Source organism: Hallerella porci, assembly GCF_003148885.1.
Lineage (GTDB): Bacteria > Fibrobacterota > Fibrobacteria > Fibrobacterales > Fibrobacteraceae > Hallerella > Hallerella porci.
Map to the genome: position 1 here is coordinate 57,672 of NZ_QGHD01000003.1, position 90,788 is coordinate 148,459.

The window sequence follows — 90,788 nt, forward strand, 5'->3', positions numbered from 1 at the left end:
GCTGATTATGATACCTTTGGCACATCGGATTATCGTGTGCTGAACGATTTGAGTTTTCGAGAACAAGTGAGCGCTCCTGCAGTTTATTCGAGCGAACATCGCTTGGAATTTGATTTGCAAGAAATTCCCGATTCCTTGGAAACGTGGGATTCGCTTACGATTGATGATATCGATGTCAGCCATTTTGCGACGATGCATTTAGTTGAAAGTCGCTTTTCCGAATTTCCGCAAGATTCTCTTGAACTCGATTCATTAGCCGATAGCGTCGCTTATGCAGAAAAGCCTTTGCGCGAAGGCGAAAAAATTCGCTTGCCCGCGGGTCATGTGATTTATATGCTCGTCGTTTCGGAAAGCAAAAAGAAATCCATTTGGAAATTGGAATTTCGCGTTCCCGAAAAAGTGAGCAGTTCTTCGGACGAAGAAAGTTCAAGTTCCGAAAGCGTTTCAAGTAGCTCCGAAAAAAATAGCGGAGAAATTTCTTCGAGCTCTTTCGTGGGAAAAAGTTCTGCTTCCGAAAAAAGTTCTTCGTCAAAAATTTCTGAAAATTCATCTTCGTCCGAGGCGACGCCAAATTCTTCGAGCGCAGAAGTTCTTTCGAGTTCTTCGGCGGAACCGTTAGACGAAAGCGCTCCGCAAATTCTTTCTCTTTCGATTGCGGGGAAAAAAGCGGAAATCGATTTGGAGCGCTTCGCTATTCATGTAGACTCTTTAGAATTTCGCACGGATCTTTCGAAATTAAAACTTTCGGAGCTCACGCTTTCGGAAGGCGCAATGGCAAATGTGAAAGTGGGCGAGTCTTACGATTTTGGTTACGGTGTCGCAGTCACTGTAACGGGGAAAAATGGCAAGACGACAACTTATCAAGTGAAAGCGGGCTATCAAATTCCGGGAAGCAATTTTAACATTTGGAAAAATAGCGATGTCGTTCCCGATACGCTTTGGAATAATGCGAATACGATTTTAACGACGACAGAAAAATACACATCGGGTTCGATGATCGGCGCAAAAATTACAACGGGAAAAGTCGTCGGCAAAGTCGCGAGTGGAAGCTTATATACCGCGGACTTTAATCCGAAAGAGGTTGCCACCTTAGCGATGGCGGATGCTTCGAAATGGCCCGATGGCAATGAACTTCTCGATTTTGGAAAGCCATTTGGCGCGCGTCCCGAAATGATGGAAGTGAAATTTTCGTATACGGGAAAAGGCGATAGCTGCGAAATGTATATCCTTCTAGAAAATCGCACGGGAAATAAAAACATTAACCGCAAAGCGAGCGATGTGAATAAATTGATTGCTTCGGCGTGGTATCGTTCGACGACGGCAGATAATTCGGGTCGCGTCAATCCCGATGTCGTAAGCATTTCTCCCGCTGACAAAAATGGAATGCGGACTCTTCTTTTAAAACTGCATTACGGCGTTCCGCTTTCTGGCTCTGCGATAGAAAAGACCGCAATTTTCCGCACGACTCTGCAATCCAAAGAAAGTGTTGCGATAAACAACAGTCTCGTTCAAGGGACTGGCGAAGAGCCGGTGACGCATGTGCGTATCGTCTTTGCTTCGAGCGCAGACGGCAATCATTACAAAGGCGTGAAAGATGCAACTCTTATCATCGACTCGGTGCGTTTAATTTACTAAGGACAAAGATGTTACTCAACTGGGAAACTCTTCTTTCGGCGACGCGGTATGGTCATCCCGCTAGTTTAGATCCGAACCGTTCCAATTTTCATCGCGATTATGACCGCATCGTTTTTTCTACCGCTTTCCGCAGACTCGGTCGCAAAACACAAGTGCATCCGTTCTCGGTAAACGATCATGTGCACAGTCGTTTAACGCATTCGATTGAAGTTTCGAGTGTCGCGCGGAGTTTAGCGATTACCGTATTCAACGAAATCAAATCAGAATTTCCGCGGACATTTAACGCTTATCATTTGGGGACAATTGCCCAGTCGGCGGCGCTTGCGCACGATATTGGGAACCCGCCTTTTGGACACGCCGGCGAAGCCGCTATCCGCGATTGGTTTAAGAAAAACCGAGACTCGGCACCGCTCCGCGGATTTAGTGACCGCGAAATGAAAGACTTTGAAAATTTCGATGGCAACGCTCAAGGTGTCCGCATCCTTTCAAAATTGGAATATCATTTTTTAGACGGCGGCATGCGCCTTACTTATCCGACCGTTTCGTCGATGATGAAATATCCGCGTCTCGCTTATTACGGAACGCCGACGAGTTTATTCCAAACCGAAGCCGAAGATTACCGCGAAATGGCAACTATTCTCGGCATTCCCGAAATCGCCAACGGCAAATGGATGCGTCATCCGTTAAGCTATTTGGTTGAAGCCGCTGACGATATTTGCTATTCGATTTTAGATGTGGAAGATGCGATTGAACTCGGCATTTTACAATTTGCCGATGTGCGGAATATGTTCGAATATCTCTGCGGCCCCGATGTTGACATTGACCGCGAATACAATGAAAACGGACAAAATTTCCGCGACTTTCTTTCGAGCGTCCGCGGCGTCGCCGTGCAAAATTTAATCGATTCCGTCGCCCAAGTTTTTGTGGAACATTACACCGAAATTATGAACGGCGAATTGCAAGGATCGCTTTTGGATTTGGCGGATTCCGATGCGGTGAACGGCATTCGCATTGCGAAGCGTCTCGGTCGTGAACGCATTTATCCCGATCGTCGCAAAACCGAACTCGAAGTGGGAAGTTATACAACCCTCAGCACCGTTCTCGATGCCTTTGTGAGCGGCGTTTACGAATTCCGCAAATTCGGCGAATCTTCTTATCGCGCATCGCGAATTGTGCGACTCATCGGGCAAGCAAAAATCGGACAATCGGTAACGCAACTCGAAGCGTATCATCAAGTGCTCGATTTCGTGAGCGGCATGACCGATAATTATGCCTCGTATTTGGCGCATCAAATCAGCGGGCTTGTGCAATGATTCTAAACGATGCGTCGACCATTTGGCTTTTCGATTACGATTTGACCCTTTACTTTGAATCGGAACGCGCCGTTTTAAATTCCTTAGACCGTCGCATCTCTTTGTACGTGCAAAAAATTCTCGGTTGCGATTTTGAAAAGGCGCAGGAAATCCGTAAAGAATATCTCCGCGATTACGGGACGACATTAGCGGGATTACGCGCAAAATTCGGCGTTTCTCCTGATGATTTTTTTGACTTCATTCACGAACCGGAATTTTTGATTTATCCAGAGCCCGCGCCACAAAAGCGCGAATTTTTAATGCGGTTAAAAGGTCCGCGCTACATTTTCACCAACGGGCGCTCGGATTGGAGCCGTACCGGCTGCAAGCGCATGGGAATTTACGATTGTTTTCGTCGCATCGTCGGGCTCGAAGATTTAAATTGGGAAGGGAAACCGCAAATTTCTGCATACGAAAAAATGGAATCGGTTTTAATCGAAGATGGCGTTACAGAAAAAATTTTTCCCGAAAAAATTATCCTCTTAGACGATTCATTAAAAAATTTAAAACCCGCCGCTGAACGCGGTTGGCGAACAATTTGGGTAAATTCAAGCCTCGAACCCAAACCAAATTTTGTCCACGAAAAAGTGGAAAATTTGATTAAGTTAGGAATTAGGAATGAGGAATGTTAAGGCGGCTTCGCCGCAAGGTAAAACGCGAGTTCTAAAACGGTAAATTTTGGTGGTTTTCGCGCGAAGCGCCGCTATTTTCATTTCTCATTAAACTGAGTAGACTAATCACAATCCATCCGTCTTCATCGAAGTCGAAGAGGAATCCGGGTTGGACGAGAATTTTCTTTTCTTCTAATAAACGGAGAGTGAGTGCCTCGTCTTCTTCGCCGTCGAAATGAAGGGCTGCGTACCAGCCGCCTTGAACTTGCGGAAAAATCTCAGTGGACGGAAATTTCTTGCGGAGAATTTGCAAATTTTCTTGAACTCGTTCGGAAATTTTTTCTTCGTATTCTTTTGATGCGCGGAGCATTGGCTCAGCTAACGCAAAAGCGGGCGAGGCAACGCTTAAATAAGCGTCGGCGACAAATTCAATCGCCGCTTTTAATTTTTCGCCAAGTCGTCCCGGGCGGTAGGCAATCCAACCGAGTTTTAATTGCGGCGAACCGACGGATTTGGAAAATCCGCCGAGAAAGAAAACGGGAACATCTTTAGAATCCCAATTCCACGGGCGTTCTGTTCCATCGTAAATAAAATCGCCAAAAACTTCATCGACGATAATCGCCAAATTTTCGAGACTTGCAAAATCGATGACCGCATCCCATTCGGCGTGAGAAAGAACATGTCCAGTCGGATTATTGGGAGAAACTAAAAGCAGAATTTTCGTGTGCGCAGGAAACGTGCAAAGTGAATCCAAATCGAGCGCCCATTTCTCCTTTTCGCGTTTCAAAAAATACGGCGCCGTTTTTAAATATTCGAGTGCGGCGAGGGAATCCAAAAGCGGATAACCTGGAAGCGGTGTTAAAATGACATCGCCCGGATCGCAGAGAGTTTTGAATAAAATGGAATACGCTTCGCTTGTGCTCGAGGTGAGTTGAATCCATTCGGGATGAAAATAGCCACCGCGTTCTTGAAAGTAAGCGGCGACGGCTTTCCGCGATTCTTCCCAGCCGCTCGAATCCGGATTCCAAATGGAAAATTTTTGGGAAGCTTCGTCCAGCGCAGGTTTTAAATCAAAGGCTAAACCAACTTTTAACGGGCTCGAAAGAGTTAAGTCGGTAAACGTGCCAACTTTTTTCTTGAGCGCTGAAAGTTGCATAAAAAAAGGAGAATCGGAAAGATCCTCCGGAAGTCTTTGGGATAGACCGTTCAATGTCTTTGCCTCTTCCAAAGAAAAAGTAAAATCGTAGCGAGGAAAACACCCGCAGGAACTGCGACAATCAAAGCGATAATCAGCAGTTTTTGAAAGCGGGAAAGACCTTGCATTTTCTCACGAAAATTTTGCAGTCTTTCTTTTGCTTGGGCGAGTGTTTCCATCATCAAACGATTACTTCAAATGAGCGTGAATCCAATTCGAAAGATCTTCGATTTTCACGTGTTCTTGCTTCATCGAATCGCGTTCGCGGACGGTGACCATTCCCTTGAGTTCAGGATTGACATCGTCGCCTTCGCCGATGGTATCAAAGTCCACGGTAATGCAATACGGTGTGCCGAGTTCATCTTGACGGCGATAACGCTTTCCGATGGATTGCGTTTCATCGTATTCGACGTTGAAGTCTTGAATCAAATTCTTGTAGATTTTTTCGGCGACTTCTTTGACTTTGCCTTTCTTCACGAGCGGAAGAATTGCAGCCTTGACCGGAGCGACCTTCGGGCTAAAGTGCATCACCACGCGTTCTTCGCCGTTTTCGAGTTTTTCGACATCATAAGCGTCGCAGAGAAGAACGAGGAGAAGACGGTCTACGCCCAAAGACGGTTCAACGACATACGGAATGTATCGTTTATTTTTCACCGCATCAAAGTATTCCATTTTGACTTTGGATTCTTTTTGATGTTGCGTTAAATCGTAATCGGTGCGGCTTGCGATTCCCCAAAGTTCGCCCCAACCAAACGGGAAGTTGTATTCGATATCCGATGTTCCGTTCGAATAGTGCGAAAGTTCTTCTTTAGCGTGTTCGCGGAGGCGGAGCTTTTCTTTGTTCACGCCGAGGCTTTCGACGAATTCTACGCAAGTCTTTTTCCAATAATTGTACCAATCTACTTCGGTTCCCGGTTCGCAGAAGAATTCGAGTTCCATCTGTTCAAATTCGCGGGTGCGGAAAATGAAGTTACCCGGTGTAATTTCGTTGCGGAAAGATTTACCGATTTGTCCGACGCCAAACGGAATTTTTGGGCGGACATTGTCCATAATATTTTTGAAGTTGATGAAGATACCTTGAGCGGTTTCCGGACGGAGATAAACTTTGTTGCCGGTGCCTTCGAGAACGCCGAGCTGCGTTTGGAACATCAAGTTAAAGGCGCGCGGTTCGGTGAAATCTTTCTTGCCGCATTTCGGGCATTCGATTTCGTTATCGATCATCATCTGATGAATTTCGGGGAAGGTTTTTCCGGCGCAGCAGCTTTCACCGAGCTTTTCTTCCAAGAGTTGGTCTGCGCGGAAACGTTCGTGGCAAGCTTTGCAATCGACGAGAGGATCCGAAAAGTTCGAAACGTGACCCGAAGCCTGCCAAACGCGAGGATTCAAAAGGATAGAAGAATCGAGGCCGACGACATCCGGACGCGATGCGACGAAATTTTTCCACCAGAGATTTTTGATATTGCGCTTGAGTTCAACGCCATAAGGACCGTAGTCCCAAGTGTTCGCGAGACCGTCATAAATTTCGGAACCCGGGAAAATAAAACCACGTCTTTTGCAGAGAGAAATGACATCTTTGAGAGCATTCTGAACTGTTTTTGCCATAAAAAGTCCTTTTTTGAATTCTTTGACGGAAAATATAGCAAAACGTAAATTTTGAGGCGAGGAGATTTTCGTTTCAAGCGAAGAAAAGAGTCGGTAAATTCATTTCTGTAAAATCAATAAATTATGAAAAAAGGCTCGTTTAGAGCCTTTTGCAATTTCTTCACAATTTCAATTCTATGGATTTTTTAATTCCTCAATTGCTTTTCTTTTGCCATTCGCTGCACGCCTAGCGGACACAGGGATGCCGGTAAACAGGCTAAATTTTTTATCCCTAATGAGGGAATGGATTCGTCAAAAAGTTCCTCTTGAATATCAACTTGAAACAGTTGTTTTACAACCGATTTTGAAAGTTGAATAAAATAAGGAATGCGCACTACTTTATATCCATTGGTTTCATAAATTTTAGTATTCTCTTCATCCTTAATGATGGATAAAACTTGATTGTAATGCGGAAGGCCATCAAATTCAACAATCATTTTTAGCGCTTCACTTCGATAATCTGGTCTAATTCTGCGAGCTTTGTTGTTTAAATCTTTTAAATTGGGAATCGCTTTATCATGAATCCAATCATGTATATTCGGGAATATTTTAGCTAAGTAAATTTCTAATCCGGTTCTGCAAAGATTAAATTCCTTGTCAAAGCCATCTTTTTCAGCATCCGCAGTCGTTTCTCTTAAAAATCCGTATGGAATCATTTTTTGCTCCTTTTACTTATATTTTTTTGTTTAGAATATACATTTTTTATTGTTAATGACATAAACTTTTCCCTTTTTTACCAAGTGAGAATTTATTCCACATTCCTAATTCCTCGTTTTCGCCGTGCACACTCATTCCTAATTTCTATACTTGTTTTATGAACGCATTGCAATTTCCTGAATTTCTACCGACTCAAAACTTTGGAAAACTTTCTGCTTTTTCAAATTGGAATGCGGGAACATTGCATGTAGAAGGGCTTTCGCCTGCGGCGGCTGCGCTTGTCGTGGCGGATCGCTTTGCGAAGTTTCCCGAAAGCATTTTGGTCATCGTGGACGATTATCGTTCGGGCGAAATTTGGATGCAAAATTTGCAAGCTTTCGTCGGCGAAAAAAATGTGCATTTTTTCCCATCGCTCGGCGTTAAAGCGTATGAAGCGAAGCTTCCTTTTGACGGAATTCTCGAAGAACGGTTGCGATTTTTCAAAGCAGCGACGAGCAAAGTGCCGTTTATCGCCGTTTGTCCGGTGGATTCTCTTTTGCAGCGGCTTCCGCCCCAAGAAAATTTGCAAAAGCAAAAACTCGTTTTTCACGTGGGCGATGTCGTCGATCCGCTTTCGTTGCGACAAAAATTGAATGACCGCGGATTTACCGAGCAACCGGTCGTCGGCGCGGTCGGCGAATTTTCTATCCGCGGATGCATTGTCGATATCAATTTATTTATGGCGAAGCATCCGGTGCGCTTGGAATTTTTCGGCGACGAAATTGAAAGCATTCGTTCCTTTGATATTTTTTCGCAGCGCTCGATCGAAGAATTGAAATCGGTGGAAATTTATCCGCATGGGGAATTTACCCTTTCGATGGAAGCCAAAGCGAAAATTCCTCTCGAAGATTCGGATTTAATTTGGTGGCGGCGTTCGGAATACGAAACTTTATCGGCGAATATTTTTGATTATATGCCAAAGGCTGCGATTGCCTTTGATAAACAATCGACGATTGAAGAATCCGCAGCAAAACTCGGCGCTTTACATCTCAAAGCTTACGAAAAAGCGGTCTCGCTTGGACAAAAAGTGATGCCTCCTTTGGAACTTTGGTTCCGCTTTGACGCTTTCCGCGAAATTCTTGCGAAGCGCATTTGCGTCAATTTTACGCGGGCACAAATGGAATCGAAAGATTGGATTTCGATTTCGTCTCGGTTGCAGACGAAAGGGGTCGAAGGCACAAGCGGACTTGTCAAAGAAATGGAGGAATTTGCTGCATCGGGCGGGCTCATTTATTTGGTTGCCCATTCCGAAGGCAGCGCGCAGCGTTTGGAACATCTTTTTGAAGAAGCGCCTCTTGCGGGAATTCTTCTCGGCGATCTTTCGAACGGATTTTGGGCGGATTCCGAAGGAGTCGCTTTCTTAACCGAATCTGAGATTTTCAATCGCACCGGAAAAGTGCGGAGAAAGCATGCGGTTTCGGGTTCCATTTCGGATGCGCTTTTGATTGAATCGCTTTCTCGCGGCGATTATGTGGTGCACGAAGATCACGGCGTTGGGCGTTACCGCGGGCTTGTTCGCGAAAAAATCGGCGGTGGACTTGTCGATTGCATTCTTCTCGAATACGCGGGCAATGACCGTTTGAAATTTCCCGTTTCCGATTTGCGAAAAATTGAAAAGATGCCGAATACCGATGAAGCGATTCCGGAACTTGCGCATCTCGGGACGAAGACTTGGGAAAAACTCAAAGAGCGCGTCAAAAAGCGAGTCATCAAAATTGCGAAAGAACTCGTGCAACTTTATGCGCGTCGCGAACTCATCGAAGGCTTTGCGTTTCCGCCCGATTCGCGAATGCAAAAAGAATTCGAAGATGCCTTTGAATATGAGCCGACTCCGGATCAGGTGCGGGCAACTGCCGAAATTAAAGCGGATATGGAAAATACGCGGCCGATGGATCGCTTGGTCTGCGGCGATGTCGGATTTGGAAAAACCGAAGTGGCGATGCGTGCTGCGTTTAAATGCATTTATTCGAAAAAGCAAGTGGCGGTTTTAGTGCCGACGACGATTTTAGCGGCGCAGCATTACGAAACTTTCCGCGAACGTTTTGCAGCATTTCCGGTGAATATTGCACTTGTCAACCGTTACAAAACCGCAGCCGAAAAGAAGAAAATTTTCCAAGAAGTTTCCGAAGGAAAATACGACATCGTCATCGGAACACATGCGCTTTTATCCAATCAAAGCGCCTTCAAAGATTTGGGACTTTTAATTATCGATGAAGAGCAAAAATTCGGAGTGAAGCAAAAAGAACATTTGCGCGAATTGCGTTTAACGGTGGATACTCTCAGCATGAGTGCGACACCGATTCCGCGGTCGCTCCATCTTTCGCTCACCGGAGTCCGCGACATTTCTCTTATCAATACGCCGCCGATGAATCGCCTTCCGGTGGAAACGAAAATTTTAGCCCGCGATGATTCTGTTCTCGCCGAAGCAATTCACGATGAACTCGCCCGCGGTGGGCAAGTGTTCGTGGTAAATGATCGGGTGCAAAGCATTGAAAATTTAGCGGCGGATATCGAAGCAATGGCGCCGGGCGCGCGCGTCGCCGTCGCGCATGGTCAAATGGAAGATCACGATTTGGAACGCGTGATGGATGCGTTTATCAAAGGCGACTTTGACATTCTCGTGAGCACGAGCATTATCGAAAGCGGGCTCGATGTGCCGAATGCGAATACGATTCTCATTATGAATGCGCATCATTTTGGCATTAGCCAGTTGTATCAGATGCGCGGACGCGTCGGGCGTTCGGATGTTCTCGCTTATGCCTATTTGGTTGTCCCAAAAAGCGAAGCGATTTCGACAGAATCGATGAAACGATTGCAGGCGCTTGAACAATTTACGGATTTGGGAAGCGGTTACCAACTCGCAATGCGGGATTTGGAAATCCGCGGGGCGGGAAATTTACTCGGGTCGGAACAGCACGGTTTCATCGCCGAAGTCGGTTACGAAACATATGTGCGTTTAGTCCGCGAAGCGGTCGAAGAACTTCGCGGCGGTGGGGAAGGCTCGCCCAAAGTTCAGCCCCGCGTGGAACTTTCTGTCGATGCATTCCTGCCGGAAACTTACATTACCGATGGACTTTCTCGCATTTCGATTTATCAGCGCTTGGCGCGTTCGACGAAGAGCGAAGAACTTTCGCAGCTACAATCGGAATTAGAAGATCGCTTTGGGCCTTTGCCCGCTCCCGTGGAAAAGCTTTTCCTCGTGACGAAAATCGCTTTAATCGCAAGTAAACTTCGCATTCAAGGAGTGGAAGCGCGTCGCGGAATGCTCGTCTTTACCTTTGTCGAATTTCCTCCGCCCGATCCGAAACTCCTCGCCGAAATGGTTGCAAATTCACCGTATCCGATGCGATTCGTCGGCAGTTCACCGCTGCAAGGTGCTGTGGAACTCGGAAACGGAACCGATGACGAAGTCGCGGAACGAGCCTGCAAATTTTTCTGCGCGGTGGCGCAGAAATAAAAAATGGACGCACGGCTTTGCCGTGCGTCGGAGAAAAACAAATGCGCCCGCTTCGCGGGCGCATTGCAATTTTCAAAGGCTTAGTTTTCTTTCACCGCTTCTTGCATCTTCTTGAGAGCAGCCTTCGGATCGAGTTCAATTTCATCCGAAGCTTCGTCGACAAGACCTGCGAAATCATCATACCAATCGGTGAAAATTTCTACTTGGAGATGATCGGCGCCAGGAATTGTCAAGCGGACGCCGCATTCGTCGCCGACGCGTTCGTCATACTTTTCTAATTCTGGCTTGAGAAGAGTCAAATCCATACCGTCTAAGTCTTCGGGGTCGAGCCAAATCGGAGCTTCTTTGCCTTCTTCGGATTTATCTTCGACAACTTCGCCGTTATCTTTGCAACAGCAGCAACCGTTATCGTCATCTTCGACGCCGGATTCGTAGTAGAATTCATCGTCTTCTAAATAAAGGGTTTCGACGAAAATCGCTTTGGCGTTTAACGCTTTCGCCGCTTCGATAAATTCAGCAAAGTCCCCGCCAAAATAGCGGACAGTTTCTGCATCCGAATTGATTTCTTGCACAGGAATCGGCAAAAAACCGTTCTTCTTCAAGCTATCAAAAATTTCGTCGGTTACATTTTTGGTTTCAGCCATGATTGCTCCTTATGGATGATACTTGAGAAGGCTCGGCGCCTTTTCGCGGATGAGTTTCAAAATGCGCGCTTCGGCTTCGTCGCCGCGGGCAGTTTCGCGAACGCTAACGAGCGGGAGGAAAAGCGGACTATTGAAAAGAGTTCCCAGAGGAATCGGATTCTTGCGGCAGAATGTCGTTTCGATGTAATCGCGTGCGGCATCTTGCAAGTCATCGCACTTCGTAAAGTCGCCCTTTTGGAACGCGTTGTAAAGATCCACAAAAATTTTGCAGGCTTCAGGAATATTTCCCGATGCGCTCACGAGTCCGGTTCCACCCATTTCGAGAATGTCGATGAAAGAACCGTCTTCGCCGCTCATGACTGCGAAATCTTTGCCCTTGGTTTCGTTAATCACGCGGAGAGTATCTTCGTGATATTTTTCACCGATTTTAAAATCCACGGCTTGCTTGAGACCGATGATGTTTTTATCGTCGGCGAGGCGGATAAGGGTATCGGGATGCACGTAGCTCGAAGTTCTTCCGGGCACATTGTAAATGACGATTTTTGCGCCGGTTTCTTGGCTAATTGTGCGGTAATGCTTTTCTAAGCCTTCTTGCGGAGGATTGTTGTAATATCCGGTGACGCAGAGAACGGCGACGGGAGCAATTTTCAAAACATTTTCGATGATTTCAATGGATTCGCGCGTGCAATTTGATCCTGCGCCCGCGATGACAGGAACGCGTCCATCCACATAATCCAAAGTAAACTTGATAATATCTAAATGTTGTTGCGGCGAAACGGTCGCACTTTGACCGGTTGTAACCGCGGGGAGAACACCAGCAGCTCCTGCAGCGATCACATCATCGATCATCTGTCCCATCTTTTTGTAATCGATGGAATTCTTGAGGTGCTTGGGATCATCGTCCTTGAGGGGCGTAAAGAGAGCGGGAAAAACTCCGCGAAGTTGAGAAGCGTTTGTAATTTGCATACTGTAAAAATACACAAAAATCGGGAATTTTTCCCCGAATATTCCAAGAAAGCTGTATTTTTTTGCACACTTTTTTCTTATAAAAGCGCCCAAAGTGAAGAATTTCGCCATTTTTTGTATAAATTGGAAAAAAACTTAAACGGGTGAAGTGTTATGGTCAAAATTTTTCGCATTTCGTTAACTTGCGCAGCGGTCGCAAGTGTCGCTTTTGCAGCAAAATCTTCGGATTTTAAATGGAGCAATGTTTATATGGGAGGCGGCGGCTTTGTGTCGTCGGTGATTGCTTCACCCATCGATGAAAATTTATTTTACGCCCGCACCGATGTCGGCGGCGCTTATCGTTGGAATAATGCATCGGCTCATTGGGAATCGATGATGGACTGGGTCGATGTCTCGGAGCGCGGTCTTTTGGGAATCGAAGCGTTAGCTGTTGACCCGCAAGAATCGAATACGGTTTATATGATGGCGGGCACGAGTTACTTTAACAATGCGCGCAGCGCCTTTTTAAAGTCGACCGATAAAGGCTCTTCTTGGGAAATTTCGTATGTGTGGGATTCGACGGGCGCAAAAGGCGGCGTGGTTCAAGATTTTGGCGTTCACGGCAACGGCATGGGACGCGGAAACGGCGAAGCTTTAGCGATTGACCCGAATAATTCGGACAATATGTTTTACGGCTCGAGACGTTCGGGATTGTGGAAATCAACCGATAACGGTAAAACTTGGTCGCACGTCGATGCTTGGAAAAAAGCCGCCGGTTCAGATACCACGTGGAACGGCTCGGGATTTAGTTTTGTGCAATATGCACCGGGCTCGTCAAAGGTTTTATACGCGGGATTTTTACGCGAAGGTTCAACCAAAAACAGCACCTTTGAAAATGTGTTCACGTCAACCGATGGCGGAAAATCTTGGGCAGCGTTACCGATTCCCGATAAGCTTCGCGCAACGGCGGGCGGATCTTTGGTGCGTTTAATGCCACAGCGCGCTGTCGTTTCAAAAGATGGCTCGGTTTTGATTATCACCTTTGCCGATGGCGCGGGCCCGCATACGATGGCGTGGGACGAAGGCTGGGGCATGATTTATGATGGCTTTGGCAGAGGCGCCGTTTTAAAATATGATGTTTCGAAAAAAGAATGGAGCAATATTTCACCGGAAAATGTTTTGTATTACAATGGCGCAAAATATGATGTTGTCGATGTGAAAGATTCCGCGTATCAATATTGCGCTCCTTACGGAGGCATTGCGATTGACCCGAATGATTCGAAGAAAATTGTGATTACTGCTGCGGGCTATAATGGTGCTCAGTATTGGTATAATGCAACGAGCGATTCCACGGGCTCTTACAGCGATCAATGGGGAACGCAAATTTATTATTCCGAAGATGGCGGCGAACATTTTGTCCAAAGTTTTGCATATCGCAATCTGTCCGATCAAGTGTCTCCGAAAATGGATGAAAATGGCATCGGCTGGATGAAGAATAGTTCGATTCACTGGTCGGGAAGTGTCGCAATAGATCCGTTTAATCCGAAACGTGTTTTTATCGCTTCGGGAAACGGCGTCTTTAGAACCGACGACATTACCGCTTATACATTATCTAAAGATCCATACGTTTCCAATAACACGCGCATTTATGATGCGTGGGGAGTTGTTACAAATAATCAAGTGTGGAAAGTTTCGAGTCATGGCATTGAAGAAACGGTGCCTTACGAAGTCGTGAGCATTCCTGGAGGACCTTTAGTTTCTGTTATTGCAGACTACGATGGATTTAGACACAATAAAGTTTATGAATATCCGACGACGCGTCATATTTCGGGAGTTGACGGTGGAAAATCTTTGGGTTCGACTTGGAGTTTAGCGTATGCGCCGAAGTCGGGAAAACTTGTAAAAGTAACCGATTCCAGAAAATACTCGGGCAAGTATAATGATATTCCGATTGCTCCGCTTCAATATTCGACGGACTCGGCAAAAACTTGGAGCGTAGAAACTTACACAGGACCAAACTCTTCGTATTCGGGCGGAACCGCTGCGATTTCTGCCGATGGCTCGATGGCGATTTGGGTTCCCGAAAAAGGCACGACGAAAGTTTTAAGAAATTACAATACGACAACTTGGGACGAAGTTTCTGGAATTACAAATTCTTCTTATGTCGTCGGCGACCCTGAAGATGCGAATGTCTTTTACGCATACGATAAAACCGCGGGCATTTTCTACAAGAGCACTGACCAAGGAAAAACATTTGCAAAAATTTCGGAACCGGGCAAAAGTGGATTTAAAAAGTTCCGTGCGATTCCGGGGAAAGTCGGCGATTTATGGCTCCCGATTGGAATTCAAGATGAACAAGGAAATCCAAAAAGCGGAAACCTTTTGCATTCGACCGACGGCGGAAAAACTTGGAATAAAATTTCGGGCGTAGGCTACACCGAAGCAGTCGGCTACGGAATCGGCGCAGGCGGCAAAGGTATTTCCATTTACGCCTTTACGATTGTCGATAAAGTAACCGGCGTTTTCGGCTCCGACGACGAAGGCAAAACGTGGACTCGCGTCAACGACGATGCTCACGAATACGGTGGACTTGCAAATGGCGAATTTGTGATGGGCGATATGAATACCTACGGCGTCGTTTACATGAGCACAGCAGGTCGCGGCATTGCAGCGCGCGTTCCGAGCTCTTGGAAAATGGATGGTTCAAATACATCTGCTGCGATTCCCAAGCAAGTGAAAGAATCAACGCTGAATTTCAATCGTTACGCTTCGATTGAAAGCGGCAATTTGAATTTAATCGTGAACAATTCTTCGCTGCAAGTAGCACTTTACGATTTGAATGGAAATTGCGTTTACCAAAAACGCTTCACCCAGTCGGCTTCGCTTCCGCTGGGTGAAATGGCAAAAGCTCGCGGCACTTATATCGTCCGCGTGACAAGTGGAAAAACGCTTCTCCTTTCTTCGCAAGTGGGAATTCTCCGCTAATGTTTAAAACGGCGTGCTCAATTTTTTCGATTGCGATTTTTCTCTTGGCAGATTCGCTTTGGGCTGCAGGGAAAATTGCGTGCGTCGGAAATAGTATTACTTATGGCTACGGCTTTGAATCGTGGCCCGATACGACTTCGTATCCGCATCATTTGCAAAATTTATTGCGAAGTGAAAGCGGTAACGCAGCGAAGGATACCGTCGGCAATTTTGGCGTCAGCGGTTTAACGATTCGAAAAGATGATGCGTCATCATATTGGAAAGGTTATCAATTTACGCCGGCGCGGAATTTTGCCGCCGATACCGTTATCATCGGGCTCGGCACAAACGATGCAAAAGTTTACACCGAATGGTTGAACGATGCGGAGCGTGCTGCTTACGATTCGGCAATTACAGCGGACTTTGAAAGCTTCATCGATACATTCCAAGTGCAATCGAAACCGCGGATTTTTCTAGTTACTCCGCCTTATGTCAATAACAGCGCATGGGGAATGTTTGATACCGCAATTGTAAAACACGTCATTCCTGCGATTTTCCGTGCGGGCTTAACGAAAGGCGTAAGCATCATCGATTTGCATTCAAAATTCAGCTATTTAGAAAATCCTTCTTGGTATCTTTCGACAGATACAGTGCACCCGAGTATCGAAGGCGCAAAACATTTAGCCGAAATTATTTACAGCTATTTGCAAAAAAGCGAACTCAAAATTTCGCAGAATCAAACGACGCTTTCGGCGCCTGCGGGCTTTGGATTTAAGTGGTATCAAGACGGCGTTTTACTACCGCAAGAAACGCAGAAAACTCTCACCATTTCGGAACTTGGAACGTATGCGGTTTCGGTAAAAATCGAAGAAAATACGCAGACGCAAATCATGAGCGCACCGTATACGGTCACGGATCTTTCGGCAAAAAATGAAGCGGAAGAGTCAATTCATCCAACAAAAAAAGCGGAAAATTTCCGCTATGAAAAAGGAAATATTTATTTCACTCTTTCGCAAAATCAAACGCTTTCCGTAAAAATTTTTGATTTACACGGACGCCTTTTAGTCGCAAAAAAGGTGAACGGAAAAGCGGGAGAAAATGCGCTCTCGTTACCGAAACTTCCTGCGGGGCGTTACGTTGCCAATATCGGCAATTTGCCGCTGCATATTTTTCGTTTTTAATTTTTAAAATGAAAAACGCACCTTGCGGTGCGTCTTTACCCATTAAAGAATTTTCGGCGGGAATTTTGCTTCGAATTCTTTGAGCAAACTTTTTAAGCGTTTATCCAAAAACGAGATGCCTTCGGTGCGAAGATTTTTTGGAATACCGTAAAATGCTTCGGCAACGCCGCCGCAAATCGCAGCCATCGTATCGGAATCTCCGCCGATAGAAATCGCATTGCGAATTGCATCTTCGTAACTCGTCGATTCAAAGAAAGCTTGCAAAGCGACAGGAACCGTTTCTTGACAAGTTTCGTTGAAATAATAAATGTCGCGGATAGAGTCAATTGTATAATCGATTTTGTAATAATTATCGCGAATGTATTGAGAAATTTCTTTTTTCGTTTTTCCGATTTTCGCCAAATAAATCGCCACCGCAGTCGCTTCGGCGCCTTTGATTCCTTCGGGATGATTGTGAGTCACTTCGGTCACTTTCTTCGAAAGTTGAATTGCATCGTTCAAAGAATCTGCCGCATTTCCCGCAGCGCTTACGCGCATCGCAGCGCCATTTCCGTAACTATTATACGGCTTTGGATCATTTGAAAACATCCAATGAAAAAATCCACCGCCATAACCGCAGGTTGGATAATTTCGCCCGATTTCGTGCATATACTTGATCGCATTTTGATTCAAATCGGAACCATTTTTTTTCGTTTCTAAAATCGCTTTTCCGACGGCGAATGTCATAATACTATCATCGGTTGGACAACAATTTGGACTAAAAAAATCAAAGTCTTTTGCTTTGTAATTATCAAATTCAAAGCGAGATCCGACGATATCGCCAATAATTGCTCCTAACATAATTTACCTCATTTTTGAATGAGACAAATATAGTAAATATCTCAAAATTTGTCAAGGGTAAAATTCAGCGCTTGACTTTTTTTGTCAAAGAAAATTTGTGAAAAAATCAAATTTTTTCGTTTTTCTTTTTCACGAATTGACTGCGCAATTTTCCTTTCCAAAAGAAACTGGGAAATTTTTTCGTCGGATCAAATTCTTCGGGCGCAGCATAAAAAGCGTGCTTGGCATGAAAAATCAAATTCAAATCGTCTTCGGTAATCGCTTGTTTCTTCTTGATATTTTTATAAAATTCAGAATCCATAAGCGGATGCGGTTCCACTTTTCCTTGAATTCCCGAACCGAAAAAGTGTAAAATTTTCACGCGGCATAAAAGCGGATAAATCCGCGGCACGCGATAAAGATGATTATACGCTTCACGGACTTGGCAATTCCATTCGCCGGGGATTTCGAAAATGGGGAAGTGGAAAAGGTGATTGGTTTCGTTAAACGAAAATTGATCCGTGAAAATTTCGTGCTGGTTGCAGTATTGATAAAGTTCGTGCCACTTGTCAAAAAAGGCTTTTGCCTTCGGAGAATCTTTGGCAAAAATCACGCCGCTATTAAAATACAAATCGTCGAGAGACATCGTAAATTTTAATTTGGCGAGGCTGTTGATGAATCGCTTATTGCGTGTGCGGTAGCAGTCTTTTTCGCGGGCGTGCAAATCGCAAACCGCTGCGACATCGCCCCAATTTTCATTTGGAATTTTGAGAGCTTCTGCGACGACGGTATCGCCATCTAAATACAGAAAATCGCCGTCGATTAAATTCCGCATATTTGTCTTCAAAAGGCGAGAGCGTCGCATCGGCGAAATTTCTTTTTCAAAAGGAACGACTTTGTATTCGTTTGCGAGATTTTTTACTTCGCCGCGGAAACCGATTAAATTTTTATCGGTTTCGTCATCAACTAAAAGGGAAATTTCGGCGTCGGGATTGTAATATTAAAAAAGTATTCGAAATTTTTTGTGCATTTTATCATTAAAAATTCCCCTTTATCTTTGACGAAAAGAAAATTTTTTTGCGGTGAAAGATTAAAAATTTTCTAAATTGTGGGCGTCATTTTGACAAGTCATACCACTGAAGGTGTTCTATGGGCAAAAATTTATATCAGAAAGTATTCGAAAGCCATATTGTGGCAAAACTTCCGAGCGGTCAGTATCAGCTGTTCATCGGAACTCATCTCTGCCACGAAGTGACTAGTCCGCAGGCCTTTGCGATGCTCCGCGAAGAAGGTCTTAAGGTCAAATATCCGGAACGCACATTTGCGACGGTTGACCATATTATTCCGACGACGACTGCTGCGCGTAAACGTCCTCTCGCCGATCCGATTTCGGAAGAAATGCTTTCGCATATTGAAAAGAACACAAAAGATTTCGGCGTTCGCTTCTTCGGACCTGAAACCGGTGAACAAGGCGTGATTCACATCGTGGGACCGGAAGAAGGCGTGACGCAGCCGGGCATGACAATCGCTTGCGGTGACTCGCATACGGCAACTCACGGCGCATTTGGCGCAGTGGCTTTTGGTATCGGCACAAGCCAAGTGGCCGATGTTTTGGCAACGCAAACTCTCGCGATGAGCCCGTTAAAAACTCGCCGCATTAACTTTACCGGAAAACTCAAACCGGGCGTAACGGCAAAGGATGCCGCTCTCGCTTACATTGCAAAGCTTGGAGTCAACGGCGGCGTGGGCTACGCTTATGAATTTGCAGGTCCCGTCATCGATGCGATGGATATGGAAGGTCGCATGACCGTTTGCAATATGGCAATTGAAGGCGGTGCACGTGTCGGTTATTGCAATCCGGACGAAAAAACTTTTGCATTCCTCCGCGGTAAACCGTATGCGCCGAAGGCCGATAAGTGGGACGAAGCTGTCGCTTATTGGAAGTCTGTCGCCTCGGATGCGGACGCTACATTCGACGATGAAGTCGAAATCAACTGCGATGAACTGGAACCGATGGTCACGTGGGGAATTACGCCGGCACAGGCAATTCCTTTGAACGGCAACATGCCGAAGATCAGCGAATTCCAAGGCTCGGAACAGAAAGTCATCCGCGAAGCCTATGAATATATGGGCTGGGAAGAAGGCGGAAAAATGCTTGGCACTCCGATTGATATCGCTTTCGTCGGAAGTTGCACAAACGGTCGTCTCCCCGATTTGATCGCAGCTGCCGAAGTGTTGAAAGGTCACAAGGTCGCTTCGACCGTGAAAATGTGGGTCGTCCCGGGCTCGATGAAGATTAAGAAAGAAGCGGAAGCTCTCGGACTGGATAAAATTTTCACCGAAGCCGGTGCCGAATGGCGTGAAGCGGGCTGCTCTCTTTGCCTCGCGATGAATCCGGATAAATTGAAGGGTCGTCAAGTGAGTGCCAGTTCGAGCAACCGCAACTTCAAAGGTCGTCAAGGAAGTCCTTCGGGTCGTACCATTTTGATGAGCCCGGTCATGGTTGCCGCTGCAGCCATCGAAGGAAAAGTCACCGACGTTCGCAAGTACATCAAGTAAGGAGCAAAATTATGTTAACTGTAATCGATACTGTAAAAGGCTCCGGCATTCCTCTGCGCGGAAATGACATCGACACGGACCGCATTATTCCTGCGCGTTTCCTCAAATGCGTCACTTTCGACGGTCTCGGCGATAATGCTTTTGCCGATGACATTGCAGGTCTTGCAGCACAAGGCAAAGTGCATCCGTTCCGCGATCCCGCTTACAAGAACGGCTCTATTCTCGTTTCGAATCGCAACTTTGGCTGTGGCTCGAGTCGTGAACACGCGCCGCAGGCTTTGAAGCGTTGGGGCGTCCGCGCGATTATCGCAGAAAGTTACTCCGAAATTTTCTTCGGAAACTGCGTTGCAATCGGCGTTCCTTGCTACAAAGTTTCGCACGAAGTCGCAGACAAAATTCTCTCTTGGATCGAAGCGCATCCGAGTGAAGAATTGGTAACGAGCACAAATGAACGCACCCTGAAAATGGGTAGTGAAGTCATTCCTCTCGAACTCGCAGACGGTCCTCGCGGACAATTCCTCGACGGTTCGTGGCACGCTCGCGGCGTTCTTCTCGCAAACGCAGACAAAGTCGATGCTCTTGCGAAGAAATTGCCGTATCTGGGATTCTAACTGCTACCGCAAAAAGTATCAGCACAAGCCCGCCTTCGGCGGGCTTTATTTTTTGCAAAAAAATCTCTTGCCAAACGCCAAAAGTTTTTCTATCATTGGGAGCGCTTGGATGATTAGCTCAGTCGGTAGAGCAGCTGACTCTTAATCAGCGGGTCGTAGGTTCGATCCCTACATCATCCACGAAAGACCGCTTTTCAAAAGCGGTCTTTTTTTTATGCAACGTTTATTTTTCTCGGGAATGAATTTCGCGCGGATGAAAAATTTGATGTTCCCCACGAATCATTTGAATATTCACATGCGTATAAATCTGCGTCGTGGTCACATTCGCATGCCCTAAAAGTTCTTGCAAAACGCGCAGATCCATTCCCGCTTCTAAGCAGTGCGTCGCAAAAGAATGCCGAAAAGTATGCGGTGTCACGTGTTTTTCTAAATGCGCAGTAAATTTTTGAATCAACTGCCACGCTCCCATGCGGCTCATCTTTTTTCCGCGGGCGTTGACGATGACGGTATTTGACTTCGGTGCAAGTTCTAAGCGCGGACCTTGCATCCAAATTTTCAAATTTTCTTTTGCTTTCGAACCGAGCGGAACCAAACGCTGCTTGTTGCCTTTCCCAATCGGCGTAATCCATTCATTTTCAAAATCGATGTCTTGCGGACGGAGCGAAAGCGCTTCGGCAATGCGCAATCCTTCGGAATAAAGAAGTTCGATGAGCGCTGTATCGCGTTCAGGATTTTTTGAAATTTCTTGAATTTTATCAAAGACGCTGTCAATTTCTTCGATGGTCAGGCATTCGGGAAGATAATGGCCGAGACGCGGCGTCGCAAGCAGAGAATCGATGGAATACGCAAAAATTTTTTCGCGCTGTAAAAATTTGAGAAATCCGCGAAGGCTTGAAAAATGGCGGGCGACAGAAGTCGGGCTATAATTTTCTGCGCTCGCCACTTCCGTTAAAAAAGCATCTAAATCTTCGGGAGTTAACGCCGAAAGCGGCGATTCACGCTTATCCGCCCAATCGATAAAATGCCGCAAATCTTCGCCGTAACTTTGCAAAGTTGCGGGGGAGAGATTCCGCTCCACGCCTAAAAAAGACAAGTAAGAGTCTAAGCATTCTGCGTTCGACATTTTCTTCAGCCAAAAAATTTCATGTAATTCTCAGAACGAAAGGTAGAAATTTCTAAAAAATCCCTTGCCAGCGCAAAAAATTTTTTCTATCATTGTCTGCGCTTGGATGATTAGCTCAGTCGGTAGAGCAGCTGACTCTTAATCAGCGGGTCGTAGGTTCGATCCCTACATCATCCACGAAAGACCACTTTTTCAAAAGCGGTCTTTTTTTATGCTTGAGTTTAACGATTTTTGTTGAACTTTTGAAAAAGAAGCACGAATAAAAGGAAAGTTTTTGATTAAAAAATTTGATTTTTAAATTCAAGACGAAAAAATATTTTGAAATGGAATAAAATTTATCGAAAAATGGAATTTTTTAGAATTGAAAACTAAAAAATGCGGCATTTTGCAGGAATAATCAAGAAAAATCGCTGCAGAAAAATAAAATTTGGAAAAATGAGATTCATAAATCGTCAATTTTGTAGACGAAAACGGCAAATTTTGAAAAAATCATTCGGAAAAGCAGCAAAATACCGTTAAAATTCATCAAAATTTCGAAAATTTTCTGCGCAAAATAAAAAAATCGTGCTAATCGATGAATTTTCTCATTGGAAAATCAAAAATGTGCAGAAATAAAATGAATTGAAAAAAGCGATTTTTTGTTTCAAAAATTGAAACTCGGATTGTTTTTTTATTTGTTTAGTTTACATAATGTATATTATCGGATAATGTAAAATTATAAAAAGAACCTCGCCATGCGCGCCTGTGGCGCGCATTTTCAGTTTAGTTTCGAAGCTCACAAATTCTCTTTATTCCGCATTTTTCCCTTTTCATTCCTCGTTTTTGTCGCATTACATTTTTGTCGCATCAAAATTTGCGGTTTTTCGGCTTTTTTGTCGCATTTTTGGTAAATTTTAATGTAAAATAGAACTATGGCAACGGAACTTTTACAACCGACTCAAGAACACATCATCCACGTGCTGATGAAGAAAAATCCTGCTCTGGACGAACAGAAACTTCGGAGTGCTGTAGCTTTTATTTCGGAAGCGCATAAAGGACAATTCCGCAAGAGCGGAATGCCTTATACGGAACATCCGTATGAAGTGGCGAAGATAATCGCCGAGATGAAACTCGATACATCTTCGGTGCTTGCGGGGCTTTTGCACGATGTCGTCGAAGACACTCAGCATTCTTTGGATGTAATTAAAACGCGATTTGGCGAAGATACCGCATTTATGGTCGATGCGGTGACGAAAATTTCTGCGGCGCAGAAACAGGGCAATAAAATTGAGCAAAAAGCGGAAACTTATCGCAAATTCATCAGTGCGATGGCGAAAGATCCGCGCGTCATTATGATTAAAATTGCAGACCGTTTGCACAATATGCGGACTTTGCAATATATGAAGCCCGAAAAGCGAAAAATCATTGCGCAAGAAACTCTTGATATTTATACCCCACTCACCCACCGTTTTGGACTTTACCAATTCAAATCCGAGCTCGAAGATTTAGCGTTTAAATATTTGAATCCGGTGGAATATAAGCGCATCGTCGATCATCTTCTTTCGACAAAAGAAGAACGCGAACGCTACATTAAATCGGTCGTGGGTCCGTTACAAATTAAAATGGCGCTTGAAGATTTCGATTGCACGATTCAAGGGCGCACGAAAAATATTTACAGCATTTACGGAAAGACTTTAAGCCGCGGCTGTTCTCTTGACGAAATTTTTGATATTTTCGCCATTCGCATTGTGGTTGAATCCATTTCGGAATGTTACCTTGCTCTCGGTTACGTGCACAATTTGTGGACGCCGCTCCAGGGACTTTTCAAAGATTACATTGCGACGCCGAAGCCGAATCTTTATCAAAGTATTCATACGACGGTGATAGGCCCCGAAAATAAAATGGTTGAAGTGCAAATCCGTACCAAAGATATGGATTTGACAGCGGAAAAAGGTTTTGCGGCGCATTGGGCGTATAAACTGGAAACGCAGCGCAGCGGCGAAGAGCTCGAATGGTTGGATCGTTTGGCAAAACTTCAAGCGGAAATTCCAGATTCGACGGAATACTTAAACTTCCTTCGCGTGGACTTAAAAAACGAAGGCATTACCGTCTTCACGCCGAAGGGCGATTCGATTGAACTTCCCGAAGGCAGTACGGTTTTGGATTTTGCCTTTGCCGTTCACACGAAACTCGGCCTTCACTGCGTCGGCGCACGCATTAACAACGACGTAATCAGCGCAACGAAAACGGTGCCGAGCGGAGCGACGATTCAAGTGCTTTCGAGTCACAATCAGAATCCGCTTCCCGAATGGTTGGAAATCGTCAAAACGGAAAAGGCGAAACAAGAATTGCGCCGTTGGATGCGCACGAGCATTGCGACCGAAGCGCAGACTTTGGGAAAAGAATTGTGGCAGCGCGAACTCCGTGTTTTCAAAATTCAAAAGCCCGAAGAACAACCGAAGCCCGAAGAAATTTGCGAATTTTTTAAAGTCAAATCGGTGGAAGAATTTTATGACCGTTTAGGTCTTGGCAACATGGAACTTTCGGAACTCGCGAAATTTATCCAGAAAATGCATCCGGAAAAATTCAGCGAAGCCGACCCCGAATCCCCTGTTAAAATTTTCGTCACCGACCAAGCTGACGAATCGCAGCTCCCCGTTGAAGTCGGAAATGAATCGAGTTTGCTCATTCATTTTGCCAGTTGCTGCTCCCCGATTCCGGGCGAACCGATTATGGGCGCGTTAATGCCGAAGCAAGGAATTGAAGTGCATCGCAAAGATTGCGAACATCTTTTGCAAATTCCAGAAAGCCGCCGCATTTCGATGGAATGGAATCGCGATTCGAAAAAAGAATTCTCGGTACATTTGAAAGTCGAAACCGATGACCGCAAAGGCATTACCGCAGAAATTCTCGATGAAATGAATAAAGCAAAAGTTTTCATTGAACGGATGAGCGTTGTCTCGGCGAAAAAATCTGGACGCATTCGTTTGGTTTTCCGCATTGCCCGCCGCGATTTGCTAGAACGTTTAATGGAATCTATCCGTTCTGTTTCCGGAGTTCGTGAGGTTACCCGCTTATGATGACCCTTTCCCACCCCGTTGAAGATCAAACTGTTCGGAATCGCGCATTTAATTGTCGGATGCGCAATCGCCGTTATGAAGAAGTCTTTTACGCTTTTTCTGCGCTTTCGCCGATTATGACTCAAACCAATGTGACAAATCGTCGTGAATGGTTTGCTGCCATCGGTGAAAAAACTGCAGTTTGTGAAACTTCTCTCGAAGCCTGCCTCGAATATGCGCAGGCTTCTGTCTTTTTTGGAAAAATTGAAAAAATCGGGCGCTATTCTTCGGAAAATCCCCGCGGCATTTTACAAGAAGAATTGCTTCTCGTTTACTTTTTGAGCGAATTGCAATCGACGACGCGGTATCTGCTTTCGCGCATTGAAACCGACAAAGAATTGCAAAATATGGATTCGGAAATGGAAACGAAAAAAAGTGGCGCATACGTTTCTGGATTCATTTCGAATATGCACAAAAATTTGAATGCGTTAAATCTCGCGACCGAAAAAGAATTCCGCGATTTGCACACGCATATCAAAGAACGTTTTGAAATTGGTAATGAACTTTTTGGGACACTGCAAGAGGTGCAGCATTTCTACTAATCAAAGGTGACTATGCAACTTTCCGAATATTTTATACTCATTTTCTTTCTCGTTTTAGGCGCAGGCGTCGCCGGCGGAGCAATTCTCGTCGGCTGGCTTTTAGGCCCAAAATCCAAGGTGACGAAAAATAAACTCGCACCTTATGAATGCGGCATGCAATCCGTTGGCAATGCGCGGATTCAATTCAAAGTAGGCTATTACCTCTTTGCGCTTTTGTTCCTCATTTTTGATATCGAAGCGTTATTTCTCTTCCCCGTTCTCGTCAGTTTCAAATCGATTGTCGGCGGTGAAACCGTTCTTTCACCGGCAATTGTGGCGGTGGATTTAATTGTCTTTTTAGCAATTCTTGTATGCGGGCTCGCCTATGCGTGGAAAAAAGGAGTTCTCAAATGGGAATAATGAATTATGTGCCGAAGGTTCTCGATCCGATTCCCGGCGGCAAAACCGTTGTCAATGCGATCGATTATATCGTGAACTGGGCGCATGCGAATTCACTTTGGCCTTTGACTTATGGCACGAGTTGTTGTGCGATTGAAATGATGTCGGCGTCGATGGCGCGTTATGATATTGCGCGTTTTGGTTCTGAAGTTTTCCGTGCATCGCCGCGTCAAGCTGACCTCTTTATTTTGGCGGGAACGATTACCGAAAAAATGGCGCCAGCAATTCAGATGCTTTGGGAACAGATTCCGGGTCCGAAGTATGTGATTGGAATGGGCGCTTGCACAATTTCGGGCGGACCATTTTACTACAACAATTATTCGGTTGTCCGCGGGGCAGCAAATATTATTCCGGTGGATGTTTACATTCCGGGATGTCCGCCGAGACCCGAAGCACTTTTCCACGGGCTTTTAAAACTCCGCGAAAAAATTCGAGAAGAAACGCTGCGGAATCCGTGGCACGAAGGCGAATTGGATACGCGAGAATTCGGCAATCGTTACGCCGAAGCGAAGAAAGCGTGGGAAGCTCTTGAAAAAATTAAAGACGAAGAGATGAAGGAAGCCCGCGAAAAATTCAAAGCGGAAAATCCCGATTACAAATCGACTTATCGTCCTGTTCGCGTGCAAAAAGAAGCCTTCCCCGAAGTGCCGTATGCACCGCGGAAATTGCAAGGACTTTCGCAGACAGAACTTTTCCACATTGCGCAAGAAAAATGCGCAGACATTTCGGTTTACGATCAAAAAGATTCGTCTGATGAGGCATTAAATGCTCTCGAAGCGGACACTCCTTTGGACATTCAAGTTTCCAAGGAAAATTATTTGTCGCTCGCGGAATTTTTGAAGAATGATCCGCGGACAAAATTGGATTACTTAATCGATGTGACCGCAGTCGATTGGAAAGAGCATTTCGATGTGATTGCGCAGTTGATGAGCATGGAACTCGGACACAAAGTGTTTTTACGAGTTTCTCTTCCGAAAGATGAAACTGTGCCCGAAGATAAACGGGCGACGAGCATCCTCGCGACAGTGCCTTCGATTACAGGACTTTATCCGGGCGCAAATTGGAAAGAACGCGAAGTTTATGATCTCTTCGGCATCGCTTTCGAAGGGCATCCGGATATGCGCCGCATCTTCCTTACCGAAGACTTCCCCGGCTATCCGCTCCGCAAAGATTTTACGCACCCGCACATGATTTTGAGGGAGGTTTAAGATGAACGAATTTTTGAACCTGCCAGGTTTTCACGAAAAATATAACGACCCGAATGCGGAAGAATTTTTCGTCAACATGGGTCCGCAGCATCCGAGTACTCACGGTGCGCTTCGTCTGCAGCTTCATTTGGACGGTGAAACGATTGTCGAAGTCGTCCCCCACTTTGGCTACATTCATCGCGGCATCGAAAAGCAAGCGGAAAGTCAAAATTATTTGCAATACATTCACTTGTCGGATAGACAAGATTATTTGACTGCAATTCAAAATAATTTGGGCGTTTGTCTTGCCCTTGAAAAAGGCATGCACATCGGCGTGCCAGAACGCGGCGAATACATCCGCGTGATGATGGCAGAACTTGGGCGCATCGCTTCGCACTTGGTTTTTTACGGTTGCTTTGGCGGTGACTTGGGCGGTCAAACTCCGCTTATTTACGGATTCAAAGAACGCGAAATGATTCACGATATCTTTGATCAAGAAACCGGTTCGCGCTTGACGACGAATTTCTTCCGTCCGGGTGGATCGCGTTACGATGTGACGGAAAATTTCATTCCCCGTGTGAAGAAATTTTTGGAAGTTTTAAAGCCCGCGATGGAAGATTACGAAAATCTCCTTTCGACGAATTTAATCGTTTTGGAACGCACAAAAGGCGTCGGTTATCTTTCGAAAGAAGATGCGATTGCTCTCGGTTGTTCGGGTCCTGTGGCTCGCGCTTCGGGAGTCAATTACGATGTCCGCAAAAATGATCCGTATAGCATTTATGATTCGTTCGATTTCAAGGTGCCTACGGCGACGGAAGGCGATTGCTACGCCCGCTATCAAGTGCGCATCGCTGAAATTCATGAATCGATGAAAATTTTGGAACAGTGCATTGCGCGCTTCCCCGAAGGGCCTTACCGCAGTAAAGAAAAACCGGTGCGGCTTCCGGCGGGCAGTTATTACGCAGCAAGCGAAACGGCGAAAGGATTGTATGCGACATACGTCGTGGCGACGACGGGCGATAAACCGTATCGCATTCACACGCGTGGACCGAGCTTTGCAAATCTCGCCGCATTAAATACGATGGTCAAAGGACTGAAAGTCGCTGACCTGGTCGCTGTGATGGCGACTCTTGACCCCGTCATTCCTGAAATTGATAGGTAAACGATGACTCCATCTATTCCAAATCCGATTGGCGACTTTATTCGGGCAAATGTTCCCATTCCCGAACTCGCTTATTTAATCAATGTCATTCTCTGTATCTGCGCCATTTGCGCGGTTGCATTCGGGAGTGCGATGGTTCTTGTGTATATGGAACGCAAAGTCTGCGCGCATGTGCAATGTCGTTTAGGACCGATGCGTCTCGGTTTCCACGGAACAATTCAAATCGTCGCCGATACGATTAAGCTGATGCTTAAAGAAGTCTATGCGACGAAAGGCGTCGATAAACTTCTCTTCTTTATGGCGCCGATGGTGCTTTTAACGGCTCCGTTTATGAGCCTTACGATGATTCCTTTCGGACCGAATTTACAAGTTGCCGAAGTCCCTGTCGCAGTGCCGCTCATTATCGCAGTAAACGGTTTTGGAATTCTCGGCATTCTTCTCGGCGGTTGGGCTTCGAACAATAAGTATTCGCTTCTCGGGTCTTTGCGTTCGGGCGCACAAATGATTAGCTACGAAATTTCGTATTGTCTTATTCTTCTCTTTATTGTGATGCTCGCAGGCTCTGCAAGTTTCCGCGATATTACGATGAGTCAGCAAGGAACGATCATCGATTGGTGGATTTTTAAAGCGCCCGTGATCGGTGTTATCGCATTCATTATGTTCCTCATCAGTTCGACAGCTGAATTAAATCGTGCGCCGTTTGACATCGCCGAAGCAGAACAGGAATTAACCGGCGGTTATCATACCGAATATAACGGCATGGGATTTGCCATGTTCTATCTCGCGGAATACATTAACTTGGTCACGACTTCTTCGCTTGCGACGGTCTTCTTCTTTGGCGGATTTTTGCCGCCTTGCATCGGAATTGCCGCTGTCGATCACATTTTGAATTTTGTGCCCGGAGTCATTTGGTTCTTCGTCAAAGTCTTTGTGATGATTTGGGTTTATATGATGATTCGTTGGACGTTAGTGCGCCCGCGCGTGGATCAGTTGATGAGTTTGGAATGGAAATTTCTCTTGCCGATGAATTTGATTCTTCTCGTTCTCGGTGCTGTGTTTATTTCTTTCGGATGGATCATTCAATGAAGCAGTATTTTAAACGCATCATTCAATCGTTCAGCTTTTTGAAAGGCTTCTCGGTCACGGTGAAGTATTTCTTTCAGCCGAAACGAATTGTGACGGAACAATATCCGGAAAACAAAGCGACCTTGAAAATGTATCCGCGTTTCCGCGGGCGTTTGGAAATGGTCGAAGATGAAAATGGCGAAAATCGCTGCACCGCTTGCGGTATGTGCGAAAAGAGCTGCCCGAACGGAAGCATTAACGTGCTCCCGACGAAAAATATCGCAGGCAAAAAAGTGCTCGGCAAATACATTTACCGTTTGGACACTTGTACGCAATGCGGCTTCTGCGTAGAAACTTGTCCGTTTGGCGCAATCCGCATGAATCAAGATTTTGAACTGGCGGATTTTGACCGCAGCCATTTTGAATTGAAATTGAACCAAAAGGAGGGCCGCGCATGATGAGTCTCATTTCGGACGCGCTCTTTTCGGATTTGATGTTTTATGTCATCGCTCTTTTGATGATCGTCGCAGCGATTATCACGATTACCGCAAAGAATCTTTTGCAGAGCGCAGTATTTCTCATTATTTCATTTATTGGCACCGCGATGCTTTACCTGATGCTTCACGCCGAATTTATTGCGATGGCGCAGATAATGGTTTATGCGGGCGGCGTTGTTATCTTTGTCATCTTTACTGTGCTTTTAACGAGTCACTTGGGCGAATCCGCTTTCCGCATTAAACTTCCGCGGAATTTTATCGCGATTGCGCTTGCGGGCGGTCTTCTCTTTACTCTCGTCCGCTTCCTTTTGAAAGCGCAGGATATTCAAACGGCTGTGCCCGCATCGGCTTCGGATTATGCGACTCTCCCGCAGCTTGCGCTTCGGCTTTTGTCTGCAGATCCCGCGGGATTTTTAATTCCATTTGAACTCGTCAGCTTTATTTTGTTAGTGACTCTCATCTGCGCTATTACCGTAGCGCGTAAAATCAAGGGGGAAGAATGACCCTCGAACATTGCTTAATTCTTTCGTTTATTCTTTTCGCCATCGGAACTTGCGGCGTTTTACGTCAGCGTCACATGGTCGGGATGCTCATTTCCATTGAAATTATGCTGAACGCGGCGAATATGAATTTCATTTCGTTTGCGTATTTCAAAGCGCTCGATGCGACGGCGGGAGCCATTTTCAGCATTTTCGTCATCGCGATTACCGCTTGCGAAATGGCGATTGCCTTAGCGATTGTGGTCAGTATGTACCGCAGACATCACAGTTTGGACGTTAACCAGTTGAGGGATATCCATGAGTGAGTTTCTGATTTCCCATAGCTATTGGATTCTTCTCTTACCGTTTTTGAGTTTCCTCATCAACGGACTCTTCCTTGCGAAGAATCACCGCAAAGCCGCAGGCGCACTTTCCGTGACTCTTGCTGGGCTTTCCATGCTTTATGCGATTGCAGTCGTGAGCATTTACTTTGCAAATTTTGCGCCGCAGACTCTTATCGCGTGGAAATTCCCTTTCCTTTCTTTTTCAAAAACTCTCTTCGCCGAAGCTGCGTTCTTACTCGATCCGCTTTCTGCGATGATGGTCTTTGTCGTCTCGGTTATCGCATTCTTCGTGAACATTTACAGCTTAGGCTACATGCGCGAAGACCGCGCCGAAGGTCGCTTCTTCTCGCTGCTTTCATTTTTCACCTTTTCGATGCTCGGGCTCGTCATTGCGACAGGCGTTTTCCAGATGTACTTCTTCTGGGAACTCGTCGGCATCGCGAGTTATTTGCTCATCGGATTTTGGTATGAACGTCCGCAGGCGATTGCCGCTTCGAAGCAAGCGTTTATCGTCACCCGTTTCGCAGACAGTTTCTTCCTCTTAGGAATTGTCCTCGTCAGTTATGTAGTTGGCTCATTCCAATTTGGATTCTTAAATGTCGTGCGCCCCGAAGTGATGACGGGAACGGTTTCCATCGGACTTTGGGATGTAAGCGCTCACGATGCGCTCGTTCTCGGATCGGTTTTGATTTTCATCGGCGGTTGGGGAAAAAGTGCGATGTTCCCGCTCCATATTTGGCTTCCGAATGCGATGGAAGGTCCAACGCCGGTTTCGTCGATTATTCACTCGGCGACGATGGTCGTTGCAGGCGTTTACTTGGTCGCAAGACTTTTCCCATTCTTCTCGGCTTGCGAAGGCACTTTGGAAATCGTCGGAACAGTCGGCGCATTTACCGCGATTTTTGCAGCGGTTATCGCTTGCACACAACGCGACATTAAACGCATTCTCGCCTACTCCACTCTTTCGCAGCTCGGTTATATGATGTTCGGGCTCGGCGTTTCGGCAACGGCCGCAGCGAGCTTCCACGTTTTCAACCACGCCTTTTTCAAATGTATGCTCTTCCTTGTCGCAGGTTCCCTCATTCATCAAGTGGAAACGAATGACCTCGATAAAATGGGCGGACTGCGGAAAAAGATGCCGTTTACTTATGTGGCCGCTTTGATCGCTTGCCTTTCGATTTCAGGAATTCCTCCGTTCTCCGGATTTTTCTCGAAAGATGAAATTCTCTCGGGCGCATTAAATTCGGGGCATCCGGTCATTTTTGCCGTCGGATTTATCACGAGTGCGCTCACCGCATTCTACATGTTCCGCTTATTCTTCCTCGCCTTCCACGGAAAACCGCGGAGCGAAGATATCGCGCATGCTCACGAAGATTTCGCGATGACTCTTCCGATTGTTTGCTTAGCAGTTCCTTCTCTTGCAAGCGGATTTCTTTGCAAAGGTCTTTTTGAAAAATTCTTTGAATCGTCTGCAGAACCGATTGCTTCGGGCGCATTAACGCCTCTCGCCGCTTATGTTCCGTACTTGGCAACGGGCGCAGGAGTTCTCGGCATTTTAGTCGCGTGGATTTTATATGCAAGTCCCAAAGCGAATATTTCTCGCGCACTCGATTCGACGAATCGTTCTCTTCTTTATCGGACGATTTATCATAAATTTTACTTTGACGAAGGCTATTATGCGTTCACGCGGCAGTTTATTTTCCGCGGGGTGGCGGCAACCGCCAAAGCATTCGAAGATTATGTCATCGGCGGCCTCGTGAAAGCGGTGACGGCTCTTCTCCGTTTTGCAGGAGTTCTCGTCCGCGAAATGCAATCCGGTTACCTTTCTTTTTACATCGGCACTTTAATCGTCGGCGTCATTTTGTGGCGCTATCTCGGCGGACTTCCCATCTAAAGGTTTCGTATGATAAGCACAATCCTCTTTAATTCTATTTGGATTCTTCCGCTGATTGCGGTTCTTGTCTGCGCTCCCATTTCCCGCTCGCAAACAAAGACCATCAAACGGATTCATTTGACATTTGCGGGAATTGTTTTAGCGATTGCCGCTGGGCTCGTCTATTACACTTACACGCTGACGATGCCGCTCGGAATTCCTTCGGGCAATAAACCGTTTGTTCAATATCTGACGGATTTTGAATGGCTTCCGGCGATTCACGCCCATTATACGATGGCGACGGATGCTCTCGGCATTTTACTCGTCTTCTTAACCGCGGTAATTGTCTTCACCGGAATGCTCGCTAGCTGGAAAGTGGATCATCAACAAAAAGAATTCTTCGCGTTGATGCAACTTCTCGGCACCGCCGTTTACGGCGTCTTCATGAGCTTTGATTTGGTTCTCTTCTTCATCTTTTACGAGATGGAAGCGCTCTGCATGTATTTAATGATTGCGGGCTGGGGAACGGGCAACAAAGATTACGGCGGTAAGAAATTAACGCTCACTTTGGCGCTCGGCAGTGCGATGGTACTTTCGACTCTCTTCGGAATTTTCATCGAAAGCGGAGCGACGACGTGGAATATTCTTTCTCTCGCAGACGTTAAACTCCCGATGAGTTTCCAAATGTGGGCTTTCCCGATGCTCTTTATGGGATTCGCCGTTTCGGGTTCACTTTTCCCGTTCCATTTTTGGTCGCCCGATGGTCACGCTTCGGCGCCGACGGCAGTTTCGATGCTTGCCGCAGGTGTGATGATGAAAATGGGACCGTTTGCCTGCTTACGAGTCGCTATTTACTTAATGCCCGAAGCTGCAAAAATTTATTTGCCCTATATCGCTTTCCTCGTCATCTTTAATGTCGCCGTGGCGTGCTTTATCGCCATTCGGCACCGCGATCTCAAATACATTACCGCTTACAGTTCTATTTCACACTTAGGACTCATCTTCCTCGGACTTGCTGCGGCAACTCCGCTCGCCTTCCGCGGTGCTGCGCTTCAAATGCTTTCGCACGGATTTCTCACCGGACTTTTCTTTGCAAGCATCGGGATGATTTACGGCAGAACGCATACGCGGAATATTGACGAAATGGGCGGCTTAATGCGGATTATGCCATTCCTCGGCGTTGCCTTTACCATCGCCGGTTTTGCAGGCCTCGGGCTCCCAGGACTTTCGGGATTTGTTGCAGAAACTTCAATTTTCATCGGCAGCTTCCAAAGTCCTATTCCGCATGTGAAAATTGTAACGATTCTCGGAATCCTTTCGATTACTGCGACTGCGGTTTATATTTTGCAAACTGCAAACCGAATGCTTTCGGGCCCGGTGAAAGTGGAAAAATTCAAAACTCTCACCGACGCCGACTTTATCGAAAAGACGACTCTCGTCATCATTATGGCTTGCCTTTTCGGTATCGGTCTTTTCCCCGGTTGGATTTCGGAATTTCTCGATACAGCAATCGCTCCTATTTACGCCAATTTAATGAGGTAAAATCATGACGAATTTTATTTTACCCGATATTTTGCTTTTGATTTTTCCGTTTGCGGTAATCATTTTGCATTTTCTTTTCCCGAAAAAACACGAACTTCCCTTCCGTTTTTCGGCGGTCTTTTTCATCGGCATTTTTGTGCTTCTCAACTGCCTTTTGGTCGGTGGCGCGCAGACATTCCTCTCGAATTGGACGATTGATAGCTTTGGCATTTTAATGCGCGAAGTTTTGGTCTTGGGAACTCTTCTCGCAATTCTCTTTGCGAAAGATTACTTTGACCATCCCGCAGACGGAAAACCGCGTTTGCATCAATTCGCAGAATTTTCGGCGGCGATTGCTGCGGCAACTTTCGGCGGATTTATCGTCGTCTCGGCAAATGAACTCTTGACTCTTTTCCTCGGGCTTGAACTGGCAACTCTTCCGATGTATGCGCTCAGCGCTTGGAATAAAGCGGATCCGCAAGGCTCGGAAGCGGGAACGAAATACATTCTCATGGGAAGTGTTGCGACTGCATTCGAACTTTTCGGAATGAGTTATCTCTACGGTTTTTCGGGAAGTATGCATTTTAATGCCATCGCGGAAGCGGTTTCTGCAAGCCCGATGAATCCACTTCTTTGGATTTCGGCGCTTTTCCTCTTCTGCGGAATCGGATTTAAGTTGACGCTTTTCCCATTCCACACTTGGGCTCCCGATGTTTACGAAGGCGCTCCGACGCCGGTGACCGCAGCACTTGCTGTGACGAGTAAAACGGTCGCTATCGCATTTGTCGCCGTTCTCGTTTACGGTCCGCTTCAAGCCATTCACGCCGAATTGATTCCGTTCATTTCCATTCTCGCGGGCGTAACCATTTTCGCGGGTAACTTGGGCGCAATGAAGCAATCTAGACTGCGCCGCTTTATGGCTTACAGTTCTATTTCGCAAGCGGGTTACATCTTGGTCGCGCTCAATGGTCCCGAAGTCACCGCAAAAACCGCAGTCGTCTTCTACCTTTTCCTTTATGCGCTTTCGAATTATCTCGCATTCTTCGTCTTCGGAATCATCGGACAAAAACGCCCCGAATCTTTTCATTCTCTTTCGGGACTTGCAAAAGAATGTCCGAGTTTAGCGGTTGCGATTGCAGTTGCCGCATTCAGTTTAGCGGGAATTCCCCCACTCGCAGGATTCGTTGGAAAATTCTTCCTCTTTGAAAGTGCTGCTAGCGCGGGCACTTATTTCCTCGTCGCCTTTGCGTGCTTAAACAATGTCATCGCTCTCTACTACTACTTGCAACTGGTGAAGAGCGCGTGGGTCGATCCTGCCGACACGGCTTTAGCCCCGATTGAAATCAATCGTCGCCAAAAAGTCTGCATTATTCTTCTCACGGCGGGCGTTATTTTAGCGGGCGTTCTCCCCTTCCTCAGCAGCAACATTGCGATGGTAATGCGGAGTTAACCCTTCCGAGTCAATTCAAAAAGGCACCCGATTGGGCGCCTTTTTTATTGGGACTTTTCAAAAATTTAAGTGTTAATCGGCGGAAAAGGAAGTTCCAAATCAACGCTAATAGGACAATGATCCGAGCCTTGAACTTGGGGATAAATTTGCGCATCGGTAACGTTTTGCGCTAACGCCGAATCGACGAAAGCATAATCAATTCGCCAACCGATATTGCGTTCACGGGAATTTGCCCGATTAGACCACCACGAATACGCATCGGAAACATTCGGATGCAAAGTGCGGAAAGTATCTTCAAAACCGGCGGCGATATATTTATCAATCCAAGCGCGTTCAATCGGCAAAAAGCCGCTCACGTTTTCGTTTTCTTTCGGACGAGTGATGTCGAGTTCGGTATGGCAAGTATTGTAATCGCCGAGAGTTACCACATGACGTCCGCGCTTAAGCCATTCCAAGCTGTTGTCCAAAAAGGCATCGTAAAAGCGCAATTTATAATCGACGCGGTCTTCGCCTTGTCCACCGTTCGGAAAATAAATGGAATTTAAAACCCAATCGGGAAAGACGAGCTGCACAACGCGACCTTCTTCGTCAAATTCTTCGATGCCAAAACCGTATTCGACGGAGTCGGGTTCAATTTGACTTAAAATCGCAGTGCCGCTGTAGCCCTTTTTCTTTTGACAAGGATTCCAATAGCAGAAATATCCTTCGGGCGAGGCAATCGTCTCGGGAATTTGATCTTCTTCCGCACGAATTTCTTGTAAACAAAGAAGTTCAGGCTGCGTCGTCTTAAACCAATCGGCAAATCCTTTCTTTTCGGCAGAACGGATGCCGTTCACATTCCAACTATAAATGCGCATGCGCCAAAGATAGTTTTATTTGTTCGCTAAAAAGCTAAAATCTTCGCAAGAAAGGACTTCTAAGCGGTTTCCCATCGCTTGGTTGCGAGTCCGATCGCTGCCGTATTTTTCGGGAATGCGGAAGCAATATTCGTATTCGGTTCCGGCATCGGTCGGAATCGTGAGTTTGAACGCGCGGATGCGGTCTTCGCGCTTGTGACTTGTACCTTTATAGCCTTCGTGATATTCGTAACGGTTCTGAATTTTCTTTAAGCGAGCGTCTTGGTCAAAGCGCAAATCTTGAATGATTTGGCCGGAAAGTTCCACCGGGAAACTGCCTGGAATACGCAGTTCGGTTTTGCCGTTCGCTTGGACGATTTTCGCGTCTTTGGGATTGACTAAATAACGTTCTTTTGCAATGTTGCGGTAAGACTTAAAATGCACTGTGCGCACGCCGCAAAGTTCCCGCATATCCGGTTGTTCCACAAAGTCAATTTCACGGCAAGCGGGCGGCATATTTTCGGGCACTTCTAAGTTGCTGCCGTCAGAAGTTCCACCGCAAGCGGTAAAAAATGTCAAAAACGAGAAGGTAATTCCCAACGCAAATTTGAATCTCATAATGCTAATATAAATTTTACTTGTATAAAGCGCTTGCAAAAAAGAAAAGTTTTGCGTTTTTTGGCGATTATGTCATTGAAATCAGCGTTCCTACGACGACGAGAGAAAGCATTAAATTCAAAAAAAGCATTGTTCGGCGAAGAATTTTGGTGAACGATTCTTGCCAAGCGGGATCTTTGACTTCTTTGATTTCTTTAATCCCGAGAAGAACGCTTAAAAATCCGGTAATGACGAGCATCAACGCTCCCGGAAAATAGCCATCGTTCCACACTAAAATCGAGATGAATGCCCCGAGAATCATCGCGATTCCGCCGACGCAAACTTCAAAGCGAGCGAGTTTTTTTTGCATGAAAACCTCTTAAAGCGAGAATAAAGCGATGAGACTAATCCGCGGTTTCGATGATTTTAAGGGTCCATTTAATGGCCAACTAAAATTCAAATGATTCACCAATTTCGTGACGGATTTTGTCATCGCAAAGCGGACGCCGACGCCTGCGATATAAGTCAAATCGTCGGGCTCAAATTCGTGAACGGCAGAAGAAGTTTCGCCAGCTTTAAAGAATGCGGCAAAGACGGGCGCAACGGTTCCGATTTCAAAATGCGGAAAGAATCGTTCTTCAATTTGCCCGTAGAATCGCGCTTGTCCGGTGTAAAGATACGTCGGAAATCCGTAAAATTCTTGATTCGAAAGTCCGCCGAGAGAAAGTTGTTTTCCGAATGCGGCGCGTTTATAAGTATCCATGTAGCCGAGAAGTTGCGTTGAGAACCATTCATTGGAACGCCAAATATATTCTGCAGAAATGCGTTCGTAAATATCGCGGCGAGAATCGTCGGTGACATAAAAATAGGACCACGCCGAAAGCATTAAATGATGCATCCGCGAACCGAGTGCGAGATAAATTTTATAGTCAAATCGCCAATCGTTATCGGTGGCGCCGAGCGCTGTGAAATTCTTGGATGCGCCGATTTTTACGCTGTAACCTTTATCGACGTCTTCCGTCCATTTGGCGTGGCGGAAATTCGTCAAACGATCGTAGCGAATCCGCGAAAAGGTGAAGCTTAATCCAAAACGCGAATCGACCATATCGGGAATCCAATGTTTTACGTCGCTAGAATCGAGTGCGTAAGCGCGATTATCTTCTAAGAAAAGATAACGCGAAGTGTTTTTATACGAGCGTCCGAGACGATGATAGTCATAGCTTAAATTCAGATAAATTTTGAATTCTTCGCTTCCGAAAGAATGCCCGATGCGAAAACTTGTCGAATCTTCTTCGAGTCCGTTGACGCGGATGACGCGATTTCCATGTTTGCGATTGTAATTGGGCAATTCTTCTTTGACGGTATCGGCAACAGCAACGGAAACTTTTTTCGTCGGGAGCTTCCCCGTCCAATAATATTTCACATCTTGCTTGTCCATATATTCGGCAAATGTGTAAGCCCATTCATTTTTACTGCGAGAAAGGTATGGCTTATACATGGTGAAATAATTCGTGTAGCCATCAGTATTGTCCGAAACCGAAACTTCTAAGCGATTATTTCGGAAAAGGAAATTGCTGTTGTTATACAGAGCCATAAAGCGGTCGCGGAATTCATCGTGCGAATAATAAACGCCGATGGTTTGTCCAAATCCGAGGAAATTATTTTCCCAAATTCCGACGCCGTAATAAACAGGACCATCGCTCGGACGTTCTAAGGAAAGCGGCACCGTAAGCGTCCACGTATCGCTTGTCTTCACCCGCAAAATATTTTTTCCATCGGCAGAAATTTCACGGGTAATGTGTGCGTCAGCAATATACGCTTGGCTGCGCAAATTTTTTTCGCTTTCAATGAGTTCGTACAAATTCACTGTATCGCCGACATCGAACAGCACGAGCTTTCGCACGACCGATTCGCGGGTTTCGATGTGAATTGTATTTCCGATGTGATAAACTAAACTATCTGCCCACGTGTAAGCTTTTGAATCGTCAAATGCATCGCCCGGATAAACAGCGATAGAATCGACGCGGAAATATTCGAGCGAATCCGCAGTCGGCTGCACAAACATCGGCTCGGGCGTAACGGCTGCGGCATAGATTGCCAACGAAAGAATTGCAATTAAAATTTTCACGGAAGTTCAACCGCCATTCGGAAGACGGATTTCTTTCCCGTGTTGCTTCGTTCCGCGGCCGTTGCGCTGCGGACTTGAAGATTCTTTGCGGTGACGCCTGTTTGCGCTTGCAACGCTTTTAAAAGTTTTGCGTTGCGCTCTTCGGCGAGAGCGTTAATTTGGGCGATTAACGCTTCGTCTGACGGACGTTGCCACGAAGCTACAAACTGTTTGAACGCATCATCTTCTTCGGCTTCTAAAGCAGCTTTGCGTTCTACCGGCGTCAAATTTTCTTTGCCATTTGTCGCTTTGTAAAATGCAAGTTTTTCCATTTTAAGAGCGAAAGATTCCAACTGTTTTTTCGGATCAAAATTTTGCAAAATCGTCATCGAAGCGCCCGGTTTTTGCGCTAAAATTTCGGTCCATTTTTTCGCGATGCCATATTGTTCGCTCGTAAAATCGTTTGCGGCAACATCGATTTCAAATTCGCTTGGCGTCGATGAACCGAAGAGGAATTTCGCCGGAGAAAGTGCGACTTTAACAAGCAAATTTCTCACCGTTTGCCAAATGATTTTTCCGTATGAAAATTCCGGATCATTCAAATTTCCTTTGATCGGAATATCGAATTCAATTTTTCCATCTTTGTCTTTCAAAATGTAAAGCGCGACTTTCATCGGAACGCTGTATTCGGGTTTTGCGTTATCCGGTTTATCGCCGACGGTTAAATTGTAAATGTCGATATTGTGACGGCTATCGATTTCATTATTTTGAATGACATTGTCCGAAGCGAGACCTAACGAGCCCGCGACAAGCGGATAGCCTGTATAATGTTCCGAATATTTGGAGAAATCTTTCATGCTCACATTTTTCACATCGATGTTCGCTTGCAAAGAATTTAAATCCGACGGTTTAATTTTTGCAGAAACTTTGACCGAACCGCCGTGTGGCAGTGTGGCGCGGACGCGGACCGTTGTTTGCTTTTCAAAGGCGACGTTTGCAGCGTCGACAGAAATTCCCGAAACCGTATAAGAAAATCCGCCGGGAATTGTGTTGTCGTTGAGTGTAAACTTGGTATCCGAAAAGGAAAGTTGTTTGAGAAGCGCATCGAGAGGCTTTGCCGCTTCCGTTTTTTTCGGCTCCGCAGCCGGTGTCGCTTTTTCTGTTTTTGTCGAATCATCTTTCGCTTTGACTTGGAAATCTTGCGCGGCGTTCGAATCAGCGGGGGCCGCTTTTTTCGGCGTTAATAAGACTTGCAAATTGTTGGAATTTTTATTCATATCAAAGTGTGCGAACGCTCCGCGCACCAAGACAGAATCGATGACGAAACGATTTTCATTTAAATTGGCTTCGGCAATTCCTACGCCGATGTGATCCACACCGAGAGTTTTTCCCGAAGATTCTGTTAAGACGACATCATCGACGGAAACCGTTCCATTCACCGCCGAAGCGAGAACGTCATCCACATTTCCTGAAACCGAAATATCGACGCTCACTTTTCCCGAAAGATCTTGGAAATTCAGCGCGCTTTCTAAGTAAGGTTTGACGGCGCCGATTGCAAAATCCGAGAGTTTTACATTCAATGCAAAATTGCCTTTTTGCATATTGTAATCGGCAGAAACGCCTAACGAACCGCCGCTTGCAAATTCCAATTTGACGCCGGCAGAAGTATTCTTATTCGAGAAATAAACTTCGGGTACTTTTACTGAGAAATCTTTGATTTCAATATCGGAATTGACTGTCTGATCGACGTAAATGACGTTGCCCGAAAGAATGGCGATTTTTTTAATGGAAATGCCGAAAGGAAGCGCGTTCACTTGACTTGCGCCCGGAGCGGTCGCAGAATCCTGCGCAATTTTTGTCGAATCCATTTGTGAATTTGCTAACGAATCTACCGCCGAAGAATCCATCGCTGCGGCTTCTAAAGAATCCGTTTGCGATGAATCGCGCGCTGCTAAAAATTCTAGCATATCCGTGAAATTAAAAACTTCCCCATTTTGAATGACGCGGGCGTATGGCGAATCGATTTTAAGTTCCGAAAGGCAAATGTCGCCGACGAAAAGGCAGCTCGGATCGGCGTTTACGAAGAATTGATGAAAGGCGGCAAATCGGGTGACGTCGTCATTTTCGTAAAGCACAAAATCATCGATTGTCACCGTAAAGCGGAACGGATTAAAGGAAATATTTCCAATTTCCATTTTTCGCCCGATCAATTCTTTCGAATGCTCTTCGATATAACCGCGCGCAATTTTCGGTGCAAAAAAACATGCGGCGATAACGAGGAGAATTAAAACAGCGAGAATGATTCCGAGAATACGAAATGCTTTTTTCATATTGGAAACGATAGAAAATTATGCTACATTTGTTTTGGGACGACGGATGACCGCTCTTGCGAAAGCATGGGAGGAAAGTCCGGGCACCACAAGGCAGGATGCTGGATAACGTCCAGGCGCAGAAATGCGACGGATAGCGCAGCAGAAAATAAACCGCCTCTTCGGAGGTAAGGGTGAAATGGCGAGGTAAGAGCTCACCGCGGACCTGGCGACAGGGACGGCATGGCAAGCCCCATCCGGTGCAAGACCAAGCAGAATTCCGCTTTCTTCGGAAAGCCTGGGTAGCCTTTCCAGTTGGAGTTCGGGTAGGTTGCTTGAGGCCGCCAGTAATGGCGGATCCAGATAGATGGTCATCGCCGACTTCGGCCGGCACAAAACCCGGCTTATAGTCGTCCCAATTTTTTTACTTCAAAGCGTGAAACCGCAGAATTTTTATGAAACGTTTATTTGTCATCGCTACTGGAAACGCGGGAAAAATCCGCGACTTCGCTTTTATTTTGGGAACAGAACGCAACGAATTTAAAACTCTCAAAGACATCGGCTTTGATGGCGAAATTATCGAAAACGGCAATTCGTTTGAAGAAAATGCGAAAATCAAATCGCGAACAACGGCGGAATGGTTAGCGAAAAAAGGCATTGAAGCAACGGTTCTCGCAGACGATTCCGGCTTAGAAGTTTTTGCGCTTCACGGTGAACCGGGAATTTACAGCGCCCGCTACGCGGGCGTTCACGGCGACGATCAAGCTAACAATCAAAAATTACTTGCGAAGTTAAAAGACGTTTCCGATCGGAGCGCGCGGTATTTTTGTGCGCTCTCGTATCAAATCGTTTCGAAAAATGCTGAGGGAAAATTCGTCATCAGCGAGCCGCAAATTTTTGAAGGCGAATGCCGCGGACAAATTAACTTTGCTCCCGTCGGCGATAAAGGTTTTGGCTACGATCCGCTTTTTATTCCGAACGGAGAAACGCGGACATTTGCCGAAATGGAACTTGCCGAAAAGAAACCGATTAGTCATCGCGGCAATGCAATTCGCGCATTACATGCGCATCTGCGTGCTTAAACCGCCCCACTCTTTGGAATGTTCTTTTTCGTGCGCAATCGTCGCTTCAAAGTCGGCGAGAGGCGCACAATTTTTTTCCACATTGAGTTGCGTTTGATGTAAACGATTTAAGCATTCCATTTTATCGCGGTCACCGATTTTTGCCCGCTGAATGGAATCGTCTAAAACGCGAATGGATTCATCGTAAATTTTTGTAGGAACAGGAAACGGATGCCCATCTTTTCCGCCGTGGGCAAAGGAAAATCGAGCGGGATCCCGAAAACGCGAAGGCGTTCCGTGAATGACTTCGCTGACGAGTGTGAGCGATTGCAAAGTCCGCGGGCCAAGTCCAGGTGTGAGAAGTAAATTTTCAAAATTTTCGGGCGCAGATTCGTAAGCGGTTGCAAGCACAGCACCGAGACGTTTTAAATCAACATCGGCTTCGCGGACATCGTGATGCGATGGCATTGAACAATTTCGACTAGAATTGACCAAAATCGGTTCGGGAGTCGGGAGAAATAAATCGGTTTGCGCGGGCACAAGAATCGAAGAATTCGGCTTCACAATTTGTGCGATTTCGCGCATCATCCTACTCGGATTTTCTTTGGAAATTTCCAAAATAGAATGACGAGTTTTATCTGCATCTGTTGCGGTTAAATTCAAAATTTCGCCGCGGTTTTCGCCGATGACAGCCGTGTGCGGCTCTTCGACAAAGGAACGCAAATGCGACGAACACCAATGATAACGTCTCGCTGCCCGCGCGGACGCATTCATTCCCTGCTGCACTACCGCCCAATCGCCTTCATCCGTTACAATAAAATTGTGCTGATAAAGTTGAAAGCCGTCTTGAACTGCGGTATTATCGACTTTTGCGCAGAGACGACTCGCCCGCTCTAAATAATTGCCGTCAAGTCCAGTCGCATCGGCAACGCGTAAAAGTTCTGCGGGAGTTTCGCGAGAATATTTTCCGCGGCCACCGCAAACGCAAATGCCGAGTTCTTTTGCAATCGGATTGAGCCCGCGCTTGAGCGCATACATGACGCTTGTCGTAATGCCCGAAGAATGCCAATCCATTCCGAGAACCGCGCCAAAAGATTGAAACCAAAGCGGATCGCTTAAGCGGACGAGAAATTCTTTTTTTCCGTAATTTTCGACGATGCTTTCGGCGATGAGTTTTCCGAGATCGCGCATGCGATCAGCGAGCCACCGCGGAACCGTTCCCGTGTGCAAAGGCAAATCGGCAACGCCCGTACGCTTAGGCATTTTACCGCCGAATAATCATGAGAAAAGAACCGTGCGAATTGCTTTGCATTTCGACTGAGCCACCGCTCGCTAATTTTTGGAAAAAGATTCGCACAAATTTTCCCTGATCGGGAGATTCCAAAATGGCTTCAATTTCTTTTGAAGAAATTTTTGCAGAATTAGTCCACGTATCATTTAACCAATGCCAAATTTGCCAATTAAAAAGTCCGCGCGTGCTCGCGACAAATGCTTGCACCATCAAAGAATATTCGTATGCGTAAAAATCTTTGCGCCCTTGAATTTCGGCTTGTTTTTGGAGTTCCGGTAAATTTTTAAAATCGAAAATCGGCAAAAGCGCTTCGGCATCGGGCTTTAAATACGAAAATTGAATTTCATTTTCGCGGACGATGACTTGCAAATTCGAATCGTCAAAATGCACAAATTGTCCCGGAATTTTTTCTTGATAATCGCGGAAAACTTCTTTCGGATTTAATGGTTCTTGAATGTCCAAGGGAATTTTTTTCGTTGAAAGTTTTGCAATTTCAAAAACGGAAATTTTTTCGCCGTTTCCATTTTTTTCTAAAACGGCAAATAAAGATTTTCTTCCCTTGCCTTCGACAAACCAACCGTGTTCGATTGCAGAACGAATTTTTCCATTTTTATCGCAGACAATTTTTGCGATTTCTGGATCGAGAAGCGCATCGGCGTCCCATTCCATCCAAGAAGCGCCTCCGCTTATCGAATCGAGTTTTGCAAAGAGTTCCGCCGCTTGAAAACGCGTTGCTGATTCCAAGGACATCGGTTTTGCCGCAAACGAAAGAGTTGCCCAAAAAAGAATTAAAACAAATTTTTTCATCGAAATAAAAATAGAATTTCGCACTGCAAAAAAAATTCTGCGAGAGTTTTAAATTTGTTAATTTTTTGATGAAGTAGGAGTTTTTCATGAGCACAAATTCTGATTTTTCGCGATATCAAGAACTGCAAAAACAGTTAAAAGCAGCAAGCGATTCTTATTATAAAGACGGCGTTTCGCCGATGAGCGACCAAGATTTTGATTTTGGAATTAAAGAATTGGAAGCCTTGGAAACAGCGCATCCCGAATGGAAAAATTCCGATTCGTTGACCGCAATCGTCGGAAGCGATCTCACGAATGATTTTAAAAAAGTCGAACATCGCATTCCGATGCTTTCGATTTCGAATGCGTATAGTCAAGAAGAAGTGGCTGATTTTATTCGCCAAGCGCAGTCGATTGTGCCCGCTGCCAAAGAATGGATTTGCGAAAGAAAAATTGACGGCATCAGCATGTCGCTCACTTATCATCACGGCATTCTCGTTCGCGCAGCGACTCGCGGAAACGGCACTGTCGGCGATGACGTCACTGCAAACGTTAAAACGATTGCCGATATTCCGCACAAATTGCGCGGAGCACCCGAAGGCGATTTAGAAGTTCGCGGCGAAGTTTACATGGAATTTAAAACCTTCGAATTTTTGAATGATGAACTCGAAGCCCGCGGATTAAAAGGTTTTCAAAATCCGCGGAATACTGCAGCGGGAACACTCAAACTCAAAGATCCGAAAGAATGTGCGAAACGAAAATTGCGATTTTTAGCGTATCATATTCCCGAAGACATCGGCAACAAAAAACATTCCGATAATTTGAAATCGTTGGAATATTTTGGCTTTCAAACGAACGATCATTGGCTCGCTTATAGCGTCGAAGATATTATGCGAATTGCATCTCAAATTCTCGCTGGCCGCGATTCTCTCGCGTATCCAATCGACGGCATGGTCATCAAGCAAAATGATTTAACGTTACAACAAGAATTAGGAACGACTGCGAAAAGTCCGCGTTGGGCGCTTGCGTATAAATTCAAAGCGGAACGCGCTTACACGCCTGTGCGTTCAGTCGATTTTCAAGTCGGGCGCACGGGGCGCATTACACCGGTAGCCAATTTTGATCCGATTCGTTTAGCGGGCACAACGGTAAAGCGTGCGACTTTGCATAATTTCGATGAAATTGAACGGTTGGATTTGCGCGTCGGCGATACCGTCGGCGTAGAAAAAGGCGGCGACATTATTCCGAAAATTATCGAAGTCGATTTGACGAAACGCCCCGAAGGAACGCATCCGATTACTCCTCCCGAATGCTGTCCGGTCTGCGGAATGCCGTTAACGAAAAAAGAAGGCGAAGTCGATTTGCGCTGCGAAAATTTGCACTGCCCCGCGATGACGCAATGTCTTTTTGAACATTTCGTTTCCCGCGAAGCGATGAACATCGAAAATTTAGGACCTGCGTTAATCGCCGATTTATTAGAAACGAAAAAAATTTCTCGCCTTTCTGATTTGTATAAATTAACTCAAGACGATTTAATTTCTCTCGATCGCATAGCAGAAAAGAGCGCAAAAAATGTCATCGATGCAATTGAAAAAAGCAAAAACTTAAGTCTGGAAAATTTCTTATTTGCCATCGGAATCCGATTCGTCGGACGCACAAAAGCCCGCATTTTTGCAAAGCATTTCCGCACTCTTGAAGCGTTAGAAAATGCAACTCTCGAAGAACTCATCGAAATCCCCGATATCGGTGAACGCATCGCACAAAGCGTCTATGACTTTTTCCGCAGTCCCGATTACAAAGCCGAAGTCGACGCCCTTGTCGCCGCAGGAATTGCAACCGAATTCAAAGGCGAAATTAAAGATCACTTCGCCGGTGTCACTGCTGTTCTCACCGGAACTCTTCCGACTCTTGATCGGAATACCGCGCGAAAACTCATCGAAGATAACGGCGGAAAAGTTTCCGGCTCCGTGAGTAAAAAAACGACTTGGGTTTTAGCGGGCGAAGAAGCGGGCAGTAAACTTACCAAAGCAGAAGAATTAGGAATTCCTGTTCACGATGAAGATTGGCTTTTGAATGAATTGGGAATGAAAAATGGCGAAGAAAAAAACTAAATTTTCACTATGATTAGAAATTTTATTCCCGCAGATTTTAAATCGGATGACCCGAAACAGGTTACCGAATATTATGAAAAATTAGTTCGCGAAATCATTCCCGAAAATGCAAAAGCGCTTCGCGATTGGATTCTCAAATGGAATGAATTGACGACAGTTCTTTCCGAAGAAAGCGCGCATCGTTATGTGGCGATGACTTCGCATACTCAAGATGAATCGATTGCAAAAGCTTACATGGATTTTGTTGAAAATATCGATCCGATTTGCGAAGATTACAACAATAAACTCGAACGCAAAATGATTGCGCATCCGAATGTCACCGATTTAGAAAGTGAATTCGGCGTTTACTTCCGCGATGTCCGCACAAGCCTTGAACTTTTTAACAAAGAAAATATTCCGCTCTTTACGCAAGAATCGACAGAGATTCAAAGCTATCAGAAAATCACGAGCACGATGAGCGTCGAATATCACGGCGAAACGAAAACGCTGCAACAAATGGCGAAACTTCTCTCCGAGCCCGATCGGAACGTCCGCGAAGACGCTTGGCGAAAAATCGCTTCTCGCCGTTTGCAAGACAAAGAACGTTTGGACGAAGCATTTGATAAACTCTTCAAATTGCGTATTCAGATTTCGAAAAATTCTGGATTCTATAATTATCTCGATTACATTTTCAAAGCAAAATCTCGCTTTGATTATTCGCCAGAAAATTGCCAAACATTCCACGAAAGCATTGAAAAAATCGTCCTTCCCTACTTAGCGGATTTATACCGCGAAAAAGCAAAAACGATGAAGCTCGAACGCTTGCGTCCGTGGGATACCAATGTTGATGCGCTTTCGCGTCCGCCATTAAAACCTTTCCAAAATGGCGAAGAACTCATCGAAAAAGTCGGCACGATTTTTGATAAACTTTCGCCGCAAACGGGAGCGTGGTTCCGGACGATGCAAAAAGAACATCTCATCGATCCCGATAGCCGCATGGGCAAAGCTCCCGGAGGTTATCAAATCGGATTTGAAGAAAGCGGACGTCCGTTTATCTTCATGAATGCCGCCGGAACCGATGGCGATATTTACACTCTTCTCCACGAAAGTGGACATTCTTTCCAACAATTTAGCGTTGCCGATATTCCGCTTACCGCTTACCACGACATTCCCTCGGAATTCGCCGAAGTTTCGAGCATGAGCATGGAACTTATCGGCTCTACAGATCTTTCGCCGTTCTACCCGAACGAAGAAGATGCAAAGCGCAGCCGCGCAAGCGAACTCGAAGAAATTATTTGGCTTTTCCCGTGGGTCGCCTCCGTCGATTCCTTCCAACATTTGCTTTACACGCATCCGAATCATACCGCAGCCGACCGCAAAGAAATGTGGCTTTCGGTGATGGATCGTTATGATGCGGGAATTGATTACAGCGGATTCGAAGACGAACGCGCTTATCTATGGCAAAAGCAACTGCACATTTTTGAAGTGCCATTCTACTACATCGAATATGGCATCGCTCAATTAGGCGCCCTCCAAGTGTGGGAAAATTTCAAAAAGAATCCTGCGAAAGGTTTAAGCGATCTCTTTGCCGCCGAAGCTCTCGGTTCTAGCCGTCCTTTGCCAGAACTTTTTGCGCGCGCAGGCATCCGTTTTGACTTTTCTCCTGCGACGATTGAACCGCTTATGCGGGATTTAAGCGATGAACTCACCCGCTTGAAACGCTAAAATCGCGATTTTAAGCAAAAAAATTCAGAAAAATTTATTTTTTAAGGTGTTTTGTCTTGACGAAACGCCTTTTTTTTGTTAATTTTGGCGCACATCCTTGGAGGGATGGCCGAGTGGTTGAAGGCGCACGCTTGGAAAGCGTGTTTACTTAACTGTAACGAGGGTTCGAATCCCTCTCCCTCTTCTAAAACTTTACAAGGTGGCTTATGTCTAATCATCGCGTTTACCTTGACGATATCTACGCAAGCGAAGCCTGCAAAGGTTCTACATTCCGCGCAGTTGTCATGATGGCTCAAGAAGCTCGTTTCATCAATGAACAAGCTCGTCTCGGTTATATCAATCTGACGATGAAGCCGACGACCATTGCGATGGACAAGTTCAAAGATAACAAGCTCACGATTCTTTCGAAAGCCGAAGCGGAAAGCCGTCAAGCAGCGAAAAATGAATCGGCTAAAAATCATGAACATGCATCGAATAACGCGAGCAGCGTCGATTCTGCAAACGATGCATTCGGTGTCTAAGCCAAACGTTTAGCGTATTTGAAAAGGCGGCTCTACGGGGTCGCCTTTCTTTTTAAGAGGATTTTATGAGCCGCGATATTCTTGCAGAAATCATTGAAAAGCGAAGAGTGGACCTTGCTCGCCTTGGAACTTGCTTTGGATTTGAACGTCCAGAGCGCACTCGCCCGCTGCATCCTTTTATCGCAGCTCCCGGAACAATTCTCGAAGTGAAGCGTTCTTCGCCGTCAAAAGGAAATATCGCGATGGGATTAGACCCGAGCGAAACGGCGCGCACCTACGCAGAAGCCGGAACCTCTGCAATTTCCGTTTTAACCGAAAGCAATTATTTTCACGGTTCTCTCGCCGATTTGGTGAAAGTTGCCAACGCAGCTCCGAATTGTGCCATTTTGCGCAAAGATTTTTTGCTTATTCCCGAAGAAATTGATGTAGCGTATGATTTTGGCGCAGACGCCGTTCTGCTCATCGCCCGCATTCTTTCGGACGAAACCCTTTTGCAAATGGCAAAGCGCACTTGCAAACTGGGAATGACGCCGTTTGTCGAAGTTCGGACGGATGATGATTTGCGGAAACTCGCCCTCGTTCAGAAAAATGTGGAATGTGTCGCCGGGGTAAATGCTCGCGATCTTCGGAATTTTCATATCGATCCGCTGATTCCGGCTGCGTTCCGCGAAAAACTCGGTCCGCGCGCCGTCTTTGAAAGTGGCGTTCAAGTGCCCGCAGACGCTGCATTCGCCCGCAGACTCGGATTTACAGGCGTTTTAATCGGCGAAGCCGCTGCAAAAAATCAAAAATGCGCCAAGGATTTAGTGCACGCTTTTGTAAGCGCATCCCCCGATGGCTACGGTAAATTTTGGAAACGCATCGCCGAAAAGCGAGAACAAGTCTGCGAAAAATTCCCCGGAAAACCTCTTGTTAAAATTTGTGGCATTACCAATTCGGAAGACGCCATTCTCGCTGCAGAATCGGGCGCCGATCTTTTGGGTTTTGTTTTCTTTAGCAAAAGTCCGCGCAAAACAACTGCCGAAGAAGCGAAAAAAATCATCGCCGAAGTCAAAGCAAAATTTGCAGAAAATGCCCCGCTGTGCGTCGGCGTTCTCGCTGACCGCGGAAGCGAAGAAGAGTCCGCTGCGCTGAAACTTGCCCGCGAAGGCATTCTCGATGCGATCCAATTTCACGGCTGCGGAATCCCCGAGAATTTGCGCAATGCAAATTCTCTCGACTTTGGTTATTATGAAGCGCTTCGCGTCAAATCGAACGAAGATGTTTCGGCGCTCACCCAAAATTCTTGCCACAGTTTACCGCGAACTCTCATCGACGCCTATGTTCCGAATGAAATCGGCGGCACAGGAAAACGGATTGCGAGCGAACTCGTCGACTACGTCCGCAAAAATAATGCGCTTTGGATGGCGGGAGGCATTTCTCCGGAAAATGTTTCCGAAATCGTCACCCGTTTTTCACCCGAACTCATCGACCTTTCTAGCGCACTCGAAGAAGCTCCCGGGAAAAAGAGCGCCGAGAAAATGCGAAAATTCTTCGCCCAAGTCCGCGGATAAATGAAAAAAGCAACTCAACTGAGTTGCTTTTTAAGTGGAGGTGAGGAGAGTCGAACTCCTGTCCAAAACCACGTCCCCGTTCATTCCTACGTGCGTTCCCTTCGTATTTAAGATCTCGCCAGTTTTCACGCCCAAGAAGGTCGGCGCAAATTCCAGCCAGTTCTGTAAATTTCGGACCGCGCCCCAGAACATGACGCTTTCCTATCCCACATTGCGACTGGAGATCTCAAGCCCGTGGGAGGGGATCAAGTTCCAGCGTTGCTAAAAATTAAGCAGCGAGTGCGTATTCTTCGTTAGCACTTATTTTTTTCCGGCTTTTTTACGAGGCCAGCCAGACCCTCGGCACGCAACTCACGCTTCAGCGATCCTGTCGAAACCAGAGCACCCCCGAAACAGAGAAGACAGGTTAAATATAGTAAAAGTCAATCAAAGAATAAAGGGAAATTTTTATGTGCAACGCCCCGAAGGGGTGAGACGCAGCGAATAGCTGCGGCGAAGCAAACCAGAGCACCCCCGAAACAGCGCGGGCAATGAGGAATTTTATCTCCTGAGTTCCGGAGGGCAATCTTGCGTGCAAAATGTTATCTCCGGAGTCCCGATGGACAAATTTTGCAGAAATTAGAGATCTTCGTGCGAGAACGTCCCAAATTTACCGTTTTTAAAATTCACATTTTAACCGCGCCGAAGGCGCGATTATCTCAATTTCTCATTCGGGCCTGCTGCGGTTGCTGTGCAATTATTATTCGGGTTTGTATGGTGTGCTTTCTTCATAAACATACTCGGGTGCAATATCAATTTCTCCGTGATCCCAAGTTAGTACTCCGTGTTGAACTTCAAAAGCTTGAAAAACTTCTTGATTTTTTAATGGATTGAAAGCGTTGCCGGTGAGTTTTGCAGCATCAAAAAGTCGCATTTCACCTGTCGAGAATTTAACCAATAAAATTTTATCAGCAATAAATTTTGCTGCAACAACTTTTATCGAATCATTTTTTTCTCCGGCGAAGCAAATTCCGTTTACTTCATACATACTCACCTCATGGGTTTAATTTTTTCAAAATGATTTCCTTGAATCGCTTTATTCCAAGCAACATTCGTTTTTTCTTTATTCAAAAAAGCCAACTAGACAGAACTTTAAATTGTTTCGCAGGAATTGAGCCAGAAAGTAATTCACCATCTAAAGAAACTTCTGCCTCATGCTCTCCATAAAAAAACATGAACATGTGGTTGATTGTGCTGTTTATTATCGTGAAAATACATATAGATAATCATTCCTGCGAATCGACTTAGCTCAGGCATTTTTCCTCCATTCCTAATTTAAATATTTTAAAACAATCTATAAATTTTAGGCTTCAAAAAAATAGGAATAATTTCTCATAAAAAAAGCGGCTTTCGCCGCTCTTTCTTTTAGCCGAGTTTGTTTACAATCAAAGTCTTTGCTTCGAAGGTTTCGCGGTTGATCCATTTGACGAGAAGCGAAACTTTGTTGTCTTTATCGAGAGCGTTCCAGTAGGCGTCGCGGGTCTTTTCGGCGGTTTCGAAAATCGGCATCCACTGCGGAACGCCGGCGAAAGACGGAATCGGTGTGCCGTTGGTAACGTAAGTCGAAACAAAATGGCCGAGACCCGGAAGCGCTTTTTCGTAGCCGAAAGTTTCGCGGATGCAGCCCGCTTCTTCGGAATTTTCATCGGATTTTAAAATCGAAAGTTGATAGACATACGGCGCTGCGTTCTTGTAGGTAATTCCCGAAATGCGCGGCGTGAAATTCGGCGCGTCGTCTTCGTATTCGCGGGTAGCGAGAGCGCTTTCAAAAGTGCCGCCTAAACGAATGCCATCAAAAATGGTGTCGGTCTGATCGCCGTTCGTGATAATGTGCGCGTTATCGAGATGACGAGCGGGATAATAAATGATGAGATGCGGATCCGTGAGTTTGCTTTCGTCAAACGCTTTCGTTTTCACAAAGCCCGATTCTTCGGCAACGAAAATGCGATTGCGACTGTTTACGCTTCTGCCCATAATCCAGTAAACTTGTACGAAAGCTTTGCCATCGGGAGAGGTGCCGAGCACAATTCCGCGACCAGGATACGGATTCTTGGAAAGAGTTTGAAAGTTTTCTTCTGCCTTAGCTGAATAGCTCATCGGGAACCTCATAATGAAAAAATTTTCTTTGAATTTAGAAAAATTTTTGCGTTCGTTTTTACTTTGCGCCGGTGCTTTGCTTTAATGCTTTTTGAATCGCCGCTTCTAACGAAGATTCATACGGAACACCCGGCCAAATTTTTTGAATGTAATCGTTTTCGTCGAGTAAGATGAGAGTGGGAATCGACGAAATGCGATAGGTGCGATACAATTCTTGTGCCGCATCGCGGTAAAGCGGATAGGGCGATGGATGTTCGCGGTAAAAATTTTCGAGGACGCTTAAATCTTCGTTGGCGACGCCGATAATTTCAAGACCTTGACTTTGATATTTTTGATATAAACGGTCGAGAATCGGAAGTGTTTGACGACATGGTCCGCACCAAGTTGCCCAAAAATCGAGCAGTCTCGCTTTGGGTTTTGCTTGACTTTTTTCAGCGTTCTTGTAATAATTTTTGGGGAAGGCTTTGAATTTGCTTCCGATGGCCGAGCCTGTCATTTGCGAAACATCATCGGGGCGCTCCGAAAGTTTCACTTGAATATTTTTCGCTTTGCCGTTGCGGAAAACTTTTAAACGAACTTTGGTTCCCGTTTTCTTCCCCGCGACCTCTTGTTTTAAAACAGCGAGTTCCGTAATTTTTTTGCCGTTAATTTCGACGATAAAGTCGCCGGGCAAAACTTCTTTTGCATCCGCTTCGGGGAGAACGCTTTCCACTTTGATCGCATACTGATTTTGATACGTATCTTCGCGAAATCCAATGCCGAGCCACGGGACAGCGAAAGCCGAAATGTGGAGCGCAAACAGGACGAATGTAAAAAAGAAAAATCGCATGAAAACCTTCTTAGAAAAAGATTAGCGAAAGCGTTCCCGAAATCACCGTGCTTGCAGTCTTTGTCACATATTCTTCTTCGCGGCCAAGACTTTCTCCGATGAGATACGAGAGGCGAATTTTTCCTTGGAGCGCAAAATGCGCGTGCGGCCAAGGTTTCATATTGCGTCCGTAATCTACAAAAATTCGCGGAGCGGTAAACCAATCGCCTTCTTTCTTAAAATAGACGGCGGTTGCGCCGACATCTACAAAATCTTCTTCGCTAAAAAAATAACGGATGGCGCTCCCCGCTTCATAAACTTTTTCATTTAATCCGATGGAAATTTCGGGCGCAATGCCGAAGTCGTTTTGAAAACGATAAGCGGCAAGTCCCGAAAGAGAAAGGTCAAATTCGCTGAGATAGTATGCGATGGAAATTCCCCCGCCGAATGAAAATCCGCGGTCAATTTCTCGGGCGAGAGCTTCTTCTTCGGCAGCGTCATTTTCTAGAAAGAATCCGGCGTGCGCACAAACCGCAAAGAAGAGAATGAAGAAGAGTTTCCGCATTTTTTATTCGCGCTTTGCATTCGCTCTGCGAAGGGCTTTGAACAATTCTTTTCGCATTGCGTGAGCGGGCATCCAACGGAAAGCGCAAACGCTATAACATTCCACGGCATCGGCTCCGGCTTGCATTAAATCGAAAACTTTTTCACCGTGATCAATGCCACCGCAAGCGATAACGCTCAACTGCGGGAATCGCGATTTGACAAATTGCGTCATGCTGTAAGTGTTCAAATAAAGCGGACGTCCACTCAAGCCGCCTTTATCGCCATCAGCACGGAGAACTTTCAATTCATCGTATTTGGCAAACATCGGCAGTTCTCCCATTTTTTTTGTGGGGAATGTATTGCCGACGATGACGCCGTTTACGCCAGAGCGCACGAGAACTTCGACGGTAGCAAGCAATTGATTTTCCGAAAAGTCTGGGCTGAGTTTTGCGTAAACCGCTTTCCGAATCGATTGCGAATCACGATACTTCATGATTTCCGAAAAGAGATGTTCGATAAATTGCGTGTCCAAATCCAAACGGTTTTCGCCGGTGTTGGGACAGCTCGCATTGATTTCGATGTAATCGCCGACGGGATAAGCAATCGCAAAACTTTCGAGGACATCGGTGATTTTTTCTTTTTCAGAAGAAAGCCCCGGCGTTTCGGCGACCGAGATGCCGACGCTCATTCCGCTTTTATGAATGCTTGCGATTTGTGCGCTCACCCGTTTTGCGATGACTTCGACGCCATCGTTATTGAGTCCCATGCTGTTGTAAATCGCACGGTCTTCTTCTAAGAATCCAACGCGCGGACGATGCGTGTTTCCTTTGCGAAAATGTCTTGTCGCAGTTCCCACCGAAACACCGCCGAATCCGAGATTCGCGTAATCCGAGACGCGAAGCGCCGTTTTATTTGCTCCCGCCGCAAGAATAATGGGAGCGCTGAGAACGATTGGATTACTCTTATCGGGGAAAGTAATCGTCGTCTTGAGTTCGGGCGTAAAATCGGGCTTTCCGCTTAAAAAAGGAAGATACGGCGCAAAGCGCGCCACATGTTTCAAGGAATCGTGGCGAAATTCCGGCCATTTTTTGAAGACGCGGCGAATGAACGCCAAAAGTTTATCGCCTTTCAGTAAATTATAATCGTGGTTTTCACATTCGACTGTCATATTTGATTAAATTAACAAAAAAAACATCAAGGAAAAAATTGGTATCTGTATGAACGAAACTTTACCCGCCCGCATTCATGAAATGTTTCCGCGTTACGTTGCGGCTCTTGAAAATCTCATCCGCATTCCGTCGATCAGTTTCGACAACTTTGACCAAAATGAAGTGCACCGTTCTGCGCAAGCGGTGAAAAATCTTTTTGAAGAACACGGCTTTCAAAATGCGCAGCTTTTGCTTCCGCCGAGTGGACGTCCTTCGGTCTTTGCAGAAATTAAAACGAATCCGCACAAGCCGACGATTCTTTTGTATGCGCATCACGATGTGCAACCGACGATGCGCGAAGAATTGTGGCAGAGCGCTCCGTTTGCGCCCGAAGTCCGCGATGGCAGACTTTACGGCCGCGGCGCTGCCGACGATAAATCCGGAATTATTTTGCATTTGGCTGCGGTGACGCAAGCGCTTTCGATCGCGGGCAATCAAATGCCGAATATTAAAGTTTTAATCGAAGGCGAAGAAGAATGCGGCAGTTCTGGTTTTGGAGAACTTTTGAATAAGAACCGCGAACTTTTAAAATGCGATGCGGTGATTATCGCAGACCTTTCGAATTTCGCTGAAGGAACGCCGTCGATTACGACAACTCTCCGCGGAATGTCTGCGGTTTCTGTCATCGTGAAAGCGATGAAAACGCCTTTGCATTCGGGCTCTTGGTCGGGGCCGATTCCCGATCCGGTGCAAGCGCTTTGCAAAATGATTGCCTCTCTCACCGATGAAAAAGGAAACATTCTCATCGAGCATTTTTCCGATGGCATTATTCCGCCGACCGAAGAAGAATTGAAAAGTTACGAAGCGCTCGGTTATACCGAAGAAACTTTCCGCAAAGAAGCTGCCCTTTTGAATAAAACTGAAATTCTCGGTGGCAAGAAAGAAATTTTGACGACTCTTTGGCGGAAGCCTTCAATTGTTGTCACCGCCTTTGAAGCGGGCTCGCGGACACAAGCAGGAAATGTTTTGCAGAACGCTGCCTATGCCCGCATCGGCATTCGCCTTGCCCCTGGAATGGCCGCAGTTCCTTGCACCGAACTTTTGTGCAATCATTTAAAAAAGGAATGCCCCGCAGGTCTTGAAATTTCGCTTTTCCCCGAAGACGGCGCAAATCCATTTACCACCGATATTTCGCATCCGTATTTTGCCAAGATGAAAGAAGCGATGACGCGAGCCTACGGAAACGAAGCAAAATTTATCGGCTGCGGCGCATCGATTCCGGGCGCACAACTTTTCCGCGATAACTTTGGAGAAATTCCCATTCTCATGACGGGGCTCGAAGATCCGAAATGCAACGCGCACAGCGAAAATGAAAGTCTCGGACTCGCGGATTTTGAACGCGGCATTATCGCCGAAGCGCTCTTCTTGGAGGAACTTTCGAAATGAAACTCGTCGTTTTAACCGGAGCTGGAATCAGCGCCGAATCGGGACTCCGGACTTTCCGCGGGAACGATGGCCTTTGGGAAAATGAACCGATCGAAGCGGTGGCAACTCCCGAAGGTTACTTTCGCGATAAAAAACGGGTGAAGGATTTTTACAATAAATTGCGCGTTTCGTTGCCCAAGTTTCAGCCGAATGCGGCTCACATTGCGCTTGCAAAACTCGAAGAACGTTTAGGCGATGACTTTCTTCTCATCACGCAAAATGTCGACGATTTGCACGAACGCGCGGGCAGTAAACGCGTCCTTCACATGCACGGATATTTGAACGAACTTCGCTGCGAAAAAAATGAAGAGCACATTTTTCCGTTTACCGGCGAAGAAACGATGCAAACGAAATGTCCCATCTGCGGAGCGATGAGTCGCCCGCATATTGTTTGGTTCGGCGAAATTCCTCTGTTTATGGATACGATTGAACACGCACTTCAAACGACTGCAGAATTTGTTTACATTGGAACGAGCAGCGTCGTTTATCCCGCAGCAGGCTTTAAGCAAATCGCAAAACATTTCGGCGCTCACGTGACTTGCCTCAATTTAGAAGTGAATCCAAACGATCCGAATACCGACGAAAATATCCAAGGAAAAGCGACAGAAATTGTCCCGCGTTGGTGCGAAAATTTTGGAAAATAATCGAGGCAAACGATGGAAAAAATTAAAAAGACAAACGCCGCAAGACTTTTAGATCAAAAACACATCGCATACGAACTCATCCCGTATAAAGTTGATGAAAATGACCTCGGTGCAGAACATGTCGCAGCGACTCTCGGCGAACCGATTGAACGCGTTTTTAAAACGATTCTCGTTCACGGCGATAAAACGGGACATCTCATCGGCGTCGTCCCCGGCAATTTGGAAGTTTGCTTAAAAGGTCTCGCCAAGGCGAGCCGCAATAAAAGCGTTGAAACGGTTCCGCTCAAAGAACTTCTCCCGCTGACCGGTTACATCCGCGGCGGTTGCTCTCCCATCGGACTCAAAAAGCCGTTTCCGGTATTTCTCCACGAAACGGCAATGCAGTTTGATTTTATTTATGTGAGCGCAGGACAACGCGGTCTGCAAATAAAAATTTCACCGCAGGATTTAGTCGCTGCGGTGAATGCAACGGTTGCCGCCATCGCGGAACCGAAACCGACGATTTAGCAATTACCGCAACTTCCGCAGTTTTCGCCAGCGGCATTATTTAATCCAAGACGATTCAAAATTTCAAAATCGCCGCGGATTGTAGTGCCGCTTGTCGTTAACATATCGCCCGTAATTGTAGCGCTTGCGCCCGACACAAGAGCTTTTTCACCAAAGTCTTTCATGATTTTACGGCCAGCGGCCAAACGGATATTGGCTTCGGGGTTAATGTAACGGAAGAATGCAATCGTCCGCATTAAATCTTCGGCGGGGATTTGCTTTAAATGCGCCAAAGGGGAACCCGGAATTGGCATTAACGCATTGATGGGAATCGAGTGAATATTCAATTCGGCAAGGCTAATCGCCATATCCAAACGATCTTCCCAAGTTTCGCCCATTCCGATAATTCCGCCGGAGCAAACGCACAAACCTTCGGCTTGCGCCATTTTAATTTCGCGGATTTTATCCTCGTAAGTATGCGTCGTGCAAATATTCGGAAAATTCCGCTTACTCGTTTCGATGTTGTGATGATAACTCGTCACGCCCGCTTCATGTAAACGGTGCAACTGTTCTTTCGAAAGGAATCCCATACTTGCGCAAAGTCCGAGCTTCAGCGTTTTGTGCATTTCTTCGTAAGCTTCAATCGCTTTGTCAAATTCTTCGCCGGTGAGCGCTCGGCCCGCCGTGACGATAGCAAAACGGTTGACGCCCGCAGCCGCATTCTGTTTCGCTTCGGCGATAATGCGTTCTTTCGGCAAAAACGGATATTCTTCGCAGCCGGTTTTATTGTGAACAGACTGCGCACAATATTTGCAATTTTCGGGACAGCGTCCGCTGCGGCCGTTGATAATGGTACAAAGGTCGATGTGATTTTTACAGAAATGTTTTTGAATCCAGCCTGCGCCGGTTTCTAACTTTTCTAAATCACAAGTGAGAAAAAACGACAAGTCGTCGCCGCGTTGAATGCGATGACCATCGATAATTTTCTGAGCGAGTTCCAAAACATCTACATTCGCCATAGACTGTTTACCTCACGATTTTTTTCCTGGTAAGTCTTCTTTTTCAAAGGTCAATTTTTTCCCGTCGGCGTCGGCATCAATTTTAATCGTCGAGAAATCGGTGAATGTTCCGAGGAGAAGTCCTTCGGAAAGTTCATCTTCAACGAGAGTTTGAATGCTTCTGCGAAGCGGTCTTGCGCCGAGTGCGGGATCGTAACCGTGTTCGGCGATGACTTTTTTCGCGGCTTCGGTAAATTCGAGAAGAATGCCGCGTTCCGACAAATTCTTTTGCAAATAGCCCAAAAGAATATCCACAATGCGGATTAAATCTTCTTTGTTCAAACTGCGGAATACGATTTGATCATCGATGCGGTTCAAGAATTCGGGCGAGAACACTTTTTTCGCTTCTTCGTGAATCGTCGCTTCCATCCGTTCAAAATCATCGGATTCCGAAAGTTTCGTAAAGCCCATGCCTGCGCTATGCTTGACTTCGCGCGCGCCGACATTTGACGTCATAATGATAATCGTATTTTTGAAATTGATTTTGCGGCCAAAGCTATCGGTCAACTGCCCGTCATCTAAAATTTGGAGCAGAAGATTATACACATCGGGATGCGCTTTTTCAATTTCGTCGAGCAAGACAACCGAATACGGATGCTTGCGCACTTTTTCGGTCAGCTGTCCGCCGCCTTCTTCGTAGCCCACATATCCCGGAGGCGCTCCGATCAAACGGCTGATGCTATGCTTTTCCATGTATTCGCTCATGTCGATGCGAATCATCGAATCTTCAGCACCGAAAAGGCTGAGCGAAAGCACTTTTGCAAGTTCCGTTTTTCCAACGCCTGTCGGCCCGAGGAATAGGAAGCTTCCCATCGGGCGACGTGTATCGCGGATACCAGCCCGCGAACGCCGAATTGAACGCACTACCGCAGAAACGGCGCGGTCTTGTCCGATAATGCGTTCTTTAATTTCTTTATCCAAATTGATGAGCTTTTTCGTTTCTTCGCCCGCTAACCGCGAAATCGGAATGCCCGTCATTTTGCTTATCACATCGCGAATCACATCTTCATCGACGACTAAGCATTCGGTTTTCCGCTTTTCGAGCCAAGCATTTTTGAGATCTGTAATTTTCTTTTGTAAAGCATCCGCTTCGTCGCGGGCTTTTGCTGCATCTTCAAACTTTTCCGTCCGCAATGCGTCTTCTTTTTTCTGCACAGCTTCGGCAAGTTTCGTTTCCATATCGCGAAGTTCTGGTGGCACAGCCATACTCGCAAGGCGCGTGCGTGCGCCCGCTTCATCGATGACGTCTATAGCTTTATCCGGCAAGAATCTTTCGGAAAGATAACGATCGCCGAGGACAACGGCTGCGCGAATTGCTTCCGGCGTATATTTCACTTTGTGATGTTTTTCATAGCGATCCATCAAACCATTCAAGATGATAATCGAATCTTCAATTGTCGGCGGATTGATGAGAATCTTTTGGAAACGACGTTCTAGCGCTGCATCTTTTTCAATGTATTTGCGGAATTCGTCCACCGTCGTTGCGCCAATGCATTGCAATTCTCCGCGGGCAAGTGCCGGCTTAAAAATATTCGAAGCGTCCAAGCTTCCTTCCGAACCGCCTGCGCCGACAATCGTGTGCAATTCATCGATGAATAAAATCACCGCATTTTCGTTGCGCTGCAATTCCATGATGAGCGCTTTCAAGCGTTCTTCAAATTGGCCGCGGTATTTTGTGCCGGCGACCATCGCGGCGACATCCAATGTGATGACGCGTTTATTTTCCAAAATTTCAGGAATTTTCTTTTCGACGATTTTTTGCGCAAGCCCTTCAACGATGGCAGTTTTTCCGACGCCAGGTTCGCCGATTAAAACCGGATTATTTTTTTTGCGGCGGCAAAGCACTTGAATTAAACGTTCAATTTCTTCGCTGCGCCCGATAATCGGGTCGAGTTTTCCTTGCATCGCAAGCGCTGTCAAATCCCGTCCAAAATGATCGAGAATCGGCGTCTTCGATTTCGGTTCCATCCGACGATTTGCATTTCCCGAAGAATTGACATCCAATTTCTGCGGACGCGAATCATCTTTTACCGATTCAATAGCTTGGCGTAATGCATTATATTCGACGCCTGCTGCGGTAAGCGCTGCCGCGGCCTGCGATTCTGCGACTTTCAAAAGCGAAAGCAAAACGTGTTCTGTGCCGATGTAATTATCGTCTAATAATTGCGCTTCGACTGCGGCGGCTTGCAGCACACTTTTCGCATGATCCGAAAATGTCACTTGCGAACCGATTGTCATCATTCCGCCCGAAGACGAAATGGAGCGTTCCACATCTTGCGCAAGCGTATTCAAATCCACGCCCAATGTTTTGAGCGCAGCCGCTGCGACGCCCGCTCCTTCGCTTACAATGCCGAGCAAAAGATGTTCCGTTCCCACATGTTCTGAATTGAGCCGTTTTGCTTCATCGCGAGCAAATTGCAAAACTTTCTTCACACGATCTGTAAAACGTCCAGCCATTTATTCCCTCTCCTTTTCAAAAGGCACCACCACTCCGCCGTGCATGTGAACGCGACTCGTTGCAAATTCCGCCATGCGTTCATCGTGAGTCACCACGAGCAAAGTTTGCTTATAATCTTCGTGAATTTGTTGAAAAAGTTCATTCAGCATCCGCGCATTTTTTTCGTCCAAGCTTCCGCTCGGTTCATCGGCGAGGATGACATCGGGACGATTCATAAGCGCCCGCGCCACAGCAACTCGCTGCCGTTCGCCGCCCGAAAGTTCCTGCGGTAAATGTTTTAATCTTCCGGCAAGTCCCACTTTTTCGAGAAGACTTTCGGCGTATTCTCTTTGCTCCGAAAAATTGCCGAGCGGATTTAAAATGCGAGCGGGAATGCACACATTTTCGAGTGCGGTAAATTCCGAAAGCAAGTGATGAAATTGAAAAACAAATCCCACTTTCTTTGCGTGATATTCATCTTTTTCTTTCGCAGACATTTTGCTCAAATTCTTTCCTTCAAAAAGAATTTCGCCCGATGTCGGCGTATCGAGTGCGCCCACTAAATTTAAAAACGTGGACTTGCCCGATCCCGATGCTCCTGTGAGCACGCAGAATTCATTTTTCAAAAGCGAAAAATCAACGCCTTTTAAAATTTCCAAACGTTCACCGGTTTCGCTAAAAACGCGAGTCAGCGCTTTCGTCTCTAAAATTTTTTCTGCATTATTCATGACGAATCGCCCCCACCGGATCTAAAGTCGAAGCTTTCCACGCCGGAAGCAAAGTCGAAAGAGTGCAAAGCAAAATGCCGAGCACAAAGACGATAATCACATCGAGCGGATCGATGAGCACCGGAAAATACGGCAACACATACACATCGCCCGGAAGCTTGATAAAGTGATACGTCTGCTGCAAAGCGCAAAGAATCAGCCCTACAGTTCCGCCGAGAATTGTTCCGCCGACGCCGATGAAAGAACCCATCAGCATAAAGACTCGCATCACACCGCGGCGCGAAAGTCCCATGCTGCGGAGAATGCCGATTTCTTTTGTCTTGTCGGTGACGACCATAATGAGCGAACTGATAATATTAAATGCAGCGACTAAAATGATTAAGCAGATAATGGCTGCGACGATGAATTTTTCGTAATTCATCCATTTGAGCAATGTAATATTTTTCGTTTTCCAATCGATAAAATAATACGGATAACCGATGACGTCGCCAGCGCGCTCTGCGCTTTCATTCGCTTTCCATTGATCTTTCACGCGAAATTGAATTCCCGAAACTTCGTTTATGCGTAATCCTAAAAGTTTCTGCGCTTCGGGAATTCCAATGTATGCGATATTGCCATCGTATTCATACATTCCCGTTTCAAAAATTCCTGCGACAACGCAAGCCAAAATTTTCGGTCCACCCGAAGAAACGGCATCTGTACTTTGAAAAGTTTGAATGATGATTTTATCGCCTACGAGCACGCGCAAACGATTCGCAAGCGAAACGCCGAGAATTACTGCGGGGCGTCTTTCCCCCATCGCATCGGGAAGTGAATCAAGAGAATAATTTCCGCTCACAATATTTTCGGAAAGGTTCACCACCTTCGCCGAACGTTCTGCGTCAATTCCGTAAATGACAATGCCATCGTTGACTTTTTTGCTGCTAATTCCCACTTTATAAATCACAAAGGGAGCAGAAGCCACGACTTCGGAATCCTGCGCCATCACGACACCGGCGAGCGAATCGTAATTGAGAACAGGTTCACTTCGATACGCATACATTTCGAAATGCGCATCTTTGCCAATCATCTGAGCGGTGACTTCTTTTTCAAAACCGTTCACCGCCGACAGCGCAACGATCAGCGCAAAAACGCCGATGCTTACCCCGAGCATGCTAAAGATGCCGATAAGAGAAACAAATAAACTTTTTCTCTGCGCTCCGAGATAGCGCCACGCAATTAAAAATTCCAGTTTATTCATGCAAAAAATGCAGCCGGTGCAGAACCAAGTCTGCAACCGGCTTTGAAATTAGGTTTCCGGCTTCATCAACGGGAAGAGAATCACATCGCGGATGGTCTGCTGATTGGTCAAAAGCATCACCATACGGTCAATGCCAAATCCTACGCCACCCGTCGGCGGAAGTCCCGCTTCGACTGCGTCAATGAAGTTTTCGTCCATCGGATGAGTTTCGCCTTCGCCACCGCGACCGCGGCGCACTTGATCTTCCAAGAGTTCGCGCTGACGCACCGGATCATTCAATTCCGTATAAGCGTTGCCGAGTTCCCAACCATTTGCGTATGGTTCGAACTGTTCAATCAAATCCGGATTTTTGCGATGGCTCTTGCAAAGCGGCGTGCTTTCCTTCGGCATATCGATGATGAAAGTCGGCTGAATCAATTTCTTTTCCACAGTGAGTTCGAAAAGTTCGAGAATTCCGCGACCACGACTCCATTCGCCATCCATCTTGCCGCCGAGCTTATCGAGAGTCGCTTTCAATTCATCGTCAGACATCGCAGAAACATCGTAACCGCCGATTTGCTTAATCGCATCAAGCATCGGAATACGCGGCCACGGCGCCTTAAAATCAATTTCGGTTCCTTGATAATTGATTTTCGTCGAGCCCGTTGCAGCGATTGCGGCACGTTCGTAAATATTTTCAAAATGCACCATCATATCGTTGTAATCCGCATAAGCCTGATAAAATTCGAGGCCAGTAAATTCGGGGCTATGCGTCCGGTCCATGCCTTCGTTGCGGAAGTTTTTGCTGAATTCAAAAACGCGTTCCATACCGCCCACAATGCAACGCTTCAAATAAAGTTCTGGAGCGACGCGCAAATACAAAGTCATATCTGCAGCGTTATGATGCGTTGTAAACGGACGCGCATTTGCACCGCCGTAAATCGGTTGAAGAGTTGGCGTTTCCACTTCGATGAATTTATTTTCGAGCAAGTATTCGCGAATCGCTTGCAAAATGCGACTGCGTTTTAAGAAGACTTCGCGGACATCGTCGTTGAGCGCCATATCGATATAACGTTCACGGTAACGCGTATCCACATCTTTAAATTCGTTGAAGACTTTCTTGTTGCCGTTTTCGTCCACGATTTCTTTGGGCACGGGCAGCGGACGAATCGCCTTCGCGAGCATTACCACCTTATCGGCCTTCACCGAATATTCGCCCGTATGCGTTTCCATCATCGAGCCTTCGACACCGACGATATCGCCAAAGTCAATCATCTTCACAACTTCATAATCGGCTTCGCCCACCAAATCCTTTGCGCAGACAATTTGCAAACGACCATAGCGGTCCTTCAAATGCATAAAGCAAAGTTTACCCTTGCGATTGTAACGCACCACGCGTCCTGCAAACGCAATTTTTTCTTCGGATTTTAAGAGTTCTTCTTTCTTTTCACGGAGAAGTTCCGACGTATGCGTGCGGTTAAATTTATGCGGATAGGGATTCACTCCCATTTCCTTAAACTTCGAAAGCTTATCAAGGCGAGCCTTGTATTGGTCATTCATTTCTTGCATAGTAAGAATCCTGTTGAAATTTTACGGCACAAATGTAGAAATTTAACGCCTTTAAGAAGCAAATCCGAGACGCTGCGAATCGGTAAAAAGCGAAAAATTTTGCAAAAATGCAGAAAAATTTTCCTTCAATTCTATCTGAATAAGATTTTTCCGCTTCGGAAAATTTCAAATTCTTTGACCAAAAATGCGTTTCAAAAATTTTTTTGATAATTTTATTTTAATCTAACTTTTCAAGCCTAAATTAACTAAATTAGTTTCAACTAAAAAAGGAGACATTATACTTTCTATTTTCAAAACGAAAAATTCTTAAGCGCTTTGGCTGGTGCCGCTGCGGTTGCCATCGGAAAGAAAATCCTCAAATCCCCGAAGACCCGCGATCTTGCTGTCAAAGGCCTTGCGCAAGGGATGAAGCTTCACCACGAAGCCAAAGAAAATTTTCAAAACATGAAAGACGAAGCTTCGGACATTTGCAACGATGCCAAAGCAGAAGCTGGCTTAGATAAATAAAAAACTCAAAACCTCATTGTTTTCAATGAGGTTTGCGTTTCGCAATTCAAAGAAATATCGCGACGGCGATGTTTTAAGGTGTGCCAAAATGAAATTTCAAATTGTTTACGATAAACCCGGACGCTTGCGTGTGCGCGCCGGCGGATTTGCTTTTGATAAAAATAAAGAATGCGCCATTTTTATGGTACTTCGAAATTTTGAAGGCGTCACATCCGTTCAAGTTCACGCAGAAAACGGGGGCATTTTAATCACTTATCAAAATGACATTCGAAAAAAACTTTTGGAATTTTTAGAAAATTGCGATACGCGAAAATTAAAAGAGAACCTTTAGCCGTTCGCAAATCCGAAAAATCAACGGTCTTTGCGGGAACCGTCCTCGAAGAAGGTTCTCTCGTCATCAAAGTCCGCGAAATTTCATCGAATACAAAAATCAGCAAAATCATCGAGCTCATCGACAATTCCGAAAATTTAAAAGCCGGCATTCAAAGCCGCGCCGAATCTCTTGCCGATAGCATTGTTCCGTTCAGTTTCCTCGCCTTTGGACTCACCTTTGCCATCACGCGAAACATCACAAAAGCCGTCTCGGTTTTAATGGTCGATTATTCGTGCGCCATCAAATTATCAACGCCAATCGCCGTCATTTCCGCACTTCGCGAAGCTTCCGAGCACAACATGACCGTCAAAGGCGGAAAATATCTTGAAACTTTCGCCGACGCGGACACGATTGTATTTGACAAAACCGGAACATTAACCCAAGCAGAACCGCATCTCGAAAAAGTCATTCCCTTCGGCGATTACAGCGAAAATGAAGCGCTCAAAATCGCCGCTTGCTTGGAAGAACATTTCCCGCATAGCGTTGCCCGTGCGATTGTCAAAGGCGCAGAACTTCGCGGGCTCAAGCATTTAGAAGAACACGCCGAAGTGCATTACATTGTCGCACACGGGATCGCCACCAGTCTTCACGGCGAACGCGCAATCATCGGCAGCAAACATTTTGTCACCGAAGACGAACACGTATTCATTTCTCCCGAAGACGAAGCGATTCTCGAAAAAGAAACCGGCGCCTATTCTTGCATTTATTTAGCCATCGGCGGAAAACTCGCCGGCGTTCTTTGCATTAGCGATCCACCGCGTCCCGAAGCGAAATCGGTCATCGCCGACTTAAAAAATCTCGGTTTCCAAAACATCATCATGCTCACCGGCGACAGCTAAAAATCGGCTGAAAGAACTGCCGCCCTTTTAGGCATCGATGAATGTCGCGCTCAAGTTCTCCCCGAAGAAAAACACCGCGTCATCGAAGAACTCAAAGCCTCCGGAAAAAAAGTCGTCATGATTGGAGACGGCATCAACGATGCTCCAGCCCTCGCGACCGCAGACGTTTCCATCGCCATGAGCGACGCCTCAGACATCGCCAAAGAAACCGCTGACATCACTCTCTGTTCCGCCAATTTAGCCGAGCTCATCTTGCTTCGAAAATTGAGCGAAAAACTTTTCGAACGCATCCATTCCAATTACCGATTCATCGTAGGCTTCAACAGTTCCCTCCTCCTCAGCGGACTCGTTGGAATCCTTGCGCCCGGCACTTCCGCGCTCTTGCACAACGTTTCCACCATGGGAATTTGCGCTCGCAGCATGACGCCGCTTCTCCCCAAATAATTTTTTCTTTTGGGCATTCCCGCATACAGTGCGGTCGGGCTCCGGCGTTATCATTTTGAGCGGCATCGCCGCCCAAAATGTCCGTTCAGCTTTTGGCGCGCTTCGCGCGCCAAAATCCGAACCCATCCGGGCACGGATCCCTAATGCAAATTCAACCTTCATCAAAAACTTTTCAACTTCAAAAAATAATTCGCAGAAAATTCTTGAATGCAAAAGAAGAACTTTTTCAAAAATTTAAATCAATCTAACTAAGTTTCAAAGCAAAAACTTTTTCAAATTCGTAAAATGAATCGCAGAAAATTTAAGCGAACTCTAACAAACTTTCCAACAAAAAATTTTTCGATTTCAAAAAGCAAACCCAGAAAATTCTTGAATTATAAAAAAAAATTTTCCAAATTTTAAATTGACTCTAACAAAATTTCCAACCAAAGACATCCCCGTTTTCGAAAAAAGAATTGCAGAAAATTTTTTACTTTCTAAAAAAAATTTGAAAATTAAGCAAACTCAGAAAAAGTTTCCGAGAGAAAAAACGCCTCCGCAAAACAAACCGCAGAAAATTCTTGAATTCTAAAAAATTTTTCCCAAACTAAAAGGCATAAAAACTCTAACATTAAAATCTATTTCGCAAATTAAACGCAAAAAGCCGCGCTTCGCGCGGCTTTTCCTTTTTGCGCCCCGCAGGGGCGCCATTCTCTCAAAAATTGAACTTTTGCAATTATTTGCGGTTCATCTTGCAGCGTTTTTTCTGCAGTGGCGTCATCCCCGGCTGATCGCAAGGATCGCCCGCAGGAGCAGGCCGTGCCGCAGGAGCGGGCTTCGGTTGCTGACGCGCTTGAACAGCTTGTTGCTTCTGTTCACGCGGAGTCAACTTCTTTTGCTGTGCGGCTTGTTGTTCCGCTCTTCTTGCCGCTGCGATGGAATCATTGCGCGCTTTTACAGCGGCGCGTTTTTCTTCCTTCGTTTTTTGTGCAGCGAGAGCATTCGCCGCAGCGGTTTCTTTTGCCGCAGCGATAGAATCACGGCGAGCCTTTTCGGCATTGCGCTGTTTATCAATCGCTGCTTTGCGAGCCGCTTGAGCTTGCGCCTTGGATAACGGACGAGCAGAAGCTTGGAAAATCGCATCCGCATTTTCGGGATTTTTAAAGACGCTGCCTGGAGTTCCGCGCTTTTCTTGCGCATCTGCAAGCGATCCGGTTGCCCAAGAATCGTTTGCAATCGGCGGAAGAAGCGAAACCTTTAGGTCTTTAATTTTTGTCGGAAATTCATCGGCGCCATCTGAATAATAAATCATCACGTCGTAAATTCCCGCTTGATATTCCAAGCCATCCGAACCGCCGACCGGAGATTCGGCATACGCCACTTCGATATAAAGTTGGTCGTTATCCATACTGTTGAAAAGCAAGTCGATGTCGCCCTGCGGCGCTTTCACTTGACCTTCGGCGACAAATGCCCACGGAGCATAGCTCACCTGAATCTTAAAGTGATGATAACCGTGTTCGGCTTCATCGAGCTTCAAATAATCCGCATCGAAAGCCTGGAACGAGGGCTTAATCTGCGCAAAGGCAAAGACTGCGCAGAAAAGAACCAAAAACATCGACAGTTTCTTGAGCATGAATTCCTCCAAACCTTATTTGTTAAAGAACAACGTTTTTGCCGCTTCGAACATCGCATCCTTTTCGGATTCTTCACGGCATTCGGTGTAAATGCGCACTTTCGGTTCCGTTCCCGACGGACGAATTAACATCCAAGAATCATCTTCGAAGATAATCTTCACGCCGTCAACAGTTAAAAGTTCGCGAACTTTCTTTTCCTTGTTTCCGATTTTCACGCTTGATCCGACTTTTGCCTTGTCAGCAACCGCCATCACTTGAGCAGCGAGAGGCGCTCCGACGAGAGATTTATCAACTTCAAAACCAGCGCGGCTCGGATAGAATTTGCCGAATTCTTTGTACAAATCATCCAAGTATTCGCCGAGGTTTTTGCCGGTCGTCGCCATAATTTCGAGAGCGAGAAGAAGACCGAATTGAGCATCTTTTTCAAGGGTGTTGTTCAAGCCCGAGATGCCGTCCGATTCTTCAAATGCGATAAGACCCTTCGGATTTGCATTACGAGAAAGCCACGGGCGGAAATTCTTAAAGCCGACCGGAGTTTCCATCACTTGCACACCGAGTTTGTTCGCAATGACATTCACAAAGTTCGAAGTCGCGACAGATTTTGCTACAACGCCTTTTTCTTTGCGCCAAGTTACCATATAATGGAATGCGATTGCACCAAAACGGTTCATATCAATTTCACGTGTTCCATCGTAGAAGCGCACGCGGTCGCCATCCGGATCAAAAATGCAGCCGAGACGATACCAGCTCTTGCTCTGATCCAAAATGTTGCGCACACCTTCCAAGTTCTTCGAGCTCGGTTCCGGAGCGATGCCACCAAACAGCGGATCATCTTCCGTGCGAAGGCAAAGCAAGCACTGCGGATTTCCGAGAATGGCATTCGGACGTCCGCGAGTTGCACCGTGAACGTGATCGCAGACGAGAGTCAAACGACCTTCGTCTAAAAGCTTTTGAATGCGTGCAAATTGAATCGTTCCTTGCTTGTGCAAAAATTCATTGTAAATGGCAACGGAATCGATTTCCTTCAAAGCAACCGGTTCCAATTCTTCGCGCTTAAAGTCTTTCATCATTTCGTTCGAAAGACGAGTAATCACGCTCGTAATTTCCGGACCTGCAGGACCGCCATCTGCCGGATTAAATTTAATGCCCGCATAATTCGACGGGTTATGGCTCGGAGTCATATTGATCGAGCAAGCCGCCTTGAGCATTTCAATTGCCGCAGAAAATTCCGGCGTAGCCATTTCGCCGCCGTAATAAATTTTCTTCACGCCAGCTTTGGCAAAAATTTGAGCAACTGCTTTGCAGAATTCATCGCCCAAAAGACGGTTATCGTGACCGAGAACAATGCCGCGTTCTTGTAATTCTTCGAAGTTCGCAACTCCGAGAGCTTCAAAGAGAGCTGCATCCGCTTCCTTGTACATGCGAATAATTGCAGACGCAATGACTTCAACGGTGCGCAGCGTAAATTCTGTACCGATTTCGCCGCGGAATCCTGAAGTGCCGAAGCTCACCTTGCACGGTTCTACGCTAGCGAGGGCAATTTTTTTCACCTCATCGACGAGACCCATATCGGTTGCCGGTTTGAATTCGGGAGATTGAATTTTTTTCCAAAGTTGAGCAGCTGTTTCCATAGTTTTCCTATTGGATGAATTTGACGCTCTTAATTTAATAAATTTCGCCCGCGAAAGTTAGTTTTTTCATTTGTACTTTTCCAATTTCAAAAAACTGCGGGAAAATATCCATTGGATTCATTTTATCCATAAAAAAAGCCCCCGCACTTGACGGGAGCTTCTTTGTTTTTTCAACGCTTAAACTGCGGTTTCTTTGGACATCTGCTCGTAGTAAGCATAACGTGCATCGACTTCTTTCTGGAGGTCGTCTGCAAGTTTTGCGGCTACTTCCGGCTTCGTACGGGTCAAAGCCTTGTAGCGGTTTTCCGTGTAGATGTATTCCTTCACCGGAATTGTCGGCTTCTTCGAATCGAGAATCAGCGGAGCCTTGCCTTCGGCAACGAGTTCCGGATTGTAACGGAGAAGTGTCCAGTAGCCAGAATCCACCGCCATCTTCTGGTGAGCGAGCTGATTATTCAAATCGAAACCGTGGTTAATGCACGGGCAGTATGCGATAATGAGCGACGGACCATCGTGAGCTTCCGCTTCTTGGAAGACCTTCAAAGTCTGGGCGTCATTTGCACCGATTGCCACGCGACCGACGTAAACGTTCTTATAGCTCATCGCGATAAGACCCAAGTCCTTCTTGCCTGCACGCTTACCAGCAGCAGCAAAGAGGGCAACCGCACCGCGGTTCGTCGATTTCGAAGCTTGTCCACCCGTGTTCGAATAGACTTCGGTATCGAGGACGAGAATGTTCACATTTTCGCCTGTAGCCATCACGTGATCAAGTCCACCGTAGCCGATATCGTATGCCCAACCATCGCCACCGATGATCCAAACGGATTTCTTGACCAAGTAGTCAGCAAATTCGTCTGCGAGGCTCTTTGCATCGTCGCCATCAACCTTAGCGAGTTCTGCTTTCAACTTCGCAACATTTTCACGCTGCGCTTGAATGCCCGCTTCGTCCTTCTGTTCTTGAGTCTTCAAAGCGTTCACGAGATCTGCCGGAAGCTTATCCGCGAGAGAATCGAGAAGATCCACAGCTTGCTTTGCATGCTTAGACACGCCGAGACGCAAACCGAGACCGAATTCTGCGTTATCTTCGAAGAGGCTATTTGCCCATGCCGGACCGCGACCTTCCTTGTTCTTTGCCCACGGTGTGGTCGGGAGGTTACCGCCATAAATTGAAGAGCAGCCGGTAGCGTTCGCAATCACCATGCGATCGCCGAAGAGTTGGCTTACGAGACGCACGTATGCAGTTTCACCGCAACCTGCGCAAGAGCCAGAGAATTCAAAGAGCGGTTCGAGAAGCATCGCTTGCTTCACCAAGCTCTTATTAACCTTTGTGCGGTCAAATTCCGGGAGATCCACAAAGAAGTCCCAGCACTTGCCTTCTTGCACCTTAATCGGTTCTTGCGGAACCATATTGATTGCTTTCTTGGTTTCGTCGGTCTTATCCTTACCGATGCAAGCCTGCGTACAAACGCCGCAACCAGTACAGTCGTAGCTCGAAACGGAGATGGTAAACATCGGCTTCGTCGAACCGTCGAGCTTGTAACCCTTAGCAGCCGTAGCCTTAAAGCCTTCCGGAGCATTAGCGAGAGCCGATTCGTCGACAACCTTAATACGAATTGCTGCGTGCGGGCAAACCATTGCGCACTTGCCGCACTGAACGCAGACATCCGGATTCCAGCTCGGAATAGCGAGAGCGAGGTCGCGTTTTTCGTACTTGGTCGTACCGGTCGGGAAAACGCCGTCGACAGGCATCTTCGAAACCGGAAGCTTTTCGCCGTTGCCGCGGATAATTTCTGCGGTCACTTCGTTCACAAATTTCGGAGCGTTTCCGTGAATCGCTTCGCGGAATTCCTTCTTGCTCGTTACTTGTGCCGGAACCTTCACTTCGTGGAGGTTTGCAAGAGAAGCATCGATAGCGTCCCAGTTCTTCTGAACGACTTCCATGCCTTTCTTCGCGTATGTCTTTTCGGCATATTTCTTAATGTACTTGATTGCGGTTTCGGAATCGAGCACGTTGCCGAGTTTCGAGAAGAAGCAAGTCTGCATCACCGTGTTAATGCGGCGACCCATACCGGTCTTTGCAGCGACTGCATAAGCGTCGATTACATAAACCTTCAAATTCTTCTTGATAATTTCTTCTTGCACCGGACGCGGGAAAGTATCCCAAACGGTTTCTGCAGAGTGCGGAGTGTTCACGAGGAATGTTGCACCGTCTTTTGCATACTTCAACATATCGACCGATTCGAGATGCGGTGTATGGTGGCATGCGACGAAGTCCGCTTGATTTTCTTCAATCAAATACGGCGCATCGATAATGCTCTTACCAAAACGCAAGTGCGAAGTTGTCATCGAACCCGATTTCTTCGAGTCGTAAACGAAGTAACCTTGAGCGTAGTTATCAGTTTCGTTACCGATAATCTTAATCGAGTTCTTATTCGCACCCACGGTACCGTCGGAACCGAGACCGAAGAACATCGCTTGGAAGAAATCGCTTTCCAGTTTGAAGTTCGGATCGACAGTGAGGCTTGTATGGCAAACATCATCGTTAATGCCCACGGTAAAGCGGGATTTCGGAGATTCCTTGGCAAGTTCGTCATAAACAGCCTTGACCATCGCCGGAGTAAATTCCTTCGACGAAAGACCATAGCGGCCACCGATTACGGTCGGAAGAGCGATAGTGCCCTTCATTGCAGCGCCAGAAACAGCGGTAATCACATCTTCCAAAAGCGGTTCGCCTGCAGAACCCGGTTCCTTCGAACGGTCGAGAACTGCAATTTTCTTTGCGGTTTTCGGAAGAGCGTTAACGAGTTGTTCCATCGGGAACGGGCGGAACAAACGGATAATTGCAACGCCGACTTTTTCGCCTTTCTTATTCAAGTAAGCGACGGTATCTTTAATCGTTGATGCGGCAGAGCCCATCACCACGATCACGCGGTCAGCATCGGCTGCGCCCACATAATCGACCAAGTGATATTGACGACCGGTGAAGCTTGCAACCTTGTCCATATACTTTTGAACAATCGCCGGATAAGCTTCGTAGTATTTGTTCACCGTTTCGCGACCCTGGAAGTAAACGTCCGGGTTTTGTGCGGTACCGCGCATAGTCGGGCGATCCGGTGTGAGAGCGCGTTCGCGGCAAGCCTTCACATACTTGTCATCGATTACTTGACGAATCACGCCGTCATCGAGAGATTCGATTTTCATCACTTCGTGAGAAGTGCGGAAACCATCAAAGAAATGCATCGTCGGAATGCGGCCTTCGAGAGTCGAAGCATGCGCGACGAGAGCTAAATCTTGGCATTCCTGAACCGAAGAAGAGCAAAGCATCGCAAAGCCAGTCTGACGGCAAGCCATCACGTCAGAATGGTCGCCAAAAATAGAAAGACCCTGTGCGGCAAGCGAACGGGCGGTTACATGGAAAACGGTCGGGGTGAGTTCACCCGCGATTTTGTACATATTCGGAATCATCAAGAGAAGACCTTGAGATGCCGTAAAAGTGGTCGTCAATGCGCCAGCCTGAAGAGCACCGTGCACTGTACCAGCGGCACCGCCTTCGGACTGCATTTCAAACACGCGAGGAACCTGACCCCAAATATTCTTCTTGCCGGCAGCGCTCCAGTTGTCTGCGTGCTCGGCCATCGGACTAGACGGTGTAATCGGGTAGATAGCTGCAACTTCGCTTACTTGAAAAGCGACGTTCGCAGTTGCTTCGTTGCCGTCAACCGCAATCATCTTCTTTGCCATAGAAATCTCCAGAAATAAGTAAACATCTCAATACAAAACGGTTTTTCGAGATATTCGCCATCAAAATTATATAATTATCGGTTATAAAAAACGAAAAAAAGCAAAAAAATTGATAAAGAGCCCATTTTCCGTTCGACAAAAATTTAAAAACGACGACATTTTATGCAAAAATGGCATTTTGGCAGTTTCAGCAAAGTAAATTTCGTTGTTTTTACTTTCAAAATGTTAAAATTTTATTCAAAAGAAATTTTTCCGAGGCGATTACAACCTTTTTTATTCTCAAATTCTAATTTATAAAAGAAATTTTGGAGATTCTTATGAAAGATTTTGCAAAAGAATATCACGCGAAGCATCTCGGAAATTGCGCTATGTCGGTCGCAGCGGCTTGGTTAAATGCCCACGGCGGCGATCCTGCAGAAGTTGAAAAATTTAAAGCTTGCGGAGCGGGCCACGCTCCCGGCGGACTTTGTGGCGCATTATACGCCGCCATTCAATACAAACCCGAAAAAGAAGCCGAAATTATCCGCGAATTTAGTCGCGTTACCGGCGGAACTCTTTGCAAAGAAATTCGCCCGAATCCGAATATGACTTGCAACGACCGAGTCGGACTTGCCGCAGAAATTCTCGAAAATTTGCCGTGAGCTTTGACTTTCACGTTCATATTGCGCGACTCCCCCACGCTGAAGAACTTTCGCAAAAACTCATCGCCCGCGGTTACCAAGCGGTAATCGTCGCCTGCGAAAAGTGGGAATGGGATGCCGTTGAAAATTTGCTTTCGATTTGGAAAGAAAATGCGACACCGTGTTTCGGAATTCACCCGATGATCGCTTCTGCGGAAAAAGAAAATTTTCCCTTTTTGCTACAAAAACTAACAGCCCTTTTAGAAAAATATCCGCAGGCTTTTGTCGGCGAATGCGGACTAGATAAACGTTATCCGGGCTATAAACCGGGCGAAATTCAAGAAGAAATTTTCCAACGCCAAGCGGAACTCGCGCTGCATTTTCAAAGACCTTTAATGATTCATTCTGTCGGCGATACCCGCCGCATTTTAAAGATTCTTGAAAAATTAGGATTTGGCGAAAATTCCCCACCGATTATTTTGCATCGTTTTACTGGTGATGCAGAAATCGTTCAGCGTGCCTTAAAATTTAATGCGCTTTTTTCTCTTCATCGTGATTCTTTCCGCAAAACTTCAACTCGCGAAGCGCTTCCGCTCATTCCCGAAGAAAGAATCCGATTTGAAACGGACGCTTGCTAAGGGAAAAATGAAAAGCTTGGCGCCGACGGCGCAGAGGAAAACGCAAATTTCTAAAGCGGTAAATTTGAGAATTCCTCGTGCGAAGCGCAAACTTCTATTCGAGCGAAAATACAACAGAAGTGACGACGCGGACTTTTTTCATGTGCGGAGCTTTTTCGTCTTCGTTGTCGTCGATGCTAAAAACGCCCTGCACTGCGGAACGGATTTTACCAATTTTACTTTTCGAATCTTTTGCAAATTTTTCGGCAGCTTCGCGGGCATTTTTCGTCGCTTCTTCAATCATCTGCGGTTTAATCGTATTCAGTTTTGTAAATTCATAATGAATCATTCCTTCCTCCAAAACGATTCCCTGCATAGCGAGTTCACCGATTTCAGATTGGATTTTCTTGAATTTTTCCACTTGCGAAGACGAAATGGAAATTGTTGAACTGACGGTATAGCGATTTTCCGGTTTCTTGTTTAAATAAATATCCAAAAAATTATCGCTGACGCTCGGAGAATTCACATTGATATCTTCGCGTGGAATGCTGCGATCCACAAAAAATTTGACAATCTCAGAATCTTTTACGGCGACAGTTTTTAACATTGCAGGCAAATCATTGCCGAGTTCCGTAAAACGCACTCTCCAATTTGCTTTGTTTGCGGGCACAATTTTTTCAGCGAGTCCACGGACCGAAACGGATCTATCGCGGTCACAGGCTTTTTCCACAGCGCTATACAAAATACCGCCAAAAATAATTAACGCTGCCGACAAAATGAGAGATTCTAAAATACGATTTTTCACGAGATTTTCCTCCTTTTGATTACTGATTCTTTTTGCATAAAATAGAAAATAAATTAAAAAATGGCAACGTTTAAACGCTGCCATTTTTATACAATTTTTTGATCAATCTTCGACGATGCAAATTTTTGGAAGCGCGCGGAATTTTTCTGCGTGATCCAAACCGTAGCCGATAACGAAAACGTTTTCCACTTGAAAGCCGAGATAATTGACTTGGAAATCCACCTCGCGGCGGCTCGGTTTATCGAGAAGCGCACAAGTTCTCACCGAAGCGGGACCGAGTTTTTGAATTTCGGCAGAAAGATTTTTGAGGGTGTGCCCCGTGTCAAAAATATCATCGACGATGAGAACGTTTTTATTTTTCACATCAAGAGAATTTAATCCTTCGACAGAAAATGACGAACGTTCGGTGCCGTTTCCGTAGCTGCGCGCTTTGACAAATTGAATTTGCATCTCGGGAAAATTTAACGCCCGAGCGAGATCTGCGACAAAAATAAAGGCGCCCGTCAACGCCCCGACAAGGACATCGACGTGCCCGTCTGCAGAAATTTCTTTCGCCAATTCAGCGGTGCGCTTCTGCAAACATTCTTCGGAAATGAGAGTTTTTATTGCCATTTCAGTCTTACTTGTAAAGTAAATTGACGCCGCAGAAAATCGCACGCATATTCGCTTTGAGCGTATCGCTCGAAACGCCGCGACCTTCGACTTCTTTTTCGCCCGATTTCAACACAATGCGACTTAATCCGCGACCCGCCCACAATTTATCCTTTTCCGGAACGACGAGCTGACGATATTTGACGAGTTCCACCGGCATTCCGATTTCACGCATGAGCATAATCGCTGCTTCGATTGGACCTTCGGCGGTGACCGATTTTACAAGCGCTTCGCCGTCTTTTTTGAAATGGAAAATGAAGCGGTTTTCGTCTGGGATGACTTCGATATTGTTGAAAATCAAACGGCCGTTGACATTCACGAGTTGATCGCGGAAAACGTCCAAGACGCGTTCTGCAGAAAGTTCGCCTTCTTTTTCGCTAATCGATTTTAAAATCGGCTGCAATTCCGATGCTTCGGCGAGCGATAATTTATAACCGAATTTCGTGATGATTTCGTAAACCGCTGTGCGTCCGCTCTGACTTGTAAAGCTTAACGAATCGTTCTGATTTCGGCCGATCATCGCATAATCGATTGGACGATAAGCGCCTTTCTTCATGCCTTTGGTTTTGCTTGCGCCGTCTTGATGGATGCCGCTGCGGTGCACGATAGCTTCGGCGCCGATTAACGGAGCACGACTGTAAATGCTAATTCCCGACCACTGCGAAATGAGAATGGCGGTTTCGTAAATGCGTTCGAGATGCAAATCGACAGGAGTTCCTGAATTTGCGAGAGCGACGACGACTTCGTAAAGGTTCGTGTTGCCGCAGCGTTCGCCGAGTCCGTTTAACGAAACTTCTAACTGGGTTGCGCCCGCATAAAAACTTTCCACCGTTGCCGCAGTCGCCATGCCCAAGTCATTGTGACAATGTACCGAGATGGTGACGTTCTTCGGGAGCGCTTCGTAAACTTGTTTGATTTGGTTGACGTATAAGGCTGGACGATAACGTTCGACTGTATTCGGCAAATTGATTGTCGTAGCGCCCGCTTCGACGACGGCTTTCAATTCGTCGATGACGAAATCCATATTTTCAAGGCAATCGCCGAAATGTTCCACGCTAAATTCGACATCACCGCGGTCACCGACCAAAGACTTCGCCAATTTGACGCAAGAAACGGCACGTTCTTTCACTTGTTCCGGAGTCATGTGGAGCACATATTCCATCGAAAGCGGACTGCCCGCGAGGAAGGTGTGAATGCGCGGATGCGGTGCGTACTGTACCGCTTCCCAGCAGCGTTGAATATCGCTTGGAATGCAACGCGCAAGTCCCGAAACGACGATGCGCTTCGCTTCTTCATTCCCTTCTTCTGCCATTTTGTGGGTGAGCTGCGCCAATTCCTTGCACGATTCAAAATCCATTTCGGAAGATGCCGGGAATCCGACTTCTGCGCCTTGCACGCCGAGTTTTAAAAGTTGCAAATAAACATCTTTCTTCTGCGCATTATTCCACGGATTGGGTAACGCCTGATTGCCATCGCGTAATGTGACGTCGTAAATAAACGGTTTTCTTTCGTTCGATTCCATTTTGATTCTCCTTGCCCGTCATCGACAGCGCAAGCTTTTGAAATTTTCGTTCCAAAAATAACAAAGCCCGCATCGATGTGAAGCGGGCGTTTTTGAAATGAATAGCGTAAAACCTCGCTTCAACTGCGATTGCAAATTAGAAGTAGAAGGTTTAAGCTTTTTGTCATGCCTTGAATATAGAAAAAGAAGAATGAAAAAGCAAGAATATTTTGGAATTATAAATGCGACCAACCCGACGCTTTGACCGTTTCCATTTTTCCTTGCAAATTGAGCATTTCAACTCCTGAGCCTTCGAAAACTTTTCCAATCGCATAAGCGGGAACGCCGTTTTTGCGGAATGTTTCTTCGGAAATCGTCGAGGTAAAAAGCAAGCGATAATCTTCTCCACCGAAAAGCCAAAATTCCCGCGGATCGACTCCGTATTTTTTGCTCAAACGCAAAGCGCCTGGATGCACCGGAATTTTCGCTTCTTCAATTTGAATTTTTACACCCGACGAAAGCGCTAAATGATTGAGTTCCGAACTGAGTCCGTCCGAAAGGTCGATGCAGCCGCCCGAAACGCCGAGAGCGAGAAGTTTTTCGCCGCGATGTTCATCGATTACAGGCGCTAAATGTTCGCGGACGACATCGGTGATTTCTGCGTCTTGATTTTTCCCGTGGAGGAACGCCCAAAGTCCTGCGCCACTTGCGCCGATGGGACTTGACACATAAACGGTATCGCCGACTTTTGCACCGGATCTGCGGAGCGGTTCACCGGCTGCGCGCCCGAGCATTGTAATCGAAAAAAGTCCTTCATTTGACGAAACGATGTCGCCGCCGATGAGCGCAATTCCCCGCTTTTGAAATCCGTCGGAAAATGCTTTTGCAATGCGTTCGCGCAATTCTTTCGTCCAATTTTTATTCACACAAATGCCGAGAAGCGCCATCGTCGCTTTTCCGCCCATCGCCGAAATATCCGAAACATTCGAAACGATGCATTTTTCCACAGCGTCTTCGGGCGAAGACCAATCCAAACGGAAATGCGAATTTTCGGCGGACATATCTTTCGTTACAAGCCAACCGTCAAAGGCTGCGCAATCGTCGCCCGCACCGAACCAAACGCGTTTTTGCGGCGGAATTTCGTCCATCGCTAAATCGCCTTCCAAAATTTTCTGAATAAAATTGAATTCGCCGAGAGGAGGAAAATGAAATGAACTCATAAAATTTTTATTGATTAAGATTTAAAATGAAAAGTAATTTATTTAACGCTTTCGGAAGTGCATCGCGGAGCATTTCTGTCGATTCATCGTCCGGAGTAATTGATAACGATTGCTCCATCAAATCGCCCATCGCCGGCGGTAACGCGTGAAATATCGCGGCAATTTCTGCCTTCGAATAAGTGCGATGAGAAAGCGGTGGTTGATGCGCCGCTAAAATTTCTTGCGGATAAAATTTACACGGACGCCAAACTTCATTTTCTTTTTTATCGCGAGTTCCGCTTGCGCCGAAAAGCCGACAAATAAAAGCGCGTCCTAAATAAATGCTACAGTGGAACGGCGAATCTGGATTAAAAAAGGGGCAACGATTTTCTGCGGGAAAAGGAAATTTTTTCTGCAAAATTTTTTCAATCCATTCCGGTTTATTTTCGAAAATCCATGCCGCCATATAAAGCGCTTCACCTTCGAATAAATCGGGCTCAAAATGTTCGCAGCATTTTCCGCAGCCAGAAGGACAAGTTAATTTCGATTTTTCTAACCAAAGATTTTCTTCTTCTGCGATTCGCTTGTAAAACGAATCCATCTCGGAAAGAATTTCATATTCTTCGGTTCCGCGAAGTTTTTCTAAAACAGAATCAATTCCAGACATGATGAAAAGGAATTAAAACAAAAAAGCGCAGCATGCGCTGCGCGTTGTGAACTTACTGATTTTTTTCAATCGCAGCGACGAGAGTGCTTTTCGGAACTGCTCCGACAACATTTCCCACTTCCACGCCGTTTTTGAAAAATTTCATATTCGGAATATTCGTGATGCCAAAACGGACGCAAAGATTTTCGGCTTCGTCCACGTTGACTTTGGCGACGACGAGCTTTCCATCGTATTCTTGGGCGAGTTCTTCCATCACCGGACCCATCATTTGGCACGGTCTGCACCAAACAGCCCAGAAATCGACGAGAACAAGTTTACCCGAATTGATCACCTGATCAAAATCTTTTTCGGTTACATTCAGAACGGACATGTACAAACCTCTTTCAAATTTTCCTTAAAAATAACTATTTTTTTGCGTTGAGAGCGAATTCATGCCCTTTTATGCGATATTCATCACTTTTTGTTTTTTCCTTTCGCAGGCTTTTGCCGTCGAAGAGTTGAGCACAGCACGCAAAGGTGCCGAGTATCCTGAAATCGCCGAAAGAACTTACGACTTAGAAGGGCAAAAAGCCGAATGGATTTTGGGAACATCGATTTTGGGCAATCCCGATTTGGGTTATCGCTCTGCGGGAATTGGAAATCCTTCGCATCGTTTACCGTCAAAGCTCGCCGCCATTTTTACTTTCCCGCTCACCTACGATGAAACGCAACTTTCGATGAACGGCGAAAACGGCATTATGAAAGAAGATTACGCTCGCGGGATTCCCGTCGATACGCCGGTGACGAAAATTCTTTGGGAACGTTATGCGTTTAACGGCAACGCTTTCGGCTTGGACTTTCGCCGTTTACTTCTCGATAGTATTGAACTCGACATCGGCATCGCCAGTTATTCCAATGATAGTTCCAAAGTTTTCCGCTATCAAGATGTGACGCATCAACCGTTCTTCGCACTCGGGCGCGATTCTTCTGAAATTCCATTTAGCGGGCGCAACATCAAAATGAGCACGATGAATTTTAAGCCGTCGGTCGCGTGGTATTTTCCGAAGGGCGAAATCGTGGGAAGCATCAATTATTTGGTGGTAAAAAACGATGATATTCCGCCGTACGCTTACACTCTCGACAGCACCAATTATTCGAATGTGACTTATTTAGAAGATCCATTCCGCACCGAGCTGCGTTCGTTTACCTACGGCTTTCGCGCGGGATTTCGTCCGGTAAAAACCGCAGAAATTTACGCGGGAATTTACAGCGGGGAACACGAAATCGCTTACGATAGTTTAGTCGATTTGGTGAAAAGTCTACGCGATACCGTCGATGAAGATGGCGAAGCAATTCAAGACACAAACTGGTATGGCGTTACCGATAAATTGAAATATGAAACCGTGAATGGCGAAGGCGGAATCGCATTCAAGATGCCATTTAATCCGGCGTTTCGCATGGAATATGAATTTACCGAAGCGAATGATCGTTATAAACAAGACCGCGAACTTTATTACTTTGAATTGAGCGATAAACTTTCGGTTTTGGATTTCCGCGTGCAAGCGGGAGCCCTTCGCAATTCCAATATTTTTGATTCGGTCGAAGTTGCCAAAATGGCGTCCGCCACCGCGACAATTCATTTGCCGTATCACGTTAATCTCAAAGGAAATTTCCGACACGATACGCGCTTTCCCGATATCGATGAATTGAAAATTTTTAATCGCGGACGTTACGCAGTTCCCAACGAAAATTTACAGCCGGAAGAACGCACTCGGATGAGCGGAAATATCGAATGGAATCCGGGCGGAATTTTTTACAGCGTCGGTCTCCGCTACGAATACATCGATAGTCCGATTAAACAACGCTGGGTCACAAGCTCTGGCCTCGAAAGCATCGAAAGCGCTTATCAGTGGACGAATTTAAAAGATGCAGAAGCTCTCGATTGGTATATGGCAGCGGGAATTGCCCTCGGCAACTGGCAATTTTATTTAGAACGCGAACAGTCTTTGGCGATGCAAAATCGCCCGATTGACGTCACCAATCTTTATTACAAAGGCTACATTCGCTGGTCCGATAAATTCGTGAAAAATCGTTTAGGCGTAAGCGTCGCCTTTAATTTCACTTGGTTTGGAAACCGCTCCGATTTGCAGATAAACAAAGAGGATTCTCTCGAAATCGTCGAATTGCGCCATTATTTAGCGCTCAATTTCGAAGCCCGCATGCGCATTCTTTCGTTCTCCCTTTACTCGCGCATCGACAATTTAAACCACAGCCTTTACGAGCCCGCGACCGGCTACCGCCCCGAAGGCATTCGATTCCTCTACGGCATCACGTGGCAATTTGATAATTAGAATTAGTGGTCAGTGCGAATAATTCACAAATTAACCGTTTTAGAAATTTGGCGACTCCGACGCGCCAAATTCTACATTTACATCATTTATTTTTCGCCACATAAACGCCGTCCCATTTTTTGCCGTTTCCTTCGGGCGGGTTCATTTTATATTCAAAGCAACGGGCGATGAAAACTTCGGAAGGAGTGGGACGCGCACCGGGATCTTTCGATTGTAAATGCGGTTCCAAAAGTTTTGTTTCTTCGAAAACGGCAATCGCATCATCCCATTTTTCTGCGAAATAAAACGCTTGCGCTTTTTGCCAAAGAGTCGAAAGAAGAGTTAATGCACCCGCATCAGCGTCCGTTTTTTCGCCGAGAATTTCGTAAACTTGAACCGGTTCCGTTTTCCCAACGACGCGTAATTTATCGATCGGGCGCACCACAAATTCCCCGCGATAATCCGTTTTGTCTTCGGGATCATGCGTTCCCGTAAGCACTTCTTCGCTCACTAAAATGTAAACGCCATATTGCTTTCCAATGCTTTCTAATCGCGACGCTAAATTGACCGAATCCCCCATCATCGTATAATTTTTTCGCGTTTCCGAGCCCATATTGCCAACGACGATTTCGCCCGAATTGATGCCGATACGCGTGTGCATTTTGTAAACCGATTCTGGCCAAAAATCTTTTCCACTTTCCATTTCGGCTTTCCATTTTTCGCGGAGAAGTTTCTGCTTTTTCTGCATCGAGATGGCGCTTAAAATCGCATGACGTCGCTGATTTTGTAACGGAGTCGGCGCACCAAAAAATGCGATAATCGCATCACCTTCGTATTTATCAAGAGTTCCCTGATTTTCTTCCTTGATGATATTCGTCATCGCAGTCAAATAACTATTCAAAAGAACCACTAATTTTTCGGGATCACCGATTTGTTCCGAGAACGAAGAAAATCCTTGAATGTCTGTAAAATAAGCGGTGAGATATTTCTTTTCGCCACCGAGTTTCGGGAGCTCTTCGCGGTTTAACATCTGATCGATCAATTCATTCGAAACATATTGCTTAAACGATTTATCGAGAAAATTTTTATCGCGATTTTCAAAATAGAATCGCACCAAGAATGAACCAAAGAAAGCGAGAATGCATTCGATAATATAAGTGGCGCAGCCGATGTAATATCCGTTCGAAAAGAAATAATACGAGACGATAATGTTCAAAAATATTAAAACCAAAAGGAAAATAAGCGCGAGATATTGCGGTGCAAAAAGTCCGATGAGAATGGCGAAAATAGCAGCGATTGCGTAGAAAGCGGGATGCGGAAAATCCGCTTGTGTAAATTCATCGTTTAAGATATTATCGATGATCGTCGCATGCACAAGAACTGCGGGGAAATGGTCATCTTGCGGAACCGCATAAAAGTCAAACATCGCGGGCGCCGCACTCCCTAAAATGAAAATTTTTCCTTGATAAGTTTCGGGCGGAATGCGACCTTCAATTACATCGTAATACGAAAGATGCTGATAAGTTCTCTTTGTCTGCGGAATATTATAAGCGCTCTTATAGCGCAAAATAAAATCGCCGTCATTGTTAATCGGAATCCGTTTCCGTTTTCCTAAGCGAATTTCTTCACCCGGTTTTAATTCGTAAATCGTCGCCAAATCCAAAGCGAAAAGGTCGGTGAGCACATCGGGCGAAAGAATGGAATAATTCGAAACCCAGCGTTTTTTCTGCGGGCTAAAACGAAAATCGAGAGATGCCGAAAGCCAAATGCTTGCGCCGTTTTTGAGCGAATCAATTTCAGGTTGAAAAATCCGAATCACTTCATTATCGTAATCGGTGAGTTCTTCATCGCCGATTTCAAAATCGCCTTCGTCGGTTAAAATGGTCACGTTTCCTTCGTCATCTTTTTCGGCACGAATCTGCGGAGAAATTTCGATGAAATTTTCGGCGAGACTATCGTTTAACGGTTCGTATAAAAGCAAATTTTTCTTGGATAAAATTCCGCGGATCATCGGGAATGTAATCTGCGGATAAGTCGTGCGCAAAACGCCAAGAGAATCGCGGTAAATGGCAAACGGTTTTCCTAAGTCAATGTATTCGCCCTGTTGAATTCGAACAGAATCCGGATTCGTTTTGAAAAGATGCATAAGAGTTGCAAGCGAAAGCGCAGGATAAATTTTTTGCGTTTCGCCCGGATGAATTTCGGAATTCGGAAAACGATAAAGCAAACGCATTTTCCGAATCACGCCATCGACATCGGGAGTCGCATTGACGACGCCAAAATTTTCCGACGCGTGCGAAAGTTCGGGGAAGATATTATCGAGCAAATCTTTTTCTTCAATTTTTTCGGGAGCAGAAGATTGCGCCAGGGAAAATACCGGCTTCGCATCGATTTCTTCGGCACGATGAATTGTGCTGAGCGGCATCCACTGCGACTGATGTTTATAATCGCTTCGCACGCTAAATGTTCCGCAGATAATCACATTTCCATTTTCGCCGATGCTTCGCACCAAAATTGAATCGTAATCAAAAGACTGCCGAATTTTATCAAAGTCGTAGCGCCAATTTTTCGCGGGATAAAGAGCGCTCAAAACTTTTTCGGTGCGCACCGCATTGCGCGTTCCAAAATCCGCCGTTTTAAAAAGAATATCAAAGGCGATTGCCGCAGCGCCACCTTCTTCTAATTTTTCCACCGCTTTGGCGTGAGTTTCCCGCGTCCATTCATTATACGGACCATATTTTGAAAGCGCATTTTCATCGATGTCAACGATGAAAATATCATCGGAATGGAGCGACGCTTTATCGGATTCATGCTTCGAAAATCCGTCGTAAAAAATATATTCGGCGCGGGTTAAAATGCTACTCGGAATCAAGAGCAAAAGAAGGGTCATCACAATGCCGGTCAAAAGCCCGGCCAATGTGCGCTTAATTTTTTTCGGATGTTTGAATTTCACAAACGAAATGTAAAAAGTTTTCGTTTTTTTGTTCGGCGAGAATTGTTAAATTTAAAACCCAAATCAATCCGAGTTTGAATATGCTAACGATTCAAGAAAATGTCGACATGAAAGCGTTCACCACATTCCGCGCGGGCGGCGCAGCGCGCTATTTTGCAAAAGCGGAATCGGTAGAAGAAATTTTAGAAGCGAAATCATTCGCCCGTGAAAAAAAATTACCGCTCTTTTTTATCGGGCTCGGTTCGAATGTCGTCGTCTCGGACGCAGGATTTGAAGGTGTCATCGTAAAACTCGGCAAAGAATTTTCGCACTTTAAATTTGAAAAAGGAACTCTCGTTGCAAAAGCTTCGACTCCCCTTTCGATGATTGCGCGGATGAGCGCAACTCTCGGATTTTCGGGAATGCATTTGCTCGCGGGAATTCCAGGAACGGTCGGCGGCGCAGTCGTAATGAATGCGGGCGCTTACGGCGAAGAAATTTCGCAAACATTGCAAAGCGTAAAAATTCTCGACGACGATGAAACTGTCAAAACATTTTCACTCGCGGACTGTGAATTTTCCTATCGCCATTCGATTTTTCAAAATTCAAAAAAGATTATTCTCGAAGCGACATTTCAACTGACACCCGGAAATTCCTCAGAAATGATTCTTGCGCAAAAGAAAATTATGGAAGAACGCAAAGCGAAGCAACCGCTTGAATTTCCGAGCGCAGGTTCCGTGTTCAAACGTTCTCCCGCAGGATTTCCCGGCGCTCTAGTTGAAGCCGCTGGACTCAAAGGGAAAACTCTCGGCGGCGCACAAATTTCTTCGAAGCACGCCAATTTTATCGTCAACATCGGGAACGCAACCGCCCAAGAAATTTACGATTTGTCGGAACTCGCCAAAGAAAAAGTTTTTGAAAATAGCGGCGCTCTTCTCGAAAAAGAAATCATTTTCTTGGGAAAATTTTAATCGTATCTTTTCTCAAAACAAATGAGTATATTATTTACAATAAAACCACAAAGGAGAATCTATGGCAAATAAATACGCAGGCACGCAAACCGAAAAAAATTTACAAGCAGCTTTTGCTGGCGAATCGCAAGCGCGCAACAAATACACTTATTTTGCATCCAAAGCCAAGAAAGAAGGCTTTGAACAAATCGCAGAACTTTTCTTAAAAACCGCGGACAACGAAAAAGAACATGCAAAACTTTGGTTCAAAGAACTCGAAGGAATCGGCGAAACAAAAGACAATTTAAAAGCCGCCGCCGACGGTGAAAATTACGAATGGACCGATATGTATGAAGAATTTGCGAAGACCGCAGAAGCCGAAGGCTTTCAAGCGTTAGCAAAAAAATTCCGCATGGTCGCCGCCATCGAAAAACGTCACGAAGAACGTTACCGCGCATTATTAAAGAACATCGAAACCGCAGCAGTCTTCGAAAAAAGCGAAGTCAAAATTTGGGAATGCCGCAACTGCGGACACATTGTCATCGGCACAAAAGCTCCCACTGTTTGCCCCGTCTGCGCACATCCGCAATCGTTCTTCGAAATTTCTGCAGAAAATTATTAACGTCAAAAACGCTTAAATCATTCCATTTTTCGCACGGCTTCGCCGTGCGATTTTTAATTGATTCATTTTGAATAAAAAATCGCGCTAAATTTTTCGCAAATTATTTTTCGGATTCTTTAAAAATGCGGAAACGCTGCCACGGTTTTACGCGCACAAAAATGATAACGCCGATTGTTCCGCCAATAAAATCTGCGATAACATCGCCCGCAGAAACCGAACGCCCCGGCACAAAACTTTGATGAAATTCATCGAGAACGCCTGCGATAACGCAAAGAATGACGCAGATTACCGCATACAAGAACGGCTTCGTTTTCCAATGGAAATTGCTAAACCATAAAGCAAAAAATGTCCCGAGAAAAGCATAAGTCGCTCCATGAACAATTTTGTCATAAGGTTCGGTGAGCCAACTCATTCCTTCGCCATCGATTGACGACGTGCGGAAAAGCAACGCTAAAAGTAAAATCGCGGGAATATAGCGGAAGAGCGGATAACGTTCAAAAAGAAAATCCAATTTTTGCATAGGAAAAAATTAGAAATTTTCGTCGTGAGATTTCCCCGTTCGCCTCTCTCGGGAAATTGAATTTATTATATTGAAAACATCAACCATTCTTATTGGAGATGCATACATTATGCGTAAACGACTTTTGACTGAAGGCGCCAAAGAACTTTCTTACGAAATTCGAGAAATCGTCAAGAAGGCAAATCAGTTAAAGGCACTCGGATTGAAAATCTACTGGGAAAATATCGGCGACCCCATCGAAAAGCATTGCCAGGTTCCCGAATGGATCAAAGAAATCGTCGGCGAAATCGTCGAGGAAAATAAAAGTTACGGCTATTGCCCGTCCAAAGGGCTTCTCGCCACCCGCGAATTTCTGGCAAGCGAAACGAACAAGCTCGGCGGCGTCCAGATCACCGCTGACGACATCCTATTTTTCAATGGACTCGGGGACGCGATTTCCACCATCTACAGCCTCCTTTCCATGACGACCCGCATCATCGGGCCGTCCCCCGCCTACAGTACCCACAGTTCCGCCGAAGCCTCCCATGCGCATGCTTCCCCGCTGGTCTATCACCTGCGCCCGGAAAATCACTGGCTCCCGGACTTGGAAGAGCTCGAGAACAAAGTGAAATACAACCCGAGCATCGCGGGCATCCTGATTATTAATCCAGACAATCCGACGGGAATGGTTTACCCGATTGAGCATCTGGAAAAAATGGTCAAAATTGCAAAGGACTACCACCTCTGCATCATCTGCGACGAGATTTACAACAAAATCACCTACAACGGAGCCGTCGCCCATCCGCTTGCCACCTATATCGGCGACGTTCCGGGCATTTCGCTGAACGGCATTTCCAAGCAATATCCGTGGCCGGGTTCCCGCTGCGGCTGGGCGGAATATTACAACCGCGACAAGGATCCCGAATTTGACGCATTCTGCCGCGCGATTGACAATGCCAAGATGATCGAGGTCTGCTCCACAACCATTCCGCAGCTGACGATTCCCAAGGTTCTCGGCGATACGCGCTACAAAATCCACCGCGACGCGCTGAACGAAAAAATCGGACGGCGCAGCGCGCTCATCAACGAAATTCTCTCGGAAGTTCCCGAACTGTATTTCAACCCGACCTACGGCGCGTTCTACAACACGATCGTCTTCAAGCCGGGAGTTCTCAACGACAGGCAAACACTGCCCGTCGAAAATCCGGAAATCCGAAGCCTTGTCGAGAAGTGGACGGAAAACGTCTCCAGCCTGGATTACCGCTTCGTCTATTACCTGCTCGCCTCGACCGGAGTCTGCGTCGTTCCCATCAGCAGCTTCTGCAGCGAACTCCAGGGATTCCGCATCACGCTCCTCGAAGAAGACGAAGACGAACTGCGCCTCGTCTTTTCCAAAATCCGGGACGCCATCAAGGCTTACGTAAAAAGCGCATAACCGGTTTTAGCCAAAAGGTTTCTTTCGCAAAAAACAGTTTCGTCCCGAACACGGAGCTGTTTTTGTTTCTGCAAAATTCTTTTGCTGTAGTGAAATGTTTTTCGCTGGCGCGGTCCTTAAGCGACACGTGTAAAAGACAAGTACGGAGTGAACTAGGGCAGGAATAACGGAATAAAGCGAAATTTGCTACAGCGAAACGCCTTGGAATTTTATGAAGATATTTGCATTTTTTTGGGGGGAATTTACCATTTCTTGACGCAATTATGACATTTTTCTATTATTATATAAATAACAAAATCTCAAAAAAGAATTTGGAGATTATTTAATGAATTCTTTGTTTTTTTTGCCATATTCATTTCTCTTTCCGCCGCTTGGGGCGGCGATTTTGCAGATGCAAAAGCGAAATACAAAGATTCTCCCCAAAAAAAGAATTCCGAAATAATATGGTTGGAACCGCACGACCCTACTTATCTCCCTTATGACGTTTGCAGCGATCCCAATTCAATAACCGCGACAAAAATGGAAGAAAAGGTCGATTCCTATTGGGACGACGCCGATGGCTTATGGGAAACCGTAACCCAGGATCACGGATATTGCCTGTTCAGCATCATAAAAATTTCTTACGACGTGACATGCCTCAACAAGCTTCGCTATCCCGGAGTGAAATACTTTTTCTCGGGCAAAAAATGCCTAAAATCCGGTTGGACCCATGGAAATTTTTCATCAGAAGAAAAAGACTTTCTCAAAAACGTCCATGATTGGCGCGAAATTTCTTTGGACAGTTAAAAAACGGACGGATCCATCGCCAGCATAAGAACCAGCTTCAACACTTGGAACTTCAAGCAGAAATTTGACAAGGAAAATCTAAAGGAACACTGAAAAGAGCAGCGCGTCGCATTCCCCGAATGGAAATATGTCGGGGAACCGGGAAAAAAGTTAGCGCGGCCTGTGGTCTTCGTTCACGGTTTAGACAGTGATTTTGAAGTCTGGGGCGTCGAATCGACATCGAATCTAAAAGGGAGCGAAAAGAAAAATTCTGTAGAATTTCAGCAGGGACTTGTCAAAAAATACGAGCGAGGCTCAGCGCCTGATATTTTAGCTAGAGCCCAAAACATCGACAATACCGAAGCCAACATCAACCACAACGGAATCTATTTTTTCCAAGCTCCGGGAGACATCAGGAACGGCGAATGGGATGAGGCACTGCCTTTTTGGGACAACGGAAATGAAACAAATTCTCAATCCCGAAAACTCTACAAATTCTTGGGGGAAGTTCTAGACGATTTTTGTTCAGGGACGCCGATCGATTGGAAGCAAACCCCCGAACTCACCGTTGACATCGTCGCCCACAGCCAAGGCGGTCTCGTCGTCCGAGAAATGTTGAGAGGGCTTCGCGCGGACAAAGGCACCAACGGTTCCGCCAGTTCCGTTCGGGATGCCGTGAAAATCCTCCACGAAAAATATCCGAATTACGCCGTCGATGGAGAAATGCAGGCAAGTGTCGCGTTGAACAAGGAGCTTCGCGACAACAAGTATCCGTTCAACACGCTGAAAGGCAAGGACGTGAACACTCTCATTTTCCCGTGCCTTTCTTCGGCAAACATCACTTGCAAAATGCTCTTGGAAATGGGAGTTGGCGAATCCATTGGGCCCGTTCAGATGGGACTCAAAAAGCCCGTGCACTTTACCGATGCCGACGCTTCCGTCCACGACATTTTCAATTTGACCGTCGCAGCCGTTATCGATGCGATTGTGCAAGAAAAGAAGGACGCCGCAAAATAATTTTGCAATTTCTCCTTGGAAAAGAACCGTCCGCTAGGGCGGTTCTTTTTTTGCCGTCGAAAATACCCAATCGCCAAAAACAAAAAGCGCAGGGCTTACGCCCTGCGCTTTCGAAAGTCCCGGAGGCAACGGACGAATTTGCCATTTGCCTTGCTGTTCGTGTTCACGTTCAGCGCCTCGTTGCGAAAGTTCAAGTTCCGTTTCGACGCCGTACCGGCAGCGGACTCGGAAGAACTCCACCAATTGCCGTTACGACCGATAAGGGTGAACTTTCCAACAGCGACAACTCTGGGGTTCCCTTAAACAGAGCCAAGGAAACCCCGATAATGATAATAAGAGAGTGCTTTCGTATACAATCACAAAGCGCAATCTCAAATCGGTTTTTATGCTGAAGCCGGTTTCCCGGAATCAGCGTGTCACCGGACTTTTGAAGAGCCGTCTGATACGAGCTTCATTGCTGTTTTCCGTTGATGGCTAACAACACAGATTCCACGTTTGCTATGAAGAACATAAGCGTTGACAACCAAACGAAAGCACAGAAGCACGACCAAGCGGACGGGCTTGCAATCACAGCCAACACAACGAACTGACCGATATAAAATAAGTTCAGAATGAAAACTACAAGCGCCCAAATGATGAAAAGAATTGAAACGATGGTTCTCACGATTACCTCATCGGTTGAATTGTGTTATTCGGAGTTTCGGTGGTTCTGTCAAATAAACGGTGACATTTAGTTTTTGTTAGCTAAAAAAAGAGCTTTGAAATTTCAAAATTGAAGAAGCGAAAAGCAAAATCAAAGCGATGTTTTTTCAACTCGATTTT

Annotated in this window: 77 protein-coding genes, 3 tRNA genes, 2 other RNA genes and 2 pseudogenes (1 of these 84 only partly in view); 45 read left to right on the plus strand and 39 right to left on the minus strand. The window is 46.0% G+C overall.

Going from position 1 to position 90,788, the window contains the following annotated elements:
- The 3 genes in view from B0H50_RS02675 to B0H50_RS02685 are tightly spaced (at most 8 nt apart) and all read left to right on the plus strand, a layout consistent with a single transcriptional unit that may run on beyond the window.
- A protein-coding gene (locus tag B0H50_RS02675; RefSeq protein WP_109587206.1) for a PCMD domain-containing protein crosses the window boundary here: on the plus strand, positions 1–1,635 show its 3' portion. The gene continues 48 nt to the left of window position 1, outside the view; only the last 1,635 of its 1,683 coding nucleotides appear in the window; its start codon lies off the left edge, out of view; the stop codon is at positions 1,633–1,635.
- Positions 1,636–1,643: 8 nt separating this feature from the next.
- Entirely contained in the window at positions 1,644–2,948 is a 1,305-nt protein-coding gene (locus B0H50_RS02680; RefSeq protein ID WP_106198181.1) for a deoxyguanosinetriphosphate triphosphohydrolase, read from the plus strand.
- Entirely contained in the window at positions 2,945–3,619 is a 675-nt protein-coding gene (locus B0H50_RS02685; RefSeq protein WP_106198182.1) for an HAD family hydrolase, read from the plus strand. The genes B0H50_RS02680 and B0H50_RS02685 overlap by 4 nt, the downstream gene beginning before the upstream one ends.
- Positions 3,620–3,650: 31 nt before the next feature.
- Here B0H50_RS02685 and B0H50_RS02690 read toward each other — a convergent pair whose 3' ends face one another.
- The 3 genes from B0H50_RS02690 to B0H50_RS02700 form a co-directional block, all read right to left on the minus strand.
- Complete coding sequence (locus B0H50_RS02690; RefSeq protein ID WP_109587233.1) at positions 3,651–4,754, minus strand: pyridoxal phosphate-dependent aminotransferase; 1,104 nt, start codon at positions 4,752–4,754, stop codon at positions 3,651–3,653.
- Between the two features lie 228 nt (positions 4,755–4,982).
- Entirely contained in the window at positions 4,983–6,395 is a 1,413-nt protein-coding gene (locus B0H50_RS02695) for a glycine--tRNA ligase (protein WP_106198184.1), read from the minus strand.
- Positions 6,396–6,580: 185 nt separating this feature from the next.
- On the minus strand, positions 6,581–7,090 hold the full coding sequence (locus B0H50_RS02700; protein ID WP_106198185.1) for a DUF559 domain-containing protein: 510 nt from the start codon (positions 7,088–7,090) through the stop codon (positions 6,581–6,583).
- 158 nt (positions 7,091–7,248) lie between these two features.
- On the opposite strand from B0H50_RS02700, the gene mfd reads away from it, so the two are divergent.
- Entirely contained in the window at positions 7,249–10,587 is a 3,339-nt protein-coding gene (mfd, locus tag B0H50_RS02705) for a transcription-repair coupling factor (RefSeq protein ID WP_109587207.1), read from the plus strand.
- Positions 10,588–10,667: 80 nt separating this feature from the next.
- On the opposite strand, the gene B0H50_RS02710 is transcribed toward mfd, so the two are convergent.
- On the minus strand, positions 10,668–11,231 hold the full coding sequence (locus B0H50_RS02710; protein WP_106198187.1) for a hypothetical protein: 564 nt from the start codon (positions 11,229–11,231) through the stop codon (positions 10,668–10,670).
- A 9-nt stretch (positions 11,232–11,240) separates the two neighbouring features.
- Positions 11,241–12,197, minus strand: a complete 957-nt coding sequence (locus B0H50_RS02715; protein ID WP_106198253.1) for a dihydrodipicolinate synthase family protein — start codon at positions 12,195–12,197, stop codon at positions 11,241–11,243.
- Positions 12,198–12,350: 153 nt separating this feature from the next.
- Between B0H50_RS02715 and B0H50_RS02720 the strand changes: the two genes are divergently transcribed.
- Positions 12,351–15,161 carry a T9SS type A sorting domain-containing protein gene (locus B0H50_RS02720; protein ID WP_106198188.1) on the plus strand — a complete coding sequence of 937 codons (2,811 nt, stop codon included), beginning with the start codon at positions 12,351–12,353 and terminating at the stop codon, positions 15,159–15,161.
- A gap of 44 nt (positions 15,162–15,205) precedes the next feature.
- Positions 15,206–16,321, plus strand: a complete 1,116-nt coding sequence (locus B0H50_RS02725; protein ID WP_233244481.1) for a GDSL-type esterase/lipase family protein — start codon at positions 15,206–15,208, stop codon at positions 16,319–16,321.
- Between the two features lie 42 nt (positions 16,322–16,363).
- On the opposite strand, the gene B0H50_RS02730 is transcribed toward B0H50_RS02725, so the two are convergent.
- Together B0H50_RS02730 and B0H50_RS02735 are read right to left on the minus strand one after the other, a co-directional pair.
- The gene (locus tag B0H50_RS02730; protein WP_106198190.1) at positions 16,364–17,161 is read right to left on the minus strand and encodes an ADP-ribosylglycohydrolase family protein; all 798 of its coding nucleotides are present in this window, start codon (positions 17,159–17,161) and stop codon (positions 16,364–16,366) included.
- A 106-nt stretch (positions 17,162–17,267) separates the two neighbouring features.
- Entirely contained in the window at positions 17,268–18,005 is a 738-nt protein-coding gene (locus tag B0H50_RS02735) for a glycosyltransferase family protein (RefSeq protein WP_146193659.1), read from the minus strand.
- A gap of 284 nt (positions 18,006–18,289) precedes the next feature.
- Between B0H50_RS02735 and leuC the strand changes: the two genes are divergently transcribed.
- The 3 genes from leuC (at position 18,290) to B0H50_RS02755 (ending at position 20,490) form a co-directional block, all read left to right on the plus strand.
- A complete protein-coding gene (gene leuC / locus B0H50_RS02745) occupies positions 18,290–19,699 on the plus strand; it encodes a 3-isopropylmalate dehydratase large subunit (protein WP_106198192.1) in 1,410 nt (469 codons plus the stop codon).
- 11 nt (positions 19,700–19,710) lie between these two features.
- On the plus strand, positions 19,711–20,310 hold the full coding sequence (locus tag B0H50_RS02750) for a 3-isopropylmalate dehydratase small subunit (protein ID WP_106198193.1): 600 nt from the start codon (positions 19,711–19,713) through the stop codon (positions 20,308–20,310).
- Positions 20,311–20,417: 107 nt separating this feature from the next.
- Positions 20,418–20,490: transfer RNA gene (locus B0H50_RS02755), tRNA-Lys, on the plus strand.
- Between the two features lie 43 nt (positions 20,491–20,533).
- Here B0H50_RS02755 and B0H50_RS02760 read toward each other — a convergent pair.
- Positions 20,534–21,433 carry a tyrosine recombinase gene (locus B0H50_RS02760; RefSeq protein WP_106198194.1) on the minus strand — a complete coding sequence of 300 codons (900 nt, stop codon included), beginning with the start codon at positions 21,431–21,433 and terminating at the stop codon, positions 20,534–20,536.
- Positions 21,434–21,537: 104 nt separating this feature from the next.
- Between B0H50_RS02760 and B0H50_RS02765 the strand changes: the two genes are divergently transcribed.
- The 14 genes and pseudogenes from B0H50_RS02765 (at position 21,538) to B0H50_RS02825 (ending at position 35,089) form a co-directional block, all read left to right on the plus strand.
- Positions 21,538–21,610 (plus strand) — tRNA-Lys (locus tag B0H50_RS02765).
- A 734-nt stretch (positions 21,611–22,344) separates the two neighbouring features.
- Positions 22,345–24,492: a RelA/SpoT family protein gene (locus B0H50_RS02770; RefSeq protein WP_109587211.1), complete on the plus strand. Its 2,148-nt coding sequence runs from the start codon at positions 22,345–22,347 to the stop codon at positions 24,490–24,492.
- Positions 24,489–25,073 (plus strand): hypothetical protein, encoded by a 585-nt coding sequence (locus B0H50_RS02775; protein WP_146129147.1) that lies wholly within the window; start codon positions 24,489–24,491, stop codon positions 25,071–25,073. Before B0H50_RS02770 ends, B0H50_RS02775 begins: the two co-directional genes overlap by 4 nt.
- 12 nt (positions 25,074–25,085) lie before the next feature.
- Positions 25,086–25,472 (plus strand): NADH-quinone oxidoreductase subunit A, encoded by a 387-nt coding sequence (locus tag B0H50_RS02780; protein WP_106198197.1) that lies wholly within the window; start codon positions 25,086–25,088, stop codon positions 25,470–25,472.
- Positions 25,463–25,942 (plus strand): annotated as a pseudogene (locus B0H50_RS13840) (NADH-quinone oxidoreductase subunit B); the annotation flags it as partial. The gene B0H50_RS02780 and the pseudogene B0H50_RS13840, both read left to right, overlap by 10 nt.
- Before the next feature lie 120 nt (positions 25,943–26,062).
- Entirely contained in the window at positions 26,063–26,719 is a 657-nt protein-coding gene (locus tag B0H50_RS13845; RefSeq protein ID WP_287721815.1) for an NADH-quinone oxidoreductase subunit C, read from the plus strand.
- Position 26,720: 1 nt separating this feature from the next.
- On the plus strand, positions 26,721–27,860 hold the full coding sequence (locus B0H50_RS02790) for an NADH-quinone oxidoreductase subunit D (RefSeq protein ID WP_106198198.1): 1,140 nt from the start codon (positions 26,721–26,723) through the stop codon (positions 27,858–27,860).
- A gap of 3 nt (positions 27,861–27,863) precedes the next feature.
- Positions 27,864–28,946 carry a complex I subunit 1/NuoH family protein gene (locus B0H50_RS02795; RefSeq protein WP_109587212.1) on the plus strand — a complete coding sequence of 361 codons (1,083 nt, stop codon included), beginning with the start codon at positions 27,864–27,866 and terminating at the stop codon, positions 28,944–28,946.
- The gene (locus tag B0H50_RS02800; RefSeq protein ID WP_106198200.1) at positions 28,931–29,383 is read left to right on the plus strand and encodes a NuoI/complex I 23 kDa subunit family protein; all 453 of its coding nucleotides are present in this window, start codon (positions 28,931–28,933) and stop codon (positions 29,381–29,383) included. The genes B0H50_RS02795 and B0H50_RS02800 overlap by 16 nt, the downstream gene beginning before the upstream one ends.
- Positions 29,380–29,925, plus strand: coding sequence for an NADH-quinone oxidoreductase subunit J family protein (locus B0H50_RS02805; RefSeq protein ID WP_106198201.1), 546 nt, complete (start codon positions 29,380–29,382; stop codon positions 29,923–29,925). Before B0H50_RS02800 ends, B0H50_RS02805 begins: the two co-directional genes overlap by 4 nt.
- Entirely contained in the window at positions 29,922–30,227 is a 306-nt protein-coding gene (gene nuoK / locus B0H50_RS02810) for an NADH-quinone oxidoreductase subunit NuoK (protein ID WP_106198202.1), read from the plus strand. The genes B0H50_RS02805 and nuoK overlap by 4 nt, the downstream gene beginning before the upstream one ends.
- The gene (gene nuoL / locus B0H50_RS02815; RefSeq protein ID WP_106198203.1) at positions 30,220–32,139 is read left to right on the plus strand and encodes an NADH-quinone oxidoreductase subunit L; all 1,920 of its coding nucleotides are present in this window, start codon (positions 30,220–30,222) and stop codon (positions 32,137–32,139) included. The genes nuoK and nuoL overlap by 8 nt, the downstream gene beginning before the upstream one ends.
- 9 nt (positions 32,140–32,148) lie before the next feature.
- Positions 32,149–33,660, plus strand: a complete 1,512-nt coding sequence (locus B0H50_RS02820; RefSeq protein WP_233244482.1) for a complex I subunit 4 family protein — start codon at positions 32,149–32,151, stop codon at positions 33,658–33,660.
- A 4-nt stretch (positions 33,661–33,664) separates the two neighbouring features.
- Positions 33,665–35,089, plus strand: a complete 1,425-nt coding sequence (locus B0H50_RS02825) for an NADH-quinone oxidoreductase subunit N (protein WP_106198204.1) — start codon at positions 33,665–33,667, stop codon at positions 35,087–35,089.
- Between the two features lie 65 nt (positions 35,090–35,154).
- Here the strand turns inward: B0H50_RS02825 and B0H50_RS02830 are convergent, their stop codons facing one another.
- The 5 genes from B0H50_RS02830 to B0H50_RS02850 form a co-directional block, all read right to left on the minus strand.
- Complete coding sequence (locus B0H50_RS02830; protein ID WP_109587213.1) at positions 35,155–35,946, minus strand: exodeoxyribonuclease III; 792 nt, start codon at positions 35,944–35,946, stop codon at positions 35,155–35,157.
- Positions 35,947–35,961: 15 nt separating this feature from the next.
- Positions 35,962–36,543: a hypothetical protein gene (locus tag B0H50_RS02835; RefSeq protein ID WP_106198206.1), complete on the minus strand. Its 582-nt coding sequence runs from the start codon at positions 36,541–36,543 to the stop codon at positions 35,962–35,964.
- 67 nt (positions 36,544–36,610) lie between these two features.
- A complete protein-coding gene (locus B0H50_RS02840; protein WP_106198207.1) occupies positions 36,611–36,892 on the minus strand; it encodes a hypothetical protein in 282 nt (93 codons plus the stop codon).
- A 9-nt stretch (positions 36,893–36,901) separates the two neighbouring features.
- The gene (locus B0H50_RS02845; protein WP_109587215.1) at positions 36,902–38,650 is read right to left on the minus strand and encodes a BamA/TamA family outer membrane protein; all 1,749 of its coding nucleotides are present in this window, start codon (positions 38,648–38,650) and stop codon (positions 36,902–36,904) included.
- Complete coding sequence (locus B0H50_RS02850; protein WP_109587216.1) at positions 38,647–40,959, minus strand: DUF748 domain-containing protein; 2,313 nt, start codon at positions 40,957–40,959, stop codon at positions 38,647–38,649. The genes B0H50_RS02845 and B0H50_RS02850 overlap by 4 nt, the downstream gene beginning before the upstream one ends.
- A gap of 34 nt (positions 40,960–40,993) precedes the next feature.
- On the opposite strand from B0H50_RS02850, the gene rnpB reads away from it, so the two are divergent.
- Positions 40,994–41,361, plus strand: an RNA gene (gene rnpB, locus B0H50_RS02855) — RNase P RNA component class A.
- Positions 41,362–41,393: 32 nt separating this feature from the next.
- The gene (gene rdgB, locus B0H50_RS02860) at positions 41,394–42,020 is read left to right on the plus strand and encodes an RdgB/HAM1 family non-canonical purine NTP pyrophosphatase (RefSeq protein ID WP_106198210.1); all 627 of its coding nucleotides are present in this window, start codon (positions 41,394–41,396) and stop codon (positions 42,018–42,020) included.
- Here rdgB and B0H50_RS02865 read toward each other — a convergent pair.
- Both B0H50_RS02865 and B0H50_RS02870 read right to left on the minus strand, forming a co-directional pair.
- Positions 41,997–43,262: a DUF763 domain-containing protein gene (locus tag B0H50_RS02865; protein ID WP_106198211.1), complete on the minus strand. Its 1,266-nt coding sequence runs from the start codon at positions 43,260–43,262 to the stop codon at positions 41,997–41,999. The genes rdgB and B0H50_RS02865 overlap by 24 nt on opposite strands.
- Before the next feature lies 1 nt (position 43,263).
- Positions 43,264–44,097: a hypothetical protein gene (locus tag B0H50_RS02870; RefSeq protein ID WP_146193660.1), complete on the minus strand. Its 834-nt coding sequence runs from the start codon at positions 44,095–44,097 to the stop codon at positions 43,264–43,266.
- Between the two features lie 86 nt (positions 44,098–44,183).
- On the opposite strand from B0H50_RS02870, the gene ligA reads away from it, so the two are divergent.
- The 5 genes from ligA (at position 44,184) to trpF (ending at position 49,965) form a co-directional block, all read left to right on the plus strand.
- On the plus strand, positions 44,184–46,187 hold the full coding sequence (gene ligA, locus B0H50_RS02875) for an NAD-dependent DNA ligase LigA (protein ID WP_106198213.1): 2,004 nt from the start codon (positions 44,184–44,186) through the stop codon (positions 46,185–46,187).
- A gap of 9 nt (positions 46,188–46,196) precedes the next feature.
- Positions 46,197–47,891 carry a M3 family oligoendopeptidase gene (locus B0H50_RS02880; RefSeq protein ID WP_106198214.1) on the plus strand — a complete coding sequence of 565 codons (1,695 nt, stop codon included), beginning with the start codon at positions 46,197–46,199 and terminating at the stop codon, positions 47,889–47,891.
- Positions 47,892–47,990: 99 nt separating this feature from the next.
- A tRNA-Ser gene (locus tag B0H50_RS02885) sits at positions 47,991–48,075 on the plus strand.
- A gap of 22 nt (positions 48,076–48,097) precedes the next feature.
- Positions 48,098–48,412 (plus strand): hypothetical protein, encoded by a 315-nt coding sequence (locus tag B0H50_RS02890; protein ID WP_106198215.1) that lies wholly within the window; start codon positions 48,098–48,100, stop codon positions 48,410–48,412.
- A 65-nt stretch (positions 48,413–48,477) separates the two neighbouring features.
- Entirely contained in the window at positions 48,478–49,965 is a 1,488-nt protein-coding gene (trpF, locus tag B0H50_RS02895; RefSeq protein ID WP_109587218.1) for a phosphoribosylanthranilate isomerase, read from the plus strand.
- A 32-nt stretch (positions 49,966–49,997) separates the two neighbouring features.
- On the opposite strand, the gene ssrA is transcribed toward trpF, so the two are convergent.
- Positions 49,998–50,354: a transfer-messenger RNA gene (gene ssrA, locus B0H50_RS02900) on the minus strand.
- 350 nt (positions 50,355–50,704) lie between these two features.
- A complete protein-coding gene (locus tag B0H50_RS02905) occupies positions 50,705–50,992 on the minus strand; it encodes a DUF2442 domain-containing protein (RefSeq protein WP_106198217.1) in 288 nt (95 codons plus the stop codon).
- 29 nt (positions 50,993–51,021) lie between these two features.
- Here B0H50_RS02905 and B0H50_RS13425 point away from each other — a divergent pair, with 29 nt between their 5' ends.
- A complete protein-coding gene (locus B0H50_RS13425) occupies positions 51,022–51,171 on the plus strand; it encodes a hypothetical protein (RefSeq protein ID WP_199219603.1) in 150 nt (49 codons plus the stop codon).
- Here the strand turns inward: B0H50_RS13425 and B0H50_RS13850 are convergent.
- From B0H50_RS13850 to B0H50_RS02930, 5 genes are all read right to left on the minus strand, one after another.
- Positions 51,157–51,261 carry a DUF4160 domain-containing protein gene (locus tag B0H50_RS13850; protein WP_199191867.1) on the minus strand — a complete coding sequence of 35 codons (105 nt, stop codon included), beginning with the start codon at positions 51,259–51,261 and terminating at the stop codon, positions 51,157–51,159. The two genes, B0H50_RS13425 and B0H50_RS13850, sit on opposite strands and share 15 nt — an antisense overlap.
- Before the next feature lie 108 nt (positions 51,262–51,369).
- Positions 51,370–52,101: an IMP cyclohydrolase gene (locus tag B0H50_RS02915; RefSeq protein WP_106198218.1), complete on the minus strand. Its 732-nt coding sequence runs from the start codon at positions 52,099–52,101 to the stop codon at positions 51,370–51,372.
- 58 nt (positions 52,102–52,159) lie between these two features.
- The gene (locus B0H50_RS02920; protein WP_106198219.1) at positions 52,160–52,930 is read right to left on the minus strand and encodes a redoxin domain-containing protein; all 771 of its coding nucleotides are present in this window, start codon (positions 52,928–52,930) and stop codon (positions 52,160–52,162) included.
- Positions 52,931–52,940: 10 nt separating this feature from the next.
- Positions 52,941–53,474 carry a hypothetical protein gene (locus B0H50_RS02925; protein ID WP_106198220.1) on the minus strand — a complete coding sequence of 178 codons (534 nt, stop codon included), beginning with the start codon at positions 53,472–53,474 and terminating at the stop codon, positions 52,941–52,943.
- Positions 53,475–53,477: 3 nt separating this feature from the next.
- Positions 53,478–54,623 (minus strand): beta/alpha barrel domain-containing protein, encoded by a 1,146-nt coding sequence (locus B0H50_RS02930; protein ID WP_109587219.1) that lies wholly within the window; start codon positions 54,621–54,623, stop codon positions 53,478–53,480.
- Positions 54,624–54,672: 49 nt separating this feature from the next.
- On the opposite strand from B0H50_RS02930, the gene B0H50_RS02935 reads away from it, so the two are divergent.
- From B0H50_RS02935 to ybaK, 3 genes are read left to right on the plus strand one after another with little or no spacing between them, the layout of a single operon-like run.
- Positions 54,673–56,049: a M20/M25/M40 family metallo-hydrolase gene (locus tag B0H50_RS02935; protein WP_106198222.1), complete on the plus strand. Its 1,377-nt coding sequence runs from the start codon at positions 54,673–54,675 to the stop codon at positions 56,047–56,049.
- A complete protein-coding gene (locus B0H50_RS02940) occupies positions 56,046–56,732 on the plus strand; it encodes an NAD-dependent deacylase (protein WP_106198223.1) in 687 nt (228 codons plus the stop codon). Before B0H50_RS02935 ends, B0H50_RS02940 begins: the two co-directional genes overlap by 4 nt.
- Positions 56,733–56,744: 12 nt before the next feature.
- Positions 56,745–57,239, plus strand: coding sequence for a Cys-tRNA(Pro) deacylase (gene ybaK / locus B0H50_RS02945; RefSeq protein WP_106198224.1), 495 nt, complete (start codon positions 56,745–56,747; stop codon positions 57,237–57,239).
- Here the strand turns inward: ybaK and bioB are convergent.
- Genes bioB through lysS form a run of 5 tightly spaced genes read right to left on the minus strand, consistent with a single transcriptional unit; the run spans position 57,236 to position 64,229 of the window.
- Entirely contained in the window at positions 57,236–58,237 is a 1,002-nt protein-coding gene (gene bioB / locus B0H50_RS02950; RefSeq protein ID WP_109587220.1) for a biotin synthase BioB, read from the minus strand. The genes ybaK and bioB overlap by 4 nt on opposite strands.
- A gap of 12 nt (positions 58,238–58,249) precedes the next feature.
- The gene (locus B0H50_RS02955) at positions 58,250–60,733 is read right to left on the minus strand and encodes an ATP-dependent Clp protease ATP-binding subunit (RefSeq protein ID WP_106198226.1); all 2,484 of its coding nucleotides are present in this window, start codon (positions 60,731–60,733) and stop codon (positions 58,250–58,252) included.
- Positions 60,734–61,441 carry an ABC transporter ATP-binding protein gene (locus B0H50_RS02960; protein WP_106198227.1) on the minus strand — a complete coding sequence of 236 codons (708 nt, stop codon included), beginning with the start codon at positions 61,439–61,441 and terminating at the stop codon, positions 60,734–60,736.
- Positions 61,434–62,681, minus strand: a complete 1,248-nt coding sequence (locus B0H50_RS02965; RefSeq protein ID WP_106198228.1) for an FtsX-like permease family protein — start codon at positions 62,679–62,681, stop codon at positions 61,434–61,436. The genes B0H50_RS02960 and B0H50_RS02965 overlap by 8 nt, the downstream gene beginning before the upstream one ends.
- Before the next feature lie 48 nt (positions 62,682–62,729).
- Positions 62,730–64,229 (minus strand): lysine--tRNA ligase, encoded by a 1,500-nt coding sequence (lysS, locus tag B0H50_RS02970; protein ID WP_106198229.1) that lies wholly within the window; start codon positions 64,227–64,229, stop codon positions 62,730–62,732.
- 315 nt (positions 64,230–64,544) lie between these two features.
- Between lysS and B0H50_RS02980 the strand changes: the two genes are divergently transcribed.
- From B0H50_RS02980 to B0H50_RS02990, 3 genes and pseudogenes are all read left to right on the plus strand, one after another.
- On the plus strand, positions 64,545–64,736 hold the full coding sequence (locus B0H50_RS02980) for a DUF1490 domain-containing protein (RefSeq protein ID WP_106198231.1): 192 nt from the start codon (positions 64,545–64,547) through the stop codon (positions 64,734–64,736).
- Positions 64,737–64,824: 88 nt separating this feature from the next.
- Positions 64,825–65,067 (plus strand): hypothetical protein, encoded by a 243-nt coding sequence (locus tag B0H50_RS13575; RefSeq protein ID WP_146193661.1) that lies wholly within the window; start codon positions 64,825–64,827, stop codon positions 65,065–65,067.
- A pseudogene (locus B0H50_RS02990) lies at positions 65,058–66,392 on the plus strand (heavy metal translocating P-type ATPase); the annotation flags it as partial. The gene B0H50_RS13575 and the pseudogene B0H50_RS02990, both read left to right, overlap by 10 nt.
- Positions 66,393–67,107: 715 nt before the next feature.
- Here the strand turns inward: B0H50_RS02990 and B0H50_RS03000 are convergent.
- From B0H50_RS03000 to nifJ, 3 genes are all read right to left on the minus strand, one after another.
- Positions 67,108–68,004 carry a hypothetical protein gene (locus B0H50_RS03000; RefSeq protein ID WP_146193662.1) on the minus strand — a complete coding sequence of 299 codons (897 nt, stop codon included), beginning with the start codon at positions 68,002–68,004 and terminating at the stop codon, positions 67,108–67,110.
- Between the two features lie 15 nt (positions 68,005–68,019).
- Complete coding sequence (locus tag B0H50_RS03005) at positions 68,020–69,636, minus strand: phosphohexomutase domain-containing protein (RefSeq protein WP_106198235.1); 1,617 nt, start codon at positions 69,634–69,636, stop codon at positions 68,020–68,022.
- A gap of 177 nt (positions 69,637–69,813) precedes the next feature.
- Positions 69,814–73,377 (minus strand): pyruvate:ferredoxin (flavodoxin) oxidoreductase, encoded by a 3,564-nt coding sequence (gene nifJ / locus B0H50_RS03010; RefSeq protein ID WP_109587224.1) that lies wholly within the window; start codon positions 73,375–73,377, stop codon positions 69,814–69,816.
- 317 nt (positions 73,378–73,694) lie between these two features.
- Between nifJ and B0H50_RS13100 the strand changes: the two genes are divergently transcribed.
- Together B0H50_RS13100 and B0H50_RS03020 are read left to right on the plus strand one after the other, a co-directional pair.
- Positions 73,695–74,018 carry a hypothetical protein gene (locus B0H50_RS13100; RefSeq protein ID WP_146129151.1) on the plus strand — a complete coding sequence of 108 codons (324 nt, stop codon included), beginning with the start codon at positions 73,695–73,697 and terminating at the stop codon, positions 74,016–74,018.
- Positions 74,015–74,635, plus strand: coding sequence for a TatD family hydrolase (locus tag B0H50_RS03020; RefSeq protein ID WP_158275874.1), 621 nt, complete (start codon positions 74,015–74,017; stop codon positions 74,633–74,635). Before B0H50_RS13100 ends, B0H50_RS03020 begins: the two co-directional genes overlap by 4 nt.
- 94 nt (positions 74,636–74,729) lie before the next feature.
- Here the strand turns inward: B0H50_RS03020 and B0H50_RS03025 are convergent, their stop codons facing one another.
- The 6 genes from B0H50_RS03025 to trxA form a co-directional block, all read right to left on the minus strand.
- Positions 74,730–75,419, minus strand: coding sequence for an SIMPL domain-containing protein (locus B0H50_RS03025; protein WP_158256449.1), 690 nt, complete (start codon positions 75,417–75,419; stop codon positions 74,730–74,732).
- Positions 75,420–75,521: 102 nt separating this feature from the next.
- Complete coding sequence (gene hpt / locus B0H50_RS03030) at positions 75,522–76,031, minus strand: hypoxanthine phosphoribosyltransferase (RefSeq protein ID WP_109587227.1); 510 nt, start codon at positions 76,029–76,031, stop codon at positions 75,522–75,524.
- Positions 76,032–76,038: 7 nt separating this feature from the next.
- Entirely contained in the window at positions 76,039–77,592 is a 1,554-nt protein-coding gene (gene leuA2, locus B0H50_RS03035) for a 2-isopropylmalate synthase LeuA2 (RefSeq protein ID WP_106198241.1), read from the minus strand.
- A 215-nt stretch (positions 77,593–77,807) separates the two neighbouring features.
- Positions 77,808–78,791, minus strand: coding sequence for a thiamine-phosphate kinase (thiL, locus tag B0H50_RS03040; RefSeq protein ID WP_106198242.1), 984 nt, complete (start codon positions 78,789–78,791; stop codon positions 77,808–77,810).
- A 7-nt stretch (positions 78,792–78,798) separates the two neighbouring features.
- Positions 78,799–79,437 carry a YkgJ family cysteine cluster protein gene (locus B0H50_RS03045; protein WP_106198243.1) on the minus strand — a complete coding sequence of 213 codons (639 nt, stop codon included), beginning with the start codon at positions 79,435–79,437 and terminating at the stop codon, positions 78,799–78,801.
- Between the two features lie 52 nt (positions 79,438–79,489).
- Complete coding sequence (gene trxA, locus B0H50_RS03050; protein ID WP_106198244.1) at positions 79,490–79,807, minus strand: thioredoxin; 318 nt, start codon at positions 79,805–79,807, stop codon at positions 79,490–79,492.
- 61 nt (positions 79,808–79,868) lie between these two features.
- Here trxA and B0H50_RS03055 point away from each other — a divergent pair, with 61 nt between their 5' ends.
- Positions 79,869–81,767: a TonB-dependent receptor gene (locus B0H50_RS03055; RefSeq protein WP_106198245.1), complete on the plus strand. Its 1,899-nt coding sequence runs from the start codon at positions 79,869–79,871 to the stop codon at positions 81,765–81,767.
- A gap of 82 nt (positions 81,768–81,849) precedes the next feature.
- Here the strand turns inward: B0H50_RS03055 and B0H50_RS03060 are convergent, their stop codons facing one another.
- A complete protein-coding gene (locus B0H50_RS03060; RefSeq protein ID WP_109587228.1) occupies positions 81,850–84,699 on the minus strand; it encodes an adenylate/guanylate cyclase domain-containing protein in 2,850 nt (949 codons plus the stop codon).
- An 80-nt stretch (positions 84,700–84,779) separates the two neighbouring features.
- On the opposite strand from B0H50_RS03060, the gene murB reads away from it, so the two are divergent.
- Both murB and rbr read left to right on the plus strand, forming a co-directional pair.
- Positions 84,780–85,649 (plus strand): UDP-N-acetylmuramate dehydrogenase, encoded by an 870-nt coding sequence (gene murB, locus B0H50_RS03065; RefSeq protein ID WP_109587229.1) that lies wholly within the window; start codon positions 84,780–84,782, stop codon positions 85,647–85,649.
- 61 nt (positions 85,650–85,710) lie between these two features.
- Positions 85,711–86,250 carry a rubrerythrin gene (gene rbr, locus B0H50_RS03070; protein ID WP_106198248.1) on the plus strand — a complete coding sequence of 180 codons (540 nt, stop codon included), beginning with the start codon at positions 85,711–85,713 and terminating at the stop codon, positions 86,248–86,250.
- A 100-nt stretch (positions 86,251–86,350) separates the two neighbouring features.
- Here rbr and B0H50_RS03075 read toward each other — a convergent pair whose 3' ends face one another.
- Positions 86,351–86,770, minus strand: a complete 420-nt coding sequence (locus B0H50_RS03075; protein WP_106198249.1) for a VanZ family protein — start codon at positions 86,768–86,770, stop codon at positions 86,351–86,353.
- A gap of 109 nt (positions 86,771–86,879) precedes the next feature.
- On the opposite strand from B0H50_RS03075, the gene B0H50_RS03080 reads away from it, so the two are divergent.
- The 3 genes from B0H50_RS03080 (at position 86,880) to B0H50_RS13580 (ending at position 89,966) form a co-directional block, all read left to right on the plus strand.
- Positions 86,880–88,184: a pyridoxal phosphate-dependent aminotransferase gene (locus B0H50_RS03080; protein WP_109587230.1), complete on the plus strand. Its 1,305-nt coding sequence runs from the start codon at positions 86,880–86,882 to the stop codon at positions 88,182–88,184.
- Between the two features lie 447 nt (positions 88,185–88,631).
- Positions 88,632–88,970, plus strand: a complete 339-nt coding sequence (locus tag B0H50_RS03085; RefSeq protein WP_146193663.1) for a hypothetical protein — start codon at positions 88,632–88,634, stop codon at positions 88,968–88,970.
- Between the two features lie 162 nt (positions 88,971–89,132).
- Positions 89,133–89,966 carry a phosphate acyltransferase gene (locus B0H50_RS13580; RefSeq protein WP_233244483.1) on the plus strand — a complete coding sequence of 278 codons (834 nt, stop codon included), beginning with the start codon at positions 89,133–89,135 and terminating at the stop codon, positions 89,964–89,966.
- Positions 89,967–89,999: 33 nt separating this feature from the next.
- On the opposite strand, the gene B0H50_RS03095 is transcribed toward B0H50_RS13580, so the two are convergent.
- The gene (locus B0H50_RS03095) at positions 90,000–90,206 is read right to left on the minus strand and encodes a hypothetical protein (protein ID WP_106198250.1); all 207 of its coding nucleotides are present in this window, start codon (positions 90,204–90,206) and stop codon (positions 90,000–90,002) included.
- Between the last annotated feature and the right edge of the window lie 582 nt (positions 90,207–90,788).

Excerpts from the sequence above, each read along its gene's own strand:
- mfd (WP_109587207.1), top strand. The coding sequence starts at position 7,249 with ATGAACGCATTGCAATTTCCTGAATTTCTACCGACTCAAAACTTTGGA.
- B0H50_RS02850 (WP_109587216.1), bottom strand. The coding sequence starts at position 40,959 with ATGAAAAAAGCATTTCGTATTCTCGGAATCATTCTCGCTGTTTTAATT.
- B0H50_RS02965 (WP_106198228.1), bottom strand. The coding sequence starts at position 62,681 with ATGAATAAACTGGAATTTTTAATTGCGTGGCGCTATCTCGGAGCGCAG.
- B0H50_RS02935 (WP_106198222.1), top strand. The coding sequence starts at position 54,673 with ATGAACGAAACTTTACCCGCCCGCATTCATGAAATGTTTCCGCGTTAC.
- leuA2 (WP_106198241.1), bottom strand. The coding sequence starts at position 77,592 with ATGGAATCGAACGAAAGAAAACCGTTTATTTACGACGTCACATTACGC.
- B0H50_RS02795 (WP_109587212.1), top strand. The coding sequence starts at position 27,864 with ATGACTCCATCTATTCCAAATCCGATTGGCGACTTTATTCGGGCAAAT.
- thiL (WP_106198242.1), bottom strand. The coding sequence starts at position 78,791 with ATGAGTTCATTTCATTTTCCTCCTCTCGGCGAATTCAATTTTATTCAG.
- B0H50_RS02735 (WP_146193659.1), bottom strand. The coding sequence starts at position 18,005 with ATGCGACGCTCTCGCCTTTTGAAGACAAATATGCGGAATTTAATCGAC.
- B0H50_RS02865 (WP_106198211.1), bottom strand. The coding sequence starts at position 43,262 with ATGCCTAAGCGTACGGGCGTTGCCGATTTGCCTTTGCACACGGGAACG.
- B0H50_RS02770 (WP_109587211.1), top strand. The coding sequence starts at position 22,345 with ATGGCAACGGAACTTTTACAACCGACTCAAGAACACATCATCCACGTG.
- B0H50_RS02695 (WP_106198184.1), bottom strand. The coding sequence starts at position 6,395 with ATGGCAAAAACAGTTCAGAATGCTCTCAAAGATGTCATTTCTCTCTGC.
- B0H50_RS03005 (WP_106198235.1), bottom strand. The coding sequence starts at position 69,636 with ATGGAAACAGCTGCTCAACTTTGGAAAAAAATTCAATCTCCCGAATTC.
- B0H50_RS03075 (WP_106198249.1), bottom strand. The coding sequence starts at position 86,770 with ATGCAAAAATTGGATTTTCTTTTTGAACGTTATCCGCTCTTCCGCTAT.
- B0H50_RS02730 (WP_106198190.1), bottom strand. The coding sequence starts at position 17,161 with ATGTTAGGAGCAATTATTGGCGATATCGTCGGATCTCGCTTTGAATTT.
- B0H50_RS02720 (WP_106198188.1), top strand. The coding sequence starts at position 12,351 with ATGGTCAAAATTTTTCGCATTTCGTTAACTTGCGCAGCGGTCGCAAGT.
- B0H50_RS02680 (WP_106198181.1), top strand. The coding sequence starts at position 1,644 with ATGTTACTCAACTGGGAAACTCTTCTTTCGGCGACGCGGTATGGTCAT.
- B0H50_RS02760 (WP_106198194.1), bottom strand. The coding sequence starts at position 21,433 with ATGTCGAACGCAGAATGCTTAGACTCTTACTTGTCTTTTTTAGGCGTG.
- leuC (WP_106198192.1), top strand. The coding sequence starts at position 18,290 with ATGGGCAAAAATTTATATCAGAAAGTATTCGAAAGCCATATTGTGGCA.
- B0H50_RS02955 (WP_106198226.1), bottom strand. The coding sequence starts at position 60,733 with ATGGCTGGACGTTTTACAGATCGTGTGAAGAAAGTTTTGCAATTTGCT.
- lysS (WP_106198229.1), bottom strand. The coding sequence starts at position 64,229 with ATGCAAGAAATGAATGACCAATACAAGGCTCGCCTTGATAAGCTTTCG.
- B0H50_RS02920 (WP_106198219.1), bottom strand. The coding sequence starts at position 52,930 with ATGCGATTTTTCTTTTTTACATTCGTCCTGTTTGCGCTCCACATTTCG.
- B0H50_RS02685 (WP_106198182.1), top strand. The coding sequence starts at position 2,945 with ATGATTCTAAACGATGCGTCGACCATTTGGCTTTTCGATTACGATTTG.
- B0H50_RS03045 (WP_106198243.1), bottom strand. The coding sequence starts at position 79,437 with ATGTCTGGAATTGATTCTGTTTTAGAAAAACTTCGCGGAACCGAAGAA.
- B0H50_RS13100 (WP_146129151.1), top strand. The coding sequence starts at position 73,695 with ATGAAAGATTTTGCAAAAGAATATCACGCGAAGCATCTCGGAAATTGC.
- B0H50_RS02800 (WP_106198200.1), top strand. The coding sequence starts at position 28,931 with ATGGATCATTCAATGAAGCAGTATTTTAAACGCATCATTCAATCGTTC.
- trxA (WP_106198244.1), bottom strand. The coding sequence starts at position 79,807 with ATGTCCGTTCTGAATGTAACCGAAAAAGATTTTGATCAGGTGATCAAT.
- B0H50_RS02715 (WP_106198253.1), bottom strand. The coding sequence starts at position 12,197 with ATGCAAATTACAAACGCTTCTCAACTTCGCGGAGTTTTTCCCGCTCTC.
- B0H50_RS02840 (WP_106198207.1), bottom strand. The coding sequence starts at position 36,892 with ATGCAAAAAAAACTCGCTCGCTTTGAAGTTTGCGTCGGCGGAATCGCG.
- B0H50_RS02880 (WP_106198214.1), top strand. The coding sequence starts at position 46,197 with ATGATTAGAAATTTTATTCCCGCAGATTTTAAATCGGATGACCCGAAA.
- bioB (WP_109587220.1), bottom strand. The coding sequence starts at position 58,237 with ATGGCGAATGTAGATGTTTTGGAACTCGCTCAGAAAATTATCGATGGT.
- rbr (WP_106198248.1), top strand. The coding sequence starts at position 85,711 with ATGGCAAATAAATACGCAGGCACGCAAACCGAAAAAAATTTACAAGCA.
- B0H50_RS02780 (WP_106198197.1), top strand. The coding sequence starts at position 25,086 with ATGCAACTTTCCGAATATTTTATACTCATTTTCTTTCTCGTTTTAGGC.
- B0H50_RS13850 (WP_199191867.1), bottom strand. The coding sequence starts at position 51,261 with ATGCCTGAGCTAAGTCGATTCGCAGGAATGATTATCTATATGTATTTT.
- B0H50_RS02775 (WP_146129147.1), top strand. The coding sequence starts at position 24,489 with ATGATGACCCTTTCCCACCCCGTTGAAGATCAAACTGTTCGGAATCGC.
- B0H50_RS02790 (WP_106198198.1), top strand. The coding sequence starts at position 26,721 with ATGAACGAATTTTTGAACCTGCCAGGTTTTCACGAAAAATATAACGAC.
- trpF (WP_109587218.1), top strand. The coding sequence starts at position 48,478 with ATGAGCCGCGATATTCTTGCAGAAATCATTGAAAAGCGAAGAGTGGAC.
- B0H50_RS13425 (WP_199219603.1), top strand. The coding sequence starts at position 51,022 with ATGATTTCCTTGAATCGCTTTATTCCAAGCAACATTCGTTTTTTCTTT.
- B0H50_RS02820 (WP_233244482.1), top strand. The coding sequence starts at position 32,149 with ATGATAAGCACAATCCTCTTTAATTCTATTTGGATTCTTCCGCTGATT.
- B0H50_RS02690 (WP_109587233.1), bottom strand. The coding sequence starts at position 4,754 with ATGCAACTTTCAGCGCTCAAGAAAAAAGTTGGCACGTTTACCGACTTA.
- B0H50_RS02870 (WP_146193660.1), bottom strand. The coding sequence starts at position 44,097 with ATGAAAAAATTTGTTTTAATTCTTTTTTGGGCAACTCTTTCGTTTGCG.
- B0H50_RS02960 (WP_106198227.1), bottom strand. The coding sequence starts at position 61,441 with ATGAATAATGCAGAAAAAATTTTAGAGACGAAAGCGCTGACTCGCGTT.
- B0H50_RS02915 (WP_106198218.1), bottom strand. The coding sequence starts at position 52,101 with ATGAGCTATTCAGCTAAGGCAGAAGAAAACTTTCAAACTCTTTCCAAG.
- nuoL (WP_106198203.1), top strand. The coding sequence starts at position 30,220 with ATGAGTGAGTTTCTGATTTCCCATAGCTATTGGATTCTTCTCTTACCG.
- B0H50_RS02905 (WP_106198217.1), bottom strand. The coding sequence starts at position 50,992 with ATGTATGAAGTAAACGGAATTTGCTTCGCCGGAGAAAAAAATGATTCG.
- B0H50_RS02925 (WP_106198220.1), bottom strand. The coding sequence starts at position 53,474 with ATGCGGAAACTCTTCTTCATTCTCTTCTTTGCGGTTTGTGCGCACGCC.
- B0H50_RS02710 (WP_106198187.1), bottom strand. The coding sequence starts at position 11,231 with ATGGCTGAAACCAAAAATGTAACCGACGAAATTTTTGATAGCTTGAAG.
- B0H50_RS02750 (WP_106198193.1), top strand. The coding sequence starts at position 19,711 with ATGTTAACTGTAATCGATACTGTAAAAGGCTCCGGCATTCCTCTGCGC.
- nifJ (WP_109587224.1), bottom strand. The coding sequence starts at position 73,377 with ATGGCAAAGAAGATGATTGCGGTTGACGGCAACGAAGCAACTGCGAAC.
- B0H50_RS02700 (WP_106198185.1), bottom strand. The coding sequence starts at position 7,090 with ATGATTCCATACGGATTTTTAAGAGAAACGACTGCGGATGCTGAAAAA.
- ligA (WP_106198213.1), top strand. The coding sequence starts at position 44,184 with ATGAGCACAAATTCTGATTTTTCGCGATATCAAGAACTGCAAAAACAG.
- B0H50_RS02930 (WP_109587219.1), bottom strand. The coding sequence starts at position 54,623 with ATGACAGTCGAATGTGAAAACCACGATTATAATTTACTGAAAGGCGAT.
- B0H50_RS02890 (WP_106198215.1), top strand. The coding sequence starts at position 48,098 with ATGTCTAATCATCGCGTTTACCTTGACGATATCTACGCAAGCGAAGCC.
- rdgB (WP_106198210.1), top strand. The coding sequence starts at position 41,394 with ATGAAACGTTTATTTGTCATCGCTACTGGAAACGCGGGAAAAATCCGC.
- B0H50_RS13845 (WP_287721815.1), top strand. The coding sequence starts at position 26,063 with ATGAAGGAAGCCCGCGAAAAATTCAAAGCGGAAAATCCCGATTACAAA.
- murB (WP_109587229.1), top strand. The coding sequence starts at position 84,780 with ATGCTAACGATTCAAGAAAATGTCGACATGAAAGCGTTCACCACATTC.
- B0H50_RS02940 (WP_106198223.1), top strand. The coding sequence starts at position 56,046 with ATGAAACTCGTCGTTTTAACCGGAGCTGGAATCAGCGCCGAATCGGGA.
- B0H50_RS03000 (WP_146193662.1), bottom strand. The coding sequence starts at position 68,004 with ATGCTCAAGAAACTGTCGATGTTTTTGGTTCTTTTCTGCGCAGTCTTT.
- ybaK (WP_106198224.1), top strand. The coding sequence starts at position 56,745 with ATGGAAAAAATTAAAAAGACAAACGCCGCAAGACTTTTAGATCAAAAA.
- B0H50_RS02830 (WP_109587213.1), bottom strand. The coding sequence starts at position 35,946 with ATGCGCATTTATAGTTGGAATGTGAACGGCATCCGTTCTGCCGAAAAG.
- B0H50_RS02825 (WP_106198204.1), top strand. The coding sequence starts at position 33,665 with ATGACGAATTTTATTTTACCCGATATTTTGCTTTTGATTTTTCCGTTT.
- B0H50_RS03055 (WP_106198245.1), top strand. The coding sequence starts at position 79,869 with ATGCCCTTTTATGCGATATTCATCACTTTTTGTTTTTTCCTTTCGCAG.
- B0H50_RS03080 (WP_109587230.1), top strand. The coding sequence starts at position 86,880 with ATGCGTAAACGACTTTTGACTGAAGGCGCCAAAGAACTTTCTTACGAA.
- B0H50_RS02835 (WP_106198206.1), bottom strand. The coding sequence starts at position 36,543 with ATGAGATTCAAATTTGCGTTGGGAATTACCTTCTCGTTTTTGACATTT.
- nuoK (WP_106198202.1), top strand. The coding sequence starts at position 29,922 with ATGACCCTCGAACATTGCTTAATTCTTTCGTTTATTCTTTTCGCCATC.
- B0H50_RS02805 (WP_106198201.1), top strand. The coding sequence starts at position 29,380 with ATGATGAGTCTCATTTCGGACGCGCTCTTTTCGGATTTGATGTTTTAT.
- hpt (WP_109587227.1), bottom strand. The coding sequence starts at position 76,031 with ATGGCAATAAAAACTCTCATTTCCGAAGAATGTTTGCAGAAGCGCACC.
- B0H50_RS13575 (WP_146193661.1), top strand. The coding sequence starts at position 64,825 with ATGAAATTTCAAATTGTTTACGATAAACCCGGACGCTTGCGTGTGCGC.